Raw genomic sequence first — 115,343 nt, 5'->3', positions numbered from 1 at the left:
TCCTTCATGTGTTGCAATCGAAGACCAAACTTGATCATTATTAAATCCTTTCTCCTCTAATAACCTTTCTAAATGTTTATTACGCACGTTAAAAGAACCGGTTAAAGTCTTTTGTACAAAGCTATTAGCGGCAAACGGCTCTATTCCGGGTGAGGCATTACCTGCTATTACCGAAATTGAGGCGGTAGGTGCTATTGCGGTTTTATTGCTAAATCGTTCATTACTTCCTGCATCTAGAGCATCAGGACATACTCCTTTTTCTTTACCGATTTCTATTGAGGCTTTATCAGTTTCAGCAGATATATATTCAAATATTTTTTTATTCCAAACTTTTGCCATAACCGATTCTATCGGTACTTTTTTCATTTGCAAAAATGAGTGGAAGCCCATTACGCCAAGTCCAACGCTTCGCTCACGTAAAGCTGAATATTTAGCTCTTGCCATAGTATCCGGTGCTTTATTAATAAAGTCTTCTAAAACATTATCAAGGAACAACATAATAGAATGGATAAATTCTTTATCGTCTTTCCACTCTTCGTAATACTCTAAATTTAAAGAGGAAAGGCAGCAAACAGCAGTTCTTGACTTGCCTAGATGGTCAATTCCCGTCGGCAATGTAATTTCGCTACAAAGATTAGACATTTTAACTTGAAGCCCTAATTTTTTATGATGCTTAGGGATAGATTTATTAACACTATCGATAAATAACAAATAAGGCTCACCTGTTTCTATTCTAGTAGTTAATAACTTAACCCATAAATCTCTTGCTCTAACTTTATTTACGACTTTTTTGGTAGCAGGACTAACAAGGTCAAAATCCGTATTGTTTTTAACTGCTTTCATAAATTCATCGGTTATAGCTATACCGTGATGAATATTAAGAGCTTTACGGTTAACATCCCCGCCTGTCGGACGTCTTATATCGATAAATTCTTCAATTTCAGGGTGATTAATAGGCAAATATACAGCCGATGAACCTCGCCTAATAGAACCTTGCGAAATAGCAAGAGTCATAGAATCCATTACTTTAATAAACGGTATAATACCAGATGAATGACCTTTATCACGAATCCCTTCATTAATAGCACGAACATTACCCCAATAACTGCCAATCCCGCCACCGCGTGCAGCAAGCCAAACATTTTCTGTCCATAAATTTACTATATCGTCTAAGCTATCATCGGTCTCATTCAAGAAGCATGAAATAGGAAGTCCCCTATCCGTTCCGCCGTTACTTAAGATTGGTGTTGCTGGCATAAACCACATTTTACTCATATATTCATATAACTTCTGAGCATGCTGTTTATTTTCGGCATAATAACTAGAAACTCTTGCAAATAAATCTTGAAAATCTTCACCTTTCATAAGATATCGATCTCGCAGAATAGCTTTACCGAAAGGAGTAAGTAAATTGTTATGGTTGTTGTTTATAGTGATTTGAAATTTATTTTTTTTAAACGTGTTCATTATAGGTACTAATGGGGTTGTAGGATTTATAATGCTTATTTTGAAAAAATGACACCATATTCAGTGTATAGAATCTTCACTTAAGTAGACACGAGAATAATAATTTATTCAATATAAATATTTATTTTTTTTTAGATTTTTGACTTGACACAAATCACTCTTGATTACTATATAGAATTGTTTGTACAAATATTATACTTTCTTAAGGCACACTTAAGGCACAAACAGTCTTATCCTGCGGAAGTAAGGCAACGTTGCGTGGTTCCCGGTTGCATTTTCGCGTAGACATAAGTTTAAGGATCGATTCCATCTCTGTCATCTCACGATCAAGTCACAGCGTAACAGAAAGAAAACCGATCCATGCAACAAAACCTTATCTATACGGGAATAACGTTAAATACATTCTCTATCATTCGTATTAAGAGTATCGGTGTAACCTCATCCTTATACAATAAACGATGCAACAAACGTGGCGTGTCGGCTACTATCCAATCAACTGCTACAACATAATATCCTGGCTCTCTATCTGGAAAAGTTACTTAAATCATTTTAGAAGGAACTAATGTATTATCCCAGTAAGGAAATTGATCAGAAAGTTCACTATAAATTTCTTCTAAATCATCATGTTTCAGTCTATTTGCAAAGGTAAACTCTGCTTTTGTCATTTGCACTATATAACCGCAAGTTTTATGTGATACAATATAATCCCATGCTATTGTAAGTTTTTTCTCACCTTCTAATGGTATAGTTTATCCAGTTAAACATTGGATCTTTTAATTCCGCTCTTATTTCTTCATTAGTAGCATTTACCCAATCTGTATCATCTGTACGCCCACCATTAAGAATATGCCCATCTAGCGGTAGCGGTTCCCCTGCGACATCATTTCCAAAACGCTCATCACTCCCTTTCCCTGTTTCAAATTCGTTAAGTTTCCACTCTTCATCTATTAGCTTCTTATCTACACAAACTTTTCCCATTGTGTAAAGCGGGAATATTATTCGACCATGTTTTGGAGTTGGTGGATTGTGTTGTTCTTCATTTTTCATAAATTCGACCTTTATTTAAGTTAAAAATATTAAGTAACTACAAAATACTCAATGTAGTTATAGTAATATAAAACTTAAATTGTTTTTGATATTATAATAAAAATACAGCTTCATAATACTGGACAGCAATGTCTAGCACCCTAGGAGTCAATCCATGCAAGCAACAAAGTTAGAACCTAGAATGAAGAATTTTGATTTTAAAGATTTTTTATTATATAGCCATGGCTGGGTTACGGTAATAGTGTCTTGAAACGTGCCGGTGCAGCAATAGGTTGTAACGGCAGACGTGCATATACGGTATAGTTTTTTGTGACCGGTTCAAGACCTAGTGTATAGCTGGTAAATGTTACAGTACTACTAGTACCGTTACCGATGATTTGAGTAAAACCGGCATCTTTATACAAATTATAATTCAGCTTACGTACCCCATTAATCATATTTCTTGGGTTATAAATATTAGCAGCTCCCGTACTGAAAGTTACGGTATAGCTAACAAGTAGTGATAATAAAGCACTACAAGTAACTGAAGCAGTAACAGAAGTTGTGCTAATGGCACCGACATTAAAACTACCGAAATTTACGGTTGGAACTGACGGATTACATGTTGCAAGTAACGCCATAGCATTTCCTGACATAATCATGTTGATTAATAATATTATTATTGATTTCTTGACATTGCTTAAAAAGAATTTGTCATACCGTGGTGGTCAAGCCACGGTATGACAACGGAGCGTTTTTAGTCCACACAGGAGTAATAATAAGTCTTCATTTGCATATTGCTTCGCCTAAATCAATTACAGGGTCATTTAAATCTCTATTAACCGGTACGCTAAAATGACAGTATTTATTATTCTCCGCATTCTCGTCACAAATAGAACCGTTTAATACTTCAAGATCTTTAATATATATCTTACCATCATAGCCTACAAATATTTCTTCATCTAAACCTTCAATACTCACGTACTATCAAATACTGTCATTTCAATGCTTTTAATTATTTTAATATTAAAGTCTAATAATACCGCTGATTTTGTTCTTGGAGCAACTTTCAAAGCAATTTCTTCAAACTCTGTATTAAGAGGTAGATTTTCATCGTCTAGTCTTATTTCGGAAGGAACATACGGTGTTAAGTTAGGTACAAGCATTTTACCTTTATCATCGGTATCACCCGCTATTATTATAAACCCCGACATTCTTTAAACTATTGACTTTAATCAAAGCAAGACCTCCATCGGTCTTGTCTCATAATAGCTTTTATCAATAGAGAAAATTCCTCCTTTGATATTAAACTGTTTCATTATTTCGGTATCATTTTTCTGCAGATAAACTCCAATATCATTATTTTTACCGTTACGGTTAACTTGTACATTGTAATTTGTAGCTTTAACTTTGATCAGGTTAGCATTATATCCCCATCCTATATTTGAAGTAATCGGCCAGGAAACACCAAGTTGCTTTGTATGATATTTATTTTGATATAAATCGGTCAATGAAATGCTTTTATTGGAATCTAAATTTAAGTTAAATGGTATATAGGCAAAATTATTTTTACGTTTACTGTTTAAATCGGTACCTATAGTAAAACTTAAGAAACCTTTTTTAGTAATATTTCTTTGATAAGTTGATGATAATATATTTGAGCGTTTACCTTTTTGCATTGTGTTATTTACGACAAAAGACAAAAAATTAACACTTATATTACCAAAATCGGTATTACCGCAACTAGCTGAAATCTGATAATTTAAACTTGAGAAAATTTTATCGGGATTGTTATATACGTCCTGATAATTACTATTATTCCAATCTAAATTACTATTAATATCAAAATATTCCGATTCATAAGTATAGCCGCAATTAATTCTTTGACAGCGACCGAAATTTTGATATTACTTGCAGCTGAAATGCCTATAATAAATTTCCGATTTTTAAATTATTACCCCTACTGCTCCATTATTTTTTAAAAATTTAAAATGTCCGCAGCTTGTTATAATCATTCATACCAAGCATATAATCAGTATTTAGAACTAAATATTTATAAGCACTGCTATATATAGTAAAATCTTGTCTTTGAGAACCTGCTTCGTAAGAGAAATGTGAAAGCCCGGAACGTAATAAGCTCGGTGATGCGTAATAAGGAGAATAGTAATTGTCTAAACTTTACCGTTTATATCTTGCGTTTTAACTATTAAATCACCTCTACCGGTGATAACCGGAATATTGGTTATATCAAAATCCCCCATATGAGCTTTAGCATTATATATAGGTATACTATTTGAAAATATCTCTATACTGCTTGGAAGTTCTGATTTCCCTCTAAAATCCAGTAACGGATAGGTAACTAAATTCGGTCTAACTGCAAAATTAGTAGTATACTGAATACCGGCAAATCTAGTTGAATTAGACCAAGAAGACACTTTAGTTATGCTATTATCCCCTACCCACCAATTAGTCATCTTATCCACATTCTCATATGTCCAATTTGTGTCTAAACGTGTAAATTTATTTTGGTTTTTTGTGGTATTTGTGATTTTAGAAAAATTTGATTTAACGGCTTCAGTTTGAAATAAGAAACTATAACTATACACCGTGTTCAGTGAAATAATTGAGTTCCTCTACTCCGGCTAAATAATTAATATCATCATTTGGACTAAGAGTCACATCATAGTTTAAATATACCCCACTAATAAGTTTAGTATCGACGTTCTTCATAGGACCACCTGAAACATCAAATGATTGAGGTTGAATTTTTCTGCTGGAAAAGTAATATTTAAATCTAAATTCTCAAAGTTTAAATCATATTTAGTACCCTCAAGCAAATCTAAATTAATATATGCAGTATCATGATAATGCACTAAACCCTGCTTAAGATAATCTTCTTGAACATCAAAATGTTCTATATCTTCAAGAGGAATTAAATAATGACCTTGAGCGTTGTGCACTATAGTCGGCAATATATCGGTTTCGGTATAATTAACTTCTAACGAAACCATCAATTCACTCTCACCCGCAATTTCATTAGCGCTATTCTCAAATTCTACTGCTAGAGGTAATTGGGACAATTACCCTAACTCCTAATCCTCATGTACGTTTGTATCCGCTGCGATTCAAGGCGAAGTATCACCAAGAGATTCAGAGATAACTCCACCTGCAAAACTCACCGGTATAAAAAAATAATACCTATAAAAACCGATATTATTGTATTTAAAAAGCACATTGCTTTAATTTATTTAGTTTTAAAGATTTTTAACCTGATATTGTTATAGCTATACTATGCTGAACAACAAGATCTACGGTGGAGGTAACACTATTCTCTAACTTCACTCTACGAGGTAATTCTTTTATAAAAATGCTATAGTCTTTTGCTTTAGTAGAATAAGTCTGTGTGTTTTTTAAAGCTACCCGTATCAATTGTATTTTACCATCATGTAAGGTAAATGTTACCGGAGTTGCCACTAAATCTTTAGTTTCTTTATATTCTTCCATCTTTATATGTACGCTTTAAACAAATTAATTGAAACTTTTTAGGTGCATAATCATTATTTTGTACCGTAATAGTTGCTATTCTATTACTATATATTGACAGGTACGATAGTGGCACTGGCAAAAGAATTAAAAATCAAGAATATAGATAGGATAGGTAGAAATCTTAAAAAATGATTTATATCAATATACCACGATTATTGTAATTGTATCATTATAAGTATCGGAAGGAACATTTGCTCCTTGAGGTATTTTGCCGTATATTGTGAGCGTTTGATCTAGTCCTGTTCCCATTACCCAGTCACTTGATTGATTTCCCCAATTCTGTGTTCTCCCTGCATGGGAGTAAAGATTATAAGGTAAATAACTATTAGTGTTAACAAGACCAGTCATTTTACGGGTACTAGTTGTAGCAGCAGGTGCAGTACCGGCATTTAATGAAACAGTATAATTAATACCTAAAGTACACTTTATTATAATTGTATTTGTTTGCAGAGCATCGACAGTTGGAACATACGTACCGAAAGCTAAAGGAGTAGCCGAACTATACAAGACGGTAACACCATCGCACTCACAAGGAAAAAAAGCATTAGCGGAGGAGGCAAAACTATTGCCCGTACTTATAGTTAAGATAATAAAACCGATAATATTTCGTAGAATCTTAATTTTCATAATTAATAATAAAAATAATTAATTTCTATTATTAATCTTTTACAAAGTTTAATGATTTTACAAGGCTAGTTTAAGAAATGGTTATATTTAAATATGAATTGATGATATGTGCCCCACAGAATTTGTTTTGGTTTTTCTTTAAATTTTATTTTTTACATTAAAATATAATGAATATAACCCAAATTAGCTATAAATAGATTCTTTATATAGAAAAATTACAAACAGATAAAGAATCTATTATAATTACCAAAACGATAGGGAAGTAGCACAAATATTACCTATAAATACTAAAAAAATCTCATTATTCGGTATGCTACAAAACAAAGCCGAGATAAAAGCGAATATATTAGAACCCGTAGAAGAAAAGTGGAATGCAGTACAACCTTTAAATGCATCTCGTCTAGTATAATATCCGACAGTTTGTAAAAATCCCTCTGAGAAAGTGTTGGATTTCTATAAATATACTCACATAACCATTGATTATTTTCTCAATATCCAATAAAATCCTTTTTAAAATTTAAATATAAAAAGTATGCATAATACTGATGTTGTAATAATAGGTGCCGGTCCGGTTGGATTATTTGCAGTTTTTCAAGCAGGAATGCTTGGCATGAAGTGTCATGTTATTGATGCACAAGAAGTTATCGGCGGTCAGTGTATTACCCTATATCCTGAAAAGCCTATTTACGATATACCGGCATATCCTAAAATTGTAGCAGAAGAGCTAATAAAACAGTTAGCACTTCAAGCAGCTCCTTTTAACCCTATATATCATTTAAATCAGCAAGCTATAGAGCTAAATAAACAAGATGATTTTTTTGAAATTAAAACCTCAAAAAACACTCTTATTAAAAGCAAAGTTATTATTATTGCAGCAGGAGCAGGTTCATTCGGTCCAAACAAACCGCCCCTTGCGAATATTGAAGATTTTGAAAGCAAGTCAGTTTTTTATTTCATCAATGATAAAAGCAAATTTGCGGGTAAAAATATAGTTATAGCAGGCGGCGGGGATTCGGCTGTTGACTGGGCTATTTCTCTTTCAGATATTGCAAATAAAATATATTTAGTACATAGGCGGGATAAATTTACAGCAGCTCCTGAAAGCGTAAGGCAATTAAGGCATATTGCAGAAACCAATAAAATCGAGTTAATAACCGGTTATCAATTAAATGCTTTAGATGGTAATAATAGTGAACTTCAATCGGTTATAGTTAAAGATTTACAAAATAATACTCGCAAATTGGATGCCAATATATTACTGCCTTTTTTTGGGTTAAAGCAAGATTTAGGTAGCTTAGCAAATTGGGGTTTAAATGTTAAGCTTCACCATATTGAAGTAGACTCTTCCTATTATCAAACTAATATAGAAGGTATTTACGCCATTGGCGATATTGCTCATTATGTTGGTAAGCTTAAGCTGATTCTTACGGGTTTTGCTGAAGCGGCAAGCAGTCTTCATCATGCTTATAGTAGAGTATTTGACGGCAAGGCTCTACATTTTGAGTATTCTACTACCAAAAATACGGGGAAAAGAAGTAAGAGCGTGACTAAATAAAGAGATCGTCATTACGAACAACCTTAGAGAACGTGACAATCTCATGAAACAATAACAAACTCCTGAGATTGCTTCGTCAATTACTTACGTAATTTCCTTGTAATGACGTTAAAACTGAACGGAGACAAAAATAAGAGTGAATAATATAATTGACGGTAAAGCATTAGCCAATGAGATACTAGCAGACTTAAAGCTAGAAATTCAAGAACTTACAAGCCAAACCAACGCTTCACCAAAGCTTGCTATAGTCCTAGTAGGTGATAATCCGGCAAGCATTATTTATGTAAGACACAAAATAAAAAATGCACATAAAGTAGGAATTTATACTTTATTAATAAATCTATCTGCTACTATTCATACTAATGATTTAATATCAAAAATCAATGAGTTAAACCTTGATAACGAGATTTCAGGAATTATAGTTCAGCTTCCTTTGCCAAGCTCCATAGATAAAAATAAAATTTTATCGGCAATATCACCTTCTAAAGATATTGATGGTTTCCACCCTTTAAATGTCGGTTACTTACATAGCGGAATTAGTCAAGGCTTTATTCCCTGCACTGCTCTTGGTTGTCTTGCAGCTATAAAAAAATACGAACCTAATTTAACCGGTAAAAACGTTGTAATTATTGGACGCTCAAATATAGTAGGCAAACCTTTAAGTGCTTTACTGTTAAAAGAAAATTGCAGCGTTACTATTTGTCATTCTAAGACACACAATTTACGCTCTATTACTTCTAAAGCCGATATTGTTGTTGCTGCAATAGGCTCACCTTTAAAATTAACTGCAGAATATTTTAATCCTGAATCTATAGTAATTGATGTAGGCATTAATAGAATTAGCAGCAATAAAATTATCGGTGATGTTGATTTTGAAAATGTTCAGTCTAAAGTACAATATATTACTCCCGTCCCAGGCGGCATCGGACCGATGACCATTGCGTTTTTACTTAAAAATACGGTTAAGGCATTTAAGGATTCCTTATATACTCTTGATACGTAAAAAGTAGATAGACGACGCCAATTTTTCAAATGAAACGAGTATCTTATAAACATTTGCAAGTTCTACATAATGTCTTACATTATCTTGCATATATTCTAAATCTTGATCGGTTAAATATCTAACAAATTTTGCAGGGGATCCCATCCATAATTCTTGAGATTTAATTATCTTCTTTGGCAGGATAAGACTGCCTGCAGCAATAAAGGCATATTCTTCTATTACTGCATAATCCATTATCGTAGCACTCATACCGATAAAAGCATTATGATGTATTGTACAGGCATGAATAAGAGCGAGATGACCGGTAGTTATATTATAGCCTATTTCTACCGGTCCGTTAAACCTTAAAGCATGAATTACACTACCGTCTTGTACGTTAGTATTATTTCCTATTTTTATCTATTCAACGTCACCTCTAAAAACCGTATTAAACCAAATGCTTGAAATTACTACCTATTTCAACATCTCCTATTAAAGAGCTGCTTTCGGCAATATATGCACTTTTATCGATTCTTGGCGTAACTCCTTTGTAAGGGATAATGAGCATTAATTATAATCTACCCAAGAAATATTACCGTCTTTACGATAATAAACTATATTGATACGATCATTATTTATATTTTTAAATACTACTGCAGGTAAATCTTCTAAATCCATTTGCATTACCGCTTCTTTTACTGATAATTTTAATATTTCTACAGGCTTTTCAGCGATAATTGCCGGATTATCATTATCTTCGGCGTTAGAGGTTTCACTATCAGATTGCGGATTAATAATATATTTAGTACCTTCGTAAGCAATTTCTGATATTTTTACTTTACCCGCATGATGATTTTTGAATTTTGATTTATATTTTCTAAGCTGTTTTTCTAGTTTTGACATAGCTTTATCAAAAGCTACATATATATCGCTACAACTATCATTACTTTTGACTATATTATGTTTACCGGAGCCATATTTTACTATAATATCACATTTAAAGTTAATTCCTTCTTTTGAAAAATGTATATCTATATTTATTATATCGGTAAAATATTTTTTAACGACTTGCGTAGCCCTCTCTTTTGAATATTCTTGTAAATTATTACCGATAGAAATATGTTGACCTGAAACTGAAATAATCATAAATAACCTTTATAATCTGAAATAATTAATATATAGGCGTTACTAAGTAACACCTATACAATTAATTTATATTTAGAGTAATTTCAAGTTTTATTACAAATTAATTTATTTAAACTTTAGCCGTAGAGTTTAGGACGCTTATCCTTATTTTGTTGCGATTTAATTAGTTTTTTAGCAGTCTTTCTTACATAATGAGGCTCAATGCCAATTTCTAAGCAGGTAGCATTAAAATTTTCATTATTTTCAACAAGCCATTTTTTAGCGTTATATTCTGCTTTTGTTGCCTCTTTCTTATTAGAAGTATTAGTTGCATCTATTATTGCATGCATAATAATAGCACTTCTAAGCGCAATATCGGGTATAGAATTATAAAGTTTAATACGCTCAAAAGGAGTAGTTAATTTAATGACATATGGTTTAGTCATATGAAACCTCTAATAATTATTAATAAAGTAAAATTTTATTAAAATAAATGTAACTACTAGGTTTTTCTTTTTTAACAAAGGCCTTAAAAAGTATATAATTTTCAAGGCTTCAACTAGTAGTGACTAATTTGGATTAATAGAGATATCTAGTAATTATAATATTAGGAATAAGCTAGATGTTAGGTTCTGTATATTTTTTGATAAAATACGATATTTTACTCTTGCAGGAATAGAAAAATTGTTATATACATTGTTATCTTTTACTTATACTCAAATGATTTCAAGAGTTGAATTTTCTTTTGAGAGGTGAGCACCCGCAGCCTATACTTAATGGATGAAGATGCAATCCTTGATAAAATGAAAGAGCAATTCTTAAAAGCAGAAGAGTATATAAGGGGGTGTAGCTCAGTTGGTTAGAGCATCTGCCTGTCACGCAGAAGGTCGCGGGTTCGAGTCCCGTCACTCTCGCCAACCCCTTTCAGGTTTCGGGATTTCCTGTCGTTTTCTAAAAAATTCATATGCTCCTTTTATTCGCCTTTTGTTTTAATTCTCATATTAAACTCTTTTAAATTCCGAATTTTAAATATTATAAAAAACTAACTTTGTATATGCCTTAAAGTAACCTCAACTCATTTGTTCGCACTTTTAGTTAAATTTCTATTGTATTCTTAAAACTTCTTATTATGATTCTATCTATAAGCTCATTTTTAACAAAATTTATAGAATTTAATACGAAAATAATTATGTTTAGATGGTTTCAACCCTCAAATCAAGAATTAATAAGAACTATACAGAAAGAAAATACCGCAGAAGCACAAAAATTAATTGCCGCAATGGAGATTACTGCATTAAGTAAAGTTAGAGATATTTATATTAGCATTAGCAGGGCTATTTGCAGCATCCGTACCTATATTTTGAGTTACATTACCGTCACCTATAAATTATGTACCGCCTACACCGCCGGTGCTAAGTACTGCTCCATTTGCTCCTACGCTACCGGTTAGCGTAACCCCATCTGCTAAAGCTAAGATAGAGCCATTCTTATTTAAAGCTACGGGAACAAATACATTAGCTGAGAACGTAATGGGGGTTGCTCCGATATTTACGAGTTTTAAGCTGCTGCCGTTAGTTCCAATCGTACCGTTAACATTACCGCTTTGTATTGTCAGTGTGCATTGGTTATTGCCTTGGTTATTTGCAGAGGTCGTAACTGAACTGGTCACACCATTTACTATTAACTCACCATCTGCTCTAAATAATATGTACCCGCTCCTAGGTCTAAAGCTTGGTTAAATGTTACCTGCTATTCATACTAAGTAACTGCGTAAATACCGTATTATCGACTACGACATCACCTGCTCAGTCTACTATGAAATTCTTAAGGCGATGAGTATTCTATAGTATAAGGTCCACCGTTATTTGCTATGGTTAGGTATTTTGTGATTGCTCCTATTCTCACTATTCCATATTCATCATTGCCAGATTTGTTTAAATTATTATTTTAGCAAATTTACATTCCCATTTGCATGTCGTATTATCCGCTATTCTAATATCACCTATATCTCCGGCACTTGGATCATTATTGTTAAATTAGCATTTATTTGTATTTTTGCTTTTATAGCGTTTAATAATGCAACATTGATTGTATTTTTGGTATTTATTATTAAAGTACCGCCACTAGCATTACTATTATTAAAAGTAATACCTCCTACATCTAATAGACTGTTAACACTTATAGTGCCCGCAGCTAAAACACTATCTGCAAAAACAATACTATTTACCGTAGTATTACCTTGTAAATCAAGAATCTTACCGTTACCTCCATTACACTGAAGTATATTGAAATTATTTATCTTTCCGTTAAGTATAGCATTCCCTATAAAATTTCCGTTTACTCCTTTAGCACCGTCTATATTACCCGCAACCGTTATGTCGTCATCTAAATTAAGTACGGACGTATTACTTTGTAAATTAATATTAGTAGCTTTTAATATTGTAGAATTAAGTGTTGCCGACCCAAGTAAAACATTATACTGCGGCTAATGAGCCTATATTACCTATATCGCCTGTTATTATGTTACTACTATCAAGATCATGAGCTAGATTTAGTATCCCTTGACCGTCAACGCCGGTAGTATTACTTATATTACCCGTTAACTTTGTTATATTACCGTCAAAAAGAGTAAGTATAGAGTTATTGTTAGTAAGATTTATATTTGCAGCATTAATTGTAATATTACCTGCGCCGGACATATAAATCTGTGCTTCCCCGTTTCCTAGATTTATTCCAGCAAGAGAGTTAGTTAGACCTATGTGATTTGATATAGTACCCGTACCTACAAATGTTATTGTACCGTTATTGCCAGCTACCGTATTATCTATCTGAGTTGTAATATTTAAACCATTATTAATTTGTCAAGTAGAATTCTTACCGGCGAAATCTATATTACTAAATGTTTGATTACCGACTCCGGTAACAATTGACGTAACATCATTATTAATAAATTTAAGAGGAGTGAAATTAGGAGTAAGACCTACTGTTGCACTAAAAGCACCTAGTGATACATTTTGACTTACCTCAACCCCACCAAAAGCAGGTAGTGCTATTAATTAATGTATTTATCCCGCCAATAACAGCATTTGTTTTATCTGCCGATATTTTAATGCCAAGTCCTTTGAATAAATATTGCCGTTATTAAATACTCCTCCTACAAGACCGGCACCGGGACTCAAGCTTACGCTACCGAGATTAGGAATTGTTGCTCCTGCAGTATTAGAGCTAGTGAATAATGTTCCGCATAATGATGCCGTTGCTAAAAATTTTCTTAAAATTTTTGATTCTTTCATTAATATTAATACATTTAATTAATAATTTGTAGCAACTTTTTTACAATAATAAAATAGAAGCAGATAGAGCTAGATTCAGAAAGCTTTAGACAAGATGAATTGACGACTGAGCCTGCGGAACGTACAAAAAGTACGTGAGCAAAGGCACATGTCAGAAAATTCACTTGTATCAAGCTTTCTGAACGATGCTGTACCAAACAAATATTGTTACTTGGTAGTGTAGAAATTTAATTATGTATTTAGAATTAAGTTAAAGGAATTTCTCAATGAAATTTGGAAAGATAAACTAAGCTGTTTTGTCTTTTATTGTAGGCATGGATTTTACTACCTCAGATACACCGCTTTGAGTAGCTGCCGCAGTAGTAGCAGCATTACTGTGTCACACCCCCACGGGGTCCATAAAAACAATACAAAATACTAAAATTATTAGTAGTTTTCTGGATCCCATGGTCAAGCCACGGGGTGACAGAGGTGAAATTGATCCACGCAACAATATAGTCAATTCAGCCCAATTTAGTGACAGGCATAAGGAAGAGAGTCTATAATAATAGGTGAGCTCAAGATAGTCAGGAATTAAGCAAGAAAAATCGCATTTTGATTGAAAAGTCAAAAAGAATTACTTTACTATAGCTTGCATTAATTTAATATATGATATTTTGACTATTAATAAATCTCTATTTATTTATCGGTGTTCCTACCAAAGCATGCTTAAGTACTTGATCAATATTTGATACAGATATAATTTCTAGGCTTTCTTTTATATTCGGCGGTATATCTTGCAAATCTTTGACATTTTCTTCAGGAATCAACACGGTTTTAATACCTCCCCTACTTGCAGCCAGTAACTTCTCTTTAAGACCACCTATAGGTAAAACATTGCCTCTTAAAGTAATTTCACCGGTCATTGCTACAGTACGATGTACGGGTATTTTAGTCATCAACGAAACAATAGTCGTAAACAAAGCACAGCCAGCAGACGGCCCATCTTTTGGAATAGCTCCAGCTGGTACGTGAATGTGAATATCAAAATCTTTATAATTGTCGTACTTTAATCCAAAATTTGTTGCTCTGCTTCTAAAACAACTATAGGCAGCCATTGCCGATTCTTTCATAACATCACCGAGTTTTCCGGTGGTCTTTATTTCACCTTTCCCTGGAAATGCTAAAGCCTCTATAGTTAAAAGCTCTCCGCCTACTTCAGTGTAAGCAAGTCCCGTAGTACTTCCTATTTGATCTTCTTTCTCGGCAAGCCCGAAATTATATTTCTTAGCTCCTAAAAATTCTTCAAGATGATTACTATCTATGGCGATATGCTTAACACTTTTATCTGCTAAAATCTGCTTTAATGCTTTTCTAGTTAATGCCCCTATTTCGCGCTCTAAAGCTCTTACACCTGATTCCTTGGTATAATATCTAATTAAATCCAAAAGTGCCATCTCGGATATAGTAATTTCATCTTTTTTGATTTTATGCATTTTAAATTGTTTTGGAACTAAATAATTTCTGGCAATTTGGAGCTTTGTTTCCTCTACATAACCGGAAATATATATTTTTTCCATTCTATCACTTAAAGCTCTAGGTAAATCATGAGAGTTAGCAGTAGCAATAAATATTACATTTGATAGATCATATTCTACTTCTAGATAATGATCAACAAAGTGACTATTCTGCTCAGGGTCTAATACCTCAAGCAAAGCGGATGCCGGATCACCTCTAAAATCAGAACTCATTTTATCGATTTCATCAAGCAGCATTACAGGATTACTAGTCTTAACTTTCTTAAGTTGACCTAAAATTTTACCGGGCATTGATCCAAGGTAAGTTTTTCTATGCCCTCTGATTTCTGCTTCGTCTCTAACACCGCCGAGCGCAAGTTTAGTATATTTTCTGCCCATTCCTTCGGCAATAGATTTTACAAGTGAAGTTTTACCGACCCCTGGCGGACCTATTAAACATAATATAGGTCCTCTAATTTTACTTGAACGCTGTAATACCGCTAAATATTCTATAATGCGTTCTTTAACTTTTTCGAGTCCAAAATGGTCACGATTTAAAATTTTCTCTGCTTGGTTAATATCTATTTTGCTATTATCATACTTACCCCAAGGCAGGCTAAGCAATGTCTCAAGATAGTTACGCGTTACTCCCGACTCCGCTGACATTTGGTTCATAGTACGGAGTTTCTTAAGTTCAGCCTCAGCTTTTTCTTTTGCTTCTTTTGATAATTTTAAACTTTTAATTTTTTTCTCAATATCGGCAAGTTCTGATTTATCTTCATCAAGCTCTTTTTGAATAGCTTTCATTTGTTCGTGCAGATAATAATCACGCTGCGTTTTTTCGATTTGCTTTCTTACTCTTTGCTGCAATGCCTGCTCGGTTTCTGAATTTACTATATTGGAAGTAAGCGTACTAATAACCGTAGTGATACGCTTAAAAGGACTAGTTTCTTCTAATAAATGCTGCTTTGCCTCAAGTGAAGTTATCAAATGTGAGGCTAATATATTTATAATATCTATGAAATTAGTGCTATTACTTATTGCTTTATTGATAGTTTCAATAATTTCTGCATTAACTTTCTTATCATTAATCGCATATTTACTAAATAGTTGTACTGCATTATCAACGAGTGAACGCATGTTATTAACATCAAATATTTCTTCATCTGGAATAATTTCATAATTTGCTTCAAAAGCTTCGTCGCCTTTGATATTGCTTAGCTTTACTCTTGCTACTGCTTCTATTAAGATTTTTGCCGTATTATTAGGCAGCTTCACTATTTGGATAATCTTGGCAAGTATAGCTGTGTTATAAAGTTCGTGTGTACTAGGGTTTTCTTGATCAAATTTTTTCTGTAAAGTTACTAAAATATATTTACTATTATCTTCCTCGGAAATGGTAGTATGAGAGAGTGCTTGCAACGATTTTGGCCTACCCACAAAAATAGGAGCAATTACTCCCGGAAATACTACCATATCTCTCAGTGCCATTAACGGAAGGGATTTTTTATGCATCAATTAAAACCTTTTAAAATTTCTAATTATTAACTATATAATATAGTATTAACCTGATTTCAAGCTACCATTATTAATTATATTTATGAATTTATTACTACAACCTCCTCAAAATGTAGCAGCCGCACATAATAGAATAAAACAATATCTACATTTAACTCCGATCGTTCACTCTGAAAGCTTAAATGAGATGCTCGGTCATGAGATTTTTTTTAAGGTTGAATCATTACAAAAAACCGGTGCATTTAAAGTTAGAGGCGTGTTAAATCATTTATTAGAATTAAAAGAGCAAGGAAAATTACCTGATAAAATAGTCGGTTATAGTACGGGTAACCATGGAATCGGTCTTGCTTATGCGAGCAAATTATTCGGTATTAAAACAAGGATTTATTTACCGTTAAATACTTCAAAAGTAAAACAGCAAGCAGCTCTTTATTACGGCGGTGAAGTTATATATACATATACTCGACAAGAAGCGGAAGAAAAAGCAAAAGAAGATGAAAAGCAAGGATTTTACTATATGCATCCTTCCGATAGTGATTCTACAATAGCAGGAGCAGGCACGTTATGCTATGAAGCATTACAGCAGCTAGGTTTTAGTCCTGATGCTATTTTTGCCTCTTGCGGCGGCGGCGGTTTAATTTCTGGCGCATATCTTGCCAAGGAATTAATATCACCGACAAGCTTGTTAATAGGTTCAGAACCTTTAAATGCCAATGATGCTTATTTATCTGTTAAAGATAATAAAACATATAGATTTAACTATGCTCCGAATACTATTGCGGACGGTCTTAAAACCTTGAGTATATCAGCTCGTACATTTGAATATCTGAAAAAACTTGATGATTTTTATTTAGCAGAAGAATATGAAATATATTACTGGACGGCGTGGCTTACTCATTTACTTAAAGTAATATGCGAGCCGTCAAGTAGTATAAACATGGTTTCAGTGGTAAATTTTTTAAAAACACAATCCAAACCTCAAAAATTACTAGTACTAATCTCAGGCGGTAATATCGATCCTATTCTTTATAATGAATTATGGAAAGAGGCGTATTTAAGCATCTCACCTAAATCTTTATGTTCTGATGTCATTTCTGCGAAAGCAGCAATCTAGTAACCTTTAATGTCATACTGCAACTTGATTGCGGTATCTTAGGACTCGGCTGGTGATACAAGACCCCGTGGTCACGCCACGGGGTGACAATAAAAAATCTAGATTCCCGCTTTCACGGGCATGACATAGAAGCAATGTAACAACGCCTCCTCACAATGATGAAGTTATATTAAAATTTAACCCTTTCTTCTTACTGCTTCTTGATTTTTAGTAGAAGGATTAGGAGTGATTTGCGGAGATTTTATATTAGAACTTCTTAGTTTTATTAAATCTTCAAATATGGTTTTATCAAATGCTATTGGATTGATTTTTCTGAGTTCCGCTAAATTAAAATTATTAATTTGTTGCGGTTGAACTATAATAGGCTCACCCGTAACAGGAATTAAATTTTTAAATTCAGGATTAGTTGCTACTTTATCTTTATTTTCATTTAAAAATTTTGTTAGACCTGCAGCAATGTCAGGATTTGTTAAAGCATTTGAAAAGATTTTATCATTAATTGTCTTCACTACATATCCATCACTCAGAGTAATATATTTATCTACAACTTTTACTAATCTTTTTTCCAAATAGTTTCTACCTGTAAATATCTGCTTAAATTTTTCCCATAAAGAAGTACCTCTATCATTAATATCTTTTAATTCAGTGGCTATTTTAGTACTATTCTCAGTTAGATAAGTAGAATCTAACTTATTTAATTCCCTTATTATTTCAGGATTCTTTATGCCTGATGAGTTAGTAAGTATAATAATTTGTTCTAATTGCTTACTAATTTTATTATTTTTTTCTAATCTATTAATAACCTGCTGTACAGTATAAATGGCTGCATTTTGTAATGCCTTAAATTCCACTTGAGATAATTGATTTACTCTTGGGATAAACTGCTTACTATTTTTATTAAATTTCTGGTTTTGATCTCCTTGCATAATAAATTTTTCATATTTCTCAAGTTTGTCTGGAGTGTTTTTAGGATCTTGTTTTAAGATTTCTATAGCTTGATCTTTTACAGCCTGTGCATATTGCTCTTTAGGTATAGACTTTCCGCTTACGGCTATTAATGCTTCTTTAGTTGCTCTTATAGGATTGGCAAAGATTTCTTCTTCATCTTCTATACCCATCAATGATAATTCATCAAAAGGTCCTCCTGTATTTAGAGGCAGTACAAAACCCTTAAGTGCTGCTTCAGCCCTTGCGACATCAAACTTTAGCTTATCTGCTACACTAGGTATTAGTTTTATATCTTGTCCTAAATTGATATGCAAGTTATCTACTAATTTTTGTATATCTTTATTTTCTATAACTTCACTAATAATTTTACTGGCAAGTACTTCAAGCGTACTAGTGATATATTCTTCAGATTGTAAATATTGTTGAATAGGATCGGGAGTAACAATATTTTTATTCAAAGTATCTAATCTCCTATCTACGTTTTTTATATCAACTATTTTATCTTTTACTGCAGCCAATATCTCAGTCACTTCATCGTTTTTTTTAATAGTATCATCTATATTAGTTATAATCTCTGCCATATAATACTCATTATTAAGTTATTTGATATAATGAATAATTATCAAACTTTTTAAAAATTCGCAACTATATTATCATATAAAGCACTACTTACTATGCCCTGACTGTTGCCACTCTCTCTACTTTTATTAAGGTTTTCAACATGAGAGATAGGGGTTGATATAGAAGACTTATAGCCTTGGGGTATTGTTTTATTTTGCTTTACAATATTGGGTGCTTGTTTTTCTCTTTGTAGTTCTTCCGACAAATTTTTCGTTTCTATATGTAAACTATTACTTTTTTCAAAGTTAGCAAATGCTTTATCTATATTTTTTGAGCATAATCCGTACCGGTAAAAACTGCTACTATTCTTTGCCATAGCTTAGGTTTGGTTACTCTTTGTAATTCTCATGCTATAACTTTCTCCCCCCATCCGTGTGTTCCTTAAATATCCAGGATTTAACTCTGCTAATACTCTTTGAGTACCGTTAACAAGTGCAGAATTGCTGCTCTCAAGTAATGGGGCAAAATTCTTGATAATTTCTTTACCTTGCTCTATCATTTTTTCAGACGGTAGTTTACTTATTGCTGGTAATAAAGTTTTAATTATATTAGGCTCATTTACTCCTAACTCATGAATAGACGATAAAGCTTTTGCTTCTTTTTCATTTGTTTGAAAAGTAATTTTAAAAATTCAGCTATCTTTAATGCTGCTTGTGTTAATGCTTCTACTTGTTTTGGATCATTAATTTGCTCTTGTTTATCAAGTTTAGGGGTAGTATTTTTAGTAAGAAATTTTCTGTGGTTACCTAATGTTGTTTCTGAAACATTTTCTTTAAGGTTATCTAATGTTTTATCTATTAATTTCTCTCTATATTGTTCTTTAGATATTTTTTGGTTAGCTAATTCTAACATAGCGTTTTCTAATGGTTTTTTAATATCCATCACTTCATCTTCGCTTAAGCCATTACGTTTTTCGTCGTTCATCTGCTCTACTTGAGACTCACTTAAATCTATGGCAAACCAATTTAAAATTTATGAATGAAAATTCATTAAAACTTATAAAAAGAATTGTATTTTTTCATAGAAGAGGTCCTGATCGTAATTTCATCAGGGATTTCAGTTATGAACCTTGAAGGGTAAGAACGGACTATTTCATAAAATATTTTTCTGCTTTCAGCATGAGTAATGTAGAGGTCTTTTTTGGCTCTCGTAATACCGACATAAGCAATGCGGCGTTCTTCTTCTAAGCCTTTGTCGCCATCTTCGTCTAGAGATCTTTGAGACGGAAATACCCCCTCTTCCCAGCCCGGTAAAAATACCACGTCAAACTCAAGCCCTTTAGCTGCGTGCAGGGTCATTATAGTAACCGAGCCACCGTAATTGGTTTCAAGCACTTCATTTTCCATAACTAAGCTTGAATGTTCGATAAAATCATGAACATCGTTAAATTCAGCAATAGCTCTAAGCATTTCGTTAATATTTTCGATTCTACCGAATGCTTCTTCAGTTTTTTCTTCTTGAAGCATTTCAAGATAACCGGAATCATCAAGTATTGCTTTAACTACGTTTATTGGAGCATCTATACTAAATCTTTCGTACCAATTATCGATTTTAGTAACCAAATCTTTTAGAGTTTCATATGATTTTGCTTTAATCTCACCTATTTCTAGCATTTCTTTAATGGCTGCGAAATTAGAAATATTTCGCTCAAGTGCATAACCTCTAATTTTATTTAAGCTAGCTGCACCTATTGCCCTTTTCGGCACATTTATAATACGCTCAAGTGCTAGATTGTCATTTTTATTCAAAGATATACGGATATAAGCAAGCACATCTCTTATTTCCATACGTTCATAGAACCGCAAACCGCCTATAATTTTATAAGGCATAGCACTATTTATAAACGCTTCCTCAAAACTTCTTGTTTGAAATCCGGCTCGTACTAATATTGCAATATTGCCGGCATTATACCGGTTTTCTCGCACTAACTTATCTATTTCACCGGCTATATATCTTGCTTCTTCTTTATCACTCCAACAAGAGATAATTTTTATCTTTTCACCGTTTTCCCTATCCGTCCATAACGTTTTACTGTGACGGTTTTTATTATTATTGATAACATTGGAAGCAGCAGCAAGTATTGGCAAAGTTGATCTATAATTCTGCTCTAATTTAATAATTGTTGCACCTGCAAAATCTTTTTCAAAACGTAATATATTCCCGACTTCTGCTCCTCGCCAACCATAAATAGATTGATCATCATCCCCTACACAGCAAATATTTTTATATAAACTTGCGAGCATTCTTGCCCATAAATACTGGACAACGTTAGTGTCTTGATATTCATCAATTAAAATATATCGATATTTTTCTTGGTAATATCTTAGTATTTCAGAGTTTTTAATAAAAAGCTCATTATTATAAAGTAGCAAATCTCCAAAATCTAAAACATTAGAAATAAGTAAATTTTTCTGATATTCTTCGTATACAAGTTTTGCAACCCTCTGCAACGGTAAATTAGTATCTGATACTGATAGTTTAGTTGGTAATAATCCTTGATCTTTCCATCTAGAAATTATGATATGTATTAATTTAGGAGCATATTGTTTAGTATCAATATCTTTTAGCTTTACTATATCTTTCACTAGTTTTAATTGATCATCATGACTAATAATAGTAAATCTATTATTTAAACCAAGATTTAAATGCTCAATCTGGTCACGTAATATCCTAGCTGCCATTGAGTGGAAAGTGCCTATATTAAGACCATAGCAATTAATTAGACTATTAACTCTTTCAGCCATTTCTTTAGCAGCTTTATTAGTAAAAGTAACGGCTAGAATATTTTGAGGTGAGGCTAAATTTTGGTGAATAATATTAGCTATTCTTGAGGTAAGTACCTTTGTTTTACCTGTCCCTGCACCTGCAAGCAATAAAAGCGGTCCTTCAGTGTGAAGAACTGCTTTTTGCTGTTCTGGATTTAATGTATGTATGAAATCTTGATTTTGCATTTATTTTGATGTTGTGCTATGGCTCTACTATGTCATTCCCGCAAAAGCGGGCATGACATTAAAGCATTAAAATATCACCTTATTCTTCTTAGATTTTTAATAATATACGAAATAGTAATTATCGGACTACAAATAATTATTTTAAATAACCTAAAATAAGAGCTTAAATTTCTATCTTCAATAAACCAATTATATAAATCATTTATAGGTTTAATCTCAGCAGGAATAATATATTGATCTTTAAATAATGCTTTTAAAACTCTTTTTGCCTGTTTTGCTTCTACTTTACGCTCTATTGTTAAGCTGTGATCATGTACTCGGTAGAAATATAAAGATTCCGGTATATGAGCAAATTTCGTAACAAGCCCAAACCTTAGCCAATATTCATAATCATCCACTAACTGCATATTTTCATTATATCCACCTACTTGCCTTGCTAAATCGGCTCTATATAAGAAACATGCACCGACGCAATCTCTAATCGGTAAAAACTCAGGAGGTTCTTGATAAAGTCTTCTTCCTACTTTACCGTGGTCATCGATCAAAGTATAATCAGTATATACAAGCCCTATCTCAGGTGAATTATCAAGTATCTTAACCATTTTTTCTAAAGCATTTTCATGGAAAAGATTATCATCTGAAGTCCAAGTAAAATACTCCCCCTTGGCCTCTTTAAAAGCAATATTAAGACTTGCCGGTAATCTTTTATTGGTCTCATTTACTATTACCTTAATACGTGAATCCTGCTCTGCATATGTCCTAGCTACTATAACGCTATTATCTTTTGAGCAATCATCAATAATAATAAGCTCAAAGTCTTTAAAACTTTGATTAAGGCAACTCTCAATAGCAAAAGGTAACAGCTTCTTTCTATTATAAACCGGTAAAACTATTGAGATTTTTGGAAGATTACTATGCATGTCCTCCTAACATATCAAGAGTATTTAAACTATTAATTATATTTTCTATTAGTTCTGATTCTTCAGCTTTACATCCATCTTCAAGGATTAATAATATATTGCTTAAAGCATTATTAAGCATTTTGGGTATTATAATATTTTGCTCTTCAAACCTTTTAATTAGTTGCATCAAAGGATCAACATATTCAATTGTTAACGATTCTTTATATTGAGCAATAGCTCGGCAAGACAATCAGATAATGCCCATAACAAAAGATCAGCTCCTTCATTATCTATTAAATCAAATACTTCATAAATTTTTTCAATTTGTACTTCAATATTATCTACAAGCACTAGAATAATTTTTACTATTTAGATTATTATATTTTCTATGTCATTCCCGCTTTCGCGGGAATCCAGAAAAAATAATCTTAATACTGCTACAAAGAATTATATTCTTTATTAGATTCCTGCTTTCGCAGGGCGGGCATGCTTAATTCTGTAAATTTATATATTTCGTATTTAGATATTCAAATATCCCTTCAAATGAGCCTTCCACTCCAAAACCTGAAGCTTTACGTCCTGCAAAAGGTGCTTTTGCATTTGCAGGTAACGGGTCATTAATCGATACCATACCAAAATCAAGCTTAGACGCTATCATTTGTGCCACGGATATATTATTTGAATATACATATCCTTGCAAGCCGTATTCGGTATTATTTGCATGTTCTATTACTTCATCCAAATCTTTGAATTTATAACAAGCAACTACCGGACCGAATATTTCTATTCTAAAGATATCCATATTATCCAAACAGTCAATAATAATAGTAGGCTCAATAAAATTATCAACAGTTTTACCGCCGCAAATTAATTTAGCTCCTTTACTTTGTGCATCAGCGAGTAACTTTTGTATTTTTTCTATGGCAGCAGAATTAATTAACGGACCTACATCCGATTCCTTATCAAATCCGTCACCAGCTTTAAGCTTAGTAAATTTAGCCTTTAGAATTTCTATAAATTTTTCATATATAGATTCTTCTATAAATATTCTGTTAGGTGAAGTACAAGACTGTCCACTATTTCTAGTTTTAGCGATTACTAAATCACTTACTACTTTCTCTAAATTATTATCTGCCGTTATAATGAAAGGAGCATTGCCGCCAAGTTCCAAAGATAAACGTTTTAGAGTATTTGCGGCATTTTGATATAGAATTTTACCGACATTTGTAGCGCCGGTAAATGATAATTTCCGAAGCCTAAAATCTTCACAAAAAGCCTTACCTATAATATCTGAACTACCTGTAATTACATTAAATACTCCGGAAGGCAAACCGGCATCGCTTGCAAATTTCGCAAGTACTAAAGCTGATAGAGGCGTAAGACTTGACGGTTTTAATATAACGCTGCAACCCGCAGCTATTGCAGGTACTACCTTGCGAGCAATCATTGCATTTGGAAAATTCCAAGGAGTTATAGCAGCAGACGGTCCTACAGGCTCATATTGCGTAACAATTTTATGAGTGTTACTATTACCGGGTTTGATAGTCGAATGAATATTATGTATAGCATATGTATACCAATCAATAAAAGAGGCTCCATATAAAATTTCTTTTTTTGATTCAGCAAGTACTTTACCCTGCTCTAGGGTTAATATATGACTTAACTCCTCAATATTTTCGATTACTAAATTATACCATCTTCTAAGAATCGCTATTCTCGCTTCAAATGAACTTTGTGACCATAAAGCAAAACTAGTCACCGTATTATTAATCGCTGAATTAATCTCAGATAATCCTAAATTCGGAACTGTAGCAATTTCTTTTAAGGTCGCAGGATTAATAACGGATATTTGCTTACCGAACTCTATAAATTCACCGTTTATATAATTCTTTCCCGTAATGTTTTTAAGTAAGTTCATATATTTTTACCTGCGTGGATACTAAAATCGTCATTGCGAGCGAACATTGGCGTTGTTGCATGGCTCGAGAAAAGTGTTATAAACTTATATTAAAATTATACGGCAATACTAGCAAGAAAAATATTTATAATGAATTATTTATACCAAAATCTTCACCACCCATTTGACTTTCTAATACATCATAAGAAATATTTGCCAAATTAGCATGTTTTATAATATTAATGATATCTTCAGGAGCTATTGCATTTAATATAAGATTCAATATTTCTTGAGGAAATTTATATCCAATGTCAGATAATATAGCAGAGTTTTCAGTTATATTATAATAAAGTCATACACCTATCTTGTTTAAGTCTTCTAGAATATTTTCTCACAATACATTTGATACTTTATCTACCTTTATAGCCTCAGCTATTTTAACCCATAACTCAGAGGGACTTCAAAAGCTATTAAATTCTTGAATGGCTCTAAATAATTACCTTTAACTCCTTTACCCCATGTATACTCAATAACCTCAGATGAAATATCAGAGTAATATTTTTTCTTAGGATTTATTAATTGTGACTCTAAAGAGATCACAGCTGAGAGAAATACTTTTTCTAAGTTATTAAATAACCGCCTTTATTAAGATTTATACTTGCTAACAGCCAACCATTTGAGTCATCTCCATTAAAACTCCAATTCTGATGTAACATATTGAGTCCAAAGTCAAATTTTTAAATATATTAGTAGTCGTAGGCTTATCAGTAGCTAACCTAATATCAGGAGCCTTTATCACTTGATCATATCTAACTCCGGTTATTTCTAGCTCTGTAAATTTTTCACTTTGGCTATTTGGATAAAAATGATTTAAGTAAAATTTAATTGCCGAATATATTAAAAATTTTTCGGCTTCTGCTAGCTCTATTTCTAAATTAGCATTTTTCAATGCTTCTAAATTTTGTATGTTAAAACTACCTCATCCAACTAAAAATTTCATAAGTAATGGATATGTATCAATATTTTGTTTTTGTGGTGGTATATTTGTTCCAAGTCATTATATATTTGTACCTAATTAAATTAATACACAATGACTATAATAAGTGTCTTACTAAATGCAACAATTTTTTTATTAACTTATATGTTAATTTACAGCTAAAAAATCTAAATTATTTATTGAGAAATTTTTCAGCCTCAAGAGCCGCCATACAGCCTGTTCCTGCAGCAGTTACTGCTTGTCTATAAATTTTATCCTGAACGTCACCAGCAGCAAAAACACCTTCTACACTAGTTCTAGTAGTGCCTGACTTCGTGATGATATAATTATCGTCATCCATTGCAATTTGTCCGGTAAATAGCCCCGTATTCGGTGCATGCCCAATAGCTATAAATACACCGCTACAATTCAATAAACTAATCTCTTTGGTGTGAACATTTTGAATTTTAACTCCAGTAACGGATTTTGGTTTATTGCTACCTACAATCTCATCTACTACATGATCCCAAATTACTGATATTTTAGAATTTTTAAATAATCGATCCTGTAATATTTTCTCAGCTCTAAAACTATCTCTTCTATGCACTATAGTGACTTTGTTAGCATGATTGGTTAAGTATAAAGCTTCTTCTACTGCACTATTTCCTCCCCCTACTACAACTATTTCTTGATTCTTAAAAAAGACACCATCGCAAGTAGCACATGCCGAAACACCAAAACCACGAAATTTCTGCTCTGAAGCTATACCAAGCCATTTTGCTTCCGCACCGGTACAAATGATTATGCTCTCCGCGTCATATTCATTTCCTGCTCCTGTAAATACTTTAAAAGGTCTTTTTGATAAATCCACCTTTTCTACGTAATCACTAACAATTTCCGTACCGACATTTTTAGCCTGCATATACATCTGCTCCATAAGCCAAGGTCCTTGCACCGTTTCCGCAAATCCTGGATAGTTCTCAACACCGGTGGTAATTGTAAGCTGCCCGCCTGGCTGCATACCATTTATTAATATTGGTTTTAAAGCAGCTCTAGCTGTATAAATAGCGGCACTTAAGCCCGCAGGTCCTGAACCTATTATTAGTACTTTAGTAGTAATTTTCATAATTATTATTTATTAATTTAAATGATGCCTATGTCATTCATGCGAAAGCAGGAATCCAGAAAAACATATAAAAAACAATTTTTTTATATGTTTATTGTATGAAATATGTAATTTTTGTACTAAGATTAAGGTTATTTTTCTGGATTCCCGCGAAAGCGGGAATGACATCCTGAACGTTCGTACAATACAAGGTCATACAATCTAAGACTTCTTTTCTAACCAAGATTTGACATAGTTAATTTCTTCAGGGTTCATTAGAGAAGGAGCATGACCGGCATATTTTATTTCATAAAGATCAAAAATTTTTGTTTCTTTCATCTTTTTAAGAGTAGATTTTGTTAAAATTTGAGATTTCATCCCATGAATTACTAATATTCTACATTTTATTTTATTCCATACAGACCATAGTTTAATATCTTCCTGGTTACTAGCATTTTTCATTCCTTTTGTTATAGCAGGATCATAATTCATTTTATATTTTCCGCCGAATGTAGAAATGACACTATATTTTGTTAAATAATCCCAATCTTCTTCATCTTTAATACCGCTTTGTGCATAAATAAGTTTTAAATGTTCTTTTGCACTAGCCAAATCATCTAAGAGTATCGTTTTTTTAGCATAACCTCCCATTTTAATTAAAGGAGCCGCATCAATAAACGCCCCTATATCATTTAATATTAAGGCTTTAAAAATATTTTTATATTTACTGGCAAGTACCATACCTATAATGCCGCCCATTGAAGTACCAAGCCAAATAGGATTTTTGATATTTAGCCTTTTTAAAAAAAATAACGTATCTTTAATATAAGTCGTATAGTTATAATGATTAGCTTTTTTAAAATTTTCGCTATCACTGCGACCGGGATAATTTATTGCAATTACTCTATAATTTTTACTCAACTCTTTAGCTATTTTATCAAAATCATGAGCATTTCTAGTTAAACCGTGAGCACATACTATTATATTTTTATTTTTAGGATCACCGAATTCCAAATAAGAAATTTTATGTTTCGGTATATATTGAAGAGGTAATAAATTAATATAGGGACCAATTTTTATTGAATTAATTTTCATATGAACCTATTAATACCAATTTAGAATAAATTGTAAAAAAATCATTGTCATCAATTGTCATCATGTTATTAATTTAAGTCACTTAAAAATATACTGACCATGGTCGGCATATATATAACTACAAAAAGCAAAGATAAAAACACAGTAGCTGCAACTTTTTCAGGGTAAAATTTCTGTAAATTCGCTATAACTATAGTATTTGCTGCGAGTGGTGCCGTAGAAAGTAGTTTTAGGGCATTATAGTAATCATTGTTATACCATTTTGTTACAAAATGATCAAACATGATAAATAACCCTACTCCCAAAGGATAGAATAGAAATTTAGCAGCAAAAGTAGCAAGAGTAAATTTGATATCGACTTCAAATTTTTGTAGAGACGAAAGAGCAAGACCCACCATCACCATACCGAGTATCGAAAAAGAGCCTTTCATATTATATATAAAATCATCTAAAAAATCCGGTAAAGTCAAACCGCAAAAACTAAATAAACATCCCAAGAAAAAAGCATTTAAAATCGGTAATTTTACTACTTTTAATATACTATCGGTGGTATTAGCAAAGCTCCTCATACAAATATAAAAGCCGACGGAACATTCATAAATATTCACTCCTATAACAACCATCATGTAAATACTTAATGTATAATCATCAAAAAGTGCTGTAGCTATAGGCAACATAAAATACCCGCCATTTGCCGTACCTGCAGACAAAGCTATAATATTACGTGTATGATCCTGCCAAAATTTACCAAAAAAATAATAAGAAAAGAGCGATAAGAGTGTTGCAATTACAAATGTTACAACCGTAATGCTTAATGCGGCAAGTGTTAAGGTTGTACTAGCAGGTATCGTAAAAAATACTATAGGCGATATAAAATAGAATAGTAACGAAGAGATACTATCTCTTTCAACATTTGAATATTTACCTGCTAAAAATCCTATTACTACACTTAATAATACCGAAACGGTTTTAAAAAAAACTATACTAAAGATTATCATGTAATGAGCTAAAGATATAATTACTTATAATATATGAGGTTTTATTTTTTTCACTAAATTTTGTAAAGATTTTTACTTCATCAGACCAAAATAAATTTCTAATTAAAACTTTAAAAACTTTATGTGATTTAAGGTGTCTAATTTAATATGAAATTTTCATATTTATTGGTATTGCTCGCGTGGATTCATATGTCATTCCTGCGGAGGCATTGTTGTGTGGATTCATATGTCATTCCTGCTTTTGCAGGAATGACATAAGGAATAACACATGAAGCTACTTCGGAAATTATAGGCATATGTAAATTATATTTTTTTATCAAATCCAAAACTAATTTTAATGCTTCTCTTCCCTCTACTAGCTCTTTATATTCCTGTAAAAATTGCTTTTTATCGCTACTAATTCCAAGTTCATAACCAAATTTTGTATTACGTGAACCTAACGAATAACAAGTAAGCACTAAATCGCCTACTACGCCCTCTAGTAAAATATCAGAATTTTTTTGCATACCACCTAACGCTTTCGACAAAATAGCAATTTCTTTTAAGGCAGCTACTATAAGCGTTGCTCTTGCATTCTCGCCCTGCTTTCTTGCTAAATCAATCCCGCTTTTAATAGCAAAAATATTTTTTAAAGCTCCTGCTACCTGTAATGTTACAATATCGCTTGACACATTAGTAGTAAAAATTTTTGAACTTAGGTTATAAGCTATTTTATTTGCTATATCTATATCTAAACTTGCAATACTTGCCGAAGCAGGTAAATTTTTAGCAAGTTCTTTTGCTAGATTCGGACCTACAAAAAACGCTGTAGGACTATGCGGTAATAGAGTTTTTAACCTATCTGAAAATAATGTGGTAGGATTACGGGCAAAGCCTTTTGTTGCAATTAGAAGAGTATTGTCTTTAGAAATGCTGTGAGTTTTTAATAATTTTATTGAGTCATCAAAAGCGTAAGACGGCACTGCAATAATAATTAATTCAAAATCCTTAATTATATCTAAGTTTGTAGTAGCCTGTAAATGAGCAGGTAATTTAATATCCCCTAAATATTTTACATTAGTTTTGTTATGTAAAATTTCCTTTGCTATTGCCTCATCACGTAAAAATAAAGTAACGTTATTACAGTTTTGTGCTGCTAAAGAAGCAAGGCTAGTACCAAAACTCCCTCCCCCATAAACCGCAATATTTTTAAATTTGTTCATGTGCTTATTTTTTCTTTGTCACTTGCAGGTTTGTATGTATCGTTGCTTGGCTTGTTTATGTAATTCTCACGAATGGGGGGAATCCAGTAAAACCATATAAAAACAAGTTTTTATATGGTTTTTTTATCAAATATGTAACTTCTGTATCAATATTGAAGTTGTGTTTCTGAATTCCTGCTTCTGTGGGAATGACATTGAGCGAATTTCTCGAGCCATAAAACAATACCTACTCACAATAACAATTTCACTACTCCACAGCTTTCTCAAGATTTACTATTATAACGGGTGACTTATTAATTTCTTGTTTTAAGGTTTTACGGATTGTTCCTTTTATTGCCTCGATTACTTGTTCATCCGACAATGCTTTTTTAGCCTGTTTATTTTGAATGGTCACAAGTTCTTTAATGTGGTTTTTAATGAGGTTAACTAATGCCATATCCTCTTTCGGATCAAGCAGCCCGGGCATAGACAGCATTGGGTTTGCAGCAAGCAGTCCTTTTTTATTAATGACTACTGATGCTACCACGATACCCGACTCACGCATACGTCTTCTAGCTTTGAAAATCGGAGATTCAACGGGCAGCAAATAATTACCGTCAACAGCTAAATAACCGTTTTCAACCTTTGAAATTACTTTTGCATTATTAGGTTCAAGCAGTACTACACTACCATTTTCAACCTCTACTACCTGTTTTATGCCGTTTTTCTTAGCAAGCTTAACATGTTCATGAATATGTACAGGCTCGCCGTGAACAGGTATACAAATATTCGGTCTAATTAGAGAATACATTTTTTGTAGCTCGTCAATCGATGGATGTCCTGAAACATGTACAAAATGGTCTCGCTCTGTAATAACTTCTACACCGGCCTTAACAAATATATTAAATAGCCTGAATATTTTCTTTTCATTACCCGGAATAATTTTTGAAGAAAAAATCATTGTATCCTTAGGAACAAGCTTTATAGACGGATGAGAATTACTAGCCAGTTTTGCGGTAGCAGCCATAGGCTCACCTTGACAACCGGTAGCAATTACTAATAATTCTTCTCTTCTAAATCTGCTAACATCACGTTCACTAATTAGAGGAGCAATATCTTTCAAATAGCCGCTTTCCTGCGCAGCAAGCATCATACGGTGCAAACTTCTACCGGTTAAGACTACTTTTCTACCCGCAAGCCCTGCAGCATGAATTATTGTATCAAGCCGTGCTAAATTAGAGGCAAAGGTTGAAACTACTACCATTTGAGGACAACCGGCTATAATATCTACTAAACTTTTTCTAACATCCCCCTCAGAACCTGAGCTTCCTTTATTAAATACGTTAGTTGAATCACAAACAAGTGCAAGAACCCCTTCATCTCCGTAAAATTTTAAAAGCTCCTCATCGGCTTTTTTCCCAAGTATCGGATCGTTATCAAATTTCCAATCCCCCGTATGTAAAATATTACCTGCATCCGTACGGATCATAATTGCTTGCATTTCAGGAGCCGAGTGAGTCAGTGGCACCATCTCTAAGGAAAAAGGATCTAGATTTATTTTACTACCGGGTTTTACTTCATGAATTTTTATATTTTTAGCAAAATCATATTCATTTAAACGAATTTTTAGAAAATTTGCTGTAAAAGTAGTACTATAAATAGGACATTTAAGTCTATTCCATAAATATTGGACTCCACCTAAATGATCCTCGTGAGCATGAGTTAAAATCAGACCTACTATATCTTTTTTATATTTCTCGATAAAGCTGCTATCAGCAATTATCATATCAACACCGGGTAAATAATCATCGGCAAAACCGCTACCACAATCAATCATTAACCATTGACCTTGATAATGGTAAAGATTAAGATTCATACCTATTTCATTAGAGCCCCCTAGCGGTACAAATAGCAGATCATTTTTATGATTTTTGATGTTGAATGATGACATAATTTAACTTAATATTTATTTTATTATTTTATTCTTATAACTTATTATTAGTTAAGCGTCTATATATTAAAAAAGAAATTCATATAATGAATATAAATAAAATAGCATTGATTTATAACCACAATTCCAAACATTTAGCTATTATAGAGGAAATAAAAAAACTCTATAATTATTGTAAAATAGAGGAAGCGGAGGTCATTATCGTAATAGGCGGGGATGGAGAATTACTACATAATATTCACCGCTATATGCATCTTAATATACCTTTTTACGGAGTTAATTTAGGAAGCCTCGGCTTTTTAATGAATCCTTTAGATACCAAAAAATTATTACAAAATATACACGACAGTACGGTTTCTATCCTAAATCCTCTTCTTATGCAAGTCGCAGATACGAACGGTCAAATATATACGGCACTTGCTATTAACGAAGTATCGATATTTCGTAAAACTAATCAAGCTGCTAAATTTAGAATAGAAGTAAACGGGATAGAGAGAATGAACGAATTAGTAGCAGACGGAGCTTTAGTTGCAACACCTGCCGGAAGTAGTGCTTATAATTTATCTGCCAGCGGTCCTATTTTACCGCTTGAGTCAAACATGTTATGCCTAACCCCTATCTGCTCGTTTAGACCGCGTAGATGGCACGGTGCTTTACTGCTTTCATCTGCTACGATTAAATTTGAAATACTTAATACAAATAAACGACCGGTAAATGCTACTGCCGACTTTCAGGAGTTTAATAATATCACAAATGTTACCGTTAAATCTACTAAGGATAAGCCTGTCAAACTGCTCTTTAATAAAAACCATACGCTGGAAGATAGAATTATTAAAGAGCAATTCGGTGGGTAATTATTAAAAAATATTAATAATTTTTTGACTAAGCATTAAACTAATGTATGATGCCTTGTTAAAAATAACTAGGCATCATATATGAAATCAAAAAAGTCTTCTATTAACTTTTCTGAAAATACCCATATTTTATGGTTACCACGTGAAGCTCCAATATTACTTTAAATACAGCTATAGAATTGTACTCAGCAATAGTTAAGGATTTTGATATAAAAAATAATTATTTAAGAACTATTGAAGAAATAAAAAATTCAAAATTAGCTTCAGAATTTGCTAATTTAGCAATTAAGGAGATAAAAGAGGTAAAAACCCCAAAAAAGCTATTGGACTGTGTATTAAAAAATACAGTTACGAAGAACTTAAAAATCATGAGTTATTTAAAGATTATGCGATTAGTGAATATAATGCTTTAATTAATAAAAATTCTAAAGTAGAAATATTTTTTGAATACAAACCTAGCTCCAATTCTTCTAACCCTATCACTAAGATTATCAATAAATTTATCGCTAAGGAAAATATTGTTCGTTTAGCCGTAGTAGAAAAAAATATTGCATTAATGGAAGAAGTAGCTAAAGATATACTTAAATCAGCACCTATAGTTTTAAATTTACTTAAAACTCACGGAGAATGGTATCAAAAATATCTAAATATTATTATTTGTAAAACCTGAATTTCAACCTGATATTATTAAACAATTAGCAAATATAGAAGATTTTGCTATTCTAGGCTCTTTTTCTGAAATATTGCTTGCTACCAAAAAATATGATGAAATAATAACATTACCTGCACCACGACCAGCGAATCTAGTAAACAATGAGCAAAAACAGGAAAGTAAATTCATCTATTTTTCCGTTATAATCTATCAGTAGCCTATAATAATAAAGGAAAATTATCATTAGACGAAGAACAATTATTACGCATTTTAAAGGATCGACCAAACGATAGCGCTTCATCAAGCTATAGCTTATTTAATATTTATTTACTTAACGAAAGGGCAACAGCAACAACAAATTTAATCAAAAATGCTCCTACAGATATCAAAATTTTGACAGCAATGAGTTTTAATTTAGCTGAAATTGCTGAAGCTAAATTAAATCTAATTAATCAAGACAATTTATCTAAAGATAGTCAAGAACAGTTTCGATGTTTTCAATATATTGCCAAATACAATCAATATTCTGCTGCTGAGAAAATTGTGCATGAAGAAAACCTAAAGGATGAGTGAATCGAAATGAGCAACTCTATGAGTGGTGTTATATTACTATCTACAACAGCCTGATATACCAAAGTAATATGAATTAGCTAAACAATTTATACAAAAAATACCTAAAAATAAAATAACTCCATATCTCAGTAATATCTTCCAGGCAATAGAATTTTTATTCAATCCTGAAGAATATATTAACCAAATTCATATCGAAGCTCTTGTTAGCAACATTAATTTTGTACAAGCACAAGCTATAGAAAAAATTAATAAGATTATCACTTGTTTAATCGCAATTAAGAAATACAACTTAGGGTTAAAGAAAGTTGAGGAAATTTTACAATATGATAATAAAAATCAGGAAGCCATTGAGATTAGATACGAATCAATGTGATAAATTTATAAATGCCTTAAAGAAAGATATAATATATAGACAACAGGGGGATAACGGCGTTAAATTTATCGGTAAAAAAGTAGTTGACATTAAAATTGATGGTGACCAGCGTTTATTCACAAATATATTACATTCAAACGAACAAGGTTAATTACTGATACATTTTGATCATCAAGGAAATCATAATGATGTAATAAAATTCGCCGGCGAACATCATCTAGAATTTCATCAAGGTTCACTATAACTTTAATAAAATTATTAATTTTTACTCAAAAGGTTGGCGTAGGTTAATAGCGGCAGATACGGTACCCTCGTCTAAATAATCAAGTTCACCTCCGATAGGTATACCGCTAGCAAGGCGAGAAATTTTAGCAGGATGCTCTTTTAAATATTCTGTAATAAAATAAGCAGTAGTCTGACCTTCTAAAGTAGAATTAGTAGCAATAATAACTTCTTTAATATTTTCTGCAAAACATCTTGTAAGTAGTTCAGGTAACCGAAGTATGCTAGGGTTTTGTCTACTAGCTGCCGATAAATTATGACCGAGTACATGATATAAACCTTTAAAATTACCGCTACGCTCCATTGCCCATAATTCAGCCACAGTTTCGACAATAGCAATAATTGATTTATCTCTATATTCAGAAGAACAAATACGGCAAATATTTTCCGTATCCATATTACCGCAAATCTCGCATTTTACTATTTTCTTATCTATCTCTACAAGATTATTAATCAGGCTTTTTAACCTTACGTCTTTATCTTGCAATAGGTAAAGCGCTATACGCCTTGCCGATCTAATACCAAGACCGGGTAATTTTGAAAAAAGATAAATTAGCTGATCTATATCATTATAATTTGTTTCATTCATAAATATACTCGTTTAATTTGAAAAATGAGCTACATCGTATTATAAGCACTGCGGTACTCACCTATTAATTGTATATGCTCCGCTCTTCGCCTTATATACTCCTTGCTCTTTTCCAAATTAAACTTCGTCTATTACTTAGGAGTATATTTAAGACTTAATAACGACGGTTCCGGCTATTTTATCATGTAATGCTTGTTTTTTAGAAGAAAAAAGTATGAAAAAAATACCGATAGGAAAAGTCATATACCCTAAAAATCTTTTAATTAACTGCTTTAAGGTCGGACGATTTAATGTTACGGCATCTACGATTTTCATACGTAAAAACATTTTACTAAGCGTTGCACCTTTATAATACCAAAGCGTTATGAAATATGAGCCTATTACTAATATATTAGTAGCAAAAATTGAAATATTAAACAAAATATATTTATTAAAATTTCCTGCTTTAAGATATTCATAAAATTCCTGACTCATAACCGAGTTAAACATTTCATTGGGATTATGAAGATTAATGTTATTGCTAAGGAAATAATCATTAAAGAACAACCATAATAAATTAAAAGAACAAAATTGTGATATTGGGATTGCTATAAAGGCAAATACTGATAAATCAAGTGCCGTAGAAAAAATTCGTGCTATAAAATCAGGATAAATAATTTGCTTTTTCATTGCCAGTTACTTTATTTTGGTGTTAGATAGTAAGGGTTATGGCAATCTCAGGATTTTGGCATGAGATTGCTTCGTCAAAACTTACAGTTTTGCCTTGCAATGACGATTAATACCCCTAATCAAAATTCAATATATTACATTCATGAATCAATTTAAAGCATATAGTTTATTATTTGTTGATAGTTTTGTCTCAAATCTTGTTATAGGTTTTCAGAATGAATTAATATTTCATTCTATGAAAATGTTCGGAGGCTATAATAATTTAATAATGCTGTTAGTAGCTATTTGTGCTTCTCTTAGCGGTAATGCAATCAATTATATTTTTGGAAAAATAGTTTTAAATATCTTTTATGCTTCCAAAAATACACAAAATATTTTAAGACATAAAAATTTAACAAAACTATATTATAAATATGAGATATTTATAATTTTCTTAATGGCATTTTCTTTTTGGGGAAGCTTTATTTCTTTATTCTCCGGTTTTTTTAAAACAAAATTTCTAAAATTTTTAGGTATTGGTTGTTTGGCAAAAGCATGCTATTATGCCTTAGAATTGTATATATTTTTTAACGCATGAAAAAATTAACCAAAACTCATTCTCATAGACAACAAAAATTAGCAAGCATTATAAATGAAGCATTAATAGAAATTCTAAGGCGTGGCAAAATGCTGGATAGCAGACTTTTTGATTGTCCTCTCACTATTACGAAAGTTATAGTTACTACTGATCTCAAAATAGCTAATTGTTATTTCTTGCCTTTTAATACTAAACTAACAATAGATGAAATTATGGATGCATTAAATAATTCTAAAAATGCTATCAGAAATTTTATTACTAATAAAATACATATGAAATTCTCGCCTGATATAAGATTTCATTACGATCACGGATTTGATAATGCTATAAAAGTGGCACACTTATTAAAAGATCTCTGAATATAGGAATCTAATAATTTATTAAAAAAATTATTATTAATAAATTGTTTTAATATTTAGGTTATTGTATCATGCCATATTTTAATCAGTAATGTTATAACTTAAATATGGCATAACAAAATAGATAACCTAAAAGAAATAAAAGGATTAACAGGTTTACGCGGGTATACTGCATTATGGGTATCCTTCTTAACACGCCACATATAATTTGGCCAGATAACTCAATTGGAATAAATATAGCAAGACTTGGCAGTCTTGGGGTTGTAATATTTTTTGTGTTATCCGGCTTTATTTTATGTTATGTATATAATACTAGATTTTATACGCATACCGTTAGTTATAAAAGTTTTTTATTTGCACGTATTGCCAGAGTTTATCCATTACATTTATTTATGCTTTTATAATGTGTTCCTTATTCAAGCATGGGGGTTCACGGATTTAGTATCTTGGAATCAACCTTCATGTGCAATAAGTACGGCAATGTTTGCATATTAATTATTTCCTTTTTTAATATCATTGATGCAAAGATTATCAATAATTAAGTTATTGATAATCTTGTTATTTATATCTTATGGGATAATTTCTGCTCCTTATGCTTTTCAATGGCTGCAGACCCATATTTAGTAACGAAAGAGTACAATTTGCTTACGGTAAAAGCTTAATAATGTTTTTAGGTGTATTTATTTTTGGTTGTATAACATTTTTTATTACAAAATATATAAAATCTTTGAAACTTAATTATATTATTTATGATATTATTACATTTGTAGGAATTGCTGTTTTTGCTTATATTTTTATTATAATTAATGCAGAAACACTTTGGTGGCTTGCAGTTGGCTCATCCTTAATAATTATTGGAAAATCTAATGATTCAGGATTAAGTAAACTTATTTTCGGTAATCCAATAACATATTTTCTAGATCAAATTTCATATACTTTATACCTTTCTGCTTTAACTACAGAATTTTTTGTAGCATATTACTGGATTTATCCAACTCCTTTATGGCTTAAATTTGCTACTTCGGTTACAATAGCTACTATTTTGCATTATATAATTGAATTACCAGCTCGCCAGTTCATTCGTCAATTAAAAGTGAATAGATAGGTGCTAGGAGATAAACGCAATCATTGAAAACAATAATTATCCGTTATACTAAAAACGCTTAAAAATTAAGCTTTAGTACAACAGCCCCCTAGCATAAATGGACTAAAGGCTATAAATAAATGTTTTGCAATGATGGAGTTTAAACATCATTTACAAAACGATAAATATCATAATAATTAAAATAATCAAGATATTTTAGTTATTTTTTAAATTTTAAGTATAACTCAAATAAAAATAAATCCTTATTTTTATTAAATAACTTTAAAAGATTATTTTTTTATATTAAAATATAAAAATAATCTTTTAATAAAAATAAATAGAAAATGTCTCCTCAAATAATAGAGTTATTAATTTTTGCCGTTATTGCCTTTTACATTATCAACAAATTAATTACGACTCTCGGTTCTACTTCAGAAGAGGAACAGACAAAGCAAAAATCTTATTTTGGCGAACCGGTTATTAAGGACGTAACTTACAGTATAGTTAAATCTAATAAAGAAGAAAAAAATATTCCCACAGCCCAAGATATTAAAGCTTTTAAAGATATAATAGTAGAACATAATATAACTGCGGTCGTAGATGGAATGGAACAAGTCCATAAACGCCTTTACTCCTTTGATCCGGTTAAATTCATAAATAATGCTAAAACTGCTTTTCAAATGATTATAGAAGCTGCTTATAAAAAAGATGCTAAAGAATTATCTGAGCTGATAGATAAAAGATACTTGGAAGAATTTGAAAAAATAACACCGTCCTATGGTGATTTTTTTGACTCATCGGCTTTAAGTGCAAAATATTCAGAAATTTACATGTTCGGTAATAACATATTTATTAAATTACTATTTCAAGGTAAAAATGTAGTTGACAAAATCGAAGATTTAAAAGAAGAATGGACATTTACACGTAATGCTAATACCAAAGAAGTTGATTGGTTTTTAAGCAATATTGAGAGAGTGTAGCAATTATATTTTATGACCTGAATGTCATGTCCGCGGAAGTGGGAATGACATCAAAAGACTATAAAACTAAATAACAAACTATTAGTAATGAGTAAAATTTTCTATATTATAGGCACTATATTAATAATAAGTGTCGGTATTTTTATGTTTCAAACGATAACGGATAACAATCAAATAATCCCCAGAAAAGTTTTATTCGGTAACCCTGATAAAGCAAGGGTTTCTCTAACCCACGACGGCAAATATATTCTATATGTTGCACCGAAAGACGGTGTATTAAACATTTGGCTAGCACCCTCAGATGATATTAGTAAAGCAGAAGCCATAACCCATGACAAAGGACGCGGTATTTGGTCTTATGCTAAAGCTTATAATAATAAAAATATTTTATATACCCAAGATTTTAACGGTGATGAAAATGACCGAATTTATAGCTATAACATAGAGACAAAAGAGACAAAATTACTTACTCCTGCAAAAGGAGTTAAAGCCAAAATAGCCGGAGCAAGTCATAAGAAGCCAAATGAGATATTAATATATTTAAATGAGCGTAATCCTGAATATTTTGATATTTACAAATTAAATCTAGATACTCTAGAAAAAGAACTGATTTATAAAAATGATAGATTTACTGATTATGTAACTGATGAAAATTTAAATTTAAGATTCGGTAGCTTACTAGATAAAGACGGAGCTGTTGAATATTATGAATTAAAAGACGGAGAACCAAAGTTATTTACTAAGATATCAATGGAAGATTCTTTTAACACTGCCATACTTGGTTTTGATGCTAGCGGTGAAACTTTATATATGCTAGAGGGACGTAATCGTAATACCTCCGCACTTAAAGCTATAACACTAGCTACAGGTAGTGAAGAAATATTAGCCGAAGATGCAAAAGCCGATATCAGCTTATTTACAGTTCATCCCACAAAGCAAACTCCGCAAGCAGTATCTATAGATTATGATAGAGTCTCATATAAAATATTAGATAAAGATATTGAAGATGATATTAAATATTTGCAATCTATTGATCGCGGTGATTTAATTATTAATAGTAGGACGCTAGACGATAAAACTTGGATCGTTGCTTATATGGCTGATAATGCACCGGTGAAATATTATAAATATGATAGGACAAATAAAAAAGCTGAGTTTTTATTTACTAATCGCAAAGAACTTGAGCAATATAATCTTGCTAAGATGATACCGATAATTATCAAGTCACGTGACGGGCTTGATTTAGTTAGCTATATCACTTTTCCAAATGATGTAAAGCTCGATAAAAATAATATACCAGATAGAAAAGTACCTCTAATTTTAAATGTCCACGGCGGTCCGTGGGTACGTGATAGCTGGGGATACAATACTGAGCATCAGTGGCTTGCAAATCGTGGTTACGCAGTTTTAAGTATAAATTACCGTGGTTCTACCGGTTTTGGGAAAGATTTCTTAAACGCCGGTAATTTAGAATATGCCGGTAAAATGCACACCGATTTAATTGATGGTGTTAACTGGGCTATTAAGAATAATATAGTTGATTCTGACAAAGTTTGTATTATGGGTGGAAGCTATGGAGGTTATGCAACGCTTGTAGGTCTTACCATGACGCCTGACGTATTTGCTTGCGGTATTGACGTTGTCGGTATGTCTAATTTATTAACTCATGTGCAATCTAAAGCTCCTTATATGACACCATTGTTAAGTATATATAAAACACGTATAGGACCTTGGGACACTGAAGAAGAAAAAGAATTTTTAAGACAAAGATCACCGATTAATTTTGTTGATAATATCAAAAAGCCTTTATTTATAGCACAAGGTGTTCACGATGTGAGAGTCGTGCAGGCAGAATCAGAACAGATTGTAAACAGCATGCAAGCAAAGCATATACCGGTAGTTTATGCACTTTACAAAGATGAAGGTCATGGATTTGCAAAAGCCGGTAATAGAATCTCATATTACGCTCTTGCCGAGCAGTTTTTAGCTAAGGTTTTAAAAGGAAGAGCGGAACATATAGGAGATGACTTAAAGAATGCTAATCTCATTCTGAATGATAAAGAAAAAATTAGCGGTACAGAGGCAGAAAAGATTATAGATACGGCAGTTGGGAATTAAGAAGAAACTGTCATACCGTGACTCGGTGTCACCCCGTGGCTTGCCCATGGGATCTAGTTAAAAATACTAATAATTTTAGTATTTTTTATTGTTTTTTAGATTCCTGCTTTCGCAGGAAAATGACACAGAAGAGCGACAATGACATTAAGTAAGTTTGAGTACTATCATGCTACTTACAAATACTGAAAATTCTTACGGCTTAATTGCAAAACTTTTTCACTGGATCATGAGCATTATAGTTATAGTAATGCTCGTTGTCGGTGTCTTAATGGATAATTTCTTAGAACTTCCTTTAAAAGGGCAATTATACGGGATACATGAAGCAACCGGTATAGTTGTTTTATCTTTAGTAATAATAAGGCTTTTATGGAAATGCTATAATGCTAATGTTTTGCTACCGGAAGATATGCCGAATTAGCACAAAAAGCCACTAATATTAATATAAATTTGCTATAGCTTTTAATGTTATTAATGCCGATAAGCGGCTTTCTAATAACTATCTTATCAAACCATCATATTGATTTTTATGGTTTGTTTACTATAAATTCTTTTGCTCCAGATTTACAATTTGCCAAAATCTTTAAAAAAAATCTATAAAAAGGCTGCTTATTTACTGCTTTAATTATTTTGATATACTAGCTGCATTATATCATCACTTTATTAGGAAAGATAACGTATTAAAAGGATATTGAATGAGTAACCTCATTATAAACTTATTGACATATAATAAATTGTGTTTTATATACAAAGTAAGATCAGATAACTTACTATATTAGTATTATGAGTAAAAGTGCCAGAGTAGTAATCTCATCGAAAGGACAGGTAGTTATACCTAAATATATAAGAAATAAACTTGGTTTACATTCAGGCTCTGAGTTAATCATTAACTACAAAAAAAATGAACCATTAGAATTGCTTCCTATAAAAAAAGATATCTATAGTTTTTTTGGTAAAGGTAAACATAAAGCTAAAAACGGTCCGGTGGATGTAGATGAAGCTATTAGTATTGAGGTTATCGAAAATGATAGGAATTGACACTAATATCTTAACTCGTACTTTTCTTGAAGATGATGAAATACAAGGTAAAGCAGCTCAAAATTTCTTAAAACATAACATCACTAATAAGATTTTTATTGCATCATATGCATTACTTAAATTTGTATGGGTGCTAAAAGTAAATAAATTTACTCGCCAGGAAATTTATGAAGCAGTAATTAATCTTATTGATAATTCCAGTTTTATCATTGGGCATCAAGACATATATCAGCTACTGAGAAATATATTAAAGGTAAAGCAGACTTTGCCGATTATATGATTATTGCAGAAGGAGAAGTCAATAGTGCTAATAAGTTTAGCACTTTTGATAAAGACATAGTAAGAGAAGTTAAAAATGCATCTTATCCATAAAAATTAATAGCACTTTAATAAATTATTTAAAATGAATATTCATGAATATCAAGCAAAAGAGATTTTAAGAAAATACGGCGTACCTACTTCCACCGGGCTAGTTGTTACGAAAACCGAAAAGATTAATGAAACCATAGATAAATTAAATACGGAAGTATATGTGGTTAAAGCACAAATACATGCCGGCGGTAGAGGTAAAGCAGGCGGTGTTAAGGTTGTTAAGAGTAAAGAAGAAGCCAAAAAAGTTGCTCATGACATGTTTGGTATTAATTTAGTAACGCATCAAACAGGACCTCAAGGACAAAAAGTAAACCGTCTTTATATCGAATCAGGTTGTGAGATTTTAAAAGAATATTATTTTAGTATAGTATTTGATAGATCGGCTAGCTGTATTACTTTTATAGCTTCTACGGAAGGAGGAGTTGATATTGAAGAGGTAGCAGAAAAAACTCCGGAAAAAATTATTAAATTTTCCGTTGATCCTGCAACCGGTTTACAAGATTTTCATATGCGAGGCATAGCTTATGAGTTAGGCTTTAAGGATAACCAAGCTAAACAGATGAAAGAAATAGTAAAATCAGTCTATAATGCTTTTATTGAAACCGATGCAGCACAAATTGAAATCAACCCATTAATTGTAAATAGCGACGGGAACTTATTAGCTTTAGATGCAAAAATTACTTTTGACGATAACGGCTTATTGCGGCATCCGAATATTACGGCAATGCGTGATCATGATGAAGAAGATCCTCTAGAAACTAGAGCAGCGAATGCAGGACTTAGCTATGTAAAAATGGACGGTAATATCGGTTGTATGGTTAACGGTGCCGGTCTTGCCATGGCCACTATGGATATTATTAAACTTTACGGTGCTTCACCTGCTAATTTCTTGGATGTCGGTGGTGGAGCTGATCGTGAGCGTGTAAAAGAAGCTTTAAAAATAATTTTATCTGATAAAGCAGTACAAGGGATTCTAGTTAATATTTTCGGCGGTATCATGCGTTGTGATATTATAGCAGAAGGGATTATTGCCGCTGCAAAAGACATAGGTATAAAAGTACCGTTAGTAGTTCGTTTAGCCGGTACAAACGTTGAAAAAGGTAAAGAAATTTTATCAAATTCCGGTTTAGAAATAATACCGGCACATGATTTAGCAGATGCGGCAAATAAAATAGTTGAAGCGATACGGTAGATAACCGTCATGAGCTATACAGGCATTGACCTTGTTGTATAGCTCGAACAACCAGTTCAGTGTCATACCGTGTCTTGACCACAGTATCCATAAAAAAATTAAAATAAGGACTGGATCACGCGATCAAGTCGCGGGACATCAAAGTAAAATAAAAACAATAAACATTATTTAACATGGCAATATTAATAAATAAAAAAACACAAGTTATCTGTCAGGGTTTTACTGGTTTACAAGGAACTTTTCACTCTGAACAAGCGATAGCGTACGGCACTAACATGGTTGGCGGTGTTACACCCGGCAAAGGCGGTCATACTCACCTTGATTTACCTGTATATAATACCGTACATGAAGCAAAAGCAAAAACCGGTGCAAATGCAAGCGTTATATATGTTCCGCCTGGCTTTGCCGCTGATTCGATATTAGAAGCAATCGATGCCGAAATTGAAGTAGTAGTATGTATAACAGAAGGAATTCCAGTGCTTGATATGGTGAAAGTCAAACGTGCTTTAGTCGGTTCTAAAACTAGATTAATCGGTCCTAACTGCCCTGGAGTTATCACACCGGGTGAATGTAAAATCGGTATTATGCCTGGGCATATTCATAAAAGAGGAACAATAGGTATTGTTTCAAGATCAGGTACTCTAACTTATGAAGCAGTAGCACAGACAACAGCAGTAGGACTTGGACAATCTACGTGTGTCGGTATAGGCGGCGATCCTGTTAATGGCACTAATTTTGTTGATTGTATTGAGATGTTTTTGAAAGATGATGAAACAAAAGCAGTTATTATGATCGGTGAAATTGGCGGTAATGCAGAAGAAGATGCAGCTGAGTTTATCAAGCAGTCAAAAATCAAGAAACCTATAGTAAGCTTTATTGCAGGTATTACAGCACCTCCAGGTAAAAGAATGGGACATGCCGGAGCTATTATTGTCGGCAGAACAGGAAGTGCCGAAGATAAGCTGGAAGCTCTACAAAGTGCCGGCGTAGTTATCACTAGATCCCCTGCCGATATCGGTAAAACTATGTTAGATTTACTAAATAAAGGCTAAAGTTATTCAAGAGCAATTGCTGTCATTCCTACTAGGCCTTGTTGCGTGGAGACTGAAGGTCATCATTGCGAGGAAATTACGTAAGTAATTGACGAAGCAATTTCAGGGTGCTTGACAAAATTGCCACGTCGCTTCGCTCCTCGCAATGATGATTTGGTACCCATGCAACAATGCTTTCACGGGAATAACATAAAAAGCATTTACTGGTCTACGCAACAATTCTTAAGGACTCTTAATTATCCCTAATTTCTTTAACTATATTTAGTAATTGTGGCAAATCTATTAACCCAGGTATTAATTTGGAATCGATTATATACGCAGGTACTCCTTGCATTCTAAGACTTCTAGCTATTTTCATATTTTGAGTAATTAAATCTTTAATCTCATTACTATCGGCAATTTCTTCAATTTCCGTAGCATTTAAGCCATTCTCAGTTAATAATTCTTTTATAGATTCCTTAGAAACATCTCTTATTTTTATTAATTCATCATGAACAGCTTTGAATTTACTTGGATTAACCTTATAAATGGCTAAAACTATTCTTGCAAGATATTCGGAAACATCTCCAAGGATAGGAAGCGGTCGTAATACAACTTTAACTTTTGGATCGTTTTGCAATAATTCATTTATAGAAACATCGCCTTTTTTACAATAAGAACAATTGTAATCATAAAAAGCAATTATTGTTACATCACCGTCTTTATTTCCTATAACAGGAAAACTTGTGCTATCTTCAATACTTAACTTATTATCTTTTATATAGTTATTAACTTTAGTCTCATTTTCCTGTACTTTACGTTTTTGCAACCCTTCTATTGATTCTATTATTATTTCCGGAGTTTTAAGCAAATAATCTTTGATTATTTCTTGTACTCTTGCCTCTTCACATTTTCTTGCATCTTCGCTTTGTTTAACCTCAACGGAAACTGGATTTGTAGAATAAGTTTTCATTGTTTTGAAAACAAATAAAACTCCTATTATAACTATAAATATAACCAATATTTTACCTATAATATGCTGCATAAATACCTTTTTTAAAATTTTATATCTTCCTAAAGTCTAAGTAATTCTATATGTCATTCCCGCTTTCGCGGGAATGACATAAAACGAGCTATGTAACAAAGCCGGCTTGTCATCCGGTGTAGCAAAGTCCATTACTTCTGTCTTATTAATCTGCTCTGATCTCTTTTCCAGTCTTTTTCTTTAATTGACTCTCTTTTATCATGTAATTTCTTACCTTTAGCAATACCAAGTTCAACTTTCACTTTATTTTTTTTATTAAAATACATAGAAAGAGCTACTAGCGTATAGCCTTTTATTCTAATTCTACCGATAATTTTCTTTATCTCTTTAGTATGCAACAATAATTTACGTGGTCTACGAGTAGCATGATTAAATCTATTCGCTTTTTCATATTCTGCAATATGGCAGTTATACAAAAATACCTCATGTCCGGTATCTGCCGCATGACTTTCTTCTATAGAAGCTTTGCCTTGACGCAGAGACCGTACTTCACTACCCTTTAATACAATACCCGCTTCTAATCTTTCTTCAATAAAATAATGAAAAAGGGCTTTCTTATTTTGTGCAATAACTTTCTTATATTCAGTCATATTTTTATAGATAGTGATGTTATGATGTTTTCAATTTGTTTTTTGGCACTATCGCTTGCTTCAGTTAATGGGGGTCTAATTTCATTTTCACATAAACCTAAATAATGTGCAGCATATTTTATCGGAATCGGATTAGATTCTACAAATAATGCTGTATATAAAGGTAGTAATTTCTGATGGATTTCTAATGCTCCTTTAGTATCGTTCTTATTCCATTTTTCTAATAGCTCTTTACATATATTAGGAACAATATTAGAGGCTACAGAAGTCCACCCCACCCCACCTTGAGCGTTAAAAGCTAAGACTACTTCATCATTACCGGTTAAAATATTGAAATCCTTTTTAACTGTTGCTCTGATCCGCAATGGACGTTCTAAATCTACACCACAATCTTTTAATGCTAAAATACGCGGTAGCTTGCTAAGTCTCAATATTGTCTCATCAGAAAAATCTACTCCGCTTCTAGTTGGAGCTGAATATAACATAATAGGTAGATTACACGCTTCATGCAATGCTTCAAAATGCTTATAAATCCCGTGTTGGGTAGGTTTGACATAAGATGGTGGACTAGCCATAAAACCATCTACGCCGATTTTTGTAGATTCCGCTGCAAGTGCTCTTGCATAAGTAGTATTATTTGATGAACACCCGCTTATTATAGGAATACACTTATTAACGATTTCTACGCTAGTTTGCAGTAATAATTTATATTCTTCAAAACTTAAACTACTACTTTCTCCCGTTGAGCCTGCAATTAATATTGCATCGACTTCATGCTTTATTTGATGTTTTACAATTCTCTCTAAAGCATATAAGTCTAACTTATTATCTTTAAAAGGTGTTATAAGTGCGGTAATTAAACCTTTAAATATGTTATGCATGATTTTTTTGATTTTAATTGTTTAGCTTATTAAATCATCATTGCGAGCAGAATTACGTAGTAATTCGACTAAGCAATCTCAGGAGTTTGTTATTATTTCATAGGATTACCACGCAGTCTAGGACTGCTCGCAATGACGACTCAGTATCCATACACAGGCAATACCTCCTCACAATGACGTTTCTTCTACTCCCTAACAACACGCCTATACTCTTCTTTCAAACGATCTGCAATTTTATGATCATCAAAAATAATCTTTTTATTGCCAAGATCTATAGAATCAATATTTTGTACCTCAATTGCCGTGCCTGTAACAAAACATCCGGTAAAATCCTCTATTTGCTCTAATTTTAAACGCTCTTCTTTTACTTCTAGACCTAAATCTTTTGCAATTTCAATAATAGTCTGTCTTGTTATACCGTTTAAAAACCTATCGGCAATTGGAGTATATAATATTTTATCTTTAACAAAGAAAATATTTGTTGTAGTGCATTCAGCAATATATCCTTCATAATCAAGTAATAATGCATCCTCATAGCCAAGAGCCTTAGCTTCTTTTTTACTCGTTATTGCCATATTATATTGAGCAGCGGATTTAGATTGTACCGGGGTGCTATCAGGCATTGCTTTACGCCAGCGGCTTACATGCAAATTTATACCTTTCTCAAAAGACCTCGGCATAGATGGAATACCGGCAATCAAAAGATTAGTAGATAAATACTGATTAGTGATATTTAGCGACTCATCTCCGCACCAAATAAGCGGTCTTATATATGCATCCTTAATATTATTTTGTTTTATTACACGTTCATGAGCTTTTATTATCTCGTCTACATTATAAGGTACTTTCAAACCTAATGCTTCTGCTGATTTTATTAATCTTGCCGTATGTTCTTTTAGTTTAAAAACTTTGCCATTATAAGCTCTCTCACCCTCAAATACCGATCCTGAATAATGCAGGCTATGAGTCAAAACATGAATCCTTGCAAATTGATAAGGAACTAAATCACCGTTAATCCAAACATGCCAAAAAATTTGCTCTAGTTTTACCATTGTCATTAATCTATATTTATATTAAAGTATTGTCAATCGTCATGAGCTATACGGCCGTAGTTCCTATGTCATTCCTGCGAAAGCGGGAATCCAGTAGTATTTAACGTCATACCGCGACTTGATCGCAGGATCTCAGAACACAACCTACGACATAAGATCCCGTGGTCAAGCCACGGTATGACAATAGTGAAATACAATTTTTTTAAATTAAACGAGTATGCATACATACAAAGCACATATTTTAATCGTTGATGATGATAGCAGAATATTAGCACTTTTAAAGCAATTTTTAAATAAAAACGCGTTTTTAGTATCAACGGCAAGCTCAGTCATAGAAGCTAAAAATCTATTAAAAACTTCTAATTATGATTTAATTATTTTAGATGTTATGTTACCTGAAATAACAGGGCTTGATTTTGCTACTACTATAAGGGATGCCGGTAATAATATTCCTATAGTTATGCTTACTGCTTTATCGGAAGCCGATGACCGTGTTAAAGGACTTGAAGCCGGTGCCTCTGATTATATAACTAAACCTTTTGAACCGAGAGAATTATTACTTCGGATAAATAACTTAATCAATAATTATAATAACTTTAAAAAAGAAACGAATATAATTAAATTCGGCAATAATTTTTATAATTCCGATACAAAAGAATTTACCAAGAATAATCAAATTGTATCTCTTAGCTCTACTGAACAAAAATTACTTGAGATATTAATAAAAAATTCCGGTAAATCTACTAGTCGTTTTGAACTGTCAAAAATAATGGGAGGGCTTAGTATGCGTTCTATCGATGTACAAATTACAAGAATAAGAAGCAAAATAGAAGACAACCCAAAAGAGCCGAAATATTTAAAAACTGTGCGTAATGAGGGCTATGCACTTTATATCTAAATTATTACAGCATATTTCAAAGAGCTTCAGACAAGATGAATTTAAAAGCGAGCCTACACAGCGTATAAAAATACGTGAGCACAGACGAATCTTGAAAAATTCGCTTGTATCAAGCTCTTTGAAATATGCTTTACCAAGAACATTATTTGTACGGTTTATGTTTATTATAATCATTCCGATTTTAATAGGACAAATCGTTGCTATATTTTTGTTTTACGATCGTCATTGGTATAATGTGTCATATTATACTAGTACTATTATTATCAATGAAATAGAATCATTGATTAAAGAACATAGAAATAATTCAAGAGAGATAACCCATTTATCGGAAAATTATCTTAATTTATCTTATCAGTTTCAGCTTAATAAAAAGTTATCTATAAAACAGCCTAAATTAGGTGAACCTTTAACTATATTCAAAAATATTTTAGCTACAAAAATCCATGAAAAAAATATAGTTAAACTAAATAAGGAAAATAAAATTGAAGTATTTTTAGAATTAAAAGATGGAGTATTATATATTACTTTTCCTGCAAAGTTACTACTTAATCCTACAGTATATATATTTGTTTTATGGATTATATCTTTAACTGTTATATTACTTTCTGTTTCTATTATTTTCTCCAAAAATCAAATTAAATCAATACTCACCCTTGCGGATAGCATGGATAAATTTGGTCGAGGTGTTTTAAAAGGCAAAAATTTCAAACCTTCAGGAGCCTTAGAAATAAGAAAAGCAGGGCTTGCTTTTTTAAAAATGAAAGCTCGTATTGAAAAACAAATTACTAAAAAAACCACTATGCTTGCTATGATTTCTCATGACCTGAGAACTCCTTTAACAAGAATGAAGCTACAACTTGAATTGATGGAAGAAAGCGAAGAAATCGAAGGGTTAAAACAAGATATATTAACTATGCAGCAAATGATAAATTCTTATTTAGATTTTGCTAAAGGTGAAAGTACAGAAGAATTTGAAGACATTTTATTATTACCTTGGATGGAACGTTTTTTTAACAAATGGTCACATGTAAATATTGAATTTATAAAATCTACTAATTTAGATAAACTAGAAGTATGCATTAAGCCGCATTCTTTTGAAAGAGCCTTGTCTAATTTAATCGGTAACGCTATAAAATATGGAACTAAAATTAAGATATCCTCAAAAGATAATTCATCTACCGTAGCTATAATTATTGAGGATAACGGTCCCGGTATAGATGATACGGAAACACACCTTGTATTTAAACCGTTTTATAGATCAGATAAAGCAAGACAGCTTGATAATGCAAGTAACGTAGGGCTTGGGCTTGCTATTACTAAAGAAATAATAAACGATCATAAAGGCTCTATTTATTTAGAAGATAGCAAGGATTTAGGCGGGCTATCGGTAAGAATCGAAATACCTAAAATATGACTACCGATGTCATTCCCGTGTAGATGCCAAATCGTCATTACAAGGATAGGCAAAGCCGAGGGCGTGACAATCTCAGAAATTTTATATTGTTTCATGAGATTGCCACGCTCCTTTTAGTCGCTTGCAATGACGGAAAAATCGATCCATGCAGCAACATCTAAAATATAAAATAATGACTAACATAAAACATTTAGCAATAATAATGGACGGTAATGCTCGTTGGGCAGATCAGCATAACTTAACAAAATCTGAAGGGCATAAAGCAGGAGCCGATAAAATTCGTGAATTACTGCCTGAGTTTCTTAACCTTAACATACCTTATATAACTTTATATACTTTCTCTTCCGAAAATTGGCAACGCTCAAGCACGGAAGTAGATTTCCTAATAAAATTATTAAGTATTTATTTAAAAACCGAATTAAATAATTTACATAAAAACGGCGTTAAAATAAAAGTAATAGGTAGGCTGACTTTATTAAGTAGCTCATTGCAAAAACAAATAAATAATGCTATAGAATTAACAAAAAATAATAATAAAATAACGCTTTGTATAGCTTTTAGTTATGGAAGTCGTCAAGAAATAGTTGATGCCTGCACAAAAATTATTACAAGCGGTAAAAAAGCAGTAAGTGACAGCGATATACAACACGCTTTATATGATCCTGAAATGCCGGATGTAGATTTATTAATAAGACCGGGCGGGGTTTATCGCATCAGTAATTTCTTGCTTTGGCAAGCAGCTTATGCTGAATTATATTTCTCACCCAAATATTGGCCTGATTTTAATAAATATGATATACAAGAAGCTATAAATGATTACTCAAAAAGGAAAAGAACATTTGGTAAAAGATAAACAAAAATCAAACATATATTTAAGAATCCTGTCCGGTATAGTTTTAGTTCCGTTATTTGTCATAGCTATATTATGGTGTAAGCCTTTATTCTATATTCTAATGATATTAGTAGGTACGGGAATGTTAAGTGAATGGTATAATATGACCTACTCTTCTATTCCTGATCTATTAATCGGGCTAATTATTATTCCGATTCCTATAAGCCTATTAATATTTTTAAGTATGGAAGATACCAATAGATGGCTTATTATGCTTTATTTTTGCATAATGTGGTCGGTAGATACTTTCGCTATGATTGGCGGCAAAACTTTTAAAGGAGCAAAACTTGCTCCGAAACTTAGTCCTAACAAAACCTGGAGCGGTTTAGTGACGGGAGTATTATCAGCAGGTTTAGTTGCGGTATTAGTTAGTTTTATACCAAACTTTCATATTGAAAATTACTATTTTGCAAATAAAATTTATTTGTTTATAATTAGTTGTATATTAGCATTAATAGCTCAATTAAGTGATTTATTTATTTCATATTTTAAGCGAAAATTTAATATTAAAGATAGCGGTCATATAATACCCGGTCATGGAGGAGTGCTAGACAGATTTGATAGTATTATTTTAACCGCTCTGATATTATTTCTTATGAATATATATTTATGATAATACATTTAAATAATCATTCTAAAAAAATAATTTTAAATATCTTTTTAGCTTTACTGCTTGGATATTTTGTTTTTCATTGCATATATGGTAACAAAGGGATTATTGCATATTTAAAAGTAAATAGGCAGCTTGAAAAAGCTTATGATGAACTAAAAGGCTTACGAGCAGAAAGAGTAGAACTTGAGCATAACGTCAAATTACTGCGAACGGAATCTCTAAATAAAGATATGTTAGAAGAACAAGCAAAGAAAGTTTTAGGAGTAGCTGCTCCAAATGAGCAGGTGTTTAATCACCAATAACAAAACTTTGTTGTCATCCCGCGACTTGATCGCGGGATCCAGTCTTTTGTAATTTTTTTTATACCGTGGTCAAGCCACGGTATGACACAGAACGCGTTTTTCGATCCGCACAACAACATTATTGATTCAAAGGAATTAAAAATCATTTATGACTATAAAAATTTATCAAAACGACCTACCTAATAATTTTACACTTGAAGGAGATCTAGCTATAGATACCGAAACAATGGGACTAAATCTCCATAGAGATAAACTATGTTTGCTACAATTTAGTAACGGCAATGGTGAAGCTCATCTTGTGCATTTTACAAATCAAGATTATACAGCTCCTAATGTAAAAGCATTATTACTAGATAAAACTAGATGTAAGATATTTCATTTTGCTAGATTTGATCTAGCATCCATAAAAAAATATTTAAGTATAGATTTAGAAAATATCTTTTGTACTAAAATATCTTCAAAACTAGTTAGAACTTATACCGATAGTCATGGGCTTAAGGATTTGTGCCGAGAATTGCTTAATATAAATATTTCAAAACAACAACAATCTTCCTATTGGGGTGCGGATAATTTATCTTCAGAACAAAAAGAATATGCAGCAAAAGATGTGCTTTATTTGCATCAGTTAAAAGATATTTTACAAAAAATGCTACTTAAAGAAAATAGGTATGAACTTGCCCAAGATATTTTCCGTTTTTTACCGATAAGAGCTAATTTAGACCTTATCGGTTGGAATGAAATTGATATTTTCATGCATTAATTTATTAATACCATTTATTGACTTCAGGTATAAAATCAGGCGCACTATTTAATAGTCTATCTGTAATAAATTTTCATTCATAATTGAAGATTTTTGGAGAAATAGCAGTTCCTATTTCAAAAAAATCTTATAATTTACAGCAACAAAAATTAAATTACCGGTTAAAATTTATTACAGCCAGTCTATTAGTAGCTAATTGATTTTTTTAAATTACTGAGCCTACAATAGACTTATTGCATAATGTAGCTAATAAGAAAGAATTTGAAGAAAACATGGAAACACTTGCCACCGCAGCGTACATAAAAATACGTAAGGATGTGAGTACCGGATTGACATACAAATTTACCCTTAGACGCAAGTTATACAAAAAGTTTAATTAATTAGTCACTAAAAGGGGATTGTTATGACTAATAGAAAAAAATAGACGTGCTAGATTCAGAGTCAGATTTAAATCTAAGTCTAGATAGTATAGCAAACCTCTGTTATCCTAGGATTATAACTTGTGAAACAGAAGAAGACACTTTAAGTATTGGTGGCGGTTTTGCCGCATTTTGGTAGGCAGCTAATTATATAATAGATAAAGTATTAATGCTAATAAACAATATTTACTATTACCTTAGAGAAGGAACATTATGAAACTTCATCTTATCAGAGTTATAAGGGTGCTTCAAAAGGTACTTACCATAATAATTGCAGTAATTTTATAAATGAGACGAAGCAGCATTATGACTCTTCATTAGATAAACATAAGGCGGTAGTTTTAGGGCATACTACTACTTTTTTTTGGGTTAGTATGGTAGGTAATACAATAAAAGTATACTAGGTGTCATACTGCGGCTTGACCACGGTATTTAAAAACAACTTAAAGTACTAATAATTTTAGTATTTTAAACTAGATCCCACGATCAAGTCGCGGGATGACAGATTCAAAAAATAATATACTTCTGATAAATGAAAAGTAGCTAGACGCAGCTTAATTTGGAAAGAGCAAGGAATCTGTAAGCCGAGGAGCGGAGCATATACTTAATACGTGAGCATCCGAAGACTTACCAAAACGACGTAGCCAATTGTCCAAATTAAACGAGTATATTCACAATTTTACGAGGAACAAGGATAATCTTCTTCGGCTCTTTCCCTTCTAAGAACTTTTGTACCTTTGGCAGACTGACGGTAACTTGCTTTATTTCATCTTCACTTACGGAAGTTTTAAACTCATAGGTATCACGGAGTTTGCCGTTAACCTGCACTGCCATAATATATGTATCTAACTCTAGCATTGATTCATCAAATGCAGGAAAAGACAAATTATATAATCGCTCTTTATTGCCAAGCTTTTGCCAAATTTCTTCCGTAATATGCGGGATAAAAGGATTTAGTAGCTGTACTAAAACATTAAAGCCATGCCTTACGGTTTTAACATCAATTTTATCTTTGGATATTTCAGCAGATATAGAATTAGAAAGCTCACGCATACGTGCTATTGCTCTGTTTAGGGCAAAATGCTTTATATCTTCGGCGACGTGCTTTATTGTAAAATGTACTAACCTATTAAGCTCTTTATTAACCTCGCTATTCACATCATCTTTTAAAGAATCTATCGCCTTAAACATATACTCAAGCTTATTAATAAAACGTGAGCAGCCTTCAATACCGCTTGCCGACCATTCTAGATCTTTCTCAGGCGGACTATCGGACAGTACAAAAAGCCTAATAGCATCTGCCCCATATTGCTCTTGCATTGTCTCAAGATCGATTAGATTCTTTTTAGACTTACTCATCTTTTCAATGCGTCCCTGCACTACTCTATTATTGCTTTCTTTATGAAAAAATTCATTACCCTTTTTAACTACTTCTTCAGGATATAACCAATTATTATGTTCATCTTTGTAAGTGGCATGCAGCACCATACCTTGAGTAAATAGACCTTTAAAAGGCTCTTGAACGCTTACGTAATTCTGTTCGTTCATTACTTTTGTAAAAAACCTTGCATATAATAAATGCATTACCGCATGTTCAATGCCGCCTATATATTTATCAACCGGTAGCCAGTAATCACAAGCTTTTTTATCAGTCATCTCTGTAGCATTGCTATTGCAATATCTCATAAAATACCAAGATGATTCAAAAAATGTATCAAAAGTATCGGTTTCACGCACAGCCGGCTTATCGCATTTCGGACAATTAACATGTTTCCAACTAGGATGATGATCAAGCGGATTACCGTGACCGTCAAAATTGACATCATCAGGTAAAGTAACGGGTAAGTCTTTGTAAGGTACGGGCACTATGCCACAAATTTCGCAGTGAATCATAGGAATAGGACATCCCCAAAAGCGCTGCCTTGAAATCCCCCAATCTTTTAGACGATAATTTACGCTGCGTTTACCTATGCCTAGTTTCTCAAATTCTCTGATGACTTCTTGTTTTGCTTCGTTACTAGTTAAGCCGTTTAGAAAATCCGAATTAATTAAAATTCCATCTTCCGTATAAGCGGTCTTTTGTACATCCATATCTGCTTTAATTACTTGTTTAATAGATAAATTCATTTTAACAGCTAATTCATGGTCACATTCGTCATGAGCAGGGCAACCAAATATTGCACCAGTGCCATAATCCATTAGCACAAAATTAGTAATAATAACCGGTAAAACTATATTTGAATCGAAAGGATGAGTAACAAAAAGACCGGTAAATACACCTTCCTTTTCAGCCTTTTCTAGTTTGCTACTTCTTGTAATATGCGAGCATTGAGTTATAAAAGCGAGTATTTCAGGTGTTTTAGAAACTAACCGCTCTATTATCGGATGATTAAAGGCAATTCCTATAAAGCTAGCACCAAAAATGGTTTCAGGTTTGGTTGAGAATACTTCTATAGTAGTCTCTTCATTATCCTTAATTTTGAAATGAAAATTAGCACCTATCGATTTACCTATCCATTTCTCTTGCATAGACCGAACAGCTTCAGGCCACTCTTTTAAATTCTGAATTTCGTTTAATAATTCTTCAGCATAATCGGTAATTTTTAAGAACCATTGCTTTAAATAACGTTTTGCCACTATTGCACCTGAACGCCAACCACGCCCGTCTACAACTTGTTCATTCGCAAGCACGGTATTATCAACCGGATCCCAATTAACAAATGATTCTTTTTGATAAGCAAGATTTCGTTCATAAAGCTCTAAAAAGAATTTCTGCTCATGTTTATAATACTCAGGATCGCAACTATTTATCTCTCTAGACCAATCATAAGAAAAGCCCATAGATTTTAGCTGCTTTTTCATATTCTTGATATTAGAATATGTCCATTTTTTTGGGTGAGAATTATTGTTTATTGCGGCATTTTCGGCAGGTAGCCCGAAAGCATCCCAACCCATCGGATGAAGTACATTAAAACCTTGCATAGTCATAAACCTTGCAATAACATCACCTATAGAATAGTTGCGTACGTGACCTACATGGATTTTACCGGAAGGATAAGGCAGCATTTCAAGTACGTAATATTTTGGCTTGCTACTCGCGTTTGATACCTCAAAAGCTTTTTCTTCTTGCCAAATGTACTGCCATTTTTGTTCTATTTGGTTCATATTTTTTTAATTTATATACTGCATTGTCATTGTGAGCAGTCTTAGACTGCACGGCAATCTCATCAAATATCCTGAGATTGCTTTGTCAATTACTCCGTAATTTCCTCGCAATGACGGCAATACTGTTATTACCTCACACTATTAATATATATCTCTCTAGCTTTTCTTAAAATTTTATCTTCAAGCGTGATAGCAAGATTTGAGGTGTTTTCATTAAGTACCCATTGTTTATTTTTAAGCATTTCTTCAAATACTTTCACTTCGATTGAATCAGGGCTGATTACATCGTCTTTAATAAATATATTTATTTTAAATCGAAAATTAGGATTAGAACGTGGGCTATACCATTCCGTAATAATCACGCCGCCGTTTGAGTCGGCTGATGCAAGAGGAGCAACACTTATAGTCTCTAATGCTGCTTGCCAGAGATATTTATTAACTGAACCTCCTATAGCTTTAGTAGATTCATTCTTAACCCTACCCGGTCTAAAAACTAATCCTTCTTCACCTGCTATAGAACCTACTTCGTCCCATTTCTGCTCTCGTTCTGTTTTTGGATAATCACCCGCTAAGATACTAGTACTTATTGCACTAAGTATAATTACAAAAAATAATCCGATAATTTTCTTCATAACCAATATTTAATTAGTGTGCTTGAGGGAAATAATAGAGAAGCTTTAGCTATTAGTCAAAAATTATTTCTTCCCACCGTTCTTTGGCATTGTTATATGGCTCAAAAAAACCCACTCGATGCCCGCCTATGCGGGAATGACATAGGGCAGATTTAATTATTTCTCAGCAATAAATTCAAAACGTGGAATATTTTTGCCGTGTAATAAAACCTTTTTGTTAAACATTTCAAGCGGCCTTACCCAGAAGCTGGAAATTATCATATAACTCTTGCAAAGTTTCAGTATGTTTTGCAGTATCTATAACTTGATATAATTTTTCTTTGTAATGCTTATATATTCCGGTTCTCATAACACTTACACCTTAACAGGCATGACGACAAAAATATCTTTAGGATTCTCAGGAAATTTAATAAGTACCGGTGCTGAAACATCTGAAAAATATAGTTCTACTAAATCCGATTTCACTGCTTTTAAGACATCTTCCAAATATTGCGGGTTAAAGCCTATAGCTAAAGACTCATCACTATTATATTCATAAAAACTTTCCTTATCTTGTGAAGAATTAATAACCTCTTTTGCGTTGCCTCTTGCTTCACCGACAGCACTAATCTCTAAGGTTTCACGAGATAACGATAATTTTACTGCTCTAAATTTTTCAACGGTTATTATCGCTATCCTTTCTATACTATCTGCAAACATTTTTCGATTAATTACTAATTTTGAGCTGCTGCTTTCCGGAATAAAAGTACTATAATCAGGGAAAGTACCGTCTATAAGCTTTGATAGCATAATAGTATTTTCGTTACATATAAATTTAATCTTATTGCTATTTAATAAAATTTCTATATCTTCATTTATATTTTTAGGATCTTTAACGATTTTTAAAATTTCCTCTGCACTTTTTTGGGGTAATATAACTCCAAAATTCTTTATTTGTTTTTCTAATGTTACCCATGAAATCGAAAGTCTATGCCCATCGGTACTTGCCGAACAAAACTCTTTGTCTTTTATGTGTAAATAAACACCGTTTAAATTATAACGAGTTTCATCTAAAGAAATCGAAAATTTTGTCGATTCAATTATTTTAGCAAAATCCGTGCAGGAAATTTTAAAACTTGCTTCAGGATTAATACTATCCATTGCAGGAAAAGAACTAACCGGCAAAGTAAATAAATTAAATTTACAATTTTTTCCTTTGATCTCAAGTCCCGTTGTACCGAGATCTGTTAATGTAAGCTCGGAATCCGGAAGTTTTCGGACTATATCATTTAGAGTTTTCGTAGAAACGGTACATTCACCTTCACTTACTACCTGTACTGCTATTTTTTGACTTAAGTACAAATCCATATTAGTAGAACTAAGCTCTAGATTGCCGTCTTGTGCCGATAATTTAATGTTTGCATATTCAGGTATGACATTACGTTTTTCAACAACGGAACTTGCAAACCCTAGGGACTGCACTAATGTTTTTGTTTCAACTATTAATTTTAACATATTGTTATTCTCTTAATGTTCCTTGAAATTTTTGTGAGATGGCAGCAACTAAATCTTTACTGAACGAATTTAAATCAGTATCAGATAACGTCCGATCATCTGCTTGTAGCTCTATTTTAACCGCTATAGATTTTTTACCTTCAGGTAATTTATCACCGCTATAAATATCAAATAATATAACTGATTTGATAAGCTTTTTATTAAAATTATTTATATATGCTATTATTTCACCGACTCTATGATCTTGACCAACAATAAATGCGTAATCTCTAACATTAGCTTGGAAATCCGATACTGCAAATTCGTCTCTTTTACCAAATTTAGCTTTTATCAACGGCAAATTCGTAATATTTAGCTCGAATGCAAATATTTCCTGATTAATATCGTAATATTTCAAGATTTTAGGGTGTATCTGCCCAAAATGACCTAATAAATTTTTACCAAGCCCTATATTTACTGCTCTAGTTGGATGATAATATTGTGGCAATGCTGTCCAATTTGTTGCTATACATTTATCTATAGATAGTCCTGCATAATCAGCTACCAACTCTAAATCGCCTTTAAGATCAAAAACATCATAGCCTCGTCCAAGCGAATGAGGGTTTTTATTATTATATGAACCGCTTATAATTGCCGTCAAATAAGTTGCTTCCGTATTTAAATCTATAAAACTTGGTCCAACTTCAAAAAAAGCCATATCTTTTATAGAGCGTGCTAGATTTTTACTTACTATACTTAACAAATTCGGCAGTATAGTAGGACGCATATAATTTTCTCCTATGCTAATAGGATTAAGCAAAAATAACTCTTCTTTTAATTCAGCAAACAACTTTGCATCTTCACTACTCATAAAAGAGTTAGTTACTACCTCATCATAACCTTTACTTGCTAATATCCTTTTAAAACTAGATATTCTTTTATGCTCTCTTAGCTTATTATTATCTTGGTCTAGTTCAGGTAATTTTATACTCTCTATTTTATCATAGCCGTAAATACGAGCGATTTCTTCAGCTATATCTTCTAAAATAGTTATATCGTGACGCCAAGAAGGAGCTATTACCTTTATAATATCACCTTTAACATCCGTAATAAATCCTAGTTTATGTAATATGGCTTCTATCGCTTTGATATTTAGTTTAATTCCTGTAATTTTTTCTAAATAACATGCTGAAAAATCTAAAGGTTTTTTTTGTGACTCTTTTTCACCGACTTTCACTACTTCCGATACTTCACAGTTTCCGCATATTGACAAAATAAGATTAGTTGCTATATCCAAAGCCTTTTCCGTAAAATTTCTATCGATATTACGCTCATTACGATATCTAGCATCCGTATCAATTTGGAACCTTCGCCCGCTAGCTGCAACCATTTTAGCATTAAAACAAGCAGCCTCGAGTATTATATTAGTCGTACTATCAGTACAACTACTATCAGCCCCGCCAATGACACCGGCCAGACCTTGAATACCGCTTTCATCTTTTATAACTAAATCATTTTCTGTAAGTAAATATTCTTTGCCGTTTAGGGCGTGGCATTTAGCTAAGTCATTGCGAGGCTGCAAAGCAGCCGTGGCAATCTCATTTTGTTGTCCTGAGATTGCTTCGTCGCTACGCTTCTCGCAATGACGTGCTACAGTAATTCCCCCTTTTATCCTATCTGCATCGTAAGCATGCATCGGCTGCCCAAAGCTATAGGAAATATAATTTGTTACATCCACTAAACTTGAAATAGTTTTTACCCCAACATTTTTTAATAATTTCCGTAACCAATCAGGGCTTGGTTTATTTTTTAAATTTCTTATCTCTCTAAAAGTAAATAACGGACAGGCTTCCTTATCTTGCACGTTAAGCTTCATTTTAGAAATAAATGTACTCTTTATTGCCGAAATTTCTAGCTCTTTAAGTATGCCTATTCCTTTAGCTGCTAAATCTCTTGCGATGCCGTAAACTCCAAGTGCATCACCACGATTAGGAGTAACATTAATAACAAATATAGGATCATCTAAACCGTAATATTTAGTAAAATTCTCTCCAACTACGGCATCTTCAGATAGCTCTATAATCCCTTCAGACTCTGAAGCTAGCAGTAATTCCTCTTCAGAGCAAAGCATACCACAGCTTTTTTCGCCTCTAATCACAGATTCCTTAATCTTAAATTTACCGTTTGGTATTTCTATTCCGATATTTGCAAGTACTACTTTTATACCTGCTCTTGCATTACGCGCACCACAAACTATTTGCAACATACCGCTTTTAGTCTCAACATCACAAAGCTTTAATTTATCAGCTGACGGGTGAGGTTTAATATTTGTAATATATGCTACTTCAAACTTTTGTAATTCCGCTGCTTTATCTATCACCTCTTCCACTTCAAGGCCAATAGCTGTTAGGGCTTCGGCAATTTCAGTAACTGAAGCCGATGTCTCTAAAAATTGTTTTAACCATGATAACGTAAATTTCATTTCGTAAGCCCGCCTGCTAAATTCGGTATATCAAAGCTCCCAAAATTATAATGTTTAAGCCAACGCATATCTCCTTCAAAAAATTGTCTTAAATCTTTGATATTATATTTTAACATTGCAAAACGCTCTACTCCAAGCCCAAAAGCAAAACCTTGATACTCACTGCTATCGATACCAACATTTTTAAGCACATTTGGATGAACCATCCCGCAACCAAGGACCTCAAGCCATTTATCGTTTTTATTCATCCGAATATCAACTTCGGCAGAAGGTTCGGTAAATGGGAAAAAGCTGGGTCTAAAACGTAATTCAATATTAGAATTTTCAAAAAAGCTTTTTATAAATGTCGTGATAACATATTTTAAATGTCCCATATTGATATTTTTATCCATAACAAGCCCTTCTATTTGGTGGAACATTGGCGTATGCGTCATATCCGAATCCGATCTATAAGTCCTACCCGGTGCTATAAACCTAAAAGGCGGTTTGCCGTTTTTCATAGCTCTAATCTGCACTGTTGAGGTATGAGTACGTAATAACAGCGGCTTATTATTTTCCTGACTTTTCAAATAAAAAGTATCATGCATTTGCCTTGCGGGATGATCATCTTCAAAATTGAGAGCGGTAAAATTATGAAAATCATTCTCGATATTCGGTCCGTTTTCTATAGTAAAACCAAACTGCGAAAATACTTGTATTAACTCCTCACTACATTGTGTTATTGGATGAATAGAACCTTGTTTATATCTCCGTGCAGGGATTGTTAAATCAATTTTATCGGCAGCAAGTTTAAAATTTAGTTCCTGCTCCTCTAAAATTTCTGCTTTTGCTTTTATTATATTCTGTATTTTATCTTTTAATTTATTGATTTTTAAGCCAAATTCTTTACGTTCCTGTTCATTTAAACTACCTAATTTTTTAAGCTCACCGGTCACTATACCGTTCTTGCCTAAAAATTCTACTTTATATTCTTGCAGAGCTTTTAAGTTTTGTACTAATAAGATTTTGTCCTCAGCAAGCCTTAATATTGTTCCTATATTTTCCATGATTGTTTTTTTTTGTTTTTGATTTTTTATTGTACGGTAGAACGTCATTGCGAGCGGGCATTGTTGCGTGAACCTGTTTATCCGTCATTGCAAAGAAATCGCATAGCAATTGATGAAGCAATCCAGTTCAAAATTCTGTAAATCAGAATTTTTTTAATTATTTTCTGGATTGCCGCGTCACCTACGGCTCCTCGCAATGACGACCTTCAGTATCTACGCAACAATACCTCCCTGCAATGACGTTAAACCAACATACACTTCATATAATTCTCTTCTATCGCCACCAACTTCGCTTTAAATATCTGCCCTATTTCTAAAGGTTTATCTAGCTTTACCGGAATAAAATTTTCGGTATGGGCAATATTATTATTCTCTACTAATAACTCCACTTTCTGTCCTATATGTTTTTTAAAGAATTCGGTCAACTGGTTTTGCCCTTCTTGCCTTAAAATTGCTGCCCTTTCTTTTCTTATATTTTTAGGTACTTGTGGCATACGTGCTGCAGGCGTTCCTTCTCTTTCCGAATAAGGAAAAACATGTAAATATTGTAATTCCGCTTCTGAAATTAATTTTCTTGTATTTTCAAACATTTCAGGGGTTTCAGTCGGGAAACCAGCTATAATATCCGCACCAAAAGATACTTCCGGTCTTATTGCCCGCAGTTTCCGACAAAACTCTATTACGTTTGCTCTATTATGACGTCTTTTCATACGTTTTAATATCATATCATCACCTGCTTGCAAGCTAATATGAAAATGCGGCATTATCCTTTCACTATAAGCTATAAGCTCAAAAAGTTCATCATCTATTTCTGCAACATCTATTGAAGATAATCTAAGCCTCTTTAATTCAGGGACTAAATTCAACACTCGTTTAATCATTTGTGCAAATGTTGGACTTCCTGGCAAATCACTACCATAAGCCGTGACATCGACACCGGTAAAAACTACTTCTTTAAAGCCGTTTAATACCAAATGCTTGACCTGCTCTGCTATAGCTCCTATTGCTACTGATCTACTTTTTCCTCTACCATAAGGGATAATACAGAAAGTACAAAAATGATCACAACCGTTTTGTACCTGAATAAAAGCACGAGACTTACAGTCAAAGCTACTTACTAAATGACTTGCCGTCTCTTTCACCGACATTATATCGTTAACTGTTATTTTTGCATCGGTAATTTGGTAGTAATTAGGTAATAACTTCTCTTCATTACCTATAACTTTGTCAACTTCCGGCATATTACCGTACATTTGCGGACTTGTTTGAGCACTACAGCCGGTAACAATAATTTTTAAATCAGGATTATTTTTTTTAGCCTTGCGTATAGCTTGTCTTGCTTGTTTCTCAGCTGCTTTAGTTACCGCACAAGTATTGAATATTGCTACATTATCGATACCCGACAATTCCAAGTTTTTTCGTATTATCTCACTTTCGTAAATATTAAGTCTACAGCCAAATGTTACTACGTTTTGTCTTAAATTATTGCTCACAATAATATTCCCCACGTGCTACAAGCGTAGCTGCCCCTTGCATTATTATATTACCGTTTTCTTCTTTCATAGTAAGGTTACCGTGCTTAAAGACTATAGTACTTGGTGAATGGATAAAACCGTGCTTTAAACCGGCAGCAAAACTACCACAAGCTCCGCTTCCGCAAGCAAGCGTTAACCCTACCCCCCGCTCCCAAACGGATAAATAGATTTTATTATCTTTTACTTCAGCAAAATTAACGTTTACCCCATCTGCGAATAATTCCTTAGCCTGCAATCTTTCACCAACAATTTTTTGATCTTGAGGTTCTAACTTACTAAAAATAACTACATGCGGATTACCTATATCAACGCAAATAGTTTCCTTTAAATCAATCATATAACGCTCTGCAAATTCCCAAACTTTATCACGACTTGGCATCCAAGCTTCATTAAAACTCACGCTTCCTACATTAACGCTAATATTATTTTCATCATTGACATTACATAGCAATTTTTTATTGCCTACCATTACGGTAATATCCTGCTTTCCCGTATCAAGATAAATTAACTTGGCTAAACATCTTGTAGCATTACCGCATAATTTAGCACTAGAGCCGTCTATGTTATATATAATCATTTCATAAAAATCATTATGCTCTTCATAAAGAATAAACTGATCGCAACCGATACCTGTATGACGCTCAGCCATATTTTTTGCTAACTGCGATAAATCATATGAACTTGATAAATCTCGTTTGTTAACAATAACAAAATCATTACCGAGACCATGCATTTTTACAAAATTAATTTTACTAATCATAATGTTTTATATATTAGGAAATTGTATTATAGCAAATTTCTTGGAATTTGCTATAATGAAGTGATGGTATATAAAAATATAGACTATTATGCTAATTTCACGTTTCTTAGACCCTAAAAATAACTATGCATTTTTAAAAATTTTCGGTACAGAAAAAAATAAGGATATACTTATTCATTTTCTAAATAACATTTTAGGTTATACGGGAAAAGAAGTAATTACCGAAGTTACTTTTTTAAAAAAAATCTAAGGTTCTGACATCGCTACTTATAGACAATCTATAGTTGATGTATTATGTAGAGATAAATACGGTACTCAATTTATTGTAGAGATGCAGGTTAGCAAACATCCAGGTTTTGAAAAACGAACTCAGCTTTATATAGCAAAGGCCTATTCAAGAAAAATAATAAACAAAGATGAAGATCATAAAAAAAATAGCAGTATATGCAAAACTTCGAGGAGTAATATTCTTAGCTATTGCCGATTTTATTTTATTGCCCGATAAAAAAGATTGGAGATCAAATCATAGATTACTTGATACTAAAACTTATGAGAACGACCTACAAGATTTGTATTTTATCTTTTTAGAGCTTGAGAAATTTAATAAAGAATTAGATCAATTAGAGAACCTTCAAGAAAAAATGGGCATATTTCTTTAAACATGCACATGAAAGCACTCTAGAAGAAATGGAGAATTTGATAGATCATGATTTTATTATTAAAAAAGCTTTTTATGCTTTGGATCAAGCTAGTTGGTCTGAAAAAGAGTTAAATACTTATGAAAAAATGATAAAAACCAAAATGGATCATCTAGCCGTAGAAGAGCAGAAAATTATGGATGCTGAAGCTAAAGGGGCAGCCAGAGGGGAAGCAAAACAAAAAATTTCTATAGCTAAAAAAATGTTAGAAAATAAACCTTTAGATAAAATTATAGATTTTACCGGTTTAACAGAAAAAGAAATCGAGCAATTATAAGTAATGAAGATCCTTAATATTATGCTAAGTCGTGACCTTGGCGGCATTCAACAAGCATTTTTAGATTATAGCACTGCTTTAGAGATGCAAAAAATTGAGGTTATAAATATCACTTCTTACAAGGCAAAAATAAATTCCTTTCTTCTATACAAACAAAGCTTAAAACTACCTAATATAGTACCGTTTGATTTACTCTCGGTACTTATTTTTAAGTATATAATTCATAAGACTAAACCCGATATAATTATAGCACACGGTAATAGAGCAATAAATTTTAGTAAATTGGCTAAATCACAAAATATAAAATTAATCGGTATCGCTCATAATTATAGTTTAAAAGGACTACGTAAATGTGATTTTGTTATTGCCTTGACGCATCATATGAAAGCATTTTTATTAAAAAATCACTTTGCCGCATCTAGGATATGCATCCTACCGAATATGATAAATATTGCTAAAGACTTTATTCCAAATAAAACATATAGAAAACCTGTCGTAATTGGTGTACTAGCAAGATTTGTAGCTAAGAAAGGTGTTGATGTTTTTATTAAAGCTATCAAAATTTTAAAAGAAAAAAAATATGATCTTCATGCAGTTATAGGTGGAAGCGGCGAGGAAAAAGATAATTTAATTGCTTTAGCACATAAACTTAATTTACAAGATCAAATATCATTTACGGGATGGGTTCACGATAGAGATAAATTCTTTAAACAAATAGATATTTTTTGCTTACCGTCTCTTCATGAACCGTTTGGCATTATAGTGCTTGAAGCAATGGAGGCAAGCATGCCTATCGTTAGTACAGATACTGAAGGACCTGCAGCAATCTTAAACGACATGCAAGACGGGCTTATTTGTAAAGCCGGCTCTGCTGAAGATTTAGCAGCAAAAATTGTCTATCTAATAGAGAACCCTATAAAAGCACAAGAATTTTCTAAAAACGCCTACCTTACTCTCAAACAAAATTATGAAATTAAAGTTGTTTCTGAAAAGTTACAGCATATTTTAGAAAGCTTCATATAAGATGAATTTAAGGGTGAGCCTACACAGCTTATAAAAATACGTGAACACAAGCGAATCCTGCAAAATGCACTTATATAAAGCTTTCTAAAATATGCTATAGCAACATTATTACGTAATTATAAAAATAGTTAGTTGAAAAAATAATAGTCTATATTGACATAACGGTTTAAAGATTCATAATTAATATTAAGTAATATGAATTTATTTTAATGAACCTAATCGATGAACTTCATATGCCGATTTTGCATTTACTTAAAATATATTCTAGTTTTATCGATTTCATCATTTCTTCTATGTGGTTGTAATGCAAAACACGATAATATTCCCCCTAAACTCTCATTACCTACTACTTGGAATAAATTATTCTCTAGAACAAAATAATAATGCATCCTCCAAGTAGTGACTGCAATTTAACGATCCGGTGTTAAATAACCTAATCGAAGAATCTTTAACCGGTAACTCCGATATTGAGCTGACAATGAGTAATGTGCTAGCAGCGCAAGCACAGCTTAACCTTATTAATTCTTATAGATTTCCACAAATCAATTTACAAGGCGGAGCAAATCAAACAAAAAACAGTAAAGAAACAAAAGCACCGAATGAACCGAAATTCTCTAATAATTTGGGGCTAGCAAGCGTGCTTAATTACGAGCTGGATTTATAGAGGCAGCCGCCAACGCTAGCGAATCAGCTCAAAAAACTTTCCTTGCAAGTGAGTATAGCAAGGCAGCGGTACGTTTATCAGTTATAAGTAACGTCACTATAAGTTACTTTAATCTTTTAGTATTAGACAAACAAATCTATCTAACTAAAAAGCTAATTGAGGCTCAAACGGAAATTTATAAATTAAATCAGAAATTATATAATCTTGGCGTAGGTGATTTAATATCGGTTAGTGAAGCTGCTTCCGACCTTGCACTTACTAAGTTATCATTGCCGCCTTTAAAACAACAAAGACATGAGCAGGAAACCGCTTTAAAAATTTTAGTAGGTAGAATTCCTGAAAATATAGTAAACGGCTTAATTTATCGTAATAAACCAATAGATTACTTCCCTGCTCTACCGGTATTACCTAAAATATTACCATCAGAGCTTTTAGAGCAAAGACCGGATATTAAAACAGCAGAGCAGAATTTACTAGCAGCAGATGTAAACTTAAAAACAATAAAAGCTACTTATTTTCCACAAATTTCTTTAACAGGCTTATTAGGATACGGTAGCAATAAACTTAATACTCTGTTTACTAACTCAGCTGAGACTTGGCAGGTAGGCGGCAACATAGCAGGACCTATTTGTGATTTTGGCAAATAACAATGCTTAAAACAATAATGCGGAATTTGATATTGATAACATTACTAGTACTAAATAGTAATATTAGTGGTTTGGTTAATAAAACATCATAATAAAAGCAGTAAACAAATCACTATAGCAGCTCCGGTTGAGGTAACACAAGTTATCAGAAAAGACGTATCTGATGTGATAGAACTTGCAGGAGTAGCTGAAACTGACCAAAGTGCCGATATTCAATCTCAAGTTACGGGCCAAAAATATTAAGTGTAAATTTTGATGACGGACAAGAAGTAAAAACAGGTAATTGATTATATGAAATCGATTCTCGTCCTTTTCAAAATCAATTACAGCAAGCACAAGCAAATTTACTCAGTAGATACTTATAACCTTGAAGATGCTATAAAAGAAGAGGCAAGATATCATGCTTTATACGAGGAAAAAGCCGTTTCGAAAGAGCAGTATTTACAGATGCTAACTAATATGAATATGCTTAGGGTCACCGTGGAACGCGATAAAGCAATTATTGCAGACGCTAATTTACAAATCGAGTATTCAAAAATAGTACCTCCTTTTGATGGTAAACTTAGTGCGAGTAATGTGGATATAGGTGATTTAGTATCGCCGGATTTTGTGCGTCTAGTAACTATCAATACTAGCTCGCCTATTTATGTCAGCTTCTCCGTACCTGAAAAATATCTCGATCATATTAATAAATCTCAAAAATCTAATGATTTAGCTTTGACGGTTAGAACCGTAAGCGACTAAGAAATTAAAGACGGTGAGATCGTTTTTGTCGATAATTCGATTGATCCAAATAGCGGCACTATCAAAGTTAAAGCAACATTACCTAACCAAAACGAAATATTATGTGGCCGGGACAGTGTGTTCGTGTATCCCTGATTTACATCGAACAAGAGGCTTTAATAGTTCAGTCTAAAACCATGCAAACTAACGATCAAGGTCCTTATATATTTGTTGTCGATCAAGATAATAAAGCCGTGGTCAAAAATATAGATATAGTGTTTTCTAATGATGATTTTATTGTTATTAAAAGCGGTATAGATGGGGGAGAAACGGTAATCACCAACGGGCAGCTACGATTATCTAACGAAGCAGAGGTGAGTGTTAGGGAGGAGTAGTATCAAATCGTCATTGTGAGGAAATTACAAAGTAATTGACGAGAAGCAATATTAGGAGTTTGTCATTATTTCATGACATTGCCACGCTTCTTACAGTCGCTCGCAATGACGATATGTATGACAGAAAAAATCCATAAAACAGGAAAAAATAATTGGGTATTTCAGAAATATTTATTAAGCGTCCGGTTCTTGCTACTTTATTCATGGCAACTATTTTGCTGTTTGGAGCATTCGGCTATAGGATATGACCGGTAAGCGTTTTACCTGACATCAACTGCCCGACTATTCCGGTTTCAGTAAGCTTGCCTGGAGCTGCCCCTACTACTATGGCATCTTCAGTTGCATTACCGCTTGAAAAGCAATGATCGACGATATCAGATATTGACTCGATGAGTTCGGTTAATAGTAACAGTACTACTCAAATTACTTTGCAGTTTAATTTAGACCGAAATATAGATGCAGCGGCACAAGACATACAAGCAACTACCGAACGACTTACCTACCCTGCCCTCATATTGTAAAGTAAATCCTGCCGACGCACCTATATTTTATTTATCTTTAACCTCTGAGACTCTTCCCCTTATATACCGTGGACTATTACGCCGAAACAATTATGGCTGAGCGTTTATCTATGCTGCCGGGGGTGTTACACAGATACAAGTTTACGGCTCACAGCAATATGCAGTGCGTATGCAGATTGACCCTGTTAAAATGGCAGCAAATAATATAGGGCTTGACCAAGTATCAAACATTATCAGCTCTGCTAACGTTAATTTACCGACCGGAGCTTTATACGGTACAGATATCTACTCAAGCATTAGCACCCCTGGGCAATTACAAAATGTTAAAGAATATAATGAGTTAATATTAACTTATAAAAACGGTAATCCGCTTTTTCTTAAAAATATTGGGAAAGCCATTGATAGCGTAGCTAATAATAAAATAGCCGCTTGGTATAGGGATAAGCCGGGGGTAATACTTGCTATTCAAAAACAACCGGATACTACTAAATACTATTGAAATAGTCGACTCTATAAAAGAAGTATTGCCGTTGCTTCGCAGGCAAATCCCTGAGGGCATTAATATTAATATCATGTTTGATAGGTCAATTTCTATATCAGAGAATCGGTAAATGATGCCAATTTTACTATGCTACTACGCTTTATTTAATACTCGTAGTGATTGCTATATTTCGCTTTCTACATAACTTACGGTCCGTGATTATTCCGACTATTGCCCTTCCTTTATCAGTTGTCGTTACTTTTGCCTTTATATATCTATTCGGTTATAGCATCGATAATATGTCTTTAATGGCTCTAACGCTTGCGATGGGTTTTGTCGTGGATGATGCAATAGTAGTGCTTGAAAATATCACACGACATATGGCAAAAGGCGAGAGTAAAATAGCAGGATGTATTAACGGTACTAAAGAAATAGGATTTACTATCATCTCAAGGACTTTATCCCTAATGAATTCATCCCAATATTATTTATGAGCGAAATTTTAGTGAAGCTACTGCACGAACTTACCGTTGTTATTACTACCGCTATTTTGCTTTCGGGAGTTATCTCGATAACCGTAACTCCTATGTTATGTAATGTGTTTTTGAGGGATCGTCATTGCGAGGAACGTAGTGACGAAGCACTCTCAGGGCAACCAACCGAGATTGCCACGGCGTCTTTGACGCCTCGCAATGACGACCTACCACTAACCGCAAAAGCCTTTGAATATGTCAAACAAAAATATGGTAGCAGTCTAAAAACAGTAGTAGAGCATTCAAAAACTACTATAAGGCCTTATTCCTATACGGAACAAATCTTAGTTTTTACCGACGCCGCTCAAACTATTTCTTTTGATACGATGGTGCAAGAACAGCAACAAGTAAGTGATGTATTACTTAAAAATCCTAATATAGATTCATTTTTTTCTGCAGTAGGTGTTTCAGGTAGAAACTCTGCCGTAAATCAGGGTACGATTTTGATTAGCTTAAAACCTCGTGACCAAAGAATAGGAGCTGAAGCCGTTATAGATCAGTTACGTTCAAAACTAAATCATTTAGTAGGTTTAAGGGTATATATCCAGAACGTACCTACTATTACGATCGACGGACCAGCAACCAAAAGTCAATATCAATATACTATGCAAGAACTCGATCAAGATGTACTATTTAGCTTTGCACCGAAATTAAAGGACAAGCTCGCACGACTACTGCCAGGTTTTATTAACGTAACTTCGGATTTACAAATAGCACAGCCATAAACTTTAGTGCAGATTGATAGATATAAGGCTGCAAAACTCGGTATATCAGTCGAGCACGTCCAAAATATCTTATATACAGCTTACGGTGCTGAGCAGATTTCCACATTATATACCCCAACAGCTCAATATGATGTTATTTTAGAGCTAGATCCTAAATATCAAACAGATTCGTCAATGTTATCTCTAGTCAATATTAACTCCGCAAGCGGCAATTTAGTACCGCTAACTACCATTGCTAAAATTGTTAACACTGTTGGCCCGCTTAGTATTTCACATTTCGGGCCATTACCTTCAGTTATGGTATCATTTAACCTGCAAGATGGATATTCAATTAGTGATGCCGTTCCAAAAGTTAATCAAGCAATAAGAGAGTTACAAATGCCGGCTACGATTACGGGAAGCTTCCAAGTAACAGTTCAGGCATGTCAGTTGTCTTTTTCCGATCTTGGCTTATTGCGTGGACTTGCCGTTATAGTTATTTACATCATCCTTGGCATGTTATATGAAAGTTTTGTGCATCCTATAACTATACTTTTAGGACTACCTACCGCTATATTGGAAGCATTACTCACTCTACTAATATTTAATAGCGAACTTGATATGTACGGATTTGTCGGACTTATAATGTTAATCGGTATAGTGAAGAAAAACGCTATCATGATTATCGATTTTGCCTTAGAACTTAAGAGAACTGGCAATAAATCTTCGGCATGAAGCAATTTATGAAGCATGTATTAATACGATTCAGACCGATTATGATGACTACCCTAGCTGCCTTAATGAGAACTATACCTATTGCGCTTGGAGTCGGAGCAACAAGAACAGAGAGAAGATCACTAGGGTCTGCAGTAGTGGGAGGTTTACTCACACATTGCAATTACTTACTCTTTATACATCACACCGATAATTTGCCTATATTTAGACACAGCTAAGAAATGGTTAAAGCATAGCAATTATAAAGCTGAAATTAGAAACTATCCGGAATTAAATTGGAAATCTTAATGTGGTTGTATGGCGCGAGAAACTCGTTCGGCATTATACCGTGGCTTGACCACGATATCCAGAAAATAACTAAAAATACTAATAATATTAGTATTTTTGACTAGCTCCCATGGACAAGCTACGGCTTGACAGTGGTATCAAGCGTGTTCAGTATTCGGCATCGTTTTCTCTTCTCCAACAACCGTAATTTCATCACTATCATAATTAAATGTGTCTGTTGTAGAAGGAGTAGACGGTACAGGCGATGTGCTTACTAACTCAGAAGACTTTTGATCTAAATAATCTCTTACTTCTCGTTTACCAAGCAATTCCATAGCATCATTTTTATTACTTTCTTTTATTTATATATACTTCAGGAATATATGCCTTAATATATTCCATATCAGATGCGTTTTTTAATAAATAAGGTGATACAAACTCTAGTATGTCCTTACTGCTTCTTTTATAATGAGTAAGCAACACAAATACCGTAGTCATTTAATAAATTCTTGTGTCTTGTCTGTTGAATGTTGTTTTGCAGATTCCACAGTTCTTAAAGCATATAATATCTGTTCTCGTGTTGCTTGAATAGAAACATCATCTGATGAAGCCATACAGTAAGCTTTTTCAAGCTCTTGATCTTTAAAAATGTAATTTTTTTGTTAATTCTTTTATTTCAGTAACAATAGGGTTTTGAAGACCTTTTATAAAGATAAGACTAGCAGTACTTGCTGAAAGTTTACTTTTCATAATATACCTATTAATAAATTTAACATATTTCTATATTCAAATATTAATTTTTATTAATAAATAATAAACCTATTGGTAGTGATAAATATATCATATCAGAGATTGCTTTATATATCTAAAGACTGGAGATTTCTGCTTTTAGCTAAGAATAGGCTTATTATATCGAACAAGCATTACTGTCGTTATCATCATCTTCAAGGATAAATTTTTGCTTTACCTTAGAATTGTTATTATACGGCTTACTATTTTTTACCGGTGGATAATTTACAGGCTCATAATTTGTAACGGGCGGGGCATAATTTTGATTTACTACAGCATTTGGACAAGTATATTTTGATATATCACGCTTAGTTTCTCTAAGCATGGCTTTTATCTGATTTAATTCCTCTTGTATCTTTTTTTCTTTATCGCTATCGTCTTTTCTAACCTTTTTATTCGCTCTACTTAAAGTCATATCATCATCGGATTCAGCAAAACCGGCTTCTGCTTTTTGCCTTGCTATATCCCTTTTAATCATCTTAAGATACATTTCACGATTTCTCTTTACAGGATCGATGCTTTCTCCTCTTAAAGGACTATCACTATCATAGTCATCATCGTTATCATAATCAAGATTATCTTCTACTATATTCTTTTTAGCCAAAGTAATATATTTATTATTATATACAGGTTTTCTCTTGCCGCCTTTAGCACCTTTGCTATCAACCAATCTGTTATTTGCTGATCTTTGAAAATAGCTTCTAAAATTATCTGTACAAGCTGAAAGTAAAAACATTCCTAAAAATAATATTATAATTTTTTTTAACATATATTTATATTATTCCAAAACTTTTATTAGACTTCCTGTACAACTTAGCTAATAAGGAGGAATTTGTAGAAGACACGGAACGCAGCACCGCAGCGTACGCTTTGGTACGTGAGGATACGAGTACCGGATCGACGCACAAATTACCCTTAGAAGCAAGTTATGCAGAAAGTCTAATATGATTAATGCCACATAATAGCCAAACTTGCAAGAATAAAGAGCCGAACTGCTATGTGCTTAATTAAATTATTGTTATTCTGAGGTATTTTTGGTCTTGTTGTATGTCTCCACCCTGTCATTGCAAGCGACTAAAAGGAGCGTGGCAATCTCAGGACTTTAGCACGAGATTGCTTCGTCAAAACTTACAGTCTGTCCTCGTAATGACGGAAAACAAAAGCTAAATCACCTCTTCTATTAGGTTACTTAATAGCTTATGCCCTTCTTTTCTTCTTTTTAATAAATTTTGTGAAGCATCCTCTAATATTTTTGGATTACTTATCAAATCGAGTATTTTATCTGCTAATTTTCCTGCAGAAATATTATTCTGCTCTAAACACCATCCTGTTTTTTCATCTGCCAATAATTGTGCATTGTAATATTGATGATTATCCGCAGCACTAGGCAGTGGAATAAAGATTGCCGGCAACCCTATATAGGTCAATTCTTCTATAGTAGATGCCCCTGCTCTTGAAATCACTAAATCGGCTTCTTTATATTGCAATGCCATATTATCAAAAAATTCAGCAACTTCATAGGTAATGTTTAATTTCGAGTATATATCTTTTATTTTTACTTGATCATCTAATGCCGCTTGCTGGATTATATTTAATTCAAGACTTGGCTGTTTTTGCATCAAAATTTGGATACTTGCAGGTATCAGCTCTGAAAATAACTTAGCTCCTTGACTACCGCCAAAGATGAATATTGTAAAAAGCTTATCATGCCGTGGCTTAACCACGGAGTCCAGTGCTTTTATTAAAGACTTTTTGGACCCCGTGGTCAAGCCACGGGACGACATTTCTATAACCTTTAATTCCCTAATATTCTCTCTAACTACCCCACCGGTAACTACTATTTTACTTTTTGCAAATTCCGGTAAATTCTTTATTTTTTCATAAGAAATAGCTATCTTTTTAGCAAAGCTTGCAAAAAATTTATTAACTTTTCCAAGGTAAGAATTCTGTTCATGAATTATAATCGGTACTCTTAAAAAAATTGCCGCAAACATTGGAGCTATAACAGGATAACCGCCAAACCCTACAGTAACGGAAGGCTTCATATTATATAATAATTTAATAGCTTTTAACACTGCAATTGATAACCTAGGTAAAAACAAGAAAATATTACCTGAGCGTTTTAAATCTAGGATATGAAAAATTACTTTCATATCCTGCTTTATATATTGTTTGCATCTTAAATCAGTAATAAAATGAACTTCATAGCCACGTTTGATTAATTCTTCTCCAAGAGCAACTGCCGGAAAAAAATGTCCCCCCGTCCCTCCTGCTACCAAAATGATTTTTTTCATATTTCAATATTACGAATTTTGTACGAATTTAACGGCGTTCGGTATCTTGTAAAGCCAAGAAGCATACCGGTAGCGATAGCTATTGCAAGCGTTGAAGAACCACCGTAACTAATAAACGGTAATGTCATACCTTTAGTAGGAAGTAAATGTAAAGTCACACCCATATTAATTATTGCCTGAAGCCCTAATTGTGCAATTATACCGCTAGCAGCAAATTGTACAAATTTATCTGTTTCGTTTAATAACTTAATAAGACTTCTTAATACTATAAAAGCAAATATACCTATAACAATAAGGCAAATAATAGCTCCAAACTCCTCACCTGCTACAGCAAAAATAAAATCCGTATGCGAGTCGGGTAGTACCTGCTTGACTGCCCCCTCCCCTGGACCTCGTCCATATAACCCGCCATGCTCAAACGCCTTAAGAGACTTACTAACTTGATAATTCTCGCTACTATCTGGATCTAAAAACGAATTAATTCTTTGCGTTACGTGCGGTAACCAAAAATAAGCAATAGTTACTCCTATCATTCCTAAAAAACTGGCTAAAACAATCCAAAATATCGGCATACCCGCAATAAACAGTTGAATACCGAAAACTGCCGTAATCATTACAAGCATTCCAAAATCCGGCTGAATAATTAAGAGAATAGCAACAATAGAATAAAGTATTAAACAAATCGTAAAACTTGGAAAATCATCATTAAATTTTAGCGATAATATCCAGCCCGTAACAACTGCAAAAAACGGTTTGATAAATTCCGAAGGTTGAATAGATAGACCTAGAATATTAATCCATCGCACTGCACCTTTTACTTCATAGCCAAAAAATTTAACTGCTATTAATAAAACTATACTAGCAATAAATCCAACTATTGCAAAACGCCTTAACCATTTTTTATTAAGACATGAAAATAATAATATAAGTCCTGAAGCGGTAGCTAAATAAAATATTTGTCTAGATACAAAATAACTTTCTTCAAGACCTATTCTAGTTGCTACTGCTGAACCTGAGGTAGTAACAAGCATTAGACTAAAAGCAAATAAGATAATTAAAGAAATTATTATTTGCCTATCGGTACTCCGCCACCATAATTTTATAAAGTTATTAGATATTTCGTTATTCATATTATAGTTATTCAATTATGGCTATATTTATAATGTTATTGCATGGATCGGAAAACACCCGCGATGTCACTCCGTGGCTTGACCACGGTATCCAGAAAAACAATAAAAAATACTAATATTATTTAGTATTTTTAACTAGACCCTGTGGTCAAGCCACGGAGTGACAGGATACTACACAATTTTATAAACAACTCGCCACGCTCTTCAAAATTTTTAAACTGATCATATGAGCTACAACTAGGTGCTAACAAGATATTTTTTACCTCCGCGTTATCACCTACTGCATCCTTATAAGCAAGATCGAAAGCCTGCTCAAGATTATCACATATTACAAAATCTACTATATGCTTAGCAGTATTTGCAAATATTTCTTTAGCTTGACCATAAAAATAAGCTTTCTTAATTTGACTGAAATAAGGCTTTATTTCCTCAATACCACCCTCTTTAGGGATTCCTCCCGCAAGCCAGTAAATATTATCGAGTGCTTTAATTGATTGCACAGCAGATATGGCATTGGTCGCTTTACTATCATTGTAAAAACTTATATTATTTATACTACCGATATATTGCATTCTATGAGGTAAACTTTGAAAACTACTTATAGATTCAAGTATTTTTTTAGGTTCTACTCCTATTATTTTAGCTACTGCATAACTTGCTGCAATATTCTCACAATTATGAACTCCTTGCAGGTTTTTATTAAAAGGTACAGTATAATGCATAAAGCTTGATACAAGCGAATTGTGCAGGTTTTGCCTGTGCTCACGTATTTTTATACACTCCGGCTCCGCAGGCTCACCTTGAAATTCATCTTGTCTAAAACTTTCTGAATTATGCTGTAATTCAAAACTTATATCATCAAAAAAATTAGCGCTAATTTTATCATCAACTACCGAAATACCGTTTTCAAGAATTTGAGTAACCGAAAAAGGAATTAGCTTTATACGCTGCTCTTGCTGCAATTTTATAAAGACTTCACGACAATAATCATTATCGATATTAATTACCGCATAACTCTCTTGATCCATTCGATCAAAGATCTTAGATTTTGCTGCAATATAGCAGGGCATATCCTGATGTCTATCTAAATGGTCGGGAGTGATATTAAGAAGCACGGCTATTTTAGCTGTAAAGGTTTTTACTAGATCTAGCTGAAAAGAAGACAATTCAAGTACATATCCATCCTTACTTGCTTTAGCTTGCAAAGCAGAAACTCCAATATTACCGGCAACCGGATAGTCTAAACCGCTACTATTTAAGATATGGCTTATTAAAGCAGTAGTAGTACTTTTACCGTTTGTACCGGTTATAGCTATAAATTTTAAGTTTTTTGATTTTGCAAATAATAAGTCTATATCGGAAGTGATTGGAATATTAAAACTTTTTGCAATATTGACTATCTCATGCGTTAAAGGAATTCCAGGACTTAAGACAATTGTATCTAAATTTTGCCATCTTGAATCAGATAAAGCAGCGATAGCGGTTTTACTATATAATTCTTCAAATATATCTCTATTTGCTTTTAAATCATCATAAACAATTACATCATATTTATTTTGCAATTCCTCGTAAACCGATATACCGGTTTTACCAAGCCCAAAAACACCTATTTTTTGTTTTGTATGAGAATTCATGAATTAATTTGAAAAAACATTGCAGTCTTAGTATTCAAGAACAGGTATATGAAGATCAACTTCAAAAAGAGCAAGGAGTTTACAAGTCGAGGAGCGGAGCGTATACTGAATACGTAAGCACCGCAGATCTTGTAAAACGACGTAGCCAATTTTTGAAGTTGAGCAAGTATACTAATGCATGTCCTGCATTAATGCTTGTTCACCTTCATTAAATTCACCTTGTCCTTTTACATTACTGTAAGTTGTTTTGCTATGCCCAGGATCAGGTAAATAATAATGAGGCGGAACTTCTAGTGCTTTAGCACGCTGTACTTGATACTCATTAGGTCCAACTGTTGATATACCTACGGTTTCTTTTAACTTTTTACTACAAGCAGAAGTAATTAATAAAACAGTAAATAATACAAAAATCTTTTTCACTTAAACACCTATAAATTAAAATTAAAATTAAAATAGCTTCCTTGCAAAATGAACTTCTAGAAGGTAATTTGTACGTCAACCCGGTACTTGAATCCTCAAGTAGGTCTACTACGCTACGGTTCTGCGTCCTGTGTTCTGTGTTTCCTTCAAATTCCTCTCTATAAGTTTAATTTTGCAAGGAAGCTATTTTATCATTACCACCCTTATCGGTATTACGAATTTTTTCAGCCATAGCTTCAATTTGAGCATTATCATAATTCCCTTTAGCCTTTTCTTCAATAACTTTTTTAGTACTATAATAATCTTCTATTAAGATAATTACTCCTATTGTAATAAAGCAATCAGCTAAATTAAATACGGGGAAGCTATAATTCTGATAATGAAAATGGATGAAGTCAAAAACTGCTCCTCTAAAAAATCTATCAATTAGATTACCAACAGCTCCGCCGATTACAAAGCTATAACCGGCAAAGCTTCCGATCGTTTTTGAACGTATCATCAAATAATATAAATAACAGACAATAATCGTATTCGTTATTAAGAAAATAGCATTGCTATATTGATAATATTCACGCATTAGACCAAAGCTAATACCGTAATTCCAAGTATAAACCATATTTAAGAAAGAAGTAACCTTAAGCATTAAGCCCGGCTTCCATCTCAAATTATTAATAAACCACCATTTACTTAACTGATCAATAATCACTAAGGTTATTATTATACGACTACTACGAGCAAATGTGAGATATAGTTTTTTTAGTAGTGGGAGCATAATTGTAAATGTCATTCCCGCGAAAGCGGGAATCCAGAAAAAACAACCTTAATATTAATACAAAATTATATATTTGATAAAATAAATCTATAAAAAACAAGTTTTTTATAGATTCTACTAGATTCCCGCTTTCGCAGGAATGACATAAGAGCCGTACAACACAAAATTGATTACGGTATGACAAGGATATTCACGCTACAATGAAACTGTGGCTGCTTTATCAGCTTGCAATTCCTTATCAAGCTTAACACTTAAAGTTTTTATTTCTTTTTTAAATTGTTTAAATTTCTCTAAATTTTTTCCGTTTAATTCTATACCCGGTGTTGTTTTAACTGACATAGGATTAACATGTTTTCCATCAATTTTAACTTCATAATGTAAATGTGGAGCTGTAGCTCTGCCGGTACTTCCAACATATGCGATGATTTGTCCTTGTTTTACGATACTTCCGACTTTTAAATTTTTTGCAAAATTTGAAGCATGCGCATAAGCAGTAGATAGCGTACCGCTATGTTTTACCTGAATAAATTTGCCATAACCCGACTTCCAACCTATTTCTGTTATAACTCCGTTTCCTGCGGAATATATAGGCGTACCGGTTGGAGCTGCAAAGTCAACCCCCCTATGCATTTTAGTATAACCGAGTATCGGATGCTTTCTATTACCGTAATGTGAAGAAACTTTTATAACTTTTAGTGGAGTTTTAAGTAAGCTTCTTTTTACGCTTTTACCGTCTTCGGAAAAAAATGCATGATTATTTGCGTTATTGTCATGAGAATAACGGTATATATTATATTCTTTCCCTGAAAGATTTAATGAAACATATAGAATTTTACCGTGGTGGGAAAATTTACCATCTTCCGTTACGTATTTTTCCGTTATTACGGTTGCAGTATCACCGCTTTTTATTTGACGCTGAAAATCGATTTGATAAGCATAAGCATTAATCAGCTCTATTATACTGTTATCCGATAAGCCCAGTTTTTTAAGAGCTGACATGAAATTTGCCTCAATACTTACCGACGATTTAGCAACTGTTTTATTTAAAGGTACTACAATTTCTTCAACTTTAAAATTATCACCTTCTCTAATTACTTCAATAGTTTTTAGCTTATCGATAATTATAACGATTTTATTTAAGAATGCTACCTCTGAGGTTAAATCTTCATCCTCGTTTTCGATAATTTTTGTTTCATATTCAAAAGTAATTTGCTGCCCTATTTTCAGAGCAGAAGATAATTTTCCCTCCTTTATTAAACTTACAATTTTGTCTATTTCATTTTTAGGGATATGTTGTTCTATCAAAATTGACTTTATAGTATCGCCTTTTTTTACTACTACTTCTTTAAATAAAATTGTTTCTTCTTCACTACTATCAGGTTGTACTAAGGTTATGGATAAAGTGTTGTTAACATAATTATTAACAGCAAAAGAGACAAAAACAACTAATCCTATAAATAACAATAAAGAGGCAGAGGTGAGAATTTTCCTGAGACGTGCACTAATAAAAGATGATGGTAATATGCCATTAAAATCACAAGATAGTGCGGTATCATTCATTAAAATTGCTCTGAAAATTATTTGAATCAATTTTTCATTACTAGTAATAATATGCACTATATACAAACAAATTACAATAGAAAATTGTAAAATTTTGTTTTATTTCTTTCTTAATTAGTTTTTTATTGATTAAAAGTTAATTTTTATTAACTTATATAGATAAATATTATGCCTAGACTTTTCCTATTTGTATTAATGTTTTATTAATTTTTATAAATCTTATGTCCTGCTCATCTAGCCATAATACTGTCAAATTACCCAAATAGAATATTATGAGAATATTTCTTTAAATAAAAACTGTCCTATAAATAGTGAATAGTTCTAGTAGGCGGTTGTTGTGATTTATTACATTACGGTCATATAGAATTTCTACGCAAAGCTAAGAAACACGGTAAATACTTAATCGTTGCTTTAGAGCCGGATAAAACAATTATTAAATATAAAAAACGTCAACCTATCCATAATCAATTACAACAAGCAAAAATTTTAAGTTCTTTCACATTTGTTGATAAAGTACTCATATTACCTAAACTAAAAGATTTTAATGATTATGCTCGGTTAGTGCACAATATTTGTCCTGCTGTAATCGCCGTAACAAAGCATGATCCTCAGTTAATAAATAAATTCAAGCAAAATTAAGAAATGCGAAAGTAATAGAAGTTATTGACTTACTGCAACATCCTAATATAGGTATACTATCTAGCTCAAATATTATTAAAAATATGTAGTTTTTACAAAAATTTATCGATTTTTACTTTAATAAAACTGTATATCAATTTATATTAAATGTAAATCACTTTATATGTGCTATGAAAAATATTATTAGACATCTTTCCAAACCAACTTATAGAGAGGAATTTAAAGAAGACACTTCCCCTCGAACAGCAGAGTACAAAAGCGTAAGTGAGGATTCGAGTACCGGATTGACGTATACATTACCTCCAAAAGCGAAATTTGGCAAAATGTCTATTGCTTTAATTTGTTTTTTGATTGTTAGCAGTAATTGCTTTGCTTCCGAGCCGTTACCTTGGCAAGTAACGTTCCAGCCACCGGCAAGTCCGATTATGGAGGAATTACATCATTTTCATAATTTTCTGCTTTATATCTCAACAGCTATTGTTTTATTTGTTGCCGGATTACTTGGCTTTGTATGCATCAGATTTAATGCAAAAAATAATCCCGTACCGGCAAAATTTTCACATAATGTTTTAATAGAAATAATTTGGACTGTAATACCTATAATAATTTTAGTTATTATTGCAGTGCCGTCTTTTAAAATATTGCGTCATGCCGAAAAAATACCCGAAACGGATTTCACTATTAAAGTAGTAGGTTATCAATGGTATTGGCATTATATATATCCTGATCATGATAATTTAGAATTTGATAGCGTAATGATCTCTGACGAAAATTTAAAACCTAACCACAAAAGATTATTAGATGTTGATAATCGAATTGTTATCCCTGAAAATACTACCGTAAGGTTTCTCATTACCGCAGGTGACGTAATACATAGTTTTGCCGTTCCATCACTTGGATTTAAAATAGACGCAGTCCCAGGCAGAATAAACGAAACCTGGACAAGAGTGGCTAAAAAAGGCGTATATTACGGACAATGCTCCGAACTATGCGGCATCCATCACGGCTTCATGCCGATTGCTATAGAAGTAGTAAGTAAAGAGGATTTCGACAATTGGATTGCAAGCCAGAATAAGACTGCTATGAATGGCAAGAAGCCAAAATTGGCAGCTAACTAATTATATTTAGAAGTTCTATGGAAAATTATAATACAAAAATATCTGAACTAGATAAATTACTAAACGATATAACCGATTCTAATCGACATCAAGAAATTATTAAGTAGTGATGATTCAGCAGGTACAGAAGCATGGTAATTTATAACGAAAGTATTTTATAAACTAAAACTATTACTTTAAATTTTTTAATATATGCCTAACCACAATAACCCTTATCCCCATCTTTTTCCTAAACAAGCAAAAGAAACGATATTTTTAAAACATTTTATCCATAATCTAAATATCATAGTCGGAGATTACACGTATTACAATGACACTAATCACCCTGAGAAATTTGAATATGAAAATGTTAGAGGAGCTTATTTTGTTAAATTGATTATAGGAAAATTTTGTGCTATTGCTATGGGTACTAGTATAGTATTGTTGTCGGTAATCCTGCAAAGATATAGATTTCCTGATGAGATAGTTGAGCAATTACTTGAAATTCAATGGTGGGATTGGGATTATGATAAAATCACTCGGAATATTCCGGCAATTGTTAGAGCAGATATCGAAAAATTAAAACAGGCAGAATAATAATTATGGATATAACTACTACCGAAATTTATCACGATAGCCACCACACCCCACACGGTTGGAGGCGATGGCTTTTTTCTACCAATCACAAAGATATCGGCATTATGTATATCATATTTGCCGTTTTTGCCGGAATTGTCGGAGGTTTGTTCTCACTGCTTTTTAGGTTAGAGCTTGCAATGCCCGGCGGCACTTTCTTAAATCATGATTTCCAGCTATATAACGTACTTATCACAGCACATGCGGTTATTATGGTATTCTTTATGATTATGCCGGCTTTGTTCGGTGGCTTTGGTAACTATTTCGTACCTCTATTAATAGGGGCTCCCGATATGGCATTTCCACGCCTTAACAATATCAGTTTTTGGCTACTAGTGCCTGCTTTTCTTTTACTTATGGGATCAGCTTTTGTTGACGGTGGGCCAGGAACGGGCTGGACACTCTACCCTCCTTTAAGTAATTTAAGCGGTCACCCCGGTGCAGCCGTTGATATGGCTATTTTCAGTTTACATTTAACCGGTCTATCGTCAATCCTTGGATCAATTAACTTAATCGTTACTATCTTTAATATGAGAGCTCCGGGAATGGGACTTTTCAAGATGCCGTTATTCGTTTGGTCTATTTTAGTTACCGCATTTCTAATAATTCTTGCGATGCCGGTACTTGGTGGAGCTATTACTATGCTACTTACAGATCGTAATTTTGGAACTACTTTCTTTAAGCCTGACGGCGGCGGTGATCCTGTATTATTTCAGCATCTATTTTGGTTTTTCGGTCATCCTGAAGTATATATCGTAATACTTCCAGGCTTTGGTATAGTAAGTCAAGTTATTTCAACTTTTTCACGCAAACCTATATTCGGCTATCAAGGTATGATCGGGGCTATGGTGATCATAGGCTTTGTTGGATTTATCGTATGGGCTCACCATATGTTTACTGTTGGGCTTTCTTATAATGCACTTATATATTTCACTGCCGGAACGATGATTATAGCAGTTCCGACGGGTATTAAAATATTTAGCTGGATAGCGACTATGTGGGGTGGTTCGATTACATTCCCAACTCCTATGCTATTTGCGATAGGATTTATTATATTATTCACGATCGGCGGCGTAACCGGCATAATCCTATCAAATTCGGCACTTGATAGAGTTCTGCACGATACATATTATGTTGTTGCACATTTCCATTATACGATGTCGCTGGGTGCTTTATTTACGGCATTTGCAGGCTTTTATTATTGGTTTGGCAAAATATCTGGTAAACAATATCCGGACATTTTAGGCAAAATTCATTTTTGGATTACCTTTATAGGCGTTAATTTAACTTTCTTCCCGCAGCATTTCTTAGGTCTTGCGGGCATGCCAAGAAGAATACCGGACTACCCTGAAGCTTTCACCGGCTGGAATATGGTTTCGTCGATAGGAGCAGGTATTTCTATGTTTGCTGCCCTTTATTTTGTATTTATCGTTTTCTATACGCTAAAATACGGCAAAGATTGTCCAAACAATCCTTGGGGAGAAGGAGCAGACACATTAGAGTGGACACTTACCTCACCACCGCCGTTCCATACTTTTGAAACACCACCGCATATTGAGGGGTCATAGTGTCTTTGCTGCGTGGATGCCAAGTCATCATCATTGCGAGGAGTTGCGTTAGCAACGACGCGGCAATCTCATAAGATAATATAAAAAAAACTCCTGAGATTGCCACGTCAGCATAAATGCTGGCTTGCAATGATAGGACCTTCATGAACTGTCCGGTACTCTGAAGAATGACATAACTGACAGAAAAATAATAAAATGATAATAAAATGTATAAAAAACCGATAATAGGTGTTACACCTGATTTAGCTCAAAATTGTGAAAAATATACTTACGCTGCTTTTCCATGGTACGCCTTGCGAAGAAACTATACCGATGCGATTATTGCAGCCGGCGGTGTACCACTATTATTACCTTATCAAAGTGATACAATAAATCAGCTTATGGAACTTGTTGATGGTGTTGTAATGCCAGGCGGTGATGAGGACATACATCCTAAATTTTATGAGCCGGAATACGCCGAAGATATAGTCGTTTCCAATGAAGAACGTGATAATTTTGAGATATTAGTTTTAAAGAAAGCATTAGAGAGAGATATTCCGGTTTTAGGAATATGCCGAGGTATGCAGTTATTAAACGTTATTTTTAAGGGTACGCTTATTAAACATATTCCTGATTATATTGAAACTGTAATTAATCATACACAACCTTCGCCTAAAAACATCGTTTCGCATGCAATTAATATAGAAGCAAATACTAAACTTGCTAAAATAGCTAATAATCAGCTACAAACTATGGTTAATTCGACTCATCACCAGGCTGCTAAACAACTTGGTAATGATCTTATCGTATCTGCAACAGCAGAAGACGGTATAATTGAAGCCATTGAATCAACAAAACATAAATTTGTTATCGGCGTTCAATGGCATCCTGAATATCTTAACGATAATGGAGTAGATTTAGAATTATTTAAAGAATTCGTAAAAGTTAGTAAGTAAATATTAGTTTTTAACATCATTAGATGAACATATTACAAACGCTTTATTATATTCATATCCAAGCGGCCAACAATATACGGAATTTTTAGAGCGTTCATATACAAAAGTAGAACCTCTACAATTACCTTCTAGTTGATACTGACCATAAATTACAGGTCCACATTGTTCTTGCCAAGTAATTGAATATTTTACCCGATTATCTTGCACATCCCATTGTTGTAAACAGCCGCTAATAATACAATTCATTTCAGTCACAAATAGTTTAACCAATTTTTGTATTACCAAATCTTCTTGTTGTTCTACTTGTATATTATCACAATAAGCTATATGTGAGTTTAAATTATTAGCATAAGCGCGTGATATTATAGAGACTATAATAGTAAATAATATAAAAAATTTCTTTATTTATTAAATTTAAATTAAAATATTTTAAAGATACTTAATAAGAAACTAATAATCAAATATTATTTATTGTACTATATTATCATTTTAAATAAGATTTCGGACCTTTGATCTGCTATATTATCGTCAAAAACATTATTTATGACTGCTGATTATTCTTTTTTGAAAAGTTTTGCTAAGTATATCATTGATAAATTAGGTAAAGATACAAAAGTTCAAATAATATTGCCTAATAATTTCTCATGCCTAGAATTAAAGAAGATTTTAACCGATAAATATAAAATTAAATTACCTATCATTATTCCTTTTAATTCTCTTATTTCAAAAAAAAACGATTCGGATTATATATCTAAAATAGAAGAATTACTTATTTTATCATCCATTATCACCGAATATAAAGAATTACCTTTGAATAACAATGAATCATTAAAAGCTGCAGAACTTTTAAGAAAATTGTTTAATGATCTTATAATCAATAACATCGATATAAAATTAATTGAAGTCTATAACAATTCTAACTATTGGCAAAAGATTTATAAATTTCTAGAATATTGCTTTTTAAGATGGCAAGAAGAAATATCGTTTACTCAAAAACAAACTAAAGCAGTTTATAAATTAAAGCTATTACAAGAAGAAATAATAAAAATAAAAACAGGACATAAGCAGGTAATACTCGCCGGAATATTCAAACCTAATGTTTTTTTAAAAAGATTTGAAGAAGAATTAAAGGATTACATAATTCACTATAATCCTGCCTCCAAGCAGATTAGCGATGGTATATCTTATTATGAACCTAATGACATTTATGAAGAAACTAAACAAATATCTTATATATGTAGCCGTAATAAAGACAGACGGATTGCAATCGTTACAAATAATAATAAGCTTAAAAGAGTATATTGTAATTTTTTAGACAAATATGAAGATCTACTAGGTAATGACTTAAGGCTTACTAATATAGGTGAATTACTAACTTCCATTATTAAAATATTATGTAATAATTTTGATTTAAAACTTCTATTTTTATTACTTAAAAATCCTTTAATTAACTGCCCTACTGTGCAGCAGTTAGAGTTAATGCTATCTAATAAAAACCGTTTTATATCCTCACCGAAATATTTATTGCAATTACAATTTGATAATGAGGATATAAGAGAGTATTGCCGTAACTTAATAGATATTTTATTTACCGATACTCCACATAATATACAAGCTATTCTAACCTTAACTAAAGAAATAACTGAAAAACTTTTGCCTACTATTTGGGAAAAAGAAGGAGGAGCAGAACTACTTGAGTTTTTAACCAATTTAACTACATATAGTAAATATATAAATTCAACGGATAAAAAGGATTTTCCTAAAATTTTTTCTTTTTTACTTTCTAATATCAAATATTACAAAAATACTGACGCTGCTAGTATTATTATAGGACGGCCTGAAGATTTAGCATTATGTGAATTTGACTTAATTATATTACCGCATTTTAATAATGAAAACTGGACACTTAGTGCTAAAGCTCACCCATGGCTTAGCAAGAAAGCATTGCAGATACTAAATATAGATTACGATGAAATTGCTCCTACTCTATATTCAGATTACTTCAATTTATTTCTACAAAATAAGCAAATAGTTATACTGAATGCTAAAAAATATGATGGGAAACTGTCAGTGCCGAGTAATTTATTTTTGAAGCTAGAAAAAGGTTCTGTGTCACCCCGTGACTTGATCACGGGGTCCAGTAATTATATGGATACCGTGGTCAAGCCACGGTATGACAAGAGTATTGAGATCCACAGCCCCTCTTTCCCAACCACCTTATCAGTAACCGAAATAGAAACATTAATAAGAAACCCATACGGTTTTTATGCTAAGAAAATTCTTGGACTACGTAAAAAAGATCATATATGGGAAGAACCTAAAATATCAGATTTCGGTAATTTGATTCATAAAGTTTTAGAGGAATATTCTAAAAATTACAACAAACAATATATTAATTTAAATTTGCTTGATAAACAAAATGCTTTAATAAATATCGGTAATCATATTTTATATAGCACTATTTTACCAAGCTACACCAAAAAAACTTGGCAAATAAAACTCACGGCTTTCAGCAAAGCTTTTATTTTATTTGATATAGAACGCCGAAAAAACTGCAAAGAAATCTATTTTGAAACTAAAGGGGAGTTACGGCTAAATATTGTAGGTCAAGATATAAAAATAATCGGTATAGCTGACCGAATTGAAATAAGTAAATCAAACAATATAACTATACTAGATTATAAGACCGGTACTATTCCGACTAAGAAAGAAATAGAGCTTGGACTCTCTCCGCAACTTATCATAGAAAGTTTGATGTTACTAGAAAACGGATTTACGCAATGTAATTCTCTGTCCCTTTTATGTCATCCCCAGCCCCTTTTGTGTTATTCCCGCGAAAGCAGGAATCCAGTTATAAATAACAATATTACTATCGCATACGTAAAAATAACTAGTACCGAACCTTATGTGCACACAACGGAAATAGCTTTAAGCATCGAGACTTTAAATAGACATAAAGCAGGATTAGTAAAATTACTTGAACATTATATTACAAATAAATTCTTTTCTTATGATTTGAATTTATCAAAGTATAATGATTATTTGCATTTGAGTCGATAGGCTCATTATGTCATTCCTGTGCAGGTGCATGGGTGTCAACTTAAGACTCAATGTCATTCCCGCGTAGGCAGGAATCCAGTACTTTAAAACTTTTTTTAAAGCTCGATTTATCTCGCTTTACCCTAGGATTCCCGCCTACACGGGAATATGACATAAACAAACCATGCAACAAGGCTTTCAGTCGCTCGCAATGACGGCTTAGCAACTGCTCGCAATAGTGCTTACAACCCCATCACTAACTTAAATGCTTTACTTTTAATAATCTTACTATTCGTATTATAAATAATCGGATCGTTAATTTTTTCATGACCGAATCTATTTGTTTTAAATACCGGTATATCTAAACTATCTGCAAAATTACGAAGCACTAACATTGTGGCATCAAAATCTTTACCAAATGAACCAAATATTATAGCCTTAACATCCTCAAGTAACCCTGCTTGCTTTAAGTGTAAAAGCTCACGATCTAATCTAAAAGGAACTACATTCACATCTTCTAAAAAAAGAATTTTGCCCTTAGTCTTTATTTGCCAACTCGTTCCTATACTAGTCTGCACCATAGTTAAGTTACCGCCTGTTAGTTTGCCGTTAACAAGATCACTTGATTTTGCTATATCGTTCAGAGGCACTAAATTATCTATAGTAACCTGCTTTACTTTACCTTTTAATATTTCAGCAAGCTTGGTAAAATTACCTTGATCTTGTTCCGGCTTTAAGAGATCGGCTATATTACTGCCGTGAATAGTTTTCCAGCCCCATTCTTGTGATAGAAAAAGATGTAACGCTGTTATATCGCTATATCCTATAAAGAATTTCTCTTTATTTGGTTTTGATAGCTTTAGTAAATCGGGAATTATTCTCGCAGAGCCGTAACCACCTCGTAAACTCCATACTATATTATCAGACTCATCAAATAATGCATCCCGCAGGCAATTAAATCTTACTTCATCGCTACTTGCAAGAAAGGGTAGCTTACCTTTAGCAAAACACTTAGAAGAAATTTGTAAATTTAGTCCATTAATATTTTTTAAATCCGACAAGGTTTTATTATCCGCTCCTGTTGCCGGAGCAACAACAGTAATAGAGATATTTTTTAGACTATGACCAGCAGCAAAAGTTGATATTGAAAAAAATAATATTATTAGTAAAGATATATTTTTAAGAATCATGAATATAATTGATAGGTATTGTTATATGAACAGGTAAACCTACTATGTCATGCCGTGGCGTGACCACGGCATCCAGTCTTTATTTTATTTTTTCTAGATACCGTGGACAAGACACGCTATGACAGAGGCAAGCACTGGATTCCCATTTTAGCTGGGGACAGACATGACATAGACAATGCGAATAACCTTAAGAAGCTATTCTAAAGCAGCATCATCACCGGCAATCTCTACTGCTTTAGACCTAATTTGGTCAATAGTAAGGCCACTATATTCTACAGACCCACCTAATACAGTATCATCCTGACCAAAAAAATTAATGTTCTTAACAACAGTTGCTTTATCTATATAACCTTTCCTCATATCATATACAAGCTTTAATGCTTCTTTTTGTGCTGGTAGTTCATGAGTATTAGATAGTGCTAAAGTCTTTACTTTTGCTCCAAGTTTATTCGCCGAAGCCTCTGATATTTCATCATATTCAGATTTATCAGTTGAATTTTCGCTTATTCTAAGGTTTTCTATTATAGGTTCAACAAGCTTTGTCCATAGCTGGTCAGTTGAACTACAATCACAATCGGCTAGATATTTTCTACCTTCTTCTCCAGTTTTTACAGCATTATCAACAAACTCTTTAACTATCCACTTATTGTTAAATTTGTTATAAGCAGCTTTTATGAATAGTTCTAAATGATTAGAACCTAAATCTAAAAATTTTTGTTTAAGGTCCATAGGGATATGACTTTTTGTATCTAGCCATGTTTGCATTCCTGATAATATTTCTGACATTACCTTATTAGTGTCTTGTATCGGTACAGTAATATTATTACTCTTAATAGTAACCTCAAGTGCATTTTTAGTACTAGCATCCAAGTTAGATACTAAGTTTTCATACTGGGCTGGGTTACTTTTAGCTTCTTTTAAAATGCTTACTATTTTCTTAAATCTTGGTACTATTTCTGAATGACTATCCGTAATGCTTGTCATCCAATCCCATTTAAAATATTCAAAACCGCCGGTAGCATGATTTGGAACTGCAACATGTGCAAATTTATGGTCATATCTAATGCCGATTACATCAAGATCGTTTTTATATTTCTTTACTTGAATATCGTGACCATTGCGCTGTTTTTTAAAGTGTTGCTCTAATTTTTTCATACTCTGCTCCTTAATTCATAGTTTTTAATTAGTGTTGATGTTATACTTATATATTACTATATGTCAAAATAAAGCACTAATAGAAATTAACTTTTTGCTATATCACAAGCATGTAAGTCACGCTTAAAGTACAAACTACTATTCTTATTTAAGATTACCCGATAAATCTGAACATTTTCAAGTACTCTTTGAACGTAATCTCTTGTTTCTCGATAAGGTATAAGTTCTATCCAGTCAATAACTTTTCTTGTATCTTTTATATCCCTTGGATCACCAAACCTATCTATCCATTTTACTACATTATGACTTCCGGCATTGTAAGAAGCAATGGATAGAATATAAGAACCTTTATGATTATCTAATAATTTTTTGAAATGATGCGCACCAAGTTTAATATTATATACCGGATTTCTAGTTAAGTCTGCTACATTACATTTAACATTTATGGACCTTGCGGTATCACAAGCAGTACCTTTAATAAGTTGCATGAGACCCATAGCATTTGCATCACTTACTGCTTTATGATCAAAAACCGATTCTTGTCTAATTATTCCATAAGTTAAATGAGGTGGGATAGGCAAACCTACTAGATTATAAGGCGTTGGAAAAGCACAATCCGGAATAAAAGCATTATTTTGGGCAGCAATTTTTGCCACCTCAACCATATGATTAGTATTATTATTGGCTTTAATAATATTCGCAATTATTTGAATTTCTGCAGAATTTTTAGTATTTTTCATTGCTGCTTTGGAATATATCAGGGCTAAGTAGTTTTTATCATATTTAACCAATAACCTTATTGCTTTAATAATCTCTTTATTTTCTATAATTTTCCTTTCTTCAGAAGTTATTACGGGAATAGGAGGTAAAACTAACTTTGTCCTATTTAATTCAATATTTGCTACCTGCCCATAAAAGGTAAAAGAATATTTAGCTGCCTGCTCGTAAAATTTTCTAGCCATTTGCTTATCGCCTTTTGCTGCATAAGTACGACCGAGCCAATAAAACCCACGTGCCAAACTAATCGGAGTCTTAACAACTTTAATAAACTTATTAAAATGTACTAATGCTTGATCAGGCTTTTTTAAAAAACTTAAAGAAAGCCAGCCCGCAAGCCACTCCTGCTCCCTTATAGTTTCAGGACAAGTAGCAAAAGGAAGCGTTGCCATTCTATAGCTATTAGCAAAATCTTTGTAATCGATGAATTCACGAGCATAATAGGACTGAATACGACACCATTTAGCAAAATGTTTACGGTTATTTTTAGCTTTCTTAAACAAAGTAATAATTTCCTTTGTCGGCTTTTGCATTTTTTTAAAATCTAAATAACGATATAATAAACCGGAAGTATGGTATTTTTCAGGAACACTTTTAAAAAGCTTTTCAGCATTTGGCGATTTACCTATAATCGCAATTTGGACTTTAAAAGAATTACGGTAACCTTGCTCTACATATTTCAGGGATTGCTTAGCAGATCTAATATCATTTTTCCATAAATGTTCTTCTATTCGCTCTAAATGATCACTCGCAGTTAAATATTTATGCCACTTATTGTAATATGCATTTTCTTCTTCAGGAGTGAAATTGGCGTATACCCAAGCCTCTTTAATAATAGGTAGTAATATCTTCTGATCTTTGATTAAACTACTTGCAGCTGCCGCATAAAATTTATAACCTTTGCCGGTAAGAGGAGGATGTTTACTAAACCAATCAACAATTACTTTTTTATTTGTATTATTATTTAGATATTCTTCTGCTCTTTCTTCAAGCAGCTTATTTTGAGGCCAATCCGGGTTATTGCATAAAAACCTTATTACATGTTCAAAACTATTATCTGAATATTTATTATCTAAATATTTCTGAGAAAGTACAATTTTTGTTAAAATTTTATTATTTACTTCTAGAGCTAAATCTTCGGCTTGTGACCAATTTTTTTGATCGATATAGGTAAAAACTTGTTTAACATTATCTACAGCATCAGAATTAGCATTTACTTTCAAAGCTAATAACAACAATATAGAAATTAACAATTCTATTGTGATTTTCATAAGTTTTATGATTTGTTGCGTGGATACCTAATAGTCATTACGAGCTACTAAAAGCGTTGTTATATGGCTCGTTAATGTCATTCCTGCGAAAGCAGGAATCCAGTAAAACCTATAAAAAACTTATTTTTTATAGGTTTATCTAATATGTAATTTGTGTATCAATATTAAGGTTATTTTTCTGGATTCCCGCCTACGCGGGAATGACATAGAGACCCACTAAACACCGGTAGAACCAAAGCCACCGCTACCACGCATCGTTTCCATAAGACTAATACTTTCTTCCCATAATATACGTTCGTACTTTGCGATTATCATCTGTGCAATTCGCATGCCTTTTTCTATAATAAAATCTTCTTTACCGAGATTAATAAGAATGACCTTTATTTCACCTCGATAATCTGCATCAATAGTACCGGGTGAATTAGCAACCGTGATACCGTGTTTAACGGCAAGACCCGAACGGGGTCTTATTTGGGCTTCAAACGAATCCGGTAGTGCTATAGCGATGCCTGTTGGAATTAGCTGTATTGCGGCTGCTTTTATTGTTATAGGTTGCTCGTTTGCGGCTATTAAATCCATCCCCGCACTATGCTCTGTAGCATATTCCGGCAAACTGCCGGAAAAATTTTCTAGTTTTTTAATTTTAACTTGTGTTATTGTCATATTATTTCATATCAAATTTATCGTTAATAATTTTATTTTCTACCGCATCAATTAAAGAATTAGCAAGATTATCGGTTAATATCTTACTTCCCATGCCAAGTTTCTTTTTAAGCCAAGGTTGCTTAGCACACAGATATTGAAACTTAATATTATCACCGAATTTTTCTTTCATTACGCTATACATATCACCTATGCCATCAATTAAGCCGTAATCAAGCGCCGTTTGCCCTGCCCAAAATTCACCGTTAAATAAAATTTCGTCTTGCTGAGTTAACTTCCCTGCTCTTCTTGTTTTTACATATTCTATAAAATGTTCATAAACCTGCTTTTGCAAATCTTTGATAATTTTAAGATCATCTTTATTAATAGGTTTAAACGGATCCAATACTGATTTATTCTTGCCTTCCGTATAAACTCTCCTCTCTATCCCAAGTTTATTAATTGCTTCATGAAAACCGAATCCGCTTGATACTACTCCGATACTACCGATAACCGAACTTGGCAAAGCATATATCCGGTCACCGCTGCAAGCCAACCAATATCCGCCTGAAGCCGCCATATCTTCAATAAAACTATAAATTTTTATTTTATTTTCTTCAGCAAGATCACGAATACGTTTTGCAATAAGTTCAGATTGTACCGGAGAACCGCCGGGAGAATTAATAATTAAACATAATGCTTTTAATTTCTTTATTTTAAAAGCTTTTTCTATTAGTGCATTTAATGATTCTAACGTAAGTCCCGATTGCATAGTACTTACTTTACCGATAACACCGCTAAGGCGTAAAACGGCAATCACCTCTTTAGAATTACCAAAAACCGAAGCAAATAATTGATCTAATTTACTTATCTGTCGTTTGGTTATTATCTGATCAAATTCAGCATTCGCCATAGTTGATTTATTTACTTCATTCATTAATTTTACTCATTTTTAATTTAATATACTCGTTTCATTTGAAAAATTGGCTATGTTGTCTTATAAGATCTGCGGTACTCACCTATTAAGTATACGCTCCGCTCCTCGCCTTATAGACTCCTTGCTCTTTTCCAAATTACACTTCGTCTATTTACTTGGAGTTACTATAGAGCATCCTTTTTTATTGGCAGCAAAGGCTTAGCCGGTTTATTCAGAGATTGCGCGTTATAACTATTTTTAGGTTCAGGATAATTTCCGGAAATGGCAGATAAAATAGTACCTCTAACTTTTTCGTCATACCAATTTGTATTGCCGACAAAGCTAGTTACTATTTTGCCGTTTGGGTCTATTAATATACTAGTCGGCAAACTAACAACCCCTAAGGCTTTAAATAATTCATTTCTATAATCATGATAAATCGGCAAATATCTTATTTGATAGCTTTTAAAATATTCTTTCACAACTTTTATGTCTTGATAATCTTCTGAAATCGGAATTACTGAAAAAGGTAATTTCCTAAAATCTTTTTGCAACATATCAAGGTCAGGCATTTCTTTGACACAAGGAGCACTCCAAGTAGCCCAAAACACTAACAATATAGTCTTTCCTTCAAACTGATCAAGAGAATATTGATTTTTTTCTTCATCAAAAAAAATTATATTATCAGGAACGCTTGAACCTCTTAAAAATGCTAATTTATCCTTAGGCTGCTCATAGAGCCTAGCATGAATTTTAGGAATAAAAATTATTATATATAATAAAAATACTATAATATATATAAGATATTTATTATAATTTCTTAAGGTCATATAATAATTTATAGTAATGAAGACATTTTATTTATTCGTATTAGCACTTACATTATGTAGTTGTGGTATAAAAAAGCCTTTAGAAGCACCGCAGAAAGAGGCAAAACGTCATTGCGAGCAGTCGTAGACTGCGTGGCAATCTCGTCAAATATCCTGAGATTGCTTCGTCAAATTACTTCGTAATTTTCCTCGCAATGACTTACTGTATCAATACCTCTTAAGCGTCGTACCTTGCAAAACTAAGTCAAAACAATAAGACGGCATATTTTCTTGCGGTTCGATCAATATCGGATTTACTTCACCGCACTCATTATCACACATATTTTGATTAGATAAGTCTAAGCGTGTTTCGAGAGTAGTAAGACTAGGATGCTCTATTCTTATATTTGCACTGCTCAAATAACGAGAAGATGTATAAGGCAACATACTAATAAAGTAATATTCTCCTTTATTATTAGTAGTAGCAATACCGGAACCGGTAAAACTTGAATCGCTTTTACTTGTAAATCTTCTTTTATCAACTCTAGTTTTTAAAGGTTCGTAAGGATATTTACCCCCGCTTCCTGCTTGCCATAAATAAACTTTAGCATCCGCAACCGGCACGCAATTTTGATCTAATACTTTTCCTTTAATTAATATTCTTTCACCGTAAAATTTTGATAATCTTCCTGTTTTACGTAATAAATTATTAGTAGTTTCAAAAACTTTTGGTTCATAATCATTAAATATATTTCTAGTAATTTTACAACGATTAAGCTTATTAGGGTAAGTTTTAGAAGAAGCAAATATGTTTAATGTCCATAAACATAAAAAACAAAATATAAATTTTTTCACTTTTCACCACTATATTTATAAAATTCTGCATCTAAATTTAAATCAATTATTTTTATTAATCAAATTATTTTTATTCTCATTTGATTATTAAGTAATTGATTGTTATAGTAAACTTTGTTATACTAAAATATTATATATATGCAAAAATTTTTATCTTTAATAATTGTAATTCTAATACTTTACAATATAGTAAAGTTAAAAATATCTCCCGACAACAATAATCTTACAACTGTAGAGCAAACGGCTTCAAATAATTCATCTACCAATGAAAACCAAACTAGTATAAATAATGAACCTCCTATTTCATTAAACGGCAACTTATTTGAACGTACGGTTTCAAAAATAGTAATAAATGCTCTTAAAACCGAAGAAGGGAAAGCATTTTTTGAAAATATTTTACAACCGTTAAATGGACCTATCAATCCTAATGATTACACTATTGAAGTACGTAAGGATTTAGTAAAAACACTGTTCAAAATTAATACTCTCGGTAGCGGTAATATCGGTCCCGCTTCTTGCGGACATGTAGTTACCGTATTTTATCAAATATCAGATATGAACAATACTTTAATATCTGAAGATACTAAGACTTTTACTTTAGGCTCTGCTCCTGTAATGCTTGGCTTAGATAATGTAATAATCGGTATGATGGTAGGAGAAGCACGAGAAGCTATTATTCCGGCAAAATATGCTGTTAATAATAGTAATAATATTATCTTCGATGATGCTTATAATTATAAAGTTAATGTAATTTTAAAATCCATATTACCGCAAAATTTTGTTAAAAGTAATGAAGTTAAAATTTATGACGATGAGATAGCTTATCGTGTTCCTTTATTATGTGGTGACAAAGTAAGCTTTAATGCTAAAATTACTCGCTTATCAAACGGTAAAATACTATATGATTCAAAAGCAAAAGGACAACCAATAGATATGAAAATCGGCGATATTACATATCCTTTAATTTTTTCTTACGCCTTGCAAGGTAAAGTAACGATTGGAACACGCAGTGTTATTGCTGAAGGCAAAACATTTAAAACTTTAGGTTCTAACATAAATAAAATTATTTCTCATGAATCGTTACCGATAAATGAATATCTTTTGCTTGAACTAGGAGACTTTAAACAAAATTAAATAAATATGAAACAAAATAAAATTCAAAGACAAAAAAATTATATTTTATTATCTATCCTTGTCATAATGATAATAATTGTATATCTTATAGCATTAATAAAAATTGCAGGATAAATTTTGTAATTATTAAAAATTTAAAACTCAAATTAAACGAGTATATAAGCATCTTACTTTAAACTTTAATTATAGTATGGAAATTATTAAAAAAAACAAAAATATTATTATATTAGTAGGTTTAATATTTTTAGCAGTAATTATTTATATCTCTACAAGTAAGAGTTCCGATAATAAAACAAATGATAATATATTAGAAGTAAAGATAGCTATACAAGATCATAAATTTGTTCCGAATATAGTTGAAGTACCAAAATCGACTAAGATAAGGTTAATTGTTCATAATGAAGATGATACGGTAGAAGAGTTTGAAAGTTACGATTTACATCGTGAAAAAATAGTTATGCCAAATGAGTCAATACATATTATACTTGCACCTCTCAAGTCCGGAAAATATGAATTTTTTGGAGATTTTCATCAAGATACGGCGCAGGGTTTTATAATTGTTAATGATTAGATAAAAAATATGTTTAAAATTGCTTTAGTAGTGTTTCGTGAATGTTTAGAAATATCCTTATTACTTGGTATAATACTCGTCGTAACAAAACAAATAGAAAAATCTCGTCTTTATATTATTGCTGGAGTAATGCTTGGAGTAGTATTTGCTTCAATTTTTGCATTTTTTACACGTAAATTATCTTTATCTTTTGGCGGAATAGGCGATGAGTTATTCAATTCCGGAATTATGATACTAATAACAATTCTGATTAGCTGGACAATAATATGGATGCAAGGTTACGGTATAAAAGTAAAGCAACATATAAACGACTTATCAGTAAAAATTCATGAAGGTAATGCCAGTTATTTCATGTTGTTTTTTTTAGTTGCCACTACTATATTACGAGAAGGTGCAGAAATTATTATTTTAGTATATAGCATATCTTCAGTTGAAACAATATCAAGCAGTATTTACTTGCAAGGAGTGATAATAGGTGCTACAAGTGGCTTCTTACTTGGTTTAGTAATATATTTCGGTTTCATTAAGATTGCTAATCAAAAATATATTTTTAAAATCTCTACCATATTATTAATGCTAATAGCAGGTGGATTTGCAGCAAGTGCTGCAGGTATTTTAACCTCTTCCGGTCTAATTATGTTTTTATCCGATCAACTTTGGGATAGTTCATGGTTAGTAGCAGATAGAAGTATGATAGGTAAAATCTTACATATTGTTACCGGTTATATTGCAAGACCTAACGGGCTACAAGTACTGGCTTATTTTACTACTATATTACTGATAAATATTTTCATACAAATAAAATTAAGATATTCCAAAAATAACTTAATATCAGTACAAAAAAATGAATCAAATTAATTTTATCAAAGAGAACAATTAAATTAAATATGTTAAAATTTTTATCAGAAATTGGTCCGGTAATAGCATTTTTTGCAGGCTTTTTTTATGGAGGCGGTATACAACACGCTACTCTTTATATGCTTATTACCTCTGTTATTTGTATTACCCTTTGTTATGTTATAGATAAGAAAGTATCGAAGCTTTCTATTATTTCTACGACTGTTTTATTAGTTTCGGGAAGTATTACTTTAATTAGCGGCGATTCAATGTATATAAAAATCAAACCTACTATATTATATGTTATTTTTGGAATAATATTTCTCATGAGCGGTATAAGAAAAAATCCTTTTATCAAATATGCTTTAGAGAGTATAGTACGTCTTAAAGAAGAAAGTTGGATAACCTTAAGCTATAGAACAGCGGCTTTTTTCTTTTTTATGGCTGTAGTTAATGAAGTAGTTTGGCGTAATTGCTCAGATGAAACATGGGTAAAATTCAAAGTATTCGGTGTAATACCTATTACTTTTATATTTATTTTACTGCAATTACCTCTTTTATTAAAGAATAAATTACCGGATAGTAAGATATGATATATAATACCTTACTATTTTTACTTTATGTCATTACCGCGTAGGTGTTGTTGCATGGACCGGTAAAATCCACTGTGTCACCCTGTGGCTTGACGACGGGGGGTCCATACAAACAATTTAAAATACTAGTACTAGTATTTTAAGCTGGATCCCACGATCAAGCCGCGGGATGACATAGGATCCCTGCTTTCACAGAGATAACACCGATGGCTTTTTAAAAATTGTCCGGTACTATAATAAACAAACAGTTAATTCTTGAACAAATACAATCTTTTTAAAAATCGTAGGGTACTATTGTTATGATATTACGAGTTCTAATTTTTATAGCTCTTTCTTTTAGTCTATCTGCTTGTTTACCTGCTATTTTTACCGCAGCAACCACTACCGGTATTGTTGCTTCAAAAGATCAACCAATATCTGAAACATTAAATGATGCAAGGATTTCTGCCAGCATTAAAGCGGATTTAGTAAAAAATAATTTTAGAGATTTAGGTGCTAAAATAAAGGTTGAAGTATCACAAGGAAGAGTATTATTAACAGGAAATATTCAAAAAGAATCTGATGCGTTAAAAGCCGTAGAAATTGCTTGGAATCAAAAAAGCGTAAAAGAAGTTATTAATGAGTTGAAAGTAAATAAAAACAGTAATCATTTTGACTTAGCCCAATATACTAAAGATAGTATGATAACCACACAAATTAAAGCTAAAAATTTAATCAGAAAAGACATTAAATTTGCTAATTATACTATTCTAACTATAGATAATATTGTTTATTTATTTGGAGTTGCAAGATCAGAAGAAGAGCTAGAAAAGCTTGCTTCTATTGCATCAAAAATAAAAGGTGTTGAAAAAGTTGTGTGTTACGCTAAAATAATGAATAACTTTAACACCAATAATGATAATAGTGAAGAATCATAAATTCAAATTAGACCTCTTGCAGAATGAAGCTAATAAAGAGAAATTTGAAGGAAACACGGCATGTAGCACTGCAGCATACACTTTAGTACGTGAGGATGCGAGTATCGGCTTGACGTATACCGCAGATATTTCAAAAGTTGGAAATCAAATAAGTGGTGAGCCTGCACAGCGTATAAAAATACGTGAACACAGGCGAATCCCGAAATTTGACTTACCAGATCTTAAAGTATCAAAGGTATACAAATTACCTTTAGGAGCAAGTTATGCAAAGGGTTTATTACTTTTGTTAATTTTTTGTTTTGGTCTAAGCGGTTGTAATACCTCAAAAAGATTACCTTATTCCCACAAATATTCTTACAAAGAATTATCAAAAGATGATCCTCATAATCTAACTTATAAAGGACATTATAAAGTCGGTAAAAATTATAAAATACAAGGAAAGACTTACAAACCTCACAACCCTAAATCTTTTACCGAAACAGGTTATGCCTCATGGTACGGTGGACTTAAAGACGGTTTTCACGGTAAAAAAACAGCTAATGGCGATAGATTTAATAGAAATTTATTAACTGCTGCACATAAAACTCTTCCACTCCCTTGCTTAGTTAAAGTTACCAACAAAGCCAATAATAAAGCAGTAATTTTAATGGTTAATGATAGAGGCCCTTTTAAGAAAAATCGTATAATAGATGTTTCTCAAAAAGCGGCTGAAATTTTAGCATTTAAAAATCAAGGTATAACTAAAGTAAAAATAGAATATTTACCTAATGAAACTGAGAAATTTCTAAAAAATATTAATCTAAAAAAACCACAAAGTAAAACTTTAGCTCAAAACTCTAAAAAATCTTCATCTAATAACGTTACAAACAACAATAAATGTAGCGTTAATTGTCATATAAAACTTATAAATTTAAAGTATAAATTGGCAGTAACTCCTTAAAAGCTGTGTGAATATTAAATCGTCAATAGTCGTAGGCGTTGTTGCATGGCTCGATTTTTAACGTCATTGCGAGGAAATTACGTAAGTAATTGACGAAGCAATCTCAGGAGTTTTTGTATTACCTCATGAGATTGCCACGACCACTTTGTGGTCTCACAATGACGATACATATCAACTACGTATATTCTTTTTCTTTATTATTTTTGATTTAGCTTTTGTAGTAGATTTATTATTAGAGGCAAGCTTGATTGCAGGTTTAGAGACTATAGGCTTAATATTAAAATGCTGATCTAATAGCCCCATCATCTTTTGATCACGAGATTCGGCACTTTTACCGCCTGTAACAACGGCAATCAATGATTTACCGTTCCTAGAAGCAGTAGTTACTAAATTATAACCTGCCGGTGTATGAAAACCTGTTTTCATCCCTTCTGCACCTTGATAATTTTTAGTAACCCTATTATGTCCGTTTACTACATTTCCACGAAATACAAAGCTGGTTTTAGCAAATAACGGATAAAATTTAGGATAATCTCTCTTCAAAGCCATAGCAAGTTTAGCTATATCTCTTGCGGTAGTTTGCTGCAATGGGTCATGCCAACCTGAAGCATTTTTAAAATAGGTATTCTTCATACCGAGCTGTTTAGCTTTAACATTCATTAAATGAGCAAAAGCTTTCTCTGAACCTTTCATGCCCTCAGCAACCGTTACAGCAGCATCATTAGCAGATTTTATAATTAATCCATTAATTGCCTCTCGAACAGTTATAGTTTCCCCTGCTTTTAAACCCAGCTTACACGGTGGCATTTTTGCAGCTTTTGCTGATACAAGTAATTTTTTATCTAAAGGTAACTTACCGGCTTCAATTGCTTCAAACATTAAGTATAGAGTCATTAGCTTAGTTAAAGAAGCGGGGTAAATCCGAATTTGTGAATTATGGGCCTGCAATACTTTACCGCTTTTTGCATCAATTACTAAACTAGTTTGAACAGGAGGCTTAGGGGTATTTCTTACGGCTTTTTTTGCTTCGCTTATAGGCGCAAAGAAAAATGTTACGACAAAAATATAAGGTAATAAAAATTTCCTAAACATTTTAAATAAATAAAATATTATTCAAATTAAACCAAATGTGATTTTTCGTCATTGCGAGGAAAAATTAAAAATTTTGACAAAGCAATCCAGTAAAAAATGCATAACATTTTTTTATTATTTTCCTAGATTTTCATGCTTCCTATGGTCGCTCGCAATGACAATGAAAATAATACTTACTACACATTAACCTTTTTATTAAGATACATTAATATAAACAAAGCAGGCAAGGCTAAAATTATAGTAAAGAGGAAAAAACCGTCCCAGCCCATCATATTTACAAGTTTTCCAGCATAAATAGTGACAGTATTGTTACATAAACTACTAGCACTACTAAGTAAAGCATATTGTGTTGCGGAATATTTTTTATTACATAAATTACCTATATATCCGACTAAAGCAGTAGCACCCATAGCGGCAGCAAAATTCTCTATAGTAATAGCAATTAATAAAGCTTCAAAAGAAGGAGGCTGATGATTAAGCCAAATAAATGCAAAATGCGTTAAGCTTTGGGCAATACCGGTAATAATCAAACCTTTAAAATTCCCCACCCTATACATTACAATACCACCGACAAAACCGCCGACTAAGGTTGCAATCAATCCATAAAGTTTAGCTATTATTGCTATTTCGCCTTTTGTATAACCAAGCTCTATATAAAAAGGTGAGGCAACCGCTCCAAGCATAGCATCGCCTAATTTAAAAAATATTACCGCAAGTAAAATAGTTGCAGCAAATTCTCTTTTGAAAAAATCCTGGAAAGGATTAATTACTGTAGAAATCCATGAAGTAATAGAAATAATATTAACTTTTTCTCTTACTAATTCTTTTTCGTTTACGGTTATTATAAATATCGTTGCAACGGCAAATATTATAGCTATAACACAGAAAGTTAGTTGCCAATTATTTCCAGTTATTTCTGCAAGGTACAAAGCACCTGCCCCTGTAATAAGCATACCGATTCGATAACCGAATACAGCGGTTGCACTAGCTATGCTTTGTGTTTCTTGATCAAACTTATCTATACGCAACGCATCAACGGCAATATCAAACGTGCTAGATAAAAAGCCTAATAATATAGTCAAAAAATATAAAGAAGTTAAAGAAACTTCAGGATTTGCCTTGCTCATAGCAATTAGTACTAAAGCCATTAAAGAGCTACATAATATAAGCCAGCTTTTGCGATGTCCCCACCTACTTAAAAAAGGTATTTTAAAATTGTCGACTAGAGGCGACCAAAATACTTTTAACGAATATGATAACCTTGCAACCGCAAAAGTAGTAATAACGGCGATATCTATACCGGATTCTTTTAACCATACTGCAAGAGTAGAAAAAATTATAACCAGCGGCATACCGCTCACTATTCCTAAAATAAATATTTCAAATAATCGATAGTCTTTAAAAATCTTGGTAATACGCATTGTGATATTTCATTAAATCGTCATTGCGAATAGGGGCATAGTCCCAACTTGACAATCTAGGAAAATAATAAAAAAATGCTATGCATTTTTTACTGGATTGCTTCGTCAAAATTTTCAATTTTTCCTCGCAATGACGAAAATATTAGTGTTGCAATAATAATTAATAAATATAAGCTATTTACTTTATAAATCAACCATTTTCTCTTAACTCCTTATTATACAACCTATAATATTCATCTTTATTCTTAAGCAATTGTGTATGAGTTCCTTGTTCACAAATCTCACCGTTTTTCATGACGATAATATTATCAAGATCGGTAATACTGCTTAAACGATGCGTAATAATTAAAGTGGTTTTTCCTTGGCGTAATTTCTTTAACGATTCTAGAATTTTCTGTTCGGAAGCTTGGTCTAAGCTGCTTGTTGCTTCATCCCAAATTAAAATAGGGGCATCTTTTAAGAAAGCTCTAGCAATAGATAAACGCTGACGCTGACCGCCTGAAAGAGTCGTCCCCTGCCCCCCTATCTGCGTGTCGTAACCATTCGGCAGATGCATAATAAACTCATGAGCATCGGCATATTTTGCTGCTCTAATTATTTCTTCTCTTGTAGCGTTGTCCTGACCGTATGCTATATTTTCTGCAACGCTTGTATCAAATAAATGAGTATCTTGAGTAACTAAGGAAATCTGACCTCTAAGTGAAGTAAGCTTAATATCTTTAATATCATGATTATTAATTAAAATTCTTCCTTCATTTGGATCATAAAAACGCACTAATAAATTACTAAGCGAAGTCTTAGCACTACCTGAACGCCCGACAAACGCAATAATTTTATGAGGCTCTAGCCTTAAATCTATATATTTTATAGCTATTTTACTCTCAAACCTTAAAGCTAATTTTTCAAAAGTAATTTGTGGATTATATAAATCTACGTCTTTAGCATCTGCATGATCTTTAATAAGAGGCTCGGTATCCAAAATACTAAATACCCTCTTAGCTGCTGCTATTCCTTCTTGCAAATTAATATTTAACGATACCAAACTTTTAAACGGTCTATAAGCCGCTGCAAAAGAAGCCAAAAAAGCAAAAAGAGCCCCTGGCGTACTTTTCCCCTCCAGGACTAGATTACCTCCATACCATACCATCCCTCCAACTGCAAGACCGCTTAAACCCTCCATAATCGGTGCAACCATCGCATCTAGCTTAGATGTTTTTTTGTAGAACTCTAAAATATTATTAATAATCAACGATGCTCTATTACTTTCTATTTGTTCGCCTACAAAAGATTTAATAATCTTAATTGACTGAAATGTTTCATCAAGCCGAGAGGTATAATGCCCAAGCTCTTCTTGTGACTGTGCAAATATTCTTCTTATCTTTCTACCCATCCTTTGCACCGGATAAACAGCTAAAGGGAAAACAAGAAAAACTACGCAAGATAATAGCGGTTCTAAATGAAACATTGTTGCTATTAAACATACTACAGTTAGGAAGTGTTTAGCACATCCGACAAGTAAGTTAGAAACAGCTCCACGCATCAAAGAAATATCATTAGTAAAACGAGATATTAAACGTCCTGAAGATTGGTTTTGAATAAAAGAAATATCGGCAAATAACAAATGCTCATACATTTTTATCTGTAAATCGTTTAGTACCCTCTGCCCAACAAATTTTATTAGATAATTCTGATAATACTCTGAAATTCCTTTTATAACAAAAGTTACAGTAAGCACTATGGGCATTATTATAAGCATTTTCTTATCATGCGTTAAAAAAACCTTATCAATAATAGGTCTAGCCGCATGTACGATCACTGCCGTACAAAGTGCTGCAACAACCATACAAAATATCGAAAAATATATTTTATTTGCGTAAGGTTTAATATGATCTTTTATCAGCCTTTTTATAACATCTGCGGCTGTGTAGTTATCATTTAAATTATTGTTATTCATTCTCGTTAAAAATATTAAATTGATGATGTGATTGATTCGGTACAGACATTTTCAAATGCTCAAAAGCGGCAATCGTGATTACCCTACCTCTAGGAGTTCTTTGTAGTAAACCTATCTGTATAAGATAAGGCTCTATGGTCTCTTCAAGTGCATCACGTTGTTCAGATAAGGCAGCTGCAATCGTTTCAATGCCGACAGGACCGCCGTTATAATTATCCGCTATGAATTTTAGATAACGATAATCATTGCTATCAAGTCCTATGCGATCAACTTCCAAACGATTTAACCCAAAATCAGAGACTTCCTTATCTACTCTTGATTTACCTTCAACTGCTGCAAAATCTCTTATACGACGAAGCAATCTTAATGCAATTCTTGGCGTTCCTCTACTTCTTTTAGCTATTTCTTCAGAACCTGAATCGGTCAAATCAATATCAAGTAGTTTACTTGCTCTATTTAGAACTTTTTTCAATTCCTCAGTATTATAAAAATTTAGCCGCATAGGGATACCGAACCTATCACGCAAAGGATTACTAAGCAGCCCGAGGCGTGTGGTAGCACCGATTAAGGTAAATTTCGGCAAGGTTATTTTCACTGACCTTGCAGCAGATCCTTCACCGATAATTATATCAAGCTCAAAATCTTCCATAGCAGGATATAAAACCTCTTCAACCGCAGTATTTAAGCGGTGGATTTCATCAATAAATAATACATCGTTCTTTTCAAGATTGGTAAGAATAGCAGCAAGATCAGCTACCTTAAGTATAGCAGGACCGGAGGTGGATTTAAAATTACCGCCGATTTCGTTAGAGATAATTTTAGCAAGCGTAGTTTTACCAAGCCCGGGCGGACCGTAAAATAAAGTATGATCCAGATGCTCATTTCGAGATTTTGCAGCCTTAATAAATACCGAAAGATTTTCTTTAATCTGCTGTTGACCGACAAATTCTTGCAAATATGATGGCCTTATCGGCAATTCTTGATCATTTTCACTTTTTTCAGGTGATAATATATTAGTCATTATATTTGATTTAAAATAATGACTAATAATAGCCAAAAAATAGTTTTATGCTATAAATTATTTTAGACTTTTATATTAGCCCTCTTCATAGAAACTAGTTACCCCTGCTCTCAGTTTATCTAAGGTTTCAAAAAATTTGTCTGTATCAGTGACGCCTAAGTTTTGTAATGCTTCTTTAAGGTAATTTTGATTTAATCCTTTATATAACTTGAAATAATGGCCAAATATCTCATTTGATATATTATATTAGGATTTTCATAATAATTTTTCAAAACTTCTGCTACATCTTTTAGAGTAAGGTTATTTTCATCAGTTATTTCTGTAATTTGTGCGTCCAATTCTTGTCTATCTTGAGATTTCATGCCTATCTTATAACCTAAAATATTACATCCAATTAAGCTTTTATTCTCTTTTATAGAATCCGATAAGGCTTTCTTTGATTCCTCGCTTACTTCTGTACTTAATGAAAAATTCAATCCGGCAAGTTTAGTATTTTTAACAAATGAGGATCAGGCAGGAACATTATTATCAAAAAATATCCCACTTATATCTAAAGCGCTTATTTTTGTTTTGTTTACTCTTAAGGTATCTAAAAGAACATCTATCTTATTAGCATTATTCAAAGCATTTATAAAACTAATGTCGGTAATGCGGCATAGCGGATCTTTCAAAAATTCAGCAAATAACTTTATTGATTTTAAACTCCACACAAAACTATCAGTGCTTAAGTACTTTATAGTAGCGTCTCCTTGTAAAGCATTAAATAACCCATTTTAAAGCATCTTCAGGAATTTTAGAGTATCCAGCAGCTGCAAATACCGGTGATTGTGGTACAAAATTAACCTCGGTAATACTTAAAGTAGCAGGGTCTTTCTATAGCTCTTTTAATATTTCTTCAGCCTTTATTTTTCCTAAATATTCTATTAACTTGGACATATATTTTACCTATTAATTTTAGTAATTAATTAATATAAAATAACTGCTAATTTATCAACTAAAATTAGAATTTCGATTTTTCAGGGCTGTTTTGATTAATTCATCAATAGAGATTTCGGGATTTTGGGTAATGATGCCTTGAACAGCGTTTTGAGCTTCAAATCTAGAAAATCCTAGATTTACTAGAGCTTTTATTACTTCATTACTTGCAACGGGTGTGATATTCTTAATATTTAAGCTCTCTTTAATAATAGCTGAACCGCTTGATATTTTCGCTACTTTACCTTTCAGCTCTAGCACTATACGTTCAGCAAGTTTAGCCCCTACTCCGGATATTGCTTTAAATATATTTTTATCTTCATTATTTACAGCAATTTGAATATCTGAAGGTGTAAGGCTTGATAAGATAAATAAAGCCATTCTTGTACCTATACCATTTACTGATTGTAGTAAATTAAAAAAAATCTTCTCTTCTAGAGTCAAAAAACCGTAAAGATGAATATGTTCTTCTCGAACATGGGTTTCAATAAATAGTTTATAAAACTCCCCTTCAGCAAGTGTACCTAAAGTTTTACCTGAAGCATAGACTAAGTACCCTACCCCGTTTACGTCAATTATAACGTAATCATCGCCTTGGGAATCAACTTTACCACTTAATTTACCGATCATATATTTACTTTTTCTTTTTACTATATATTAAAATTAGTGTCGGTAAAGCGGTAATAATTGCTGCTAAGATGTAATGCATAACAAACGGTCTATCCATCATATGACACTTCCCATCATTAGGAATAGTTTGAGCCAAAACCATATAAGCAACTATTATCGTCACTACTAATATATAGACCGGTAAAAAACAAATATTTTATAAAATTTTTCATGTTAATCTCTTTTTGAATCAGTGATATGATGTTATTCCTGCGAAAGTAGAAATCTAGGGGTAAAGCAAGATAAATCGAGCTTTTAAAAAGCTTTAAAGTACTGGATTCCGGCTTTCGCGGAAATGGCATCAGAGGTTTTTTCTTCTCTTAAGTTAACACTCATACACGAAAGCGGGAATTACATTAAAAACTACACAAACTTATAATAAGTTTGATTCTTATCCCCTTTACTTATTAAAAGTTTACGCTCTAAACCATATAACAAATCTCTACTAGCCGTTGCCGTAGAAATACTTTTATGTACAGTAATATAATCTTTTCTAGAAAACCATTGATCTATTAAATTAACCTTAGCAAATGCCATTCTAGATAAAGGCGTATTTGCCTCATATGTAATATTGTTACTATATAATCTTAATGCTGCAACTATTTTATCAAGCATAAACTCGATAAATAAGGTCGATTCACCAAGCTTATCACACTTACTTAAAACATTATAATATTCACTTTGATTATTCCTTATCAAACTTTCAACGGAAATATACTCAAAAATTTTATTAGCTTGCATTAGTAATAATTGTTGCCATAATCTACCGATTCGTCCGTTACCGTCTGAAAAAGGATGGATAAATTCAAACTCATAATGAAATATACAAGCTTTAACTATTCCAGAAATTTGCTTATCTTGTGCTATAAACTCAAATAAATCCTGCATTAATAAAGATACACGGTGTGCCGTAGGGGCAAAATATATAATCTCTGTGCCTTTAAATATAGCGGCATTACCTTTACGCCACTTTCCGTTATCTTCTACTAATCCTTGCATTAATATCTTATGTGCTTTTAATAATGATTCAATTTTGAAGGGATTAAATATAGTCAGATTATTGTATAGTTTTATAGCATTTTTTACTTCTACAATATCTTTTTCAGGTGCGAGTACACGCTTGTCGTTTATTATATCGGTTATCTGCTCTACGCTTAAACTATTTCCTTCAATTGCTAAAGAAGAATAGATGGTTTTAATTTGATTATTTTTTCTAAGTTTTATAGGTTGAGAGTAAAGCTTGCTACCGGCTACAATACCAAGCTCATAAGAAATATCTTGTGATAACTCCAAGATTTTATTAGTTATTTGAAAAGACGGTTTACTATTCATTATATGATAGTATCATATGATACTATCATTGTCTACGAAGAATATTTTTGCTATATCATGCCCATAGGGTATTAGCCTTATTGCATGACTCCAAAATCGTCATTGCGAACAGCCGTAGACTGCGGCGTGGCAATCTCATGAAATAATAACAAACTCCTGAGATTGCTTCATCCATTGCTATGCAATTTTCTCGTAATGACGTATATCTCTTTATTTTACAATACACTCATTAGACTACCTACCTCAATATCTTCTATAACACCACTTTTACGATCTTTTAATTCAACAATATTATTTGCGGCTTTTTTAGGACCAATTATAATTTGATGAGGTGAGCCTATAAGATCATGCGTTGCAAATTTACTGCCTGGACGTGCTTCGGTATCGTCATATAACACTTCTATATTTTTATCTGATAGCTCTTTATAAGCCATTTCCGCAAGCTCTACGCATTTACTATCATGAATATTTAAATTAATTAGAGAAACTTTGAAAGGAGCAACGCTAGAAGGCCATATGATACCTTTCTCATCGCAATTTGCTTCTATGATAGCAGCAACTAACCTTGAAATGCCTATGCCGTAAGAACTCATTTCTATAGGAGTTAGTTTACCATACTCATCATTAATAAGTGCATTCATATTAACCGAATATTTTGAGCCTATATAAAAAATATGCCCGACTTCTATTCCTTTACTGCTGGTTATTTCTTGTTCAGATATAGGTAATTTATTTACTTCATATTTTTCTTCAGCTGCTGCGTACCAACTTTTAATTTCCTCTACATCGATATCAGGATTATCTTTTAATATCTTAAATTTTTTATCGTAATAAATAGTACTTTCACCAGTTTCAGCGATTATATGAAACTCATGGCTTAAATTGCCACCGATCGGACCGTTATCGGCAATAACAGGGATAGCAAACACGCCTAAATCCCTGAAAGCATTGATATAAGCCTTATACATTTGATTATAGGTTTTAACAGCATTTTCTTCATTTATATCAAAAGAATAAGCATCTTTCATTAAAAACTCTCGTCCTCTCATAACACCAAAACGAGGTCTAATCTCATCACGAAATTTCCATTGGATATGATAAAGATTTTTCGGCAAATCCTTATATGACTTAATATTATGACGAAAAATATCCGTAATCATATCTTCGTTAGTAGGACCAAATAGTAAAGTGTTATCGTGGCGATCTTGAAATTTCAGCATTTCTTTACCGTAGTTATCAAAACGTCCTGATTCCATCCATAAATGTGCCGGCTGAATGCAAGGCATTAGAACTTCCAAAGCTCCCGCTTTATTCATATTTAAGCGTACTATATTCTCGATATTCTTCAATACTTTTAAGCCAAGCGGAAGCCAAGTATAAATCCCTGCTGCTTGCTGCCTAATCATTCCGCTTCTAAGCATTAATTTATGCGAAGTTACTTGAGCTTCACTTGGCTCTTCCTTTAACACAGGTAAAAAATATTTTGATAATAACATATTTTATTTACTTTCTTGCTATATTTATAATCATTTATTTGGTTATCCCGTGGCTTGACCACGGGATCCAGTTTTTTTTAATTTTTTTCTAGATACCGCAATCAATTCGTGGTATGATAAAATGACTGGATTCCCGCTTCCGCAGAAATGACATTAATAACGTATCACCTTTTAGCAGTAAGGTTTAAAAACTCATGACGATATTTCTGCTGTTCGGCAAATATACCCGTATAATGCATGGTATTCATAACGCTATTATCTTGCATTACGCCACGCATTGACATACAGCTATGTACGGCAGAAATCTTAACGGCAACGCCAAGCGGCTTTAAATTCTCCTGCACGCTTTCTGCTATCTGTACCGTCATTTTTTCTTGGATTTGTAGTCTTCTAGCAAAAATATTTACTATTCGTGCTAGCTTACTTATGCCGACAATACAATTATCAGGAACATAAGCTATATCTACTGTACCGTTAAAAGGTAATATATGATGTTCACAGAAAGAGGTAAATTTTATATTCAGTAAGATAAAATCTCGAAAATTACAAGTTTCATAAAACTTGGTATTTAATATTTCTGCTACATCCTTTCCATAACCGGAAAATATTTCTGCGTAGCTATTAATTACTCTATCAGGCGTTTTAAGCAACCCTTCTCTGCTTGGATCTTCACCAATGAATTTTAGTAACGTTCTTACTGCCTCTTTAGCTTCTTCTCTAGTTGGTTTACTCATGTGCTAGTTTTATACTTTTAAAAAACATTACTTTAACACAAATATATACAAACATCAAGCCGCCTACTATAGCAATAACCCCTCCTCCGCCCATCATTCCCATTAATAGCTTAGCTGACATCGGCATTACACTATTTGGGTCTTTCCGCATAACACCGTAACTACCGGCGAATGCTAGACCTAGTATGTGCAGAATCTGCCCGAATGTTAGGAGGTAAAATGTAAAATTAATAATATTGTCATTGCGAGAAGGCACGAAGTGCCGACGCGATAATCTAGGGAGTTTTTGTATTACCTCATGAGATTGCCACGCTCTTTTTAGTCGCTCACAATGACGTTGATACCTCCCAATACCCAAATAACTACACCCCATACAAGCAATGCTAATCCCTACTATAGACCCGTGATAATGAGCAGGAATTGCTACATTTATACCTGTGATATTCATTGCTATAAACCCGCCAAGTAAGAATAAAGTAATAGAGCAAAGTAAGATGGTTTTGATTACTCTGTCATTTATTGTAACCGTGTCATCCCGCGGGATGACAAATACCCACACCAACTCAACCCCCATACCTATTAAACATAAAACAGGAGCAATACCGCCTAGATATTTCATATGATTTGTATAGAATACTTTGAAGGCTCCATCGATAATATCATAAAATATATGACCGAAAAGTGTAAGAATTCCGAAAATAAAATTTAAATAAAGTAAGAAAAGATAGAATTTTTGACATTTTACTTCTCTAGCTATTAACTCTCTAAATAAACTAACCCAAATAAATATTAATATTTGAGTATATATAAATTGCAGTAAATGACCTCCGCTCCAAAAAAGTAATTCATAATAAAATTCTATCTCGATTGGAATAATTTGAATGATGTTTTGCAAGCCATTATAAGACCATCCAAAACAAACAAAACTTAAAATAAACATTATAATAGTCGATAATACGGTAAAATTCACTAGACTATTTAAGTTCGTCCAATCGAAGAAATATAAAATATTTATAGCGTACAATAGCAACGTAATACCAAATAAGCTTAACCCCACAATAAATACGATATTTTCAAGCATCGGTATATAATTATTCATCACCGGATTATGCCCGGCTATTGGGGAGATGACGATTAGAAGAGTAGCTAGAAAAGCAAGTTTGGGGTAAAGGCGAAACACGTCATTGCAAGCGAACGTAAAGAGCGTGGCAATCTCAGAAATTTTGTATTGTTTCATGAGATTGCCGCGTCGAGGCTTTGCCTCTCCTCGCAATGACGTTGCACCCCCCCAAACACTAGCCGTCACTGACAATAACCAAATCAATACCGATAAATTAACATGAATAATTAAAGCAGATTTGAAAATATGCGGATTTGGGAAAAAGCGTGATAATTGCGGGGTACGTAGTACCACCAAAATAATTGAATATAAACCCGCAAATCCCAAGGATAAAATACCAAGCTTAAGCCAAGAATTAGTTAAGCTATTATTTTGTAATTGATTGGTAGAATTCATAACTACAGGTAAATATTAAATATAATCTACAAATAGCTCACGGTATTTAAATAAGCAATATTTTTTTATTTGCTTTAGAAGCTAACATACGATATTAATAAGTCAATCCAGAGTTAATAGTTAGATATGACTAACCACCTGCGCATCGGTATCGGTATTTTAATCTTTGAATAATAGGAATGAAATTTTATTAGGTAAACATATTTAGTTCCCATGGTGAGTCTAGTTATGCTCCTGTCGGTGGACATTTAGAATTTGGAGAAACATTTGCAGAATGTGCTATCCGTGAAGTTTTAGAAGAAACAAATCTGATCATTGAAAATCCACAATTGATAGCGGTGACTAACGATATTTTTGAAAAAGAACAAAAGTATTACATCTTGATTTGCCTTAAAGCTCATTGTTTAAATGAGCATGAATTACAGAATCTTGAGGGTCATAAAGTAGAAAGCTGGTAGTGGTTTGCTCTTGATAATTTACCCTCTAACCTTTTTCTACCTCTAAAAAGACTCATTGAGAAAAAATGTTATTTATATAAAAAAAAGTATTGATTAACTAAGTTTATCTAATTTTAAATATCCAGACGCGTATTTGTGTAAAACACTAGCAATAAGAGTTTGATAAGACATTCTTTCTTATGCTGCAATTCTTTTTATATGATTTAAATCGTATAACGGCAATCTAATATTAATTCTTTCCAATTTTTTAAAAAAAAATTAGCTGCGGCAATTTTAGCTATATTTTTTCGCTCTCTAGTTCTTTTTTAGGCAACTCTAAAAGCTCATCTTGTTCAAAATAATCTAGTATTTCTTGTTCTTTTTCAGTAAATTTGTATTTTTTCATAATCTAATCCTTAGCTTGACAATATCATCCTAACTTAGCAATTTTAATAGATCACCTTGATTTATAATTATGATAATACAGATTTTATTGTTGTAGCGGATTGAATGGTGGGTTTGAGAAGACTTGAACTTCCGACCTCACGCTTATCAGGCGTGTGCTCTAACCAGCTGAGCTACAAACCCACAGTGTAGAAGTATGGTGAGCTCGCCGGGATTTGAACCCGGGACCCTTTGATTAAAAGTCAAATGCTCTACCGACTGAGCTACGAGCTCTTAAATATACTGCATATATTCAAAAATTATGTTTTACTTTATCGCCGAAAAAGGCTAATCTGTCAACAGTTATTTTTTAATTTAAACTTAGGAAGTTTATGCGGCATCAGGACGTGGCTATAATTATCCCCTCAAGGCTAAGTTCAACTAGGCTTAA

At 32.7% G+C, this 115,343-nt stretch carries 121 protein-coding genes, 3 tRNA genes and 16 pseudogenes (2 of these 140 cut by a window edge); 58 read left to right on the top strand and 82 right to left on the bottom strand.

Going from position 1 to position 115,343, the window contains the following annotated elements:
* The 12 genes and pseudogenes from BTU51_RS03745 to BTU51_RS03680 all read right to left on the bottom strand — a co-directional run.
* A protein-coding gene (locus BTU51_RS03745) for a ribonucleoside-diphosphate reductase subunit alpha (RefSeq protein WP_012150839.1) crosses the window boundary here: on the bottom strand, positions 1-1,467 show its 5' portion. The gene continues 357 nt to the left of window position 1, outside the view; 1,467 of the gene's 1,824 nt are visible here — the first part of the coding sequence; its start codon is at positions 1,465-1,467; the stop codon falls past the left edge of the window.
* A 539-nt stretch (positions 1,468-2,006) separates the two neighbouring features.
* On the bottom strand, positions 2,007-2,132 hold the full coding sequence (locus BTU51_RS03740; RefSeq protein WP_014362346.1) for a hypothetical protein: 126 nt from the start codon (positions 2,130-2,132) through the stop codon (positions 2,007-2,009).
* Between the two features lie 64 nt (positions 2,133-2,196).
* Positions 2,197-2,514, bottom strand: a complete 318-nt coding sequence (locus BTU51_RS03735; protein WP_012150837.1) for a hypothetical protein — start codon at positions 2,512-2,514, stop codon at positions 2,197-2,199.
* A 147-nt stretch (positions 2,515-2,661) separates the two neighbouring features.
* Positions 2,662-3,155 (bottom strand): annotated as a pseudogene (locus BTU51_RS03730) (Csu type fimbrial protein).
* 124 nt (positions 3,156-3,279) lie between these two features.
* A complete protein-coding gene (locus BTU51_RS03725) occupies positions 3,280-3,474 on the bottom strand; it encodes a hypothetical protein (protein ID WP_041472436.1) in 195 nt (64 codons plus the stop codon).
* The gene (locus BTU51_RS03720; RefSeq protein ID WP_004995697.1) at positions 3,471-3,707 is read right to left on the bottom strand and encodes a fimbria/pilus outer membrane usher protein; all 237 of its coding nucleotides are present in this window, start codon (positions 3,705-3,707) and stop codon (positions 3,471-3,473) included. Before BTU51_RS03720 ends, BTU51_RS03725 begins: the two co-directional genes overlap by 4 nt.
* A 21-nt stretch (positions 3,708-3,728) precedes the next feature.
* Positions 3,729-4,172 carry a hypothetical protein gene (locus BTU51_RS09230; RefSeq protein WP_230453753.1) on the bottom strand — a complete coding sequence of 148 codons (444 nt, stop codon included), beginning with the start codon at positions 4,170-4,172 and terminating at the stop codon, positions 3,729-3,731.
* Between the two features lie 492 nt (positions 4,173-4,664).
* The gene (locus BTU51_RS03700) at positions 4,665-5,099 is read right to left on the bottom strand and encodes a hypothetical protein (protein ID WP_012150835.1); all 435 of its coding nucleotides are present in this window, start codon (positions 5,097-5,099) and stop codon (positions 4,665-4,667) included.
* Positions 5,092-5,223 carry a hypothetical protein gene (locus BTU51_RS03695; RefSeq protein WP_012150834.1) on the bottom strand — a complete coding sequence of 44 codons (132 nt, stop codon included), beginning with the start codon at positions 5,221-5,223 and terminating at the stop codon, positions 5,092-5,094. The genes BTU51_RS03700 and BTU51_RS03695 overlap by 8 nt, the downstream gene beginning before the upstream one ends.
* Entirely contained in the window at positions 5,220-5,573 is a 354-nt protein-coding gene (locus BTU51_RS03690; protein WP_012150833.1) for a hypothetical protein, read from the bottom strand. Before BTU51_RS03690 ends, BTU51_RS03695 begins: the two co-directional genes overlap by 4 nt.
* A gap of 184 nt (positions 5,574-5,757) precedes the next feature.
* Positions 5,758-6,067 (bottom strand): annotated as a pseudogene (locus tag BTU51_RS03685) (fimbria/pilus periplasmic chaperone).
* A gap of 110 nt (positions 6,068-6,177) precedes the next feature.
* The gene (locus BTU51_RS03680) at positions 6,178-6,666 is read right to left on the bottom strand and encodes a Csu type fimbrial protein (protein ID WP_012262394.1); all 489 of its coding nucleotides are present in this window, start codon (positions 6,664-6,666) and stop codon (positions 6,178-6,180) included.
* A 532-nt stretch (positions 6,667-7,198) separates the two neighbouring features.
* Here BTU51_RS03680 and BTU51_RS03670 point away from each other — a divergent pair.
* Positions 7,199-8,205 (top strand): annotated as a pseudogene (locus BTU51_RS03670) (NAD(P)/FAD-dependent oxidoreductase).
* Between the two features lie 152 nt (positions 8,206-8,357).
* Entirely contained in the window at positions 8,358-9,224 is an 867-nt protein-coding gene (gene folD / locus BTU51_RS03665; RefSeq protein ID WP_012150830.1) for a bifunctional methylenetetrahydrofolate dehydrogenase/methenyltetrahydrofolate cyclohydrolase FolD, read from the top strand.
* Here folD and BTU51_RS03660 read toward each other — a convergent pair.
* The 3 genes and pseudogenes from BTU51_RS03660 to BTU51_RS03650 form a co-directional block, all read right to left on the bottom strand.
* Positions 9,204-9,771 (bottom strand): annotated as a pseudogene (locus BTU51_RS03660) (gamma carbonic anhydrase family protein). The gene folD and the pseudogene BTU51_RS03660 sit on opposite strands and share 21 nt — an antisense overlap.
* The gene (hpf, locus tag BTU51_RS03655; RefSeq protein ID WP_012150829.1) at positions 9,771-10,349 is read right to left on the bottom strand and encodes a ribosome hibernation-promoting factor, HPF/YfiA family; all 579 of its coding nucleotides are present in this window, start codon (positions 10,347-10,349) and stop codon (positions 9,771-9,773) included. The pseudogene BTU51_RS03660 and the gene hpf overlap by 1 nt, the downstream one beginning before the upstream one ends.
* Positions 10,350-10,465: 116 nt before the next feature.
* Positions 10,466-10,774 carry a hypothetical protein gene (locus BTU51_RS03650; protein ID WP_012150828.1) on the bottom strand — a complete coding sequence of 103 codons (309 nt, stop codon included), beginning with the start codon at positions 10,772-10,774 and terminating at the stop codon, positions 10,466-10,468.
* Between the two features lie 394 nt (positions 10,775-11,168).
* Between BTU51_RS03650 and BTU51_RS03645 the strand changes: the two genes are divergently transcribed.
* Positions 11,169-11,245 (top strand) — tRNA-Asp (locus tag BTU51_RS03645).
* 470 nt (positions 11,246-11,715) lie between these two features.
* On the opposite strand, the gene BTU51_RS03635 is transcribed toward BTU51_RS03645, so the two are convergent.
* Positions 11,716-11,997, bottom strand: coding sequence for a hypothetical protein (locus BTU51_RS03635; protein ID WP_014362345.1), 282 nt, complete (start codon positions 11,995-11,997; stop codon positions 11,716-11,718).
* Positions 11,998-12,613: 616 nt separating this feature from the next.
* On the opposite strand from BTU51_RS03635, the gene BTU51_RS03625 reads away from it, so the two are divergent.
* Positions 12,614-12,817, top strand: a complete 204-nt coding sequence (locus BTU51_RS03625) for a hypothetical protein (protein WP_012150824.1) — start codon at positions 12,614-12,616, stop codon at positions 12,815-12,817.
* On the opposite strand, the gene BTU51_RS03620 is transcribed toward BTU51_RS03625, so the two are convergent.
* The 3 genes from BTU51_RS03620 to lon form a co-directional block, all read right to left on the bottom strand.
* Entirely contained in the window at positions 12,803-13,027 is a 225-nt protein-coding gene (locus BTU51_RS03620) for a hypothetical protein (protein ID WP_014362603.1), read from the bottom strand. The genes BTU51_RS03625 and BTU51_RS03620 overlap by 15 nt on opposite strands.
* 366 nt (positions 13,028-13,393) lie before the next feature.
* On the bottom strand, positions 13,394-13,621 hold the full coding sequence (locus BTU51_RS03610) for a hypothetical protein (protein WP_041472435.1): 228 nt from the start codon (positions 13,619-13,621) through the stop codon (positions 13,394-13,396).
* Positions 13,622-14,295: 674 nt separating this feature from the next.
* Entirely contained in the window at positions 14,296-16,632 is a 2,337-nt protein-coding gene (gene lon, locus BTU51_RS03595; RefSeq protein WP_014362344.1) for an endopeptidase La, read from the bottom strand.
* A gap of 85 nt (positions 16,633-16,717) precedes the next feature.
* Here lon and BTU51_RS03590 point away from each other — a divergent pair, with 85 nt between their 5' ends.
* Complete coding sequence (locus BTU51_RS03590; protein WP_012150822.1) at positions 16,718-17,749, top strand: serine/threonine dehydratase; 1,032 nt, start codon at positions 16,718-16,720, stop codon at positions 17,747-17,749.
* 176 nt (positions 17,750-17,925) lie between these two features.
* On the opposite strand, the gene BTU51_RS03585 is transcribed toward BTU51_RS03590, so the two are convergent.
* The 15 genes and pseudogenes from BTU51_RS03585 to BTU51_RS03520 all read right to left on the bottom strand — a co-directional run bounded on the left by BTU51_RS03585 (position 17,926) and on the right by BTU51_RS03520 (position 32,374).
* Positions 17,926-19,278 carry a hypothetical protein gene (locus tag BTU51_RS03585; RefSeq protein ID WP_012150821.1) on the bottom strand — a complete coding sequence of 451 codons (1,353 nt, stop codon included), beginning with the start codon at positions 19,276-19,278 and terminating at the stop codon, positions 17,926-17,928.
* A gap of 50 nt (positions 19,279-19,328) precedes the next feature.
* Positions 19,329-19,634 carry a hypothetical protein gene (locus tag BTU51_RS03580; protein ID WP_012150820.1) on the bottom strand — a complete coding sequence of 102 codons (306 nt, stop codon included), beginning with the start codon at positions 19,632-19,634 and terminating at the stop codon, positions 19,329-19,331.
* A 3-nt stretch (positions 19,635-19,637) separates the two neighbouring features.
* The gene (locus BTU51_RS03575) at positions 19,638-19,817 is read right to left on the bottom strand and encodes a hypothetical protein (RefSeq protein ID WP_012150819.1); all 180 of its coding nucleotides are present in this window, start codon (positions 19,815-19,817) and stop codon (positions 19,638-19,640) included.
* Between the two features lie 65 nt (positions 19,818-19,882).
* Complete coding sequence (locus BTU51_RS03570) at positions 19,883-20,242, bottom strand: hypothetical protein (protein ID WP_012262389.1); 360 nt, start codon at positions 20,240-20,242, stop codon at positions 19,883-19,885.
* 65 nt (positions 20,243-20,307) lie between these two features.
* On the bottom strand, positions 20,308-22,269 hold the full coding sequence (gene pcrA, locus BTU51_RS03565) for a DNA helicase PcrA (protein ID WP_012150817.1): 1,962 nt from the start codon (positions 22,267-22,269) through the stop codon (positions 20,308-20,310).
* A 74-nt stretch (positions 22,270-22,343) separates the two neighbouring features.
* Positions 22,344-23,189, bottom strand: a complete 846-nt coding sequence (locus tag BTU51_RS03560; protein WP_012150816.1) for a glycosyltransferase — start codon at positions 23,187-23,189, stop codon at positions 22,344-22,346.
* Positions 23,182-23,528 (bottom strand): annotated as a pseudogene (locus BTU51_RS09960) (hypothetical protein). Before BTU51_RS09960 ends, BTU51_RS03560 begins: the two are co-directional and overlap by 8 nt.
* Before the next feature lie 133 nt (positions 23,529-23,661).
* Positions 23,662-25,089: an NAD-dependent succinate-semialdehyde dehydrogenase gene (locus BTU51_RS03550; RefSeq protein ID WP_012150813.1), complete on the bottom strand. Its 1,428-nt coding sequence runs from the start codon at positions 25,087-25,089 to the stop codon at positions 23,662-23,664.
* Positions 25,090-25,213: 124 nt separating this feature from the next.
* The gene (locus tag BTU51_RS08175) at positions 25,214-25,351 is read right to left on the bottom strand and encodes a hypothetical protein (RefSeq protein WP_012262387.1); all 138 of its coding nucleotides are present in this window, start codon (positions 25,349-25,351) and stop codon (positions 25,214-25,216) included.
* 378 nt (positions 25,352-25,729) lie between these two features.
* Complete coding sequence (locus BTU51_RS03545) at positions 25,730-26,017, bottom strand: hypothetical protein (RefSeq protein WP_012262385.1); 288 nt, start codon at positions 26,015-26,017, stop codon at positions 25,730-25,732.
* A gap of 220 nt (positions 26,018-26,237) precedes the next feature.
* A complete protein-coding gene (gene trxB, locus BTU51_RS03540; RefSeq protein ID WP_012150812.1) occupies positions 26,238-27,170 on the bottom strand; it encodes a thioredoxin-disulfide reductase in 933 nt (310 codons plus the stop codon).
* 201 nt (positions 27,171-27,371) lie between these two features.
* Entirely contained in the window at positions 27,372-28,244 is an 873-nt protein-coding gene (locus BTU51_RS03535) for an alpha/beta fold hydrolase (protein ID WP_012150811.1), read from the bottom strand.
* Between the two features lie 68 nt (positions 28,245-28,312).
* The gene (locus BTU51_RS03530; RefSeq protein WP_012150810.1) at positions 28,313-29,242 is read right to left on the bottom strand and encodes an AEC family transporter; all 930 of its coding nucleotides are present in this window, start codon (positions 29,240-29,242) and stop codon (positions 28,313-28,315) included.
* Positions 29,243-29,427: 185 nt separating this feature from the next.
* On the bottom strand, positions 29,428-30,444 hold the full coding sequence (locus tag BTU51_RS03525; protein ID WP_012150809.1) for an NAD(P)H-dependent glycerol-3-phosphate dehydrogenase: 1,017 nt from the start codon (positions 30,442-30,444) through the stop codon (positions 29,428-29,430).
* Between the two features lie 247 nt (positions 30,445-30,691).
* The gene (locus tag BTU51_RS03520; RefSeq protein WP_012150808.1) at positions 30,692-32,374 is read right to left on the bottom strand and encodes a ribonuclease J; all 1,683 of its coding nucleotides are present in this window, start codon (positions 32,372-32,374) and stop codon (positions 30,692-30,694) included.
* A gap of 86 nt (positions 32,375-32,460) precedes the next feature.
* On the opposite strand from BTU51_RS03520, the gene BTU51_RS03515 reads away from it, so the two are divergent.
* On the top strand, positions 32,461-33,228 hold the full coding sequence (locus tag BTU51_RS03515) for an NAD kinase (RefSeq protein ID WP_012150807.1): 768 nt from the start codon (positions 32,461-32,463) through the stop codon (positions 33,226-33,228).
* 179 nt (positions 33,229-33,407) lie between these two features.
* Complete coding sequence (locus tag BTU51_RS03510; protein WP_012150806.1) at positions 33,408-33,641, top strand: hypothetical protein; 234 nt, start codon at positions 33,408-33,410, stop codon at positions 33,639-33,641.
* A 260-nt stretch (positions 33,642-33,901) separates the two neighbouring features.
* Here BTU51_RS03510 and BTU51_RS08555 read toward each other — a convergent pair whose 3' ends face one another.
* Entirely contained in the window at positions 33,902-34,069 is a 168-nt protein-coding gene (locus tag BTU51_RS08555; protein WP_012150804.1) for a hypothetical protein, read from the bottom strand.
* A 204-nt stretch (positions 34,070-34,273) separates the two neighbouring features.
* On the opposite strand from BTU51_RS08555, the gene BTU51_RS08550 reads away from it, so the two are divergent.
* Together BTU51_RS08550 and BTU51_RS03500 are read left to right on the top strand one after the other, a co-directional pair.
* Positions 34,274-34,453, top strand: a complete 180-nt coding sequence (locus BTU51_RS08550; protein ID WP_012262383.1) for a hypothetical protein — start codon at positions 34,274-34,276, stop codon at positions 34,451-34,453.
* A 347-nt stretch (positions 34,454-34,800) separates the two neighbouring features.
* Complete coding sequence (locus BTU51_RS03500; RefSeq protein WP_230453530.1) at positions 34,801-34,977, top strand: hypothetical protein; 177 nt, start codon at positions 34,801-34,803, stop codon at positions 34,975-34,977.
* Positions 34,978-35,091: 114 nt separating this feature from the next.
* Here BTU51_RS03500 and recR read toward each other — a convergent pair whose 3' ends face one another.
* Both recR and BTU51_RS03490 read right to left on the bottom strand, forming a co-directional pair.
* A complete protein-coding gene (gene recR, locus BTU51_RS03495; protein WP_012150801.1) occupies positions 35,092-35,697 on the bottom strand; it encodes a recombination mediator RecR in 606 nt (201 codons plus the stop codon).
* 147 nt (positions 35,698-35,844) lie between these two features.
* Complete coding sequence (locus BTU51_RS03490; protein ID WP_004995736.1) at positions 35,845-36,366, bottom strand: RDD family protein; 522 nt, start codon at positions 36,364-36,366, stop codon at positions 35,845-35,847.
* A 142-nt stretch (positions 36,367-36,508) separates the two neighbouring features.
* Here BTU51_RS03490 and BTU51_RS03485 point away from each other — a divergent pair, with 142 nt between their 5' ends.
* The 11 genes and pseudogenes from BTU51_RS03485 to sucD all read left to right on the top strand — a co-directional run bounded on the left by BTU51_RS03485 (position 36,509) and on the right by sucD (position 45,135).
* Complete coding sequence (locus tag BTU51_RS03485) at positions 36,509-36,943, top strand: YqaA family protein (protein ID WP_012150800.1); 435 nt, start codon at positions 36,509-36,511, stop codon at positions 36,941-36,943.
* Positions 36,940-37,302: a 30S ribosome-binding factor RbfA gene (rbfA, locus tag BTU51_RS03480; protein WP_012150799.1), complete on the top strand. Its 363-nt coding sequence runs from the start codon at positions 36,940-36,942 to the stop codon at positions 37,300-37,302. The genes BTU51_RS03485 and rbfA overlap by 4 nt, the downstream gene beginning before the upstream one ends.
* A gap of 176 nt (positions 37,303-37,478) precedes the next feature.
* A complete protein-coding gene (locus BTU51_RS09955) occupies positions 37,479-37,706 on the top strand; it encodes an acyltransferase family protein (RefSeq protein WP_012150798.1) in 228 nt (75 codons plus the stop codon).
* 188 nt (positions 37,707-37,894) lie between these two features.
* Positions 37,895-38,407, top strand: a complete 513-nt coding sequence (locus tag BTU51_RS03470; protein ID WP_012150797.1) for a hypothetical protein — start codon at positions 37,895-37,897, stop codon at positions 38,405-38,407.
* Between the two features lie 323 nt (positions 38,408-38,730).
* Positions 38,731-39,366: a Tim44 domain-containing protein gene (locus BTU51_RS03465; protein ID WP_004995740.1), complete on the top strand. Its 636-nt coding sequence runs from the start codon at positions 38,731-38,733 to the stop codon at positions 39,364-39,366.
* 87 nt (positions 39,367-39,453) lie between these two features.
* Positions 39,454-41,484 (top strand): S9 family peptidase, encoded by a 2,031-nt coding sequence (locus BTU51_RS03460; RefSeq protein ID WP_012150796.1) that lies wholly within the window; start codon positions 39,454-39,456, stop codon positions 41,482-41,484.
* Positions 41,485-41,650: 166 nt separating this feature from the next.
* The gene (locus BTU51_RS03455) at positions 41,651-41,902 is read left to right on the top strand and encodes a cytochrome b (protein ID WP_012150795.1); all 252 of its coding nucleotides are present in this window, start codon (positions 41,651-41,653) and stop codon (positions 41,900-41,902) included.
* Between the two features lie 362 nt (positions 41,903-42,264).
* Positions 42,265-42,519 carry an AbrB/MazE/SpoVT family DNA-binding domain-containing protein gene (locus tag BTU51_RS03445; protein WP_012150793.1) on the top strand — a complete coding sequence of 85 codons (255 nt, stop codon included), beginning with the start codon at positions 42,265-42,267 and terminating at the stop codon, positions 42,517-42,519.
* Positions 42,506-42,891: pseudogene (locus BTU51_RS03440) on the top strand (PIN domain-containing protein). The gene BTU51_RS03445 and the pseudogene BTU51_RS03440 overlap by 14 nt, the downstream one beginning before the upstream one ends.
* Before the next feature lie 31 nt (positions 42,892-42,922).
* Positions 42,923-44,083 (top strand): ADP-forming succinate--CoA ligase subunit beta, encoded by a 1,161-nt coding sequence (gene sucC / locus BTU51_RS03435; RefSeq protein ID WP_012150790.1) that lies wholly within the window; start codon positions 42,923-42,925, stop codon positions 44,081-44,083.
* Between the two features lie 173 nt (positions 44,084-44,256).
* Positions 44,257-45,135 carry a succinate--CoA ligase subunit alpha gene (gene sucD, locus BTU51_RS03430; protein WP_012150789.1) on the top strand — a complete coding sequence of 293 codons (879 nt, stop codon included), beginning with the start codon at positions 44,257-44,259 and terminating at the stop codon, positions 45,133-45,135.
* A 232-nt stretch (positions 45,136-45,367) separates the two neighbouring features.
* Here sucD and BTU51_RS03425 read toward each other — a convergent pair whose 3' ends face one another.
* From BTU51_RS03425 to BTU51_RS03410, 4 genes are all read right to left on the bottom strand, one after another.
* Positions 45,368-46,159, bottom strand: a complete 792-nt coding sequence (locus BTU51_RS03425; RefSeq protein WP_012150788.1) for a DsbA family protein — start codon at positions 46,157-46,159, stop codon at positions 45,368-45,370.
* A gap of 131 nt (positions 46,160-46,290) precedes the next feature.
* Positions 46,291-46,749, bottom strand: a complete 459-nt coding sequence (smpB, locus tag BTU51_RS03420) for an SsrA-binding protein SmpB (RefSeq protein ID WP_012150787.1) — start codon at positions 46,747-46,749, stop codon at positions 46,291-46,293.
* Positions 46,746-47,630, bottom strand: coding sequence for a 4-hydroxy-tetrahydrodipicolinate synthase (gene dapA, locus BTU51_RS03415; protein WP_012150786.1), 885 nt, complete (start codon positions 47,628-47,630; stop codon positions 46,746-46,748). Before dapA ends, smpB begins: the two co-directional genes overlap by 4 nt.
* 185 nt (positions 47,631-47,815) lie before the next feature.
* Entirely contained in the window at positions 47,816-48,688 is an 873-nt protein-coding gene (locus BTU51_RS03410; protein WP_012150785.1) for a branched-chain amino acid transaminase, read from the bottom strand.
* A 211-nt stretch (positions 48,689-48,899) separates the two neighbouring features.
* Between BTU51_RS03410 and BTU51_RS03405 the strand changes: the two genes are divergently transcribed.
* The 7 genes and pseudogenes from BTU51_RS03405 to BTU51_RS09950 all read left to right on the top strand — a co-directional run.
* Positions 48,900-49,580, top strand: a complete 681-nt coding sequence (locus tag BTU51_RS03405) for a response regulator transcription factor (RefSeq protein ID WP_012150784.1) — start codon at positions 48,900-48,902, stop codon at positions 49,578-49,580.
* The gene (locus BTU51_RS03400; protein ID WP_012150783.1) at positions 49,564-50,994 is read left to right on the top strand and encodes a palindromic element RPE3 domain-containing protein; all 1,431 of its coding nucleotides are present in this window, start codon (positions 49,564-49,566) and stop codon (positions 50,992-50,994) included. The genes BTU51_RS03405 and BTU51_RS03400 overlap by 17 nt, the downstream gene beginning before the upstream one ends.
* Before the next feature lie 145 nt (positions 50,995-51,139).
* Complete coding sequence (uppS, locus tag BTU51_RS03395; RefSeq protein WP_010977222.1) at positions 51,140-51,847, top strand: polyprenyl diphosphate synthase; 708 nt, start codon at positions 51,140-51,142, stop codon at positions 51,845-51,847.
* The gene (locus BTU51_RS03390) at positions 51,807-52,499 is read left to right on the top strand and encodes a phosphatidate cytidylyltransferase (RefSeq protein WP_014362473.1); all 693 of its coding nucleotides are present in this window, start codon (positions 51,807-51,809) and stop codon (positions 52,497-52,499) included. Before uppS ends, BTU51_RS03390 begins: the two co-directional genes overlap by 41 nt.
* Positions 52,496-52,801, top strand: a complete 306-nt coding sequence (locus BTU51_RS03385; protein WP_012150781.1) for an FtsB family cell division protein — start codon at positions 52,496-52,498, stop codon at positions 52,799-52,801. The genes BTU51_RS03390 and BTU51_RS03385 overlap by 4 nt, the downstream gene beginning before the upstream one ends.
* A gap of 148 nt (positions 52,802-52,949) precedes the next feature.
* Positions 52,950-53,561 carry a ribonuclease D gene (locus BTU51_RS03380; RefSeq protein WP_012150780.1) on the top strand — a complete coding sequence of 204 codons (612 nt, stop codon included), beginning with the start codon at positions 52,950-52,952 and terminating at the stop codon, positions 53,559-53,561.
* A 983-nt stretch (positions 53,562-54,544) separates the two neighbouring features.
* Positions 54,545-54,641, top strand: a pseudogene (locus BTU51_RS09950) (palindromic element RPE5 domain-containing protein); the annotation flags it as partial.
* Here BTU51_RS09950 and leuS read toward each other — a convergent pair.
* From leuS to dapF, 9 genes are all read right to left on the bottom strand, one after another.
* Complete coding sequence (gene leuS, locus BTU51_RS03370) at positions 54,638-57,145, bottom strand: leucine--tRNA ligase (RefSeq protein ID WP_012150778.1); 2,508 nt, start codon at positions 57,143-57,145, stop codon at positions 54,638-54,640. The pseudogene BTU51_RS09950 and the gene leuS overlap by 4 nt on opposite strands.
* Positions 57,146-57,273: 128 nt before the next feature.
* On the bottom strand, positions 57,274-57,777 hold the full coding sequence (locus tag BTU51_RS03365; protein WP_012150777.1) for a DUF3576 domain-containing protein: 504 nt from the start codon (positions 57,775-57,777) through the stop codon (positions 57,274-57,276).
* A 156-nt stretch (positions 57,778-57,933) separates the two neighbouring features.
* Complete coding sequence (locus BTU51_RS09720; protein ID WP_250637617.1) at positions 57,934-58,002, bottom strand: hypothetical protein; 69 nt, start codon at positions 58,000-58,002, stop codon at positions 57,934-57,936.
* 1 nt (position 58,003) lies between these two features.
* Positions 58,004-58,126: a DUF1653 domain-containing protein gene (locus BTU51_RS09715; protein ID WP_012262374.1), complete on the bottom strand. Its 123-nt coding sequence runs from the start codon at positions 58,124-58,126 to the stop codon at positions 58,004-58,006.
* 5 nt (positions 58,127-58,131) lie between these two features.
* Positions 58,132-59,271 (bottom strand): DNA polymerase III subunit beta, encoded by a 1,140-nt coding sequence (gene dnaN / locus BTU51_RS03350; RefSeq protein ID WP_012150776.1) that lies wholly within the window; start codon positions 59,269-59,271, stop codon positions 58,132-58,134.
* A 4-nt stretch (positions 59,272-59,275) separates the two neighbouring features.
* Positions 59,276-61,732, bottom strand: a complete 2,457-nt coding sequence (gene pheT / locus BTU51_RS03345) for a phenylalanine--tRNA ligase subunit beta (RefSeq protein ID WP_012150775.1) — start codon at positions 61,730-61,732, stop codon at positions 59,276-59,278.
* Complete coding sequence (gene pheS, locus BTU51_RS03340) at positions 61,729-62,778, bottom strand: phenylalanine--tRNA ligase subunit alpha (RefSeq protein ID WP_012150774.1); 1,050 nt, start codon at positions 62,776-62,778, stop codon at positions 61,729-61,731. Before pheS ends, pheT begins: the two co-directional genes overlap by 4 nt.
* Before the next feature lie 242 nt (positions 62,779-63,020).
* A complete protein-coding gene (gene mtaB / locus BTU51_RS03335) occupies positions 63,021-64,286 on the bottom strand; it encodes a tRNA (N(6)-L-threonylcarbamoyladenosine(37)-C(2))-methylthiotransferase MtaB (protein ID WP_012150773.1) in 1,266 nt (421 codons plus the stop codon).
* On the bottom strand, positions 64,261-65,073 hold the full coding sequence (dapF, locus tag BTU51_RS03330; protein WP_012150772.1) for a diaminopimelate epimerase: 813 nt from the start codon (positions 65,071-65,073) through the stop codon (positions 64,261-64,263). Before dapF ends, mtaB begins: the two co-directional genes overlap by 26 nt.
* A gap of 88 nt (positions 65,074-65,161) precedes the next feature.
* Between dapF and BTU51_RS09945 the strand changes: the two are divergent.
* The 17 genes and pseudogenes from BTU51_RS09945 to BTU51_RS10160 all read left to right on the top strand — a co-directional run.
* A pseudogene (locus BTU51_RS09945) lies at positions 65,162-65,578 on the top strand (PD-(D/E)XK nuclease family transposase).
* Positions 65,490-65,732: a PD-(D/E)XK nuclease family transposase gene (locus BTU51_RS09940; RefSeq protein ID WP_014362337.1), complete on the top strand. Its 243-nt coding sequence runs from the start codon at positions 65,490-65,492 to the stop codon at positions 65,730-65,732. Before BTU51_RS09945 ends, BTU51_RS09940 begins: the two are co-directional and overlap by 89 nt.
* A gap of 28 nt (positions 65,733-65,760) precedes the next feature.
* On the top strand, positions 65,761-66,048 hold the full coding sequence (locus BTU51_RS09935) for a hypothetical protein (RefSeq protein ID WP_012262372.1): 288 nt from the start codon (positions 65,761-65,763) through the stop codon (positions 66,046-66,048).
* Positions 66,049-66,051: 3 nt separating this feature from the next.
* The gene (locus tag BTU51_RS03310) at positions 66,052-67,071 is read left to right on the top strand and encodes a glycosyltransferase family 4 protein (protein ID WP_012150770.1); all 1,020 of its coding nucleotides are present in this window, start codon (positions 66,052-66,054) and stop codon (positions 67,069-67,071) included.
* Between the two features lie 421 nt (positions 67,072-67,492).
* The gene (locus tag BTU51_RS09710; protein WP_041472473.1) at positions 67,493-67,735 is read left to right on the top strand and encodes a TolC family protein; all 243 of its coding nucleotides are present in this window, start codon (positions 67,493-67,495) and stop codon (positions 67,733-67,735) included.
* Positions 67,732-68,004 (top strand): annotated as a pseudogene (locus BTU51_RS09705) (TolC family protein); the annotation flags it as partial. The gene BTU51_RS09710 and the pseudogene BTU51_RS09705, both read left to right, overlap by 4 nt.
* On the top strand, positions 68,005-68,382 hold the full coding sequence (locus BTU51_RS07810; RefSeq protein WP_041472334.1) for a TolC family protein: 378 nt from the start codon (positions 68,005-68,007) through the stop codon (positions 68,380-68,382).
* Between the two features lie 66 nt (positions 68,383-68,448).
* Entirely contained in the window at positions 68,449-68,625 is a 177-nt protein-coding gene (locus BTU51_RS03290) for a hypothetical protein (protein ID WP_012150769.1), read from the top strand.
* A gap of 48 nt (positions 68,626-68,673) precedes the next feature.
* Positions 68,674-69,126, top strand: coding sequence for an efflux RND transporter periplasmic adaptor subunit (locus BTU51_RS03285; RefSeq protein ID WP_230453752.1), 453 nt, complete (start codon positions 68,674-68,676; stop codon positions 69,124-69,126).
* A gap of 101 nt (positions 69,127-69,227) precedes the next feature.
* The gene (locus BTU51_RS03280) at positions 69,228-69,500 is read left to right on the top strand and encodes an efflux RND transporter periplasmic adaptor subunit (RefSeq protein WP_155105200.1); all 273 of its coding nucleotides are present in this window, start codon (positions 69,228-69,230) and stop codon (positions 69,498-69,500) included.
* 260 nt (positions 69,501-69,760) lie between these two features.
* A pseudogene (locus BTU51_RS10165) lies at positions 69,761-69,865 on the top strand (efflux RND transporter permease subunit); the annotation flags it as partial.
* A 24-nt stretch (positions 69,866-69,889) separates the two neighbouring features.
* The gene (locus tag BTU51_RS03270; RefSeq protein ID WP_012262369.1) at positions 69,890-70,021 is read left to right on the top strand and encodes an acriflavin resistance protein; all 132 of its coding nucleotides are present in this window, start codon (positions 69,890-69,892) and stop codon (positions 70,019-70,021) included.
* Positions 70,022-70,190: 169 nt separating this feature from the next.
* Positions 70,191-70,520 carry an efflux RND transporter permease subunit gene (locus BTU51_RS03265; protein ID WP_012150768.1) on the top strand — a complete coding sequence of 110 codons (330 nt, stop codon included), beginning with the start codon at positions 70,191-70,193 and terminating at the stop codon, positions 70,518-70,520.
* Positions 70,521-70,717: 197 nt separating this feature from the next.
* Complete coding sequence (locus BTU51_RS09700) at positions 70,718-70,996, top strand: efflux RND transporter permease subunit (RefSeq protein WP_014362656.1); 279 nt, start codon at positions 70,718-70,720, stop codon at positions 70,994-70,996.
* Positions 70,993-72,474: pseudogene (locus BTU51_RS09200) on the top strand (efflux RND transporter permease subunit). Before BTU51_RS09700 ends, BTU51_RS09200 begins: the two are co-directional and overlap by 4 nt.
* Complete coding sequence (locus BTU51_RS09695) at positions 72,471-72,692, top strand: efflux RND transporter permease subunit (RefSeq protein ID WP_012262364.1); 222 nt, start codon at positions 72,471-72,473, stop codon at positions 72,690-72,692. Before BTU51_RS09200 ends, BTU51_RS09695 begins: the two are co-directional and overlap by 4 nt.
* Before the next feature lie 69 nt (positions 72,693-72,761).
* Positions 72,762-72,863, top strand: a pseudogene (locus BTU51_RS10160) (permease); the annotation flags it as partial.
* A gap of 36 nt (positions 72,864-72,899) precedes the next feature.
* On the opposite strand, the gene BTU51_RS08540 reads toward BTU51_RS10160, so the two are convergent.
* The 10 genes and pseudogenes from BTU51_RS08540 to BTU51_RS03185 all read right to left on the bottom strand — a co-directional run bounded on the left by BTU51_RS08540 (position 72,900) and on the right by BTU51_RS03185 (position 81,340).
* Positions 72,900-73,076, bottom strand: coding sequence for a hypothetical protein (locus tag BTU51_RS08540; RefSeq protein WP_012150763.1), 177 nt, complete (start codon positions 73,074-73,076; stop codon positions 72,900-72,902).
* A 13-nt stretch (positions 73,077-73,089) separates the two neighbouring features.
* Positions 73,090-73,239, bottom strand: coding sequence for a hypothetical protein (locus tag BTU51_RS08535; protein ID WP_012150762.1), 150 nt, complete (start codon positions 73,237-73,239; stop codon positions 73,090-73,092).
* A 409-nt stretch (positions 73,240-73,648) separates the two neighbouring features.
* On the bottom strand, positions 73,649-74,299 hold the full coding sequence (locus BTU51_RS03235; protein WP_012262363.1) for a hypothetical protein: 651 nt from the start codon (positions 74,297-74,299) through the stop codon (positions 73,649-73,651).
* A 394-nt stretch (positions 74,300-74,693) separates the two neighbouring features.
* Positions 74,694-75,824 carry an undecaprenyldiphospho-muramoylpentapeptide beta-N-acetylglucosaminyltransferase gene (gene murG / locus BTU51_RS03220; RefSeq protein ID WP_012150758.1) on the bottom strand — a complete coding sequence of 377 codons (1,131 nt, stop codon included), beginning with the start codon at positions 75,822-75,824 and terminating at the stop codon, positions 74,694-74,696.
* Positions 75,821-76,954, bottom strand: coding sequence for a putative lipid II flippase FtsW (gene ftsW / locus BTU51_RS03215; RefSeq protein ID WP_012150757.1), 1,134 nt, complete (start codon positions 76,952-76,954; stop codon positions 75,821-75,823). The genes murG and ftsW overlap by 4 nt, the downstream gene beginning before the upstream one ends.
* A gap of 131 nt (positions 76,955-77,085) precedes the next feature.
* A complete protein-coding gene (gene murD / locus BTU51_RS03210) occupies positions 77,086-78,588 on the bottom strand; it encodes a UDP-N-acetylmuramoyl-L-alanine--D-glutamate ligase (protein WP_012150756.1) in 1,503 nt (500 codons plus the stop codon).
* Positions 78,589-78,759: 171 nt separating this feature from the next.
* A complete protein-coding gene (locus BTU51_RS03200) occupies positions 78,760-79,008 on the bottom strand; it encodes a DUF3035 domain-containing protein (protein WP_004995830.1) in 249 nt (82 codons plus the stop codon).
* A 61-nt stretch (positions 79,009-79,069) separates the two neighbouring features.
* Positions 79,070-79,171 (bottom strand): annotated as a pseudogene (locus BTU51_RS10155) (palindromic element RPE1 domain-containing protein); the annotation flags it as partial.
* A gap of 3 nt (positions 79,172-79,174) precedes the next feature.
* Entirely contained in the window at positions 79,175-79,780 is a 606-nt protein-coding gene (lspA, locus tag BTU51_RS03190) for a signal peptidase II (RefSeq protein WP_014362470.1), read from the bottom strand.
* A gap of 195 nt (positions 79,781-79,975) precedes the next feature.
* Positions 79,976-81,340: a M23 family metallopeptidase gene (locus BTU51_RS03185; protein WP_012150754.1), complete on the bottom strand. Its 1,365-nt coding sequence runs from the start codon at positions 81,338-81,340 to the stop codon at positions 79,976-79,978.
* Between the two features lie 221 nt (positions 81,341-81,561).
* Between BTU51_RS03185 and BTU51_RS03180 the strand changes: the two are divergent.
* The 5 genes and pseudogenes from BTU51_RS03180 (at position 81,562) to BTU51_RS03160 (ending at position 86,215) form a co-directional block, all read left to right on the top strand.
* Positions 81,562-81,979 (top strand): annotated as a pseudogene (locus BTU51_RS03180) (adenylyltransferase/cytidyltransferase family protein).
* 170 nt (positions 81,980-82,149) lie between these two features.
* Positions 82,150-83,097, top strand: coding sequence for a cytochrome c oxidase subunit II (gene coxB / locus BTU51_RS03175; protein ID WP_012150753.1), 948 nt, complete (start codon positions 82,150-82,152; stop codon positions 83,095-83,097).
* 192 nt (positions 83,098-83,289) lie between these two features.
* The gene (locus BTU51_RS03170; protein WP_012150752.1) at positions 83,290-83,673 is read left to right on the top strand and encodes an LbetaH domain-containing protein; all 384 of its coding nucleotides are present in this window, start codon (positions 83,290-83,292) and stop codon (positions 83,671-83,673) included.
* Between the two features lie 5 nt (positions 83,674-83,678).
* Positions 83,679-85,280 carry a cytochrome c oxidase subunit I gene (ctaD, locus tag BTU51_RS03165; protein ID WP_012150751.1) on the top strand — a complete coding sequence of 534 codons (1,602 nt, stop codon included), beginning with the start codon at positions 83,679-83,681 and terminating at the stop codon, positions 85,278-85,280.
* A gap of 206 nt (positions 85,281-85,486) precedes the next feature.
* Positions 85,487-86,215 carry a gamma-glutamyl-gamma-aminobutyrate hydrolase family protein gene (locus BTU51_RS03160; RefSeq protein ID WP_010977188.1) on the top strand — a complete coding sequence of 243 codons (729 nt, stop codon included), beginning with the start codon at positions 85,487-85,489 and terminating at the stop codon, positions 86,213-86,215.
* Positions 86,216-86,218: 3 nt separating this feature from the next.
* Here the strand turns inward: BTU51_RS03160 and BTU51_RS09195 are convergent, their stop codons facing one another.
* Positions 86,219-86,461, bottom strand: coding sequence for a hypothetical protein (locus tag BTU51_RS09195; RefSeq protein WP_230454132.1), 243 nt, complete (start codon positions 86,459-86,461; stop codon positions 86,219-86,221).
* A 297-nt stretch (positions 86,462-86,758) separates the two neighbouring features.
* On the opposite strand from BTU51_RS09195, the gene BTU51_RS03150 reads away from it, so the two are divergent.
* On the top strand, positions 86,759-89,275 hold the full coding sequence (locus tag BTU51_RS03150; protein ID WP_012262359.1) for a PD-(D/E)XK nuclease family protein: 2,517 nt from the start codon (positions 86,759-86,761) through the stop codon (positions 89,273-89,275).
* A 221-nt stretch (positions 89,276-89,496) separates the two neighbouring features.
* On the opposite strand, the gene BTU51_RS03145 is transcribed toward BTU51_RS03150, so the two are convergent.
* The 7 genes from BTU51_RS03145 to BTU51_RS03115 form a co-directional block, all read right to left on the bottom strand.
* Positions 89,497-90,444 carry an LD-carboxypeptidase gene (locus BTU51_RS03145; protein ID WP_012150748.1) on the bottom strand — a complete coding sequence of 316 codons (948 nt, stop codon included), beginning with the start codon at positions 90,442-90,444 and terminating at the stop codon, positions 89,497-89,499.
* 195 nt (positions 90,445-90,639) lie between these two features.
* On the bottom strand, positions 90,640-91,599 hold the full coding sequence (locus BTU51_RS03140) for a hypothetical protein (RefSeq protein ID WP_012262358.1): 960 nt from the start codon (positions 91,597-91,599) through the stop codon (positions 90,640-90,642).
* A gap of 86 nt (positions 91,600-91,685) precedes the next feature.
* On the bottom strand, positions 91,686-93,647 hold the full coding sequence (locus BTU51_RS03135; protein ID WP_012150746.1) for a lytic transglycosylase domain-containing protein: 1,962 nt from the start codon (positions 93,645-93,647) through the stop codon (positions 91,686-91,688).
* A gap of 216 nt (positions 93,648-93,863) precedes the next feature.
* On the bottom strand, positions 93,864-94,310 hold the full coding sequence (gene dut, locus BTU51_RS03130) for a dUTP diphosphatase (RefSeq protein ID WP_012150745.1): 447 nt from the start codon (positions 94,308-94,310) through the stop codon (positions 93,864-93,866).
* A 1-nt stretch (position 94,311) separates the two neighbouring features.
* Positions 94,312-95,226, bottom strand: a complete 915-nt coding sequence (locus BTU51_RS03125; protein ID WP_004995853.1) for a S49 family peptidase — start codon at positions 95,224-95,226, stop codon at positions 94,312-94,314.
* Positions 95,227-95,390: 164 nt separating this feature from the next.
* The gene (locus tag BTU51_RS03120; RefSeq protein WP_012150744.1) at positions 95,391-96,035 is read right to left on the bottom strand and encodes a TlpA disulfide reductase family protein; all 645 of its coding nucleotides are present in this window, start codon (positions 96,033-96,035) and stop codon (positions 95,391-95,393) included.
* Between the two features lie 207 nt (positions 96,036-96,242).
* Positions 96,243-96,869 carry a dioxygenase family protein gene (locus BTU51_RS03115; RefSeq protein ID WP_012150743.1) on the bottom strand — a complete coding sequence of 209 codons (627 nt, stop codon included), beginning with the start codon at positions 96,867-96,869 and terminating at the stop codon, positions 96,243-96,245.
* 138 nt (positions 96,870-97,007) lie between these two features.
* Here BTU51_RS03115 and BTU51_RS03110 point away from each other — a divergent pair, with 138 nt between their 5' ends.
* The 6 genes from BTU51_RS03110 to BTU51_RS03085 all read left to right on the top strand — a co-directional run bounded on the left by BTU51_RS03110 (position 97,008) and on the right by BTU51_RS03085 (position 101,861).
* Positions 97,008-98,003 (top strand): FKBP-type peptidyl-prolyl cis-trans isomerase, encoded by a 996-nt coding sequence (locus BTU51_RS03110; protein WP_012150742.1) that lies wholly within the window; start codon positions 97,008-97,010, stop codon positions 98,001-98,003.
* 190 nt (positions 98,004-98,193) lie between these two features.
* The gene (locus BTU51_RS03105; RefSeq protein ID WP_012150741.1) at positions 98,194-98,574 is read left to right on the top strand and encodes a cupredoxin domain-containing protein; all 381 of its coding nucleotides are present in this window, start codon (positions 98,194-98,196) and stop codon (positions 98,572-98,574) included.
* 9 nt (positions 98,575-98,583) lie between these two features.
* Positions 98,584-99,432, top strand: coding sequence for an FTR1 family protein (locus BTU51_RS03100; RefSeq protein WP_012150740.1), 849 nt, complete (start codon positions 98,584-98,586; stop codon positions 99,430-99,432).
* A gap of 29 nt (positions 99,433-99,461) precedes the next feature.
* Positions 99,462-100,004, top strand: coding sequence for a septation protein A (locus tag BTU51_RS03095; protein WP_012150739.1), 543 nt, complete (start codon positions 99,462-99,464; stop codon positions 100,002-100,004).
* A 299-nt stretch (positions 100,005-100,303) separates the two neighbouring features.
* The gene (locus tag BTU51_RS03090) at positions 100,304-100,921 is read left to right on the top strand and encodes a BON domain-containing protein (protein ID WP_012262355.1); all 618 of its coding nucleotides are present in this window, start codon (positions 100,304-100,306) and stop codon (positions 100,919-100,921) included.
* Positions 100,899-101,861, top strand: coding sequence for a septal ring lytic transglycosylase RlpA family protein (locus tag BTU51_RS03085; RefSeq protein ID WP_012150736.1), 963 nt, complete (start codon positions 100,899-100,901; stop codon positions 101,859-101,861). The genes BTU51_RS03090 and BTU51_RS03085 overlap by 23 nt, the downstream gene beginning before the upstream one ends.
* A 171-nt stretch (positions 101,862-102,032) precedes the next feature.
* Here the strand turns inward: BTU51_RS03085 and BTU51_RS03080 are convergent, their stop codons facing one another.
* The 12 genes and pseudogenes from BTU51_RS03080 to BTU51_RS03020 form a co-directional block, all read right to left on the bottom strand.
* Positions 102,033-102,953, bottom strand: coding sequence for a D-alanyl-D-alanine carboxypeptidase family protein (locus tag BTU51_RS03080; protein ID WP_012150735.1), 921 nt, complete (start codon positions 102,951-102,953; stop codon positions 102,033-102,035).
* 176 nt (positions 102,954-103,129) lie between these two features.
* Positions 103,130-104,374 carry an AmpG family muropeptide MFS transporter gene (locus BTU51_RS03075; protein ID WP_012150734.1) on the bottom strand — a complete coding sequence of 415 codons (1,245 nt, stop codon included), beginning with the start codon at positions 104,372-104,374 and terminating at the stop codon, positions 103,130-103,132.
* Positions 104,375-104,564: 190 nt separating this feature from the next.
* On the bottom strand, positions 104,565-106,328 hold the full coding sequence (locus BTU51_RS03070) for an ABC transporter ATP-binding protein (protein ID WP_012150733.1): 1,764 nt from the start codon (positions 106,326-106,328) through the stop codon (positions 104,565-104,567).
* Positions 106,321-107,349, bottom strand: coding sequence for a Holliday junction branch migration DNA helicase RuvB (gene ruvB / locus BTU51_RS03065; protein WP_012150732.1), 1,029 nt, complete (start codon positions 107,347-107,349; stop codon positions 106,321-106,323). The genes BTU51_RS03070 and ruvB overlap by 8 nt, the downstream gene beginning before the upstream one ends.
* 191 nt (positions 107,350-107,540) lie before the next feature.
* Complete coding sequence (locus BTU51_RS09190) at positions 107,541-107,825, bottom strand: hypothetical protein (RefSeq protein ID WP_012262350.1); 285 nt, start codon at positions 107,823-107,825, stop codon at positions 107,541-107,543.
* 33 nt (positions 107,826-107,858) lie between these two features.
* Positions 107,859-108,020, bottom strand: a complete 162-nt coding sequence (locus BTU51_RS03055; protein WP_237183018.1) for a hypothetical protein — start codon at positions 108,018-108,020, stop codon at positions 107,859-107,861.
* Positions 108,021-108,339: 319 nt separating this feature from the next.
* Positions 108,340-108,954, bottom strand: a complete 615-nt coding sequence (gene ruvA / locus BTU51_RS03045) for a Holliday junction branch migration protein RuvA (protein WP_012150729.1) — start codon at positions 108,952-108,954, stop codon at positions 108,340-108,342.
* A gap of 4 nt (positions 108,955-108,958) precedes the next feature.
* A pseudogene (locus BTU51_RS03040) lies at positions 108,959-109,166 on the bottom strand (Holliday junction ATP-dependent DNA helicase RuvA).
* Positions 109,167-109,356: 190 nt separating this feature from the next.
* The gene (locus tag BTU51_RS03035; RefSeq protein ID WP_012150727.1) at positions 109,357-110,325 is read right to left on the bottom strand and encodes a Fic family protein; all 969 of its coding nucleotides are present in this window, start codon (positions 110,323-110,325) and stop codon (positions 109,357-109,359) included.
* Between the two features lie 215 nt (positions 110,326-110,540).
* Positions 110,541-111,821 (bottom strand): proline--tRNA ligase, encoded by a 1,281-nt coding sequence (gene proS / locus BTU51_RS03030; RefSeq protein ID WP_012150726.1) that lies wholly within the window; start codon positions 111,819-111,821, stop codon positions 110,541-110,543.
* Between the two features lie 164 nt (positions 111,822-111,985).
* Positions 111,986-112,555 carry a GTP cyclohydrolase I FolE gene (gene folE / locus BTU51_RS03025; protein ID WP_012150725.1) on the bottom strand — a complete coding sequence of 190 codons (570 nt, stop codon included), beginning with the start codon at positions 112,553-112,555 and terminating at the stop codon, positions 111,986-111,988.
* On the bottom strand, positions 112,548-114,071 hold the full coding sequence (locus BTU51_RS03020; RefSeq protein WP_012262348.1) for a cbb3-type cytochrome c oxidase subunit I: 1,524 nt from the start codon (positions 114,069-114,071) through the stop codon (positions 112,548-112,550). The genes folE and BTU51_RS03020 overlap by 8 nt, the downstream gene beginning before the upstream one ends.
* Before the next feature lie 166 nt (positions 114,072-114,237).
* Between BTU51_RS03020 and BTU51_RS09915 the strand changes: the two are divergent.
* Positions 114,238-114,529, top strand: a pseudogene (locus BTU51_RS09915) (nucleotide triphosphate diphosphatase NUDT15).
* A 490-nt stretch (positions 114,530-115,019) separates the two neighbouring features.
* Here BTU51_RS09915 and BTU51_RS03010 read toward each other — a convergent pair.
* Together BTU51_RS03010 and BTU51_RS03005 are read right to left on the bottom strand one after the other, a co-directional pair.
* Positions 115,020-115,096 (bottom strand) — tRNA-Ile (locus BTU51_RS03010).
* Positions 115,097-115,110: 14 nt separating this feature from the next.
* Positions 115,111-115,186, bottom strand: a tRNA-Lys gene (locus tag BTU51_RS03005).
* A 98-nt stretch (positions 115,187-115,284) separates the two neighbouring features.
* Here BTU51_RS03005 and BTU51_RS03000 point away from each other — a divergent pair.
* Positions 115,285-115,343, top strand: the beginning of a protein-coding gene (locus tag BTU51_RS03000; RefSeq protein WP_012262346.1) for a 3-deoxy-manno-octulosonate cytidylyltransferase. 682 nt of this gene lie beyond the right edge of the window; the window shows 59 of its 741 coding nt (coding positions 1-59); its start codon is at positions 115,285-115,287; its stop codon lies off the right edge, out of view.

The organism is Rickettsia rickettsii, assembly GCF_001951015.1.
Lineage (GTDB): Bacteria > Pseudomonadota > Alphaproteobacteria > Rickettsiales > Rickettsiaceae > Rickettsia > Rickettsia rickettsii.
Note: the sequence above shows the minus strand (reverse complement) of the source record. Positions and strands in the feature narration are given on the sequence as shown.

What these genes read in the sequence shown, in the direction of transcription:
- BTU51_RS03270 (WP_012262369.1), top strand. Translation starts at nt 69,890, where the DNA reads ATGAGTTCGGTTAATAGTAACAGTACTACTCAAATTACTTTGCAGTTT.
- BTU51_RS03070 (WP_012150733.1), bottom strand. Translation starts at nt 106,328, where the DNA reads ATGAATAACAATAATTTAAATGATAACTACACAGCCGCAGATGTTATA.
- BTU51_RS03445 (WP_012150793.1), top strand. Translation starts at nt 42,265, where the DNA reads ATGAGTAAAAGTGCCAGAGTAGTAATCTCATCGAAAGGACAGGTAGTT.
- BTU51_RS03080 (WP_012150735.1), bottom strand. Translation starts at nt 102,953, where the DNA reads ATGTTTAGGAAATTTTTATTACCTTATATTTTTGTCGTAACATTTTTC.
- BTU51_RS03620 (WP_014362603.1), bottom strand. Translation starts at nt 13,027, where the DNA reads ATGTCCGGCGCAGGTAATATTACAATTAATGCTGCAAATATAAATCTT.
- uppS (WP_010977222.1), top strand. Translation starts at nt 51,140, where the DNA reads ATGCAGCAACATCTAAAATATAAAATAATGACTAACATAAAACATTTA.
- BTU51_RS03460 (WP_012150796.1), top strand. Translation starts at nt 39,454, where the DNA reads ATGAGTAAAATTTTCTATATTATAGGCACTATATTAATAATAAGTGTC.
- BTU51_RS03465 (WP_004995740.1), top strand. Translation starts at nt 38,731, where the DNA reads ATGTCTCCTCAAATAATAGAGTTATTAATTTTTGCCGTTATTGCCTTT.
- coxB (WP_012150753.1), top strand. Translation starts at nt 82,150, where the DNA reads ATGAAAAATATTATTAGACATCTTTCCAAACCAACTTATAGAGAGGAA.
- BTU51_RS03265 (WP_012150768.1), top strand. Translation starts at nt 70,191, where the DNA reads ATGCAGATTGACCCTGTTAAAATGGCAGCAAATAATATAGGGCTTGAC.
- dut (WP_012150745.1), bottom strand. Translation starts at nt 94,310, where the DNA reads ATGACAATAACACAAGTTAAAATTAAAAAACTAGAAAATTTTTCCGGC.
- leuS (WP_012150778.1), bottom strand. Translation starts at nt 57,145, where the DNA reads ATGAACCAAATAGAACAAAAATGGCAGTACATTTGGCAAGAAGAAAAA.
- BTU51_RS03470 (WP_012150797.1), top strand. Translation starts at nt 37,895, where the DNA reads ATGCTTTTCAATGGCTGCAGACCCATATTTAGTAACGAAAGAGTACAA.
- BTU51_RS03720 (WP_004995697.1), bottom strand. Translation starts at nt 3,707, where the DNA reads ATGTCGGGGTTTATAATAATAGCGGGTGATACCGATGATAAAGGTAAA.
- ctaD (WP_012150751.1), top strand. Translation starts at nt 83,679, where the DNA reads ATGGATATAACTACTACCGAAATTTATCACGATAGCCACCACACCCCA.
- BTU51_RS03020 (WP_012262348.1), bottom strand. Translation starts at nt 114,071, where the DNA reads ATGAATTCTACCAATCAATTACAAAATAATAGCTTAACTAATTCTTGG.
- BTU51_RS03525 (WP_012150809.1), bottom strand. Translation starts at nt 30,444, where the DNA reads ATGAACAAATTTAAAAATATTGCGGTTTATGGGGGAGGGAGTTTTGGT.
- proS (WP_012150726.1), bottom strand. Translation starts at nt 111,821, where the DNA reads ATGTTATTATCAAAATATTTTTTACCTGTGTTAAAGGAAGAGCCAAGT.
- BTU51_RS03575 (WP_012150819.1), bottom strand. Translation starts at nt 19,817, where the DNA reads ATGATAGAGCAAGGTAAAGAAATTATCAAGAATTTTGCCCCATTACTT.
- trxB (WP_012150812.1), bottom strand. Translation starts at nt 27,170, where the DNA reads ATGAAAATTACTACTAAAGTACTAATAATAGGTTCAGGACCTGCGGGC.
- BTU51_RS03365 (WP_012150777.1), bottom strand. Translation starts at nt 57,777, where the DNA reads ATGAAGAAAATTATCGGATTATTTTTTGTAATTATACTTAGTGCAATA.
- BTU51_RS03680 (WP_012262394.1), bottom strand. Translation starts at nt 6,666, where the DNA reads ATGAAAATTAAGATTCTACGAAATATTATCGGTTTTATTATCTTAACT.
- BTU51_RS03310 (WP_012150770.1), top strand. Translation starts at nt 66,052, where the DNA reads ATGAAGATCCTTAATATTATGCTAAGTCGTGACCTTGGCGGCATTCAA.
- BTU51_RS03145 (WP_012150748.1), bottom strand. Translation starts at nt 90,444, where the DNA reads ATGATTCTTAAAAATATATCTTTACTAATAATATTATTTTTTTCAATA.
- BTU51_RS09195 (WP_230454132.1), bottom strand. Translation starts at nt 86,461, where the DNA reads ATGAATTGTATTATTAGCGGCTGTTTACAACAATGGGATGTGCAAGAT.
- BTU51_RS09940 (WP_014362337.1), top strand. Translation starts at nt 65,490, where the DNA reads ATGAAGATCATAAAAAAAATAGCAGTATATGCAAAACTTCGAGGAGTA.
- BTU51_RS03160 (WP_010977188.1), top strand. Translation starts at nt 85,487, where the DNA reads ATGTATAAAAAACCGATAATAGGTGTTACACCTGATTTAGCTCAAAAT.
- BTU51_RS03570 (WP_012262389.1), bottom strand. Translation starts at nt 20,242, where the DNA reads ATGAACGACGAAAAACGTAATGGCTTAAGCGAAGATGAAGTGATGGAT.
- BTU51_RS03075 (WP_012150734.1), bottom strand. Translation starts at nt 104,374, where the DNA reads ATGCGTATTACCAAGATTTTTAAAGACTATCGATTATTTGAAATATTT.
- BTU51_RS03550 (WP_012150813.1), bottom strand. Translation starts at nt 25,089, where the DNA reads ATGAACTTACTTAAAAACATTACGGGAAAGAATTATATAAACGGTGAA.
- hpf (WP_012150829.1), bottom strand. Translation starts at nt 10,349, where the DNA reads ATGATTATTTCAGTTTCAGGTCAACATATTTCTATCGGTAATAATTTA.
- BTU51_RS03485 (WP_012150800.1), top strand. Translation starts at nt 36,509, where the DNA reads ATGAATCAATTTAAAGCATATAGTTTATTATTTGTTGATAGTTTTGTC.
- smpB (WP_012150787.1), bottom strand. Translation starts at nt 46,749, where the DNA reads ATGACTGAATATAAGAAAGTTATTGCACAAAATAAGAAAGCCCTTTTT.
- BTU51_RS03455 (WP_012150795.1), top strand. Translation starts at nt 41,651, where the DNA reads ATGCTACTTACAAATACTGAAAATTCTTACGGCTTAATTGCAAAACTT.
- BTU51_RS03585 (WP_012150821.1), bottom strand. Translation starts at nt 19,278, where the DNA reads ATGGCAGAGATTATAACTAATATAGATGATACTATTAAAAAAAACGAT.
- BTU51_RS03100 (WP_012150740.1), top strand. Translation starts at nt 98,584, where the DNA reads ATGTTTAAAATTGCTTTAGTAGTGTTTCGTGAATGTTTAGAAATATCC.
- BTU51_RS09935 (WP_012262372.1), top strand. Translation starts at nt 65,761, where the DNA reads ATGGAGAATTTGATAGATCATGATTTTATTATTAAAAAAGCTTTTTAT.
- BTU51_RS03105 (WP_012150741.1), top strand. Translation starts at nt 98,194, where the DNA reads ATGGAAATTATTAAAAAAAACAAAAATATTATTATATTAGTAGGTTTA.
- sucD (WP_012150789.1), top strand. Translation starts at nt 44,257, where the DNA reads ATGGCAATATTAATAAATAAAAAAACACAAGTTATCTGTCAGGGTTTT.
- BTU51_RS08555 (WP_012150804.1), bottom strand. Translation starts at nt 34,069, where the DNA reads ATGAATTTACTTTCCTGTTTTTGCTCATTGTTTACTAGATTCGCTGGT.
- pcrA (WP_012150817.1), bottom strand. Translation starts at nt 22,269, where the DNA reads ATGCAAAATCAAGATTTCATACATACATTAAATCCAGAACAGCAAAAA.
- BTU51_RS03120 (WP_012150744.1), bottom strand. Translation starts at nt 96,035, where the DNA reads ATGACCTTAAGAAATTATAATAAATATCTTATATATATTATAGTATTT.
- rbfA (WP_012150799.1), top strand. Translation starts at nt 36,940, where the DNA reads ATGAAAAAATTAACCAAAACTCATTCTCATAGACAACAAAAATTAGCA.
- BTU51_RS03530 (WP_012150810.1), bottom strand. Translation starts at nt 29,242, where the DNA reads ATGATAATCTTTAGTATAGTTTTTTTTAAAACCGTTTCGGTATTATTA.
- BTU51_RS03560 (WP_012150816.1), bottom strand. Translation starts at nt 23,189, where the DNA reads ATGCATAGTAATCTTCCAAAAATCTCAATAGTTTTACCGGTTTATAAT.
- dnaN (WP_012150776.1), bottom strand. Translation starts at nt 59,271, where the DNA reads ATGTTAAAATTAATAGTTGAAACAAAAACATTAGTGCAGTCCCTAGGG.
- BTU51_RS03385 (WP_012150781.1), top strand. Translation starts at nt 52,496, where the DNA reads ATGATAATACATTTAAATAATCATTCTAAAAAAATAATTTTAAATATC.
- BTU51_RS03400 (WP_012150783.1), top strand. Translation starts at nt 49,564, where the DNA reads ATGCACTTTATATCTAAATTATTACAGCATATTTCAAAGAGCTTCAGA.
- murD (WP_012150756.1), bottom strand. Translation starts at nt 78,588, where the DNA reads ATGAATTCTCATACAAAACAAAAAATAGGTGTTTTTGGGCTTGGTAAA.
- BTU51_RS03150 (WP_012262359.1), top strand. Translation starts at nt 86,759, where the DNA reads ATGACTGCTGATTATTCTTTTTTGAAAAGTTTTGCTAAGTATATCATT.
- BTU51_RS03170 (WP_012150752.1), top strand. Translation starts at nt 83,290, where the DNA reads ATGCCTAACCACAATAACCCTTATCCCCATCTTTTTCCTAAACAAGCA.
- BTU51_RS03695 (WP_012150834.1), bottom strand. Translation starts at nt 5,223, where the DNA reads ATGAAGAACGTCGATACTAAACTTATTAGTGGGGTATATTTAAACTAT.
- BTU51_RS03650 (WP_012150828.1), bottom strand. Translation starts at nt 10,774, where the DNA reads ATGACTAAACCATATGTCATTAAATTAACTACTCCTTTTGAGCGTATT.
- folE (WP_012150725.1), bottom strand. Translation starts at nt 112,555, where the DNA reads ATGAGTAAACCAACTAGAGAAGAAGCTAAAGAGGCAGTAAGAACGTTA.
- BTU51_RS09955 (WP_012150798.1), top strand. Translation starts at nt 37,479, where the DNA reads ATGGGTATCCTTCTTAACACGCCACATATAATTTGGCCAGATAACTCA.
- BTU51_RS03740 (WP_014362346.1), bottom strand. Translation starts at nt 2,132, where the DNA reads ATGACAAAAGCAGAGTTTACCTTTGCAAATAGACTGAAACATGATGAT.
- BTU51_RS09715 (WP_012262374.1), bottom strand. Translation starts at nt 58,126, where the DNA reads ATGAGAACCGGAATATATAAGCATTACAAAGAAAAATTATATCAAGTT.
- BTU51_RS09695 (WP_012262364.1), top strand. Translation starts at nt 72,471, where the DNA reads ATGAAGCAATTTATGAAGCATGTATTAATACGATTCAGACCGATTATG.
- BTU51_RS03735 (WP_012150837.1), bottom strand. Translation starts at nt 2,514, where the DNA reads ATGAAAAATGAAGAACAACACAATCCACCAACTCCAAAACATGGTCGA.
- ftsW (WP_012150757.1), bottom strand. Translation starts at nt 76,954, where the DNA reads ATGAATAACGAAATATCTAATAACTTTATAAAATTATGGTGGCGGAGT.
- BTU51_RS03590 (WP_012150822.1), top strand. Translation starts at nt 16,718, where the DNA reads ATGAATTTATTACTACAACCTCCTCAAAATGTAGCAGCCGCACATAAT.
- BTU51_RS03185 (WP_012150754.1), bottom strand. Translation starts at nt 81,340, where the DNA reads ATGAATGATACCGCACTATCTTGTGATTTTAATGGCATATTACCATCA.
- BTU51_RS03125 (WP_004995853.1), bottom strand. Translation starts at nt 95,226, where the DNA reads ATGAATGAAGTAAATAAATCAACTATGGCGAATGCTGAATTTGATCAG.
- BTU51_RS03285 (WP_230453752.1), top strand. Translation starts at nt 68,674, where the DNA reads ATGAAATCGATTCTCGTCCTTTTCAAAATCAATTACAGCAAGCACAAG.
- BTU51_RS03090 (WP_012262355.1), top strand. Translation starts at nt 100,304, where the DNA reads ATGATATTACGAGTTCTAATTTTTATAGCTCTTTCTTTTAGTCTATCT.
- BTU51_RS03520 (WP_012150808.1), bottom strand. Translation starts at nt 32,374, where the DNA reads ATGTCATCATTCAACATCAAAAATCATAAAAATGATCTGCTATTTGTA.
- ruvA (WP_012150729.1), bottom strand. Translation starts at nt 108,954, where the DNA reads ATGATCGGTAAATTAAGTGGTAAAGTTGATTCCCAAGGCGATGATTAC.
- BTU51_RS03235 (WP_012262363.1), bottom strand. Translation starts at nt 74,299, where the DNA reads ATGTTAAAAAAAATTATAATATTATTTTTAGGAATGTTTTTACTTTCA.
- murG (WP_012150758.1), bottom strand. Translation starts at nt 75,824, where the DNA reads ATGAAAAAAATCATTTTGGTAGCAGGAGGGACGGGGGGACATTTTTTT.
- BTU51_RS03035 (WP_012150727.1), bottom strand. Translation starts at nt 110,325, where the DNA reads ATGAATAGTAAACCGTCTTTTCAAATAACTAATAAAATCTTGGAGTTA.
- BTU51_RS03095 (WP_012150739.1), top strand. Translation starts at nt 99,462, where the DNA reads ATGTTAAAATTTTTATCAGAAATTGGTCCGGTAATAGCATTTTTTGCA.
- BTU51_RS08535 (WP_012150762.1), bottom strand. Translation starts at nt 73,239, where the DNA reads ATGACTACGGTATTTGTGTTGCTTACTCATTATAAAAGAAGCAGTAAG.
- BTU51_RS03610 (WP_041472435.1), bottom strand. Translation starts at nt 13,621, where the DNA reads ATGAAAGAATCAAAAATTTTAAGAAAATTTTTAGCAACGGCATCATTA.
- BTU51_RS03085 (WP_012150736.1), top strand. Translation starts at nt 100,899, where the DNA reads ATGATAATAGTGAAGAATCATAAATTCAAATTAGACCTCTTGCAGAAT.
- BTU51_RS09230 (WP_230453753.1), bottom strand. Translation starts at nt 4,172, where the DNA reads ATGCAAAAAGGTAAACGCTCAAATATATTATCATCAACTTATCAAAGA.
- lon (WP_014362344.1), bottom strand. Translation starts at nt 16,632, where the DNA reads ATGCATAAAAAATCCCTTCCGTTAATGGCACTGAGAGATATGGTAGTA.
- BTU51_RS03535 (WP_012150811.1), bottom strand. Translation starts at nt 28,244, where the DNA reads ATGAAAATTAATTCAATAAAAATTGGTCCCTATATTAATTTATTACCT.
- BTU51_RS03135 (WP_012150746.1), bottom strand. Translation starts at nt 93,647, where the DNA reads ATGAAAATCACAATAGAATTGTTAATTTCTATATTGTTGTTATTAGCT.
- lspA (WP_014362470.1), bottom strand. Translation starts at nt 79,780, where the DNA reads ATGCTCCCACTACTAAAAAAACTATATCTCACATTTGCTCGTAGTAGT.
- BTU51_RS03515 (WP_012150807.1), top strand. Translation starts at nt 32,461, where the DNA reads ATGAATATAAATAAAATAGCATTGATTTATAACCACAATTCCAAACAT.
- BTU51_RS03380 (WP_012150780.1), top strand. Translation starts at nt 52,950, where the DNA reads ATGACTATAAAAATTTATCAAAACGACCTACCTAATAATTTTACACTT.
- BTU51_RS08540 (WP_012150763.1), bottom strand. Translation starts at nt 73,076, where the DNA reads ATGGAATTGCTTGGTAAACGAGAAGTAAGAGATTATTTAGATCAAAAG.
- BTU51_RS03580 (WP_012150820.1), bottom strand. Translation starts at nt 19,634, where the DNA reads ATGGCAAAGAATAGTAGCAGTTTTTACCGGTACGGATTATGCTCAAAA.
- recR (WP_012150801.1), bottom strand. Translation starts at nt 35,697, where the DNA reads ATGAATGAAACAAATTATAATGATATAGATCAGCTAATTTATCTTTTT.
- ruvB (WP_012150732.1), bottom strand. Translation starts at nt 107,349, where the DNA reads ATGACTAATATATTATCACCTGAAAAAAGTGAAAATGATCAAGAATTG.
- BTU51_RS03140 (WP_012262358.1), bottom strand. Translation starts at nt 91,599, where the DNA reads ATGAAAAAATTAGAGCAACACTTTAAAAAACAGCGCAATGGTCACGAT.
- BTU51_RS03110 (WP_012150742.1), top strand. Translation starts at nt 97,008, where the DNA reads ATGCAAAAATTTTTATCTTTAATAATTGTAATTCTAATACTTTACAAT.
- pheT (WP_012150775.1), bottom strand. Translation starts at nt 61,732, where the DNA reads ATGAAATTTACGTTATCATGGTTAAAACAATTTTTAGAGACATCGGCT.
- BTU51_RS03280 (WP_155105200.1), top strand. Translation starts at nt 69,228, where the DNA reads ATGTGGCCGGGACAGTGTGTTCGTGTATCCCTGATTTACATCGAACAA.
- pheS (WP_012150774.1), bottom strand. Translation starts at nt 62,778, where the DNA reads ATGGAAAATATAGGAACAATATTAAGGCTTGCTGAGGACAAAATCTTA.
- BTU51_RS03490 (WP_004995736.1), bottom strand. Translation starts at nt 36,366, where the DNA reads ATGAAAAAGCAAATTATTTATCCTGATTTTATAGCACGAATTTTTTCT.
- BTU51_RS03405 (WP_012150784.1), top strand. Translation starts at nt 48,900, where the DNA reads ATGCATACATACAAAGCACATATTTTAATCGTTGATGATGATAGCAGA.
- sucC (WP_012150790.1), top strand. Translation starts at nt 42,923, where the DNA reads ATGAATATTCATGAATATCAAGCAAAAGAGATTTTAAGAAAATACGGC.
- dapA (WP_012150786.1), bottom strand. Translation starts at nt 47,630, where the DNA reads ATGCATAACATATTTAAAGGTTTAATTACCGCACTTATAACACCTTTT.
- BTU51_RS03425 (WP_012150788.1), bottom strand. Translation starts at nt 46,159, where the DNA reads ATGCAGCATATTATAGGTAAAATATTGGTTATATTTATAGTTATAATA.
- BTU51_RS03410 (WP_012150785.1), bottom strand. Translation starts at nt 48,688, where the DNA reads ATGACAATGGTAAAACTAGAGCAAATTTTTTGGCATGTTTGGATTAAC.
- BTU51_RS03390 (WP_014362473.1), top strand. Translation starts at nt 51,807, where the DNA reads ATGATTACTCAAAAAGGAAAAGAACATTTGGTAAAAGATAAACAAAAA.
- dapF (WP_012150772.1), bottom strand. Translation starts at nt 65,073, where the DNA reads ATGATTAGTAAAATTAATTTTGTAAAAATGCATGGTCTCGGTAATGAT.